Annotated in this window: 90 protein-coding genes, 4 tRNA genes and 1 pseudogene (1 of these 95 cut by a window edge); 39 read left to right on the top strand and 56 right to left on the bottom strand. The window is 38.5% G+C overall.

What is annotated here, in order from left to right:
- The first annotated feature begins 64 nt into the window (after positions 1-64).
- Together JGE69_RS06805 and JGE69_RS06800 are read left to right on the top strand one after the other, a co-directional pair.
- Complete coding sequence (locus tag JGE69_RS06805; RefSeq protein ID WP_002118176.1) at positions 65-2,335, top strand: NADP-dependent malic enzyme; 2,271 nt, start codon at positions 65-67, stop codon at positions 2,333-2,335.
- Between the two features lie 91 nt (positions 2,336-2,426).
- Positions 2,427-3,665 carry a multifunctional CCA addition/repair protein gene (locus tag JGE69_RS06800; protein ID WP_017398614.1) on the top strand — a complete coding sequence of 413 codons (1,239 nt, stop codon included), beginning with the start codon at positions 2,427-2,429 and terminating at the stop codon, positions 3,663-3,665.
- A gap of 42 nt (positions 3,666-3,707) precedes the next feature.
- Here JGE69_RS06800 and JGE69_RS06795 read toward each other — a convergent pair whose 3' ends face one another.
- Positions 3,708-4,883 (bottom strand): S1C family serine protease, encoded by a 1,176-nt coding sequence (locus JGE69_RS06795; protein ID WP_005068179.1) that lies wholly within the window; start codon positions 4,881-4,883, stop codon positions 3,708-3,710.
- Between the two features lie 194 nt (positions 4,884-5,077).
- Between JGE69_RS06795 and JGE69_RS06790 the strand changes: the two genes are divergently transcribed.
- From JGE69_RS06790 to JGE69_RS06765, 6 genes are all read left to right on the top strand, one after another.
- The gene (locus JGE69_RS06790; protein WP_199113005.1) at positions 5,078-5,836 is read left to right on the top strand and encodes a Nif3-like dinuclear metal center hexameric protein; all 759 of its coding nucleotides are present in this window, start codon (positions 5,078-5,080) and stop codon (positions 5,834-5,836) included.
- A 145-nt stretch (positions 5,837-5,981) separates the two neighbouring features.
- Positions 5,982-6,608 (top strand): superoxide dismutase, encoded by a 627-nt coding sequence (locus JGE69_RS06785; protein ID WP_000208083.1) that lies wholly within the window; start codon positions 5,982-5,984, stop codon positions 6,606-6,608.
- Positions 6,609-6,754: 146 nt separating this feature from the next.
- A tRNA-Asn gene (locus JGE69_RS06780) sits at positions 6,755-6,830 on the top strand.
- 8 nt (positions 6,831-6,838) lie between these two features.
- Positions 6,839-6,914, top strand: a tRNA-Asn gene (locus JGE69_RS06775).
- A gap of 181 nt (positions 6,915-7,095) precedes the next feature.
- Positions 7,096-7,171: transfer RNA gene (locus JGE69_RS06770), tRNA-Asn, on the top strand.
- 56 nt (positions 7,172-7,227) lie between these two features.
- A complete protein-coding gene (locus tag JGE69_RS06765) occupies positions 7,228-7,671 on the top strand; it encodes a DUF2726 domain-containing protein (protein WP_005068176.1) in 444 nt (147 codons plus the stop codon).
- A 4-nt stretch (positions 7,672-7,675) separates the two neighbouring features.
- On the opposite strand, the gene JGE69_RS06760 is transcribed toward JGE69_RS06765, so the two are convergent.
- The 5 genes from JGE69_RS06760 to glnA form a co-directional block, all read right to left on the bottom strand.
- Entirely contained in the window at positions 7,676-7,876 is a 201-nt protein-coding gene (locus tag JGE69_RS06760; RefSeq protein WP_039759004.1) for a hypothetical protein, read from the bottom strand.
- A gap of 113 nt (positions 7,877-7,989) precedes the next feature.
- A complete protein-coding gene (locus JGE69_RS06755) occupies positions 7,990-9,447 on the bottom strand; it encodes a lipase family protein (protein WP_199113007.1) in 1,458 nt (485 codons plus the stop codon).
- A 109-nt stretch (positions 9,448-9,556) separates the two neighbouring features.
- The gene (gene ubiA, locus JGE69_RS06750; RefSeq protein WP_199113009.1) at positions 9,557-10,435 is read right to left on the bottom strand and encodes a 4-hydroxybenzoate octaprenyltransferase; all 879 of its coding nucleotides are present in this window, start codon (positions 10,433-10,435) and stop codon (positions 9,557-9,559) included.
- On the bottom strand, positions 10,432-10,941 hold the full coding sequence (locus JGE69_RS06745) for a chorismate--pyruvate lyase family protein (RefSeq protein WP_199113010.1): 510 nt from the start codon (positions 10,939-10,941) through the stop codon (positions 10,432-10,434). Before JGE69_RS06745 ends, ubiA begins: the two co-directional genes overlap by 4 nt.
- A 125-nt stretch (positions 10,942-11,066) precedes the next feature.
- The gene (gene glnA, locus JGE69_RS06740) at positions 11,067-12,482 is read right to left on the bottom strand and encodes a type I glutamate--ammonia ligase (RefSeq protein WP_002052696.1); all 1,416 of its coding nucleotides are present in this window, start codon (positions 12,480-12,482) and stop codon (positions 11,067-11,069) included.
- A gap of 762 nt (positions 12,483-13,244) precedes the next feature.
- Here glnA and JGE69_RS06735 point away from each other — a divergent pair.
- The 6 genes from JGE69_RS06735 (at position 13,245) to JGE69_RS06710 (ending at position 20,062) form a co-directional block, all read left to right on the top strand.
- Entirely contained in the window at positions 13,245-14,804 is a 1,560-nt protein-coding gene (locus JGE69_RS06735; protein WP_199113011.1) for a peptide MFS transporter, read from the top strand.
- Positions 14,801-16,603: an aminopeptidase P family protein gene (locus JGE69_RS06730; protein WP_199113012.1), complete on the top strand. Its 1,803-nt coding sequence runs from the start codon at positions 14,801-14,803 to the stop codon at positions 16,601-16,603. The genes JGE69_RS06735 and JGE69_RS06730 overlap by 4 nt, the downstream gene beginning before the upstream one ends.
- 294 nt (positions 16,604-16,897) lie before the next feature.
- Positions 16,898-17,482 (top strand): anthranilate synthase component II, encoded by a 585-nt coding sequence (locus JGE69_RS06725; RefSeq protein WP_000925673.1) that lies wholly within the window; start codon positions 16,898-16,900, stop codon positions 17,480-17,482.
- Positions 17,483-17,491: 9 nt separating this feature from the next.
- Positions 17,492-18,541, top strand: a complete 1,050-nt coding sequence (gene trpD / locus JGE69_RS06720; protein WP_199113013.1) for an anthranilate phosphoribosyltransferase — start codon at positions 17,492-17,494, stop codon at positions 18,539-18,541.
- 9 nt (positions 18,542-18,550) lie between these two features.
- Positions 18,551-19,357 carry an indole-3-glycerol phosphate synthase TrpC gene (trpC, locus tag JGE69_RS06715; RefSeq protein ID WP_199113014.1) on the top strand — a complete coding sequence of 269 codons (807 nt, stop codon included), beginning with the start codon at positions 18,551-18,553 and terminating at the stop codon, positions 19,355-19,357.
- Positions 19,358-19,366: 9 nt separating this feature from the next.
- Entirely contained in the window at positions 19,367-20,062 is a 696-nt protein-coding gene (locus JGE69_RS06710; protein ID WP_199113016.1) for a Smr/MutS family protein, read from the top strand.
- A 10-nt stretch (positions 20,063-20,072) separates the two neighbouring features.
- Here the strand turns inward: JGE69_RS06710 and xdhC are convergent, their stop codons facing one another.
- The 3 genes from xdhC to xdhA are packed head-to-tail and all read right to left on the bottom strand — an operon-like array spanning position 20,073 to position 24,939.
- Entirely contained in the window at positions 20,073-21,056 is a 984-nt protein-coding gene (gene xdhC / locus JGE69_RS06705; RefSeq protein WP_199113018.1) for a xanthine dehydrogenase accessory protein XdhC, read from the bottom strand.
- Positions 21,057-21,062: 6 nt separating this feature from the next.
- Positions 21,063-23,438 carry a xanthine dehydrogenase molybdopterin binding subunit gene (gene xdhB / locus JGE69_RS06700; protein ID WP_199113020.1) on the bottom strand — a complete coding sequence of 792 codons (2,376 nt, stop codon included), beginning with the start codon at positions 23,436-23,438 and terminating at the stop codon, positions 21,063-21,065.
- 1 nt (position 23,439) lies between these two features.
- A complete protein-coding gene (gene xdhA, locus JGE69_RS06695) occupies positions 23,440-24,939 on the bottom strand; it encodes a xanthine dehydrogenase small subunit (protein ID WP_199113022.1) in 1,500 nt (499 codons plus the stop codon).
- Positions 24,940-25,200: 261 nt separating this feature from the next.
- Here xdhA and folE point away from each other — a divergent pair, with 261 nt between their 5' ends.
- Both folE and blaADC read left to right on the top strand, forming a co-directional pair.
- Entirely contained in the window at positions 25,201-25,749 is a 549-nt protein-coding gene (folE, locus tag JGE69_RS06690; RefSeq protein WP_002118643.1) for a GTP cyclohydrolase I FolE, read from the top strand.
- Positions 25,750-25,899: 150 nt separating this feature from the next.
- Positions 25,900-27,051, top strand: a complete 1,152-nt coding sequence (gene blaADC / locus JGE69_RS06685; protein WP_199113024.1) for an ADC family extended-spectrum class C beta-lactamase — start codon at positions 25,900-25,902, stop codon at positions 27,049-27,051.
- Positions 27,052-27,121: 70 nt separating this feature from the next.
- Here the strand turns inward: blaADC and JGE69_RS06680 are convergent, their stop codons facing one another.
- The 4 genes from JGE69_RS06680 to hemE form a co-directional block, all read right to left on the bottom strand.
- Entirely contained in the window at positions 27,122-29,014 is a 1,893-nt protein-coding gene (locus tag JGE69_RS06680) for a DUF4105 domain-containing protein (protein WP_199113027.1), read from the bottom strand.
- Positions 29,015-29,075: 61 nt separating this feature from the next.
- Entirely contained in the window at positions 29,076-29,546 is a 471-nt protein-coding gene (locus JGE69_RS06675; protein WP_003650547.1) for a DUF3015 family protein, read from the bottom strand.
- A gap of 149 nt (positions 29,547-29,695) precedes the next feature.
- A complete protein-coding gene (locus tag JGE69_RS06670) occupies positions 29,696-30,490 on the bottom strand; it encodes a DUF817 family protein (protein WP_075383575.1) in 795 nt (264 codons plus the stop codon).
- Positions 30,491-30,495: 5 nt separating this feature from the next.
- Entirely contained in the window at positions 30,496-31,569 is a 1,074-nt protein-coding gene (hemE, locus tag JGE69_RS06665) for a uroporphyrinogen decarboxylase (protein ID WP_068557771.1), read from the bottom strand.
- A gap of 301 nt (positions 31,570-31,870) precedes the next feature.
- Here hemE and JGE69_RS06660 point away from each other — a divergent pair, with 301 nt between their 5' ends.
- The gene (locus tag JGE69_RS06660; protein ID WP_032004543.1) at positions 31,871-33,109 is read left to right on the top strand and encodes a L,D-transpeptidase family protein; all 1,239 of its coding nucleotides are present in this window, start codon (positions 31,871-31,873) and stop codon (positions 33,107-33,109) included.
- Positions 33,110-33,228: 119 nt separating this feature from the next.
- Here JGE69_RS06660 and basJ read toward each other — a convergent pair whose 3' ends face one another.
- The 8 genes from basJ to basE all read right to left on the bottom strand — a co-directional run bounded on the left by basJ (position 33,229) and on the right by basE (position 43,326).
- Positions 33,229-34,398: an acinetobactin biosynthesis isochorismate synthase BasJ gene (gene basJ, locus JGE69_RS06655; protein ID WP_199113029.1), complete on the bottom strand. Its 1,170-nt coding sequence runs from the start codon at positions 34,396-34,398 to the stop codon at positions 33,229-33,231.
- 124 nt (positions 34,399-34,522) lie between these two features.
- Positions 34,523-35,278 (bottom strand): 4'-phosphopantetheinyl transferase family protein, encoded by a 756-nt coding sequence (locus JGE69_RS06650; RefSeq protein ID WP_199113031.1) that lies wholly within the window; start codon positions 35,276-35,278, stop codon positions 34,523-34,525.
- Between the two features lie 10 nt (positions 35,279-35,288).
- Positions 35,289-36,023, bottom strand: coding sequence for an acinetobactin biosynthesis thioesterase BasH (gene basH / locus JGE69_RS06645; RefSeq protein WP_199113033.1), 735 nt, complete (start codon positions 36,021-36,023; stop codon positions 35,289-35,291).
- A 72-nt stretch (positions 36,024-36,095) separates the two neighbouring features.
- The gene (gene barB / locus JGE69_RS06640) at positions 36,096-37,691 is read right to left on the bottom strand and encodes an acinetobactin export ABC transporter permease/ATP-binding subunit BarB (RefSeq protein WP_199113035.1); all 1,596 of its coding nucleotides are present in this window, start codon (positions 37,689-37,691) and stop codon (positions 36,096-36,098) included.
- Complete coding sequence (barA, locus tag JGE69_RS06635) at positions 37,688-39,298, bottom strand: acinetobactin export ABC transporter permease/ATP-binding subunit BarA (RefSeq protein WP_199113037.1); 1,611 nt, start codon at positions 39,296-39,298, stop codon at positions 37,688-37,690. Before barA ends, barB begins: the two co-directional genes overlap by 4 nt.
- Before the next feature lie 245 nt (positions 39,299-39,543).
- Positions 39,544-40,695, bottom strand: coding sequence for an acinetobactin biosynthesis histidine decarboxylase BasG (gene basG / locus JGE69_RS06630; RefSeq protein WP_199113039.1), 1,152 nt, complete (start codon positions 40,693-40,695; stop codon positions 39,544-39,546).
- A gap of 115 nt (positions 40,696-40,810) precedes the next feature.
- On the bottom strand, positions 40,811-41,680 hold the full coding sequence (gene basF, locus JGE69_RS06625; protein WP_005073360.1) for an acinetobactin biosynthesis bifunctional isochorismatase/aryl carrier protein BasF: 870 nt from the start codon (positions 41,678-41,680) through the stop codon (positions 40,811-40,813).
- A 17-nt stretch (positions 41,681-41,697) separates the two neighbouring features.
- On the bottom strand, positions 41,698-43,326 hold the full coding sequence (basE, locus tag JGE69_RS06620; RefSeq protein ID WP_060464780.1) for a (2,3-dihydroxybenzoyl)adenylate synthase BasE: 1,629 nt from the start codon (positions 43,324-43,326) through the stop codon (positions 41,698-41,700).
- 161 nt (positions 43,327-43,487) lie between these two features.
- Here basE and basD point away from each other — a divergent pair, with 161 nt between their 5' ends.
- Together basD and basC are read left to right on the top strand one after the other, a co-directional pair.
- A complete protein-coding gene (gene basD, locus JGE69_RS06615; RefSeq protein ID WP_199113041.1) occupies positions 43,488-46,430 on the top strand; it encodes an acinetobactin non-ribosomal peptide synthetase subunit BasD in 2,943 nt (980 codons plus the stop codon).
- A gap of 47 nt (positions 46,431-46,477) precedes the next feature.
- Complete coding sequence (gene basC / locus JGE69_RS06610) at positions 46,478-47,788, top strand: putative histamine N-monooxygenase (protein ID WP_199113043.1); 1,311 nt, start codon at positions 46,478-46,480, stop codon at positions 47,786-47,788.
- Positions 47,789-47,854: 66 nt separating this feature from the next.
- Here basC and JGE69_RS06605 read toward each other — a convergent pair whose 3' ends face one another.
- From JGE69_RS06605 to JGE69_RS18130, 6 genes are all read right to left on the bottom strand, one after another.
- A complete protein-coding gene (locus JGE69_RS06605) occupies positions 47,855-50,179 on the bottom strand; it encodes a TonB-dependent receptor (RefSeq protein ID WP_199113046.1) in 2,325 nt (774 codons plus the stop codon).
- A gap of 85 nt (positions 50,180-50,264) precedes the next feature.
- Positions 50,265-51,233, bottom strand: a complete 969-nt coding sequence (bauB, locus tag JGE69_RS06600) for a siderophore-binding periplasmic lipoprotein BauB (protein WP_086394232.1) — start codon at positions 51,231-51,233, stop codon at positions 50,265-50,267.
- Between the two features lie 6 nt (positions 51,234-51,239).
- Positions 51,240-52,010, bottom strand: a complete 771-nt coding sequence (gene bauE / locus JGE69_RS06595; RefSeq protein WP_032004524.1) for a ferric acinetobactin ABC transporter ATP-binding protein BauE — start codon at positions 52,008-52,010, stop codon at positions 51,240-51,242.
- Positions 52,007-52,954: a ferric acinetobactin ABC transporter permease subunit BauC gene (gene bauC, locus JGE69_RS06590; protein ID WP_031988113.1), complete on the bottom strand. Its 948-nt coding sequence runs from the start codon at positions 52,952-52,954 to the stop codon at positions 52,007-52,009. Before bauC ends, bauE begins: the two co-directional genes overlap by 4 nt.
- A complete protein-coding gene (bauD, locus tag JGE69_RS06585) occupies positions 52,954-53,895 on the bottom strand; it encodes a ferric acinetobactin ABC transporter permease subunit BauD (protein WP_199113048.1) in 942 nt (313 codons plus the stop codon). Before bauD ends, bauC begins: the two co-directional genes overlap by 1 nt.
- Entirely contained in the window at positions 53,895-54,026 is a 132-nt protein-coding gene (locus tag JGE69_RS18130) for a hypothetical protein (RefSeq protein ID WP_001218004.1), read from the bottom strand. Before JGE69_RS18130 ends, bauD begins: the two co-directional genes overlap by 1 nt.
- A 501-nt stretch (positions 54,027-54,527) precedes the next feature.
- On the opposite strand from JGE69_RS18130, the gene basB reads away from it, so the two are divergent.
- Entirely contained in the window at positions 54,528-56,558 is a 2,031-nt protein-coding gene (basB, locus tag JGE69_RS06580; protein WP_199113256.1) for an acinetobactin non-ribosomal peptide synthetase subunit BasB, read from the top strand.
- 71 nt (positions 56,559-56,629) lie between these two features.
- Here the strand turns inward: basB and JGE69_RS06575 are convergent, their stop codons facing one another.
- A complete protein-coding gene (locus JGE69_RS06575; protein WP_199113050.1) occupies positions 56,630-58,477 on the bottom strand; it encodes an AMP-binding protein in 1,848 nt (615 codons plus the stop codon).
- A 392-nt stretch (positions 58,478-58,869) separates the two neighbouring features.
- On the opposite strand from JGE69_RS06575, the gene JGE69_RS06570 reads away from it, so the two are divergent.
- Positions 58,870-59,730: a siderophore-interacting protein gene (locus tag JGE69_RS06570; RefSeq protein ID WP_064785906.1), complete on the top strand. Its 861-nt coding sequence runs from the start codon at positions 58,870-58,872 to the stop codon at positions 59,728-59,730.
- A 189-nt stretch (positions 59,731-59,919) separates the two neighbouring features.
- Positions 59,920-60,606, top strand: a complete 687-nt coding sequence (locus JGE69_RS06565) for a pirin family protein (RefSeq protein ID WP_199113052.1) — start codon at positions 59,920-59,922, stop codon at positions 60,604-60,606.
- A gap of 35 nt (positions 60,607-60,641) precedes the next feature.
- On the opposite strand, the gene JGE69_RS18150 is transcribed toward JGE69_RS06565, so the two are convergent.
- The gene (locus tag JGE69_RS18150) at positions 60,642-60,887 is read right to left on the bottom strand and encodes a hypothetical protein (RefSeq protein ID WP_078221195.1); all 246 of its coding nucleotides are present in this window, start codon (positions 60,885-60,887) and stop codon (positions 60,642-60,644) included.
- A 105-nt stretch (positions 60,888-60,992) separates the two neighbouring features.
- Entirely contained in the window at positions 60,993-61,616 is a 624-nt protein-coding gene (locus JGE69_RS06560) for a transcriptional regulator (RefSeq protein ID WP_017402695.1), read from the bottom strand.
- A 255-nt stretch (positions 61,617-61,871) separates the two neighbouring features.
- On the opposite strand from JGE69_RS06560, the pseudogene JGE69_RS06555 reads away from it, so the two are divergent.
- Both JGE69_RS06555 and JGE69_RS06550 read left to right on the top strand, forming a co-directional pair.
- Positions 61,872-62,840, top strand: a pseudogene (locus JGE69_RS06555) (threo-3-hydroxy-L-aspartate ammonia-lyase).
- Positions 62,841-62,953: 113 nt separating this feature from the next.
- The gene (locus tag JGE69_RS06550; RefSeq protein ID WP_199113054.1) at positions 62,954-63,865 is read left to right on the top strand and encodes an ornithine cyclodeaminase family protein; all 912 of its coding nucleotides are present in this window, start codon (positions 62,954-62,956) and stop codon (positions 63,863-63,865) included.
- Positions 63,866-63,926: 61 nt separating this feature from the next.
- On the opposite strand, the gene JGE69_RS06545 is transcribed toward JGE69_RS06550, so the two are convergent.
- From JGE69_RS06545 to efp, 7 genes are all read right to left on the bottom strand, one after another.
- Entirely contained in the window at positions 63,927-64,487 is a 561-nt protein-coding gene (locus JGE69_RS06545; protein WP_199113056.1) for a TetR/AcrR family transcriptional regulator, read from the bottom strand.
- Positions 64,488-65,579: 1,092 nt separating this feature from the next.
- On the bottom strand, positions 65,580-66,863 hold the full coding sequence (locus tag JGE69_RS06540; RefSeq protein WP_063099338.1) for an McrC family protein: 1,284 nt from the start codon (positions 66,861-66,863) through the stop codon (positions 65,580-65,582).
- A gap of 6 nt (positions 66,864-66,869) precedes the next feature.
- A complete protein-coding gene (locus tag JGE69_RS06535; RefSeq protein WP_199113058.1) occupies positions 66,870-69,797 on the bottom strand; it encodes an McrB family protein in 2,928 nt (975 codons plus the stop codon).
- 335 nt (positions 69,798-70,132) lie between these two features.
- Positions 70,133-70,209: transfer RNA gene (locus JGE69_RS06530), tRNA-Val, on the bottom strand.
- 167 nt (positions 70,210-70,376) lie between these two features.
- A complete protein-coding gene (locus JGE69_RS06525; RefSeq protein ID WP_000980869.1) occupies positions 70,377-70,682 on the bottom strand; it encodes a YbdD/YjiX family protein in 306 nt (101 codons plus the stop codon).
- A complete protein-coding gene (locus JGE69_RS06520) occupies positions 70,682-72,778 on the bottom strand; it encodes a carbon starvation CstA family protein (RefSeq protein WP_017399304.1) in 2,097 nt (698 codons plus the stop codon). Before JGE69_RS06520 ends, JGE69_RS06525 begins: the two co-directional genes overlap by 1 nt.
- A gap of 164 nt (positions 72,779-72,942) precedes the next feature.
- Positions 72,943-73,512: an elongation factor P gene (gene efp / locus JGE69_RS06515; RefSeq protein WP_002118666.1), complete on the bottom strand. Its 570-nt coding sequence runs from the start codon at positions 73,510-73,512 to the stop codon at positions 72,943-72,945.
- Between the two features lie 73 nt (positions 73,513-73,585).
- On the opposite strand from efp, the gene epmB reads away from it, so the two are divergent.
- Genes epmB through JGE69_RS06500 form a run of 3 tightly spaced genes read left to right on the top strand, consistent with a single transcriptional unit; the run spans position 73,586 to position 78,471 of the window.
- On the top strand, positions 73,586-74,602 hold the full coding sequence (gene epmB, locus JGE69_RS06510; RefSeq protein ID WP_005067999.1) for an EF-P beta-lysylation protein EpmB: 1,017 nt from the start codon (positions 73,586-73,588) through the stop codon (positions 74,600-74,602).
- Between the two features lie 15 nt (positions 74,603-74,617).
- Positions 74,618-76,363 (top strand): hypothetical protein, encoded by a 1,746-nt coding sequence (locus JGE69_RS06505; RefSeq protein ID WP_046812555.1) that lies wholly within the window; start codon positions 74,618-74,620, stop codon positions 76,361-76,363.
- Entirely contained in the window at positions 76,360-78,471 is a 2,112-nt protein-coding gene (locus JGE69_RS06500; RefSeq protein WP_199113060.1) for an EAL domain-containing protein, read from the top strand. Before JGE69_RS06505 ends, JGE69_RS06500 begins: the two co-directional genes overlap by 4 nt.
- A gap of 62 nt (positions 78,472-78,533) precedes the next feature.
- On the opposite strand, the gene rpmE is transcribed toward JGE69_RS06500, so the two are convergent.
- From rpmE to JGE69_RS06480, 4 genes are all read right to left on the bottom strand, one after another.
- Positions 78,534-78,758, bottom strand: coding sequence for a 50S ribosomal protein L31 (gene rpmE / locus JGE69_RS06495; RefSeq protein ID WP_001200845.1), 225 nt, complete (start codon positions 78,756-78,758; stop codon positions 78,534-78,536).
- A 196-nt stretch (positions 78,759-78,954) separates the two neighbouring features.
- On the bottom strand, positions 78,955-79,926 hold the full coding sequence (locus JGE69_RS06490; RefSeq protein ID WP_014207306.1) for a bile acid:sodium symporter family protein: 972 nt from the start codon (positions 79,924-79,926) through the stop codon (positions 78,955-78,957).
- A gap of 133 nt (positions 79,927-80,059) precedes the next feature.
- A complete protein-coding gene (gene gloA, locus JGE69_RS06485; protein ID WP_199113062.1) occupies positions 80,060-80,461 on the bottom strand; it encodes a lactoylglutathione lyase in 402 nt (133 codons plus the stop codon).
- A 2-nt stretch (positions 80,462-80,463) separates the two neighbouring features.
- Entirely contained in the window at positions 80,464-82,647 is a 2,184-nt protein-coding gene (locus tag JGE69_RS06480; protein ID WP_086394223.1) for an AmpG family muropeptide MFS transporter, read from the bottom strand.
- Between the two features lie 165 nt (positions 82,648-82,812).
- On the opposite strand from JGE69_RS06480, the gene JGE69_RS06475 reads away from it, so the two are divergent.
- Positions 82,813-85,431 (top strand): Lon protease family protein, encoded by a 2,619-nt coding sequence (locus JGE69_RS06475; RefSeq protein WP_199113063.1) that lies wholly within the window; start codon positions 82,813-82,815, stop codon positions 85,429-85,431.
- 51 nt (positions 85,432-85,482) lie between these two features.
- Here JGE69_RS06475 and JGE69_RS06470 read toward each other — a convergent pair whose 3' ends face one another.
- The 3 genes from JGE69_RS06470 to surE form a co-directional block, all read right to left on the bottom strand.
- Positions 85,483-86,412, bottom strand: coding sequence for a LysR family transcriptional regulator (locus JGE69_RS06470; protein WP_104074800.1), 930 nt, complete (start codon positions 86,410-86,412; stop codon positions 85,483-85,485).
- Between the two features lie 102 nt (positions 86,413-86,514).
- A complete protein-coding gene (locus JGE69_RS06465; RefSeq protein ID WP_199113064.1) occupies positions 86,515-87,342 on the bottom strand; it encodes a peptidoglycan DD-metalloendopeptidase family protein in 828 nt (275 codons plus the stop codon).
- A 111-nt stretch (positions 87,343-87,453) separates the two neighbouring features.
- A complete protein-coding gene (gene surE / locus JGE69_RS06460; protein WP_199113065.1) occupies positions 87,454-88,224 on the bottom strand; it encodes a 5'/3'-nucleotidase SurE in 771 nt (256 codons plus the stop codon).
- Positions 88,225-88,325: 101 nt separating this feature from the next.
- Between surE and JGE69_RS06455 the strand changes: the two genes are divergently transcribed.
- From JGE69_RS06455 to JGE69_RS06415, 9 genes are all read left to right on the top strand, one after another.
- Positions 88,326-88,697, top strand: coding sequence for an MCR_0457 family protein (locus JGE69_RS06455; RefSeq protein WP_005073292.1), 372 nt, complete (start codon positions 88,326-88,328; stop codon positions 88,695-88,697).
- 154 nt (positions 88,698-88,851) lie between these two features.
- Complete coding sequence (locus tag JGE69_RS06450) at positions 88,852-89,274, top strand: MCR_0457 family protein (protein WP_002118406.1); 423 nt, start codon at positions 88,852-88,854, stop codon at positions 89,272-89,274.
- A 126-nt stretch (positions 89,275-89,400) separates the two neighbouring features.
- Complete coding sequence (gene dacC / locus JGE69_RS06445; protein ID WP_002118558.1) at positions 89,401-90,549, top strand: D-alanyl-D-alanine carboxypeptidase PBP5/6; 1,149 nt, start codon at positions 89,401-89,403, stop codon at positions 90,547-90,549.
- A gap of 90 nt (positions 90,550-90,639) precedes the next feature.
- Entirely contained in the window at positions 90,640-91,191 is a 552-nt protein-coding gene (locus JGE69_RS06440) for a gamma carbonic anhydrase family protein (RefSeq protein ID WP_199113066.1), read from the top strand.
- 144 nt (positions 91,192-91,335) lie between these two features.
- Positions 91,336-91,824 (top strand): NUDIX hydrolase, encoded by a 489-nt coding sequence (locus JGE69_RS06435; RefSeq protein ID WP_017402782.1) that lies wholly within the window; start codon positions 91,336-91,338, stop codon positions 91,822-91,824.
- A 4-nt stretch (positions 91,825-91,828) separates the two neighbouring features.
- The gene (gene mnmA / locus JGE69_RS06430; protein WP_005073282.1) at positions 91,829-92,962 is read left to right on the top strand and encodes a tRNA 2-thiouridine(34) synthase MnmA; all 1,134 of its coding nucleotides are present in this window, start codon (positions 91,829-91,831) and stop codon (positions 92,960-92,962) included.
- Between the two features lie 13 nt (positions 92,963-92,975).
- Positions 92,976-93,707, top strand: a complete 732-nt coding sequence (gene hflD, locus JGE69_RS06425; protein ID WP_016140362.1) for a high frequency lysogenization protein HflD — start codon at positions 92,976-92,978, stop codon at positions 93,705-93,707.
- A gap of 55 nt (positions 93,708-93,762) precedes the next feature.
- Positions 93,763-95,151 (top strand): adenylosuccinate lyase, encoded by a 1,389-nt coding sequence (gene purB / locus JGE69_RS06420; protein WP_002118712.1) that lies wholly within the window; start codon positions 93,763-93,765, stop codon positions 95,149-95,151.
- A 79-nt stretch (positions 95,152-95,230) separates the two neighbouring features.
- Positions 95,231-95,869, top strand: a complete 639-nt coding sequence (locus JGE69_RS06415) for a DUF2238 domain-containing protein (protein ID WP_063099348.1) — start codon at positions 95,231-95,233, stop codon at positions 95,867-95,869.
- Positions 95,870-95,908: 39 nt separating this feature from the next.
- Here the strand turns inward: JGE69_RS06415 and blp2 are convergent, their stop codons facing one another.
- The 8 genes from blp2 to JGE69_RS06375 all read right to left on the bottom strand — a co-directional run bounded on the left by blp2 (position 95,909) and on the right by JGE69_RS06375 (position 108,006).
- Positions 95,909-98,101, bottom strand: coding sequence for an Ig-like repeat protein Blp2 (gene blp2, locus JGE69_RS06410; RefSeq protein WP_199113067.1), 2,193 nt, complete (start codon positions 98,099-98,101; stop codon positions 95,909-95,911).
- A 252-nt stretch (positions 98,102-98,353) separates the two neighbouring features.
- The gene (sohB, locus tag JGE69_RS06405; RefSeq protein WP_063099350.1) at positions 98,354-99,316 is read right to left on the bottom strand and encodes a protease SohB; all 963 of its coding nucleotides are present in this window, start codon (positions 99,314-99,316) and stop codon (positions 98,354-98,356) included.
- Between the two features lie 149 nt (positions 99,317-99,465).
- Positions 99,466-100,368, bottom strand: coding sequence for a phosphate ABC transporter ATP-binding protein PstB (gene pstB, locus JGE69_RS06400; RefSeq protein ID WP_032004490.1), 903 nt, complete (start codon positions 100,366-100,368; stop codon positions 99,466-99,468).
- A gap of 13 nt (positions 100,369-100,381) precedes the next feature.
- On the bottom strand, positions 100,382-101,779 hold the full coding sequence (pstA, locus tag JGE69_RS06395; RefSeq protein WP_199113069.1) for a phosphate ABC transporter permease PstA: 1,398 nt from the start codon (positions 101,777-101,779) through the stop codon (positions 100,382-100,384).
- Complete coding sequence (gene pstC, locus JGE69_RS06390) at positions 101,776-103,155, bottom strand: phosphate ABC transporter permease subunit PstC (RefSeq protein WP_002119004.1); 1,380 nt, start codon at positions 103,153-103,155, stop codon at positions 101,776-101,778. Before pstC ends, pstA begins: the two co-directional genes overlap by 4 nt.
- A 99-nt stretch (positions 103,156-103,254) precedes the next feature.
- Positions 103,255-104,286, bottom strand: a complete 1,032-nt coding sequence (locus JGE69_RS06385) for a substrate-binding domain-containing protein (protein WP_002118975.1) — start codon at positions 104,284-104,286, stop codon at positions 103,255-103,257.
- A gap of 477 nt (positions 104,287-104,763) precedes the next feature.
- Positions 104,764-106,143 (bottom strand): amino acid permease, encoded by a 1,380-nt coding sequence (locus tag JGE69_RS06380; RefSeq protein WP_014207315.1) that lies wholly within the window; start codon positions 106,141-106,143, stop codon positions 104,764-104,766.
- A 141-nt stretch (positions 106,144-106,284) separates the two neighbouring features.
- On the bottom strand, positions 106,285-108,006 hold the full coding sequence (locus tag JGE69_RS06375) for an alpha-keto acid decarboxylase family protein (RefSeq protein WP_199113071.1): 1,722 nt from the start codon (positions 108,004-108,006) through the stop codon (positions 106,285-106,287).
- A 134-nt stretch (positions 108,007-108,140) separates the two neighbouring features.
- On the opposite strand from JGE69_RS06375, the gene JGE69_RS06370 reads away from it, so the two are divergent.
- The gene (locus tag JGE69_RS06370) at positions 108,141-108,626 is read left to right on the top strand and encodes an Lrp/AsnC family transcriptional regulator (protein ID WP_004700117.1); all 486 of its coding nucleotides are present in this window, start codon (positions 108,141-108,143) and stop codon (positions 108,624-108,626) included.
- A 71-nt stretch (positions 108,627-108,697) separates the two neighbouring features.
- Here the strand turns inward: JGE69_RS06370 and JGE69_RS06365 are convergent, their stop codons facing one another.
- From JGE69_RS06365 to JGE69_RS06355, 3 genes are all read right to left on the bottom strand, one after another.
- Positions 108,698-110,128, bottom strand: a complete 1,431-nt coding sequence (locus tag JGE69_RS06365; protein WP_199113073.1) for an aldehyde dehydrogenase family protein — start codon at positions 110,126-110,128, stop codon at positions 108,698-108,700.
- A 286-nt stretch (positions 110,129-110,414) separates the two neighbouring features.
- On the bottom strand, positions 110,415-111,947 hold the full coding sequence (locus tag JGE69_RS06360) for a pyridoxal phosphate-dependent decarboxylase family protein (protein ID WP_199113074.1): 1,533 nt from the start codon (positions 111,945-111,947) through the stop codon (positions 110,415-110,417).
- Positions 111,948-111,949: 2 nt separating this feature from the next.
- On the bottom strand, positions 111,950-113,323 hold the full coding sequence (locus JGE69_RS06355) for a diaminobutyrate--2-oxoglutarate transaminase (protein ID WP_002118718.1): 1,374 nt from the start codon (positions 113,321-113,323) through the stop codon (positions 111,950-111,952).
- A 467-nt stretch (positions 113,324-113,790) separates the two neighbouring features.
- On the opposite strand from JGE69_RS06355, the gene JGE69_RS06350 reads away from it, so the two are divergent.
- Positions 113,791-114,492, top strand: coding sequence for an SIMPL domain-containing protein (locus JGE69_RS06350; protein ID WP_199113075.1), 702 nt, complete (start codon positions 113,791-113,793; stop codon positions 114,490-114,492).
- A 48-nt stretch (positions 114,493-114,540) separates the two neighbouring features.
- Here JGE69_RS06350 and JGE69_RS06345 read toward each other — a convergent pair whose 3' ends face one another.
- On the bottom strand, positions 114,541-115,343 hold the 3' portion of the coding sequence (locus JGE69_RS06345) for a fatty acid desaturase family protein (protein WP_002118415.1). The gene runs 292 nt beyond the window's last position; the window shows 803 of its 1,095 coding nt (coding positions 293-1,095); its start codon lies beyond the right edge, outside the window; the stop codon is at positions 114,541-114,543.

Below are 115,343 nucleotides of genomic sequence, written 5' to 3'. Positions count from 1 at the left end.
GAGTTGCCTCTCCCTAAATGAGCAATTTGACTAGTTTGCTTTTTTGTATCAAATAGAGACTCAGATGGACGATCAATCTTTAAAACAGGCCGCTTTAAATTACCATGAATATCCAAACCCAGGGAAAATCAGCGTCACCCCAAGTAAGCAACTTGTCAACCAACGAGATTTGGCTCTAGCCTACTCACCAGGAGTTGCTGCGCCATGTTTAGAGATTGAACGTGATCCATCTGCTGCTGCTAAATATACAGCTCGCGGAAACTTGGTTGCCGTAGTCAGTAACGGTACAGCTGTTCTTGGTTTAGGTAATATTGGACCATTAGCGTCTAAACCTGTAATGGAAGGTAAAGGCGTACTCTTCAAAAAGTTTGCTGGTGTTGACGTATTTGACATCGAAATTGCAGAAAACGATCCAGATAAAATTGTAGATATTGTTGCCTCTCTTGAGCCAACTTTCGGTGGTATCAACCTCGAAGATATTAAAGCGCCAGAATGTTTCTATATCGAAAAGAAACTTCGCGAACGCATGAAAATTCCTGTATTCCATGACGATCAACACGGTACAAGTATCATTGTAGGTTCAGCTTTGCTTAACGCATTGCAACTTGTAAATAAGAAAATTGATGAAATCAAAATTGTAGCTTCAGGCGCAGGCGCTGCTGCCCTTTCTTGTTTAGATTTACTTTGTGCTTTAGGCGTAAATAAAGAAAATATTATTGTTGCCGATTCTCGCGGTCTACTCACTACTTCACGTGAAGGCTTGGATGAATCGAAAAAACGTTATGTTCAAGACATTAAAGCAACTCAGTTACATGAAGTAATGGCTGGTGCTGATATGTTCTTGGGTCTTTCTGCTGCTGGTATTCTCACCAAAGAAATGGTGAAACAGATGGCTGAGAACCCTATTATTTTTGCTTTGGCAAACCCAGATCCAGAAATTTTACCTGAACATGCACATGAAGTACGTCCTGATGTAATCATGGCAACTGGTCGTTCTGACTATCCAAACCAAGTAAACAACGCATTATGTTTCCCTTACATTTTCCGTGGTGCGCTTGACGTTGGTGCAACAACAATTAATGAAGACATGAAAATTGCATGTGTACATGCAATTGCACGTATGGCACACGTAGAAGCAGATGCAGCAACTTATGGCGAAAAATCTGCTTCATTTGGCCGTGACTACTTAATTCCACGTCCACTTGATCAACGTTTAATTTTAGAAATTGCCCCTGCTGTTGCTAAAGCTGCAATGGATTCAGGTGTTGCAACTCGTCCGATCGAAGATTTCTCTGCATACCGTCAAAAATTATCTGAGTTTGTTTATAACTCTGCATTCTTGATGAAACCGATTTTTGCTCAAGCAAAAACTGATCCTAAACGCATCGCATATGCTGAAGGTGAAGATGAGCGCGTATTACGTGCAGTGCAAATCGCAGTTGATGAAGATTTAGCTAAACCAATTTTAGTAGGTCGTACTGCTGTAATTGAAGCTAATATCAAAAAATTAGGCTTACGTTTACAACATGGCGTAAACATTGAGATTGTAGATCAAGAACAAAACCCGATGTATGAAGAGTTTTGGAAAGACTACTATCAAACTATGCAACGCAAAGGTATTACTGTTGAATATGCTCAACGTGAAGCACGTCGCCGTTCAACATTAATTGCATCTCTACTGGTTAAATTCGGTAAAGCAGACGGTATGTTATGTGGTACTTACAGTAGCTATAACATTCACCTTGACTTTGTACGCAATGTCATCGGTCTAAAAGAAGGTATGAATAACTTCTTCACCTTAAATGCATTAATGCTTGAAGATCGTAACTTGTTTATTGCTGATACATACGTAAATACAAACCCGACTGCTGAACAACTTGCTGAAATGACTATTTTAGCAGCTGAAGAAGTACGTCGTTTTGGTATTACTCCGCGTGTAGCCCTGCTTTCTCATTCAAGTTTTGGTAGTGACCAGACTGACTCAAGTGCTCAAAAAATGCGTGAAGTTTATCGTATTTTATCTGAGCAAGCTCCTGAGCTTGAAGTTGAAGGTGAAATGCACGGTGATGCAGCATTAGACGAAAACATTCGTCAATTTGCATTCCCTGGCTCACGTTTCAAAGGTTCGGCAAACTTGCTCATTATGCCAAACCTAGATGCAGCAAATATTTCATTTAACTTGTTGAAAGCAACTTCTGGTAACAACGTTACTATTGGTCCAATTTTACTTGGTGCAGCAAAACCTGTTCATATTTTGACACCTACAGCAACAACTCGTCGTCTTATCAATATGACTGCTTTAACTGTTGCTGAAATCCAACAACAAGAAAAGTAATTTAGAAACTGCTTTTTACGAAAAGCATCTCTAATGACTTGAGAAAACCTCTATTCTGTAGCATGATTGCTTGAAGAATAGAGGTTTTTTCATGCAAGTGTATTTAGTAGGCGGTGCCGTCCGTGATTTTTTACTTGGGCATCCCTATCAAGAAAAAGATTATGTTGTTGTCGGTGCAACGCCGGAACACATGCTCGCCCAAGGTTTTCAACCTGTAGGCAAAGATTTTCCTGTGTTTCTTCATCCCGAAACGAAAGAAGAATATGCACTTGCACGTACTGAAAGAAAATCTGGTAAAGGCTACCACGGCTTTCAATTTTTTACCGATACCACAGTAAGTTTAGAAGAAGATTTAATTCGCCGTGATTTAACCATCAATGCCATAGCAATGGATCAAGATGGCAAATTATACGATCCATATGGTGGTCAAACCGATTTAGAAAATAAAACTTTGCGTCATGTTTCAGAAGCTTTTGCTGAAGACCCTTTACGTGTTTTACGTGTTGCACGCTTTGCGGCTCGCTATTCTTCATATGGTTTTCAGATTGCGCCAGAGACAATGCAGCTTATGCAAACCATGGCCGAATCAGGTGAGCTTGATGCCTTAACACCAGAACGTGTATGGAAAGAGACTTCTCGCGCACTTTTAGAAGATCATGCGGATGTTTATTTTCAGACATTACGTGACTGTGGGGCGTTGAAACATCTTTTCCCTGAAATTGACGCATTATTTGGTGTACCACAGCGCCCTGAATATCACCCTGAAGTGGACTGCGGTATACATACCTTAATGTCGTTACAGCAAGCTTGTAAATCAAACTATTCGCTTGATGTTCGATTTGCTGTATTAGTACATGATTTGGGTAAAGCATTAACTCCAGCTAACGAACTTCCGCGCCATATCATGCATGAAGAACGTGGAGTGAAACCCGTTACCGAATTATGTGAACGTTTAAAAGTTCCAACTCAAACTCGACAGTTGGCATTATCAGTGTGTAAAGAACATCTAAAATGTCATCAAATTATGTCGTTAAAACCAGGAACTGTATGGCGTCTATTACAGCGTCTAGATGTATTACGTCGTCCTGAGAGAGTTGAAGCTTTTGTACAAGCATGTGAATGTGATGCTAAAGGAAGATTAGGTTTAGAAGACCGACCTTATCCACAAGCTCAGTACATGTTAGATGCGATGCAAATCGTTCGCTCTATTAAAGTTCAGGATTTACCTGAAAACATTAAAGGTGCGGAGATTGGTGAAATGCTCATTCAGTACCGTATTGATGCTTTAACTGAGTTCAAACATCAGCATCAAGCACTGTCTCATACTTAATTAACACCAAGAAAAAAGCCTCATTACGAGGCTTTTTTATCTTTACTGTTTAGGCAGTGGTATAAATTGTGATTGAGTATTTTGGTTTTTTCTTTCCCCTACTGTCACCACAAAGTTTTGTTGCTTCCCATCTCGCTCGACCATTACATTAATTTCGCTGTTAGGCGCTTGTAATGCAACGTAATTAATCAAATGAGATGCTGAAGTGATTTGTTGATTATTCACCTGAATAATTTTATCGCCAATCTTAATACCTGCTGATGCAGCTGGGCCATTTTTCAAGACATCTGCAACCACCACCCCAATTTGCTGTTTAGGTGCTAATACATCTTCTTGTGTAGGTGGTACTAAACTAATACCTAACCATCCACGGACTACTCGGCCATCTTTCAAAATTGAGTTTAAAACTTGTTGGCAAACTTTAGCGGGAATTGCAAAACCAATTCCTAAAGAACCACCTGACTGAGAGAAAATAGCAGTATTTACACCAATTAAATTCCCAGCCACATCAATTAATGCTCCACCAGAGTTACCTGGGTTAATTGCGGCGTCTGTTTGGATAAAGTCTTCATAGGTATTAATGCCTAAATCAGAGCGTTCAGTCGCAGAAATAATACCTTGAGTTACCGTTTGGCCTACGCCAAATGGGTTACCAATTGCTAAGACCACATCACCTACTTCATTACCACTCAACTTAAATGGCAATACAGGTAATTTATCTAAATCGATTTTAATTACGGCTAAATCAGTATCAGGGTCTGTTCCAACAATCGTTGCTTCTGCACGACGGCCGTCATGTAATGCAACTACAATCTGATCAGCTTGAGCAATTACATGATTATTGGTCAGAATATAACCATCAGCTCGTACAATAACCCCAGAGCCTAAGCTATTTTCATTTTGCTGTTGTTGTTCAGGAACCTGATTTCCAAAAAATTCGCGGAAGACCGGATCACTTAATAATGGATGATTTTGTTTAACTTTCTGGGTCGTAAAAATATTAACAACTGCTGGCGCTGCAACTTTTACTGCAGCGCTATAAGATACCACCCCGCCCGCTCGCGAAGTATCAACGAGTGGTTCAACTTTCTCAGCAGGCATTTGCACCCCATCAACTGCAACAGTTGGTTTCGGCTGATGGTATTTTTGCCATGCAATAAAACTGGCAATTACAATAATAAGTAACACCCAAGGTAACCATGTAAAGGTGCGGCGCACGTTCATATCCTCTACGCAAAGAAGTTTTTAATTAAATTAATATATTGAACAAAAAGAGTTTTCAGTTAAGCATTTTAAATTAAATATGTCGATATACATAAAAAAGTCAAAAAAGATTTGTCTAGCTTTAGTTACACAACAAAATATGTTTCTATAGCTTTAGCAATTATTTACTACTCAATTCAGGAAATATCATGGCAAATTTGCATGAAATTATTCAGTGGTGCGACCAAACCTTAAAAGCGGCAGAATTTAAAGATTACGCACCAAATGGCCTGCAAATTGAAGGTTCAACTGAAGTAAAGCGTATTGTTTGTGCGGTTACTGCTTCCGAAGATGCGATTGATGCAGCAATTGCTCAAAATGCAGATTTATTAATCGTACATCATGGTTATTTTTGGAAGGGCGAACCATATCCAATTACAGGAATGCGAGGTAACCGCATTAAAAAACTCATTCAAAATAATATTTCATTAGTCGCTTATCATCTACCTTTAGATGCCCACCCAACTTTGGGCAACAATGTAGCCATTGCAGAAAAACTAAACTTGAAGAATTTAGAACCACTCGATTTAACCGAAAAACATCCGATTGGTAATATTGGTTACTTAGAGCAAGCAGTTTCTGTGGATGAATTTAAAACAAAACTACAAAACAGTTTTGATTTTAAGGTAATTCATTTGCCAGCAGAAAAGCAAAGCATTCAAAAAGTAGGCTTCTGTACAGGTGGCGCTCAAGATTTTATTGCTAAAGCTGCTTTGCAAAATTGTGATGCTTACATTTCAGGTGAAGTCAGTGAACGAACTTTTTATGAAGCAAAAGAATTAGGTGTTCACTATTTTGCCTGTGGTCACCATGCTACTGAGCGTTATGGAGTTCAGCGTTTGGCGCAAGCGATCTCAAAACAGTTTTCAATTGAAGCTGAATATTTTGAATTGAATAATCCGATTTAATTAAGTCTTTTTTTCAATCTGTGTTATGCGTATTAATTAGATCTTTATTGTGTATAGTTCTTTAAAACGGTGCCCTATTGTGACCAGAATCATTTACAATAGAGCCACTTAATTGTATAACCCAGCAAATGCAAGGAATAGGAACATGACAACCATTACTTTACCTGCACTTCCATATGGCTATGATGATTTAGCGCCACATATTAGTAAAGAAACTTTAGAATACCATCACGATAAACACCACAATACCTATGTTGTTAACTTAAACAACTTAATCAAAGGGACTGACCTTGAAGGTAAAACTTTAGAAGAAATCATTAAAGCGACTGCTGGTGATGCATCTAAAGCTGGTATTTTCAACAATGCTGCTCAAGTTTGGAATCACACTTTCTACTGGAACAGCATGAAGCCAAATGGTGGTGGTAAGCCTACTGGCGCAATCGCTGCTAAAATTGACGAAGCTTTTGGTAGCTACGAAAAGTTTGCAGAAGAATTTACTGCTGCTGCAACAACTCAATTTGGTTCAGGTTGGGCTTGGTTAGTTGCTGATGAAGTAAATGGTAAATTATCTATTACTAAAACTTCTAATGCAGACACTCCACTTGCACATGGTCAAATTGCTGTTTTAACAATTGACGTATGGGAACATGCTTACTACATCGATTTCCGTAACTTACGTCCTAAATACATCGCAACTTTCTTAGAAAGCCTTGTGAACTGGGACTATGCAAATGCAAAACTTGCAGGCCAACCAGCTGGTGTAGAGAAATAATTTTATTTCTTTATGAAAAACCACCCTATTTTGGGTGGTTTTTTTATTTTTAATACAGCAAAAGCATATTAATCAAGCAAACGATTCATTTTCTTTAATATTCTTATTGACGCTTTTAGATTTCATCCATAAAATGCGCATCAGATTCTCCAATAGCTCAGTCGGTAGAGCGACGGACTGTTAATCCGCAGGTCCCTGGTTCGAGCCCAGGTTGGAGAGCCATCTACTAATCTCCCATAGCTCAGTCGGTAGAGCGACGGACTGTTAATCCGCAGGTCCCTGGTTCGAGCCCAGGTGGGAGAGCCAAGATTCTAAAAGCCCGCATTTATTGCGGGTTTTTTCTTTTCTGATGATTTAATAATTTTTCATTATTTTGAACAAAATCAATGTTTCGAGTATTTTTAAACCAAACGATTAGATATTCACTCTAATTCTGTTATTAAGGCTTGACCCAGCCCTCTTTCCTGCCTAAAATCCTTTTCCAGATTCTCCCATAGCTCAGTCGGTAGAGCGACGGACTGTTAATCCGCAGGTCCCTGGTTCGAGCCCAGGTGGGAGAGCCAAGATTCTTAAAAACCCACTCATCATGAGTGGGTTTTTATTTGTATGATGCCTTCACATGTTCGAATCGAGTCACTTATTTTTTATTGTTTTAGGTTGCGTAAGCACCTGTATTTTTCTTCTTGTTTGTTTACGCCCTTATTTATTTCCAAAACAAAAATTCTTTGCTCGCCCTGTCATTACAAACTTTGAAACTCAAATGTTTATACGTTTAAAACAAAGTTTTCCAAATTATCATGTGTTAGCACAAGTGGCTTTTAGCGCTTTAATTACCAGTAATGACTATAAAATTCGTAGTCAGTTCAATCGTAAAGTTACTGACTTTGTCGTGCTAAACGACAAGATGGAAGTAATGGCCATTATTGAGCTAGATGACCCGACTCATCTTGAAAAAGTAGAAGAAGACCGTATTCGTGATCAAATGCTCACTGAAGCAGGCTACCTTGTAAAGCGTTACACAAATATTCCTACTGTACGCCAATTACAAAAGGATATTCATTAACAAGCTATTTTGTTTCAGAGTTTGCAGCTTCTTTCTCAGCTATTCTTTTTGCCATCTCTAAACGCTGCTGTTCATATTGTTTTTTATTCTTAGCATCACTTTTTGCAGCCAAGAAAAGTATTCCAATAATTAGTAAAGGAATAAGTAAACCTAACCCCATTAATAACCAAGGAACAGATTTTTTTTCAACAGGTTGCTGGCTCATAAGTTTTTCAAACTCAAATAGTATCAATTTCAGAATGCGTAACAATATAACAAAAAGAGCCACTATAAAGTGGCTCTTTTTCTAAAGCTATTTTCTAATTCAACAAATAAATCTTAGAATTTTCCTGTGCAGTGTGGACTTTGGCTGGCATCTTTTTGTGCATCAGTCAGCACAATACCCGTACCCGCTGACATATTAGCTTGAATGAAATCTACAGCATTGGCATTTTGACATACGATTGCTTGTGTATGAGTTGCATTCGGTACAATTGTTAAGTTATAGCCTTTATCATAGCCTGCTTGTGGGAAAAACTTCAAAGCATTCGCTTTCATTTTATCAAATAAGACTTGCGTTACCACAGGCAATACCGCTTGATCTTTTTCGCCTTGAATAATAAATACCGGTGTTTTAATAACTTTCTCAGCAGTAGCATTCGTTGCAGGTTGAGTAGCAGTCAAGAAGCGTTGAACAACTTGATCTGCTTTAAATTTATTTAGATCAATACCGTACTGGGTAATTTGATGTGTAGGGTCAGCCAAGAAAGCTAAGATTCCCGCTTTAAATTTCTCTTGCAGGCCGTTTGCACTATCAGGTGTAGGATAACTTAAACAAGCACCATCATCCCCTGTACGACCATAAGCCAATTCTGCAATGTCAGCCGCTCCTGACGTAAAAATTGCTTTAAAATCATAGTCTGGTTGCTGTGCTTTAATCCCTGCACTAGCAAAAGCGGCATATGCTAACAATTCGGCATATCCTTCTGCAGTTTTATCAATTGTAGGTACAGCAAGCGCCAGTGGATCATTTGGAGACATTTGCCCTGCAGCAATCGCTGCATCAATCTGTCTACGCGCTCTAATTGCCTGATCTAGCTTACTAACTGCAAAATTACTATCTTGATTCATTGCAGGATCAATATAAATTTGAATGATTGTTCCTAAGCTTGATGCAGGTGCTCCGGCTACCGCACCTTTATAACTTACATCCGTATTAGCAAACTCAGCAGTACCCAATGATGCATGGCCACCTTGAGACTGACCAATCGACATCCAATCACCTTTTAACTGAGCACCATAATGCTCTTTTACTGCTTTAACTGCAGCTAATGCTGATTTTGCTTCGCTAGATAAGTTTAAGTACGGATGTACCCCTGGTGTGCCTAAACCCTCATAATCTGGTGCCACAATCACATAACCTGCTGCTAATAAGGACTCAGCAAGAATTTTAAATCGCGGATTAATAGCATTTTTGCTTGGCGCACAACCATCACCCACCCCAACAGTTCCATGTTCCCATACCACTACACGATAACCATCTTTCGGTTGTGTTGCTTTTGGAAACAATACCATTGCTGTAGCAGTTGCTGTTTTTCCTTGAACATTTGCCATGTTATAAGTCATTACTTTGATCGTTGAAGCATTATCAACTTTATCAATCGCGTAATTACTTTCTGAGACATAAGCTTTATTTGTGTCTATCCCTGTATAGTGATCATCATCGTCATTACACGCTGTAAGAAATAGTGCTGAAATTGATAATGTTATAGCTAAAGCAATTTTTGACCGTTTCATAGAATATCCTTTTTATGTGTTATTTATTCCGCATATTTTTATGCACAAATATTAAGACATAAAAAAAGTGCTCTGCATAGAACACTTTTCAACCTCACGGTCATTTTTACTATATGAAATTTAAAAATATTCCTAGAAAAATGATTAATCCCACCCAGCGATTGTGACGGAATGCCCAAAAACATACTTGAGGGTTGCGGTCTTTGGTTTTAATTGTTTGATATACAAAATCGAATGCCACTACAACTAAAGCAATAATTGCCCATGGGAATAAAATATTTTCTAAATATAGTGCAGTACCAACCAAAACAAGGCTGGTTGCCTGTAAGAGTGAAATAATCTGGATGTCATATCGGCCAAAAAGAATAGCTGTAGATTTCACACCAATCTTTAAATCATACTCACGATCTGTAATTGCATATTGAGTGTCATAAGCCACAGTCCAAGCCAAATTACCAAAATAGAGCAACCAGCAAGTCAAATCTGGAGTTTTACCTACCGCGGTAAAAGCCATAGGAATTGACCATGAAAATGCTGCACCTAAAAATACTTGGGGTAAGTTGGTATAGCGTTTCATAAATGGATAAATAAACGCTAGAAGTAATGCCCCAAATGACCAGTAGAAAGTTTCGATCGGTAAAAAGAACAATAAAGCTGCACTTGCTAAAACGAGGCCTAAGAATACATATACAGCTTCTCTTGCACGAATCACTCCTGTTGCTAAAGGGCGCGTTTTAGTACGCTCAACATGACCATCTACTTTACGATCAGCAAAGTCATTAATCGCACATCCAGCAGCGCGCATAAAAATCACGCCTAAAATCATGACAAATAAAATACCTAAATCAGGTATTCCTTTTGATGCAACCCAAAGTGCCCACATGGTTGGCCAAAACACCAGTTCAGTACCAATTGGCTTATCAAATCGACATAGATAATAATAAGCCTCTAAACGCTGACGCCATGTTGTACCTGTTGCAGTCGTCATAGTAATTCCTTGTCGTGCTGCTGATTTAAAAAAGCTTCAAAAGCCGGTAAGAATGTTTCTTGGACGATAAATTTACATCCATGCCAAGTATAGCAACTTTGTCGCGTCCAGCCTTCTGGCAAACGAATGACACGACGGTCACAAAGCGGAGTTGTTCTTTGAAATAGAAAAAACCCAATTGGTTTAGATCCAATGTGCTGAAATATACGTGCTTTTTTTTGTAAACTTTGAATTGGAAAAATACTTTTTGCTTTCACCCACGGCTCTGCTTCACAGCCATATAAGTAGGTTTCCCTCACCCATGAAGTGTGTGCATGAGGCATATTCATCCATTGACTGTCTGCAAACGTTAAACGCTGAAAGTGTTCTTTAACGGGCCTCACTCTAAACTGGCCACCACCAAGCTCAGTTAATTGTTGAGTCAGAGAACCAGAAGCATACAACCAGGTTTTCAACTCAGGATTTAAAGCCTTTTCCTGTTTAAGTACTGGTTGTCGTTTACGCATAATCTGCTCACATGAAAACTCGCACCTAGTTTACTCCAATTTTTTGATAAAAAACGTAGAGAATTCAATCAACATTCCAAGCAATAAAAAAGCCTGCATATGCAGGCTTTTTTACGAAATACGTATTACAAGCTGTAGTACATATCAAATTCAACTGGGTGAGTAGTCGTGTTAAGACGACGTACATCTTCAGTTTTAAGTTCGATGTATGCATCAAGCATTTCTTTAGTGAACACGCCGCCTTTCAACAAGAATTCGTGATCTGCTTGAAGTGCTTCAAGAGCCATATCTAAGCTATGAGCAACTGTTGGGATTTTTGCTTCTTCTTCTGGAGGAAGATCATACAAGTTCTTATCAGCAGCTTCGCCCGGATGGATCTTGTTTTGGATACCGTCGATACCAGCCATTAACAATGCAGCGAAACCTAAGTACGGGTTCATCATTGGGTCTGGGAAACGAGCTTCGATACGCTTACCTTTAGGGCTAGAAACGTATGGAATACGGATAGAAGCAGAACGGTTACGTGCTGAGTAAGCAAGCATGATTGGTGCTTCGAAGTGAGGAACCAAACGCTTGTATGAGTTTGTAGATGGGTTTGTGATTGCATTCAATGCACGAGCGTGCTTGATGATACCACCGATGAAATACAATGCCATTTCTGAAAGGCCTGCATATTCATCACCAGCAAACAAGTTTTTGCCATCTTTAGAGATAGACATGTGAACGTGCATACCAGAACCGTTATCGCCTACCATTGGTTTAGGCATAAACGTAGCTGTTTTTGCATATTGATGTGCAACGTTCCAAACAGCATATTTGAACTGTTGAACTTCGTCAGCTTTACGAACAAGAGTATTGAAGCTAACACCAATTTCTAGCTGGCAAGAAGCAACTTCGTGGTGATGTACTTCTACACGACCTGGACCCATGATGTCTTCGATTTTTGCACACATTTCTGCACGCATATCTTGTGAAGAATCAACTGGAGGAACTGGGAAGTAACCGCCTTTAACACGTGGACGGTGACCAGAGTTACCAGACTCGTAATCTTTACCAGTAGACCAAGCAGCTTCTTCAGCGATTAATGTATGACGAGCGCCAGACATATCGATGTCCCACTTCACTTCGTCAAATACAAAGAATTCTGGTTCTGGACCAAAGAATGCAGTATCACCGATACCTGTAGATTTTAAGTATTCTTCTGCACGGCGAGCAATCGAACGTGGGTCACGCTCATAACCTTGACCAGTTGAAGGTTCAATAACATCACAAGTCACAACTACAGTTGGTTCAGCAAAGAACGGGTCGATAAAACCAGTTTCCGCATCTGGACGTAAAATCATGTCAGATGCTTCAATGCCTTTCCAACCAGCGATTGAAGAACCATCAAACATTTTACCGTCTTCAAAAGTATCTTCATCAATAGAATCAGCTGGGTAAGTTACGTGCTGCTCTTTACCCTTAGTATCAGTAAAGCGAAAATCGACCCATTTTGCGCCACTTTCTTGTATGAGTTGAAGGACCTTGTTCGCCATGCTCATTTTGCTCCAATGAAATTTTGTTGCACTTGTTAAGTGCGTGTTAGTTGCTGGTATTTATATAGCAATTCTCATACCAACTTTATAAGACTTACCTAAAACATTGAATTGCTTATAACTATCCATGATTTAGGCCCCTTGTCTTGAACCCATTATACTGTTTGCATTGTTAAATGCACCATATTCAGACATTTTCAAATTATGGCATACAAGAATAGCTCGCAATCGCCCTAATTTAGTGCAAAATTGTTGCGCTAATATGAATCACCGCATCAATATCTAACAGTAATTTGTGATCATAATACTTTCTTATATATAAATCTGACTTTCTTACTGTAATCCTTAAAAATAATAATCTATTCCCGATAGAACTATTAATCTCTAAATTAGACGATGGTATCTACAGTATGCCCTTGCCAAAAAAGTTTGAACATAAATACGATTTCTAAGTAACTCTACACAATTTTTTTAAATAATATCAATTACCACTCTTCACTGCCCATCCATAGAAAGGTTGAGGTTTTAAAGTGTTAATTTAATTTTTCTTATCGTAGTTTTACGCTAGGGCTGGTCTGATCAGCTTTGGTGCAGCAAGAGGAATCTTTTCGACTGATAATTTCAATTTTCTAATTTTTTACCATTTGTTATATACCTTTTTTATACATGACCAACTTGCTTTTTCATTTTAAAAAATCTAAAAAATAAAACATAACTTTTTTTTATAATTAAACAAACTAAAAGTTTTGTTTTATCTAAACTACAAATATGTTCAAAGGATTTGAAATGAAGCATGAACTCGAACAATATGACAGAGCTTTTTTCGGCCATCCAAAACCATTAAAAACTTTATTTTTTACAGAGCTTTGGGAAAGATTTTCTTATTATGGTATTCGGCCTTTACTCGTTCTTTATATGATTGCAATGGTTAATGACGGTGGTTTAGGTCTTGACCGTCCAACTGCAGCCGCAATTGTTGGGTTATTCGCTGGATCTATGTATTTAATGACCGTTTTTGGTGGCTGGATTGCCGATAACTGGTTAGGTCAGGCACGATCGGTCTGGTATGGTTCTATTATTATTGCACTAGGTCATTTATCTATTGCCCTCACGACCATTTTTGATCAATTCTTTTTTTATTTCGGCTTAGTACTGATTGTTTTAGGTACCGGATTATTTAAAACATGTATTTCAGTGATTGTGGGAACATTATATAAAGCTCAAGATAGTAGACGAGATGCTGGTTTTTCCATTTTTTACATGGGGATTAATTTAGGTTCTTTTATTGCTCCTCTTCTTACAGGCTTATTAGCACGTGATCATAACTGGCACTTAGGTTTTGGAATTGGTGGCCTTGGGATGTTAGTTGCATTACTTATTTTTCGTGTATTGGCTGTTCCTCAGTTACAAACTTTTAATGAGTTACGTCAAGAAAATGATAATTGGAATAAACCTGTCGTACAAAACAAAAATGCGCCAAAAATTGCTTTCTCCTTCTTACTATCTGTTGCAGTCGTTATTGTTCTTACCTTATTTGGTGTCATTCATATCAATCCGGTCGAGGTAGCAACTTATTTAACAGTTGGGATTGGTATTGGGATTATTGCTTATTTTGCATATTTACTGCTTTTCCTAAATTTAGAGCAGCATGACAAATTTAAAATTATTATTTGTTTTGTTTTATTAGCAGCCTCTGCCCTATTCTGGTCAGCTTTCGAACAAAAGCCCACAACTTTTACTTTATTTGCACAAGACTATACAAATCGTATGTTTTCTGGATTTGAGATTCCAACTGTATGGTTTGAATCAATTAATGCCCTATTTATTATTATTTTTGCCCCAGTTGCAGCATGGCTTTGGGCAAGACTGGGTAAATCAAATAAAGACCCAAGCTATATCAGCAAATTTATTATTGCATTGTTATTCGCAGCAGGTGGCTTTCTTGTTATGTCTTTTGCTAGTCGTTTCGCAATTGCTGGCGGCCTAGTTTCACCATTTTGGTTAGTAGGAACTTTATTTTTACTTACCATAGGAGAACTGTGCTTAAGCCCAATTGGATTATCAACCATGACTAAACTTGCACCTGATGTCATACGCGGTCAAATTATGGGGCTATGGTTTACTGGCACAGCTTTAGGTAATCTCATCGCTGGCTTAATTGGCGGGCATGTATCAGCAGATAATATTGATCATTTACCAAATCTCTTTATGCGATGCGTTTTGGCATTAGTCGTTGGTGCAATCGTGTTATTTTTATTAAAGAAACCTATCAATAGATTAATGAACAAAAGTACCAGTAAAGTTCAACCTGAATTGGAAACTATATGAGCGTTTTAACTGTTCCAGAAAAACTTGAGAAACTTCGTGAACTCATGCGCAATCAGCATATTGATGCTTTGATTGTGATGAGTGCCGATCCCCATATGTCAGAATATTTACCAGACTACTGGAAAGCAAGGCAGTGGTTAAGCGGTTTTAGTGGTTCGGTTGGTACACTCGTCGTGACCCAAAACTTTGCTGGCCTCTGGGCAGATGGTCGCTATTGGGTACAAGCCGGGCAACAACTTATTGGAACTGGCTTTGAACTTCAAAAATTAACAAGTGATGAATCTTCAACACATCTCGCTTGGATTGAAAAAAATCTACAACCAGAATCAGTCATTGTGGTAAATGGGCATACTTTATCAATTCAGCAATTTAAGGCACTCGAACATACTGCACGAGTTAATAATTATAAACTCGAAACCCAGCAAGACTTAGTCGGAGAGATTTGGTTAAACCGCCCAGAACTTCCATCAAAGAAAATTCATTTCATGCCTGAAGGGTTAAATGCCCTCTCTCGTAAAGAGAAAATTCAGGCTATTCGTGAAACTTTACATAGCAAGAATATTGCGGGTCATTTCATTTCATCTTTAGACGATATTGCATGGATCTTAAATGCACGTGGGCAAGATGTAGAATATAACCCTGTGTTTCTTTCACATTTATATGTCAGTGCAAAACAAACTGTGCTTTTTATTGATGCTGAAAAAGTTGATGTAAGCATTCAGCAAGCTTTGGCAGCCGATGGTATTGAAATTCGTAAGTACCAAGATACAGCTAAGTTTTTAGCAAATATTTCAGATGCCTCGGTACTTTTAGATCCAGCCAAAGTCTCGATTTTTCATGAACAAGCCATCGCAAAAGATATTCGGGTTATATATGACATCAACCCGAGTACGCTTTTTAAATCGCGTAAACATGAAAGCGAAATTGCTCATATCCGTCACGCAATGGTTAAAGATGGAGTCGCGCTTTGCCACTTTTTCCACTGGTTAGAGAAAGCACTTCATCATGGTGAAAGTATTTCAGAACTCACTATTGATGAAAAGATTACAGCTTTCCGTGCGCAGCAAGATGGACTTATAGGGCCAAGTTTTTCAACGATTGCTGGCTTTAATGCTAATGGTGCTTTACCCCACTACCGTGCAACTGAAGAGCACTATTCATTTATCGAAGGCGATGGTCTATTGCTGATTGACTCAGGTGGGCAATATGTTGATGGAACAACGGATATTACCCGTGTTGTACCCGTCGGCACGCCAACAGGGCAACAAAACCGTGACTATACTCTGGTTTTAAAATGTCACATTGCTTTGGCAAAAACGATTTATCCAGAAGGTTTAGCTGCACCGCTACTCGATTCAATTTGTCGTAATACTTTATGGCAACATGGTTTAGATTATCGACATGGAACAGGCCACGGTGTAGGCTTTGCGCTTAATGTTCATGAAGGTCCGCAAGTTCTTTCTTATTACGCGCCTATACATGCCCATAGCAAATTGCGTGAAGGCATGATTATTTCTAACGAGCCGGGCTTATACCATGAGGGACAATATGGTATTCGTATTGAGAATCTGGTTGCAAACAAACTTCACTCTGGATTTGAAAAAACTTACGGTGAATTTTTGGAGTTTGAAACGCTGACCCTTTGCCCAATTCATTTAGATTGTATCGTTGTTGATATGCTAACGAATGAAGAGAAAGATTGGTTAAATGGTTACCATCAAACTGTTCAAGAAAGACTGGCCGAACATTTATCTGGCGATGTTTTAGATTGGCTGATCTATAACACACGTAAGATTTAATCTTCTTGTATGACCAAGGCAGAATAGTTTTTTTATTTTTAAGAAAAGCTTATTCTGCCTTAATTGTACTTATATATCATTTCAAAAGACTCACTTCTTAAAGCCGTTTTTCTGCAAATTTCTAACGAATGAAATAGTTAAACTGGTTACTTCTTTTTTTGCTATATTAGCCCATTAGAAAGCGGCTTCTTATTTTAAAACCTAAAAAGCCTTTTCTGAAAACGGGTATCAATATGGGTAACTATTTTAGTCACTTATTAAATATATTTTAATTATCATGAGGTTAAGTTCATCATGCTTCTAATGATCGACAATTACGACTCTTTTACCTACAACATCGTCCAATACTTTGGCGAGTTGAATCAGGAAGTAAAAGTAGTTCGCAATGATCAAGTCACATTAGAGGATATTGAACGATGGCAACCAAAATATCTTGTGATTGGTCCTGGCCCTTGCTCTCCAAGTGAAGCAGGTATTTCAATTCCTGCAATTAATCACTTTGCCGGAAAAATTCCTTTGCTTGGCGTGTGTTTAGGGCATCAAAGTATTGGGCAAGCTTTTGGCGGAAAAATTGTAAGAGCCAAAACGGTGATGCACGGACGTTTATCTGACATGTACCACAGCAATAAAGGTATTTTCAGTAATCTTCCTAGCCCTTTCTCGGCAACTCGTTATCATTCATTAGTGATTGATCAGGAAACACTGCCTGATTGCCTTGAAGTAACATGCTGGACCAATGAAGCAGATGGCTCAATGGAAGAAATTATGGGCGTTAAACATAAGACACTTCCTGTTGAAGGCGTGCAATTCCATCCTGAATCCATTTTGAGTCAGCATGGCCATCAAATCTTTAAAAACTTTTTAGATATTTATGCATAAGTGATCCCTATGAATATTCAACAAGCACTTAACCATATAACAAAAAATATTCACCTGACTCAGCCGCAAATGGAAGACATTATGCGTAGCATCATGCAAGGTGAGGCAACCGAAGCACAAATTGGTGCTTTGATGATGGGCCTTCGCATGAAAGGTGAAAGTATTGACGAAATTACTGCTGCTGCACGTGTCATGCGTGAATTTGCCATCAAAATTGATGTCAGCGATATCAAATATTTAGTTGATATTGTCGGCACGGGTGGTGATGGTCAAAACTTATTTAACGTCTCTACAGCTTCAAGCTTTGTAATTGCGGCGGCAGGTGCAACCATTGCAAAACATGGCAACCGAGGCGTTTCAAGCAAATCAGGTTCATCTGACTTGCTTGAACAAGCAGGTATTCATCTTGATTTAGACATGCAACAAACCGAACGCTGCATCCGTGAGATGGGTGTAGGGTTTTTATTTGCTCCAAACCACCACAAAGCAATGAAATATGCTGTTGGACCACGTCGAGAGCTTGGTGTCCGCAGTATCTTTAATTTACTTGGCCCGCTTACGAATCCGGCTGGTGTAAAACGCTTTGTGATTGGCGTATTTTCAGATGAACTTTGCCGTCCAATTACCGAAGTGATGAAACAACTCGGTGCTGAACATGTGATGGTGGTTCATTCAAGAGATGGGCTTGATGAAATCAGCCTTGCAGCTCCTACAACTGTCGCTGAACTAAAAGACGGTGAAATTACTGAATGGATACTTACCCCTGAAGATGTCGGGATTGAGTCACAAACTTTAAACGGTTTAGTGGTTGCGGACGCTGCTGCAAGCTTAAAGCTGATTAAAGATGCATTGGGTAAAAATAAATCTGATATTGGTGAAAAAGCAGCAAACATGATTGCGCTTAATGCAGGCGCAGGCATCTATGTTGCGGGCATTACCAAAACTTATGCTCAGGCTGTTACATTCGCTCAAGATATTATCTATGGCGGACAGGCTTTAGAAAAAATGAGTGTTTTGGCTGAATTTACCAAAACATTAAAGCAATCTCAGGCAGATTAAGGACTTCTCATGATTAATATTCAAAATACCATTTTAGGTAAAATTGTTGACCGTAAACATGAGGAACTTGCTGCGCGTTTAAAACAACGTAATTTGCAAGACGTTGAAGAATTAGCGAAAGCGGCAACACCAGTTCGAGGTTTTGCTAATGCTTTGCAACATAAACGTCCGGGTGTAATTGCTGAAATTAAAAAAGCCTCTCCATCAAAAGGGATTATTCGCGCAGACTTTAATCCTGCTGAAATTGCCCAGCAATACGAACAAGCAGGAGCAGCATGTTTATCGGTATTGACCGATGTTGATTTCTTTCAGGGAGCAGATCAAAATATTGCGATTGCTCGCAATCATTGTGCCCTCCCTGCTTTACGTAAAGACTTTCTGATTGACCCATACAATGTAGTTGAAGCTCGTGCTTTGCATGCTGACTGTATTTTATTAATTGTTGCTTATTTGTCTGACCAGCAACTCGAAGAAATGTCTAAAACTGCGTTTGAACATCAACTTGATGTATTGGTTGAAGTTCATGACGAAGAAGAAATGGAACGTGCTTTAAAGCTTTCTGAGCAATGTTTATTAGGTGTGAATAACCGTAATTTAAAAACGTTTGATGTAGATTTAAATACATCCGTTCGATTGAAAAAATTACTTCCGACCTCACGTTTATTAATTACTGAAAGCGGTATTGCGACACCAGATGATGTACATATGATGCAAGAGCATGATATTCACAGTTTCTTGGTCGGCGAAAGTTTTATGAAACAACCACGTCCAGATCAGGCTTTTACTGCTCTTTTTGGACAACCTCAAACGGTTTAATGAAGATATATGAGTAATAAAGATTCATCGCTTTCTAAAGAGCAACAGAAGTTATTGAAGCAATTTAAAAAGCAAATCTCCAATCCTCATTCAAGCAAAATCATAAATCAGCCTGAGTCTAAAAAATCTCAGGCTGAGTCTGAAGAATTGGAAGATAGCCATCTGTTTCAACAGGCTGTTGCAGGTGTTAAACGTATCAACAATAGTAATGTTGCCGATGTAAAAACACCTCGTGCCAGAAAAGTCGACGCACAAACGCTAGCGAAACGTGCAGCTGCCGAAGGTGGTCGTGATACCGAACATGCCGAGTTATCAGATACGCAAGCTGCTTTAAATCCGGTCGCAAGCCAAGCAACGCTAAGCTATCGCATCGCGACTCTGCAACATAAGGTTTTTGAAGACTTAAAAGCAGGCAAGATGCGTTGGTTTGAAGCTGTAGATTTACACGGCTGTACCATTGAACAAGCACGTGACGCAGTTTTACAGATTATCCAGATGGCAAAAGATGAAAATCAAAATGTCATCAAAATTGTGCATGGTAAAGGCCCAGAAGCGGTCTTAAAAACCTATGTCAATGGATGGTTACGTCAGCACCGCGATGTTTTGGCCTTTGTAAGTGCCCCTGAAAATCAAGGTGGTACAGGTGCCGTTCTCGTACTGCTTAAACGTGCAGAAAAAAATCCTAAGTTCGAACAAAAAAAATGATCCTTTGGGATCATTTTTTTACATCAAATACCTGTAATAATTGAGCAACTACTGCAATGGCAATCATTGCAGGTTGTTTCGATGAAATCCCTTCTATCCCGATTGGGCAAACCAAACGTTGTAATGTTTCCTGAGTATAACCACGTACTTGCATACGTTTTTCAAAAATAGCCCTTTTACTTTTTGAACCAATCATTCCTACATAAGCAAATGGTTTTGCCGTAGGTTTTAAAGCTACAAAACACAGTTGCAAATCTAATTGATGGTCATGAGTTAATATTAAAATTGCTCCTGAACGGTCAAAATGCTCGATCTCGGCTTCTAAGGTATCAGTCGTTAAGCATTGCACCTGTTCCAATAAATCGGATGGGAAAATATCATCACGTGGATCAATCCATTTCACCCGAATTCCAATAGGCAATAAACAGCGAACAATTGCTTCTCCCACATGCCCGGCGCCACAAATCAGCACTTGCATGGCATAAGGCTGAATCTGCTGGCTAAATTGCCATTGCTCACTACTGTCAGAATCAAACTCGAAACTTGGTTGTCGTTCCCTATCCATAGTCTGCCAAGTGGATGCATATTGATGTGAGACGGTACGCGATATACGCTTTCCAACTCGCCATGCTTGCAAACTCACGGATAAATCCGATGTGACCGTAGCGGGTGATATTTTTTCAAACAATAACCACATTACTCCGCCACAACACTGCCCCAACCGAGCACTGAGGTTAAAGCGTTCAATACGCCTCACACAAGTTTCCGTTTCTTTTAAAATTGCTTTAGCGATATCAATCGCGTGAAACTCTAAATGCCCGCCACCGATCGTATCTGACTGCTGCCATTGCTGTTGCGAATTAAACCGCAATAACATGGTTGCACCAACTTCTCGTGGTGTTGAACCATCAGCGCGAACTACTGTGACCAATACCATAGGCAGAGCATCGACTTGCCACGCTACAAAATCAGTCCACCATTGTAAATGTTGCATAATCTTCTACATTTTAGCTTGTAGACGGTTAGCCAAAGCCTGTCCTCGTCCAATCGCAATTGCACGTAAAATTTCCTCGGCAGTTGCTGGAGCATTGAGCACGAGCGGAGCTTTTTCGGGAATAGCCGCCTGTACCGCCTGACGAATTGCAGAGAAAACAGATAATGCCAACATAAATGGCGGTTCACCTACAGCTTTGGAGCGGTAAATGGTGTCTGCCTGATTTTGATTATTAAACAATTTAACATTAAAAATATGAGGAATATCTACACTGGTCGGGATTTTATAAGTTGAAGGCGCATGGGTAAACAAACGGCCTACGTGTGGTCCATGCGGCTGCCAATACAGCTCTTCTGTCGTGAGCCATCCCATCCCTTGAACAAAACCACCTTCAATTTGTCCAATATCAATTGCAGGGTTAATTGAGCGCCCAACGTCATGCAAAATGTCAGCACGTAATACTTTCATTTCCCCTGTTAAGGTATCTATTGCGACCTCACTGACTGCTGCACCATAGGCATAATAGAAAAATGGACGCCCCAAATGGTTGACCTGATCATAGTGAATTTCTGGCGTTTTATAAAAACCGCTGTCCCATAGCTGTACACGTGCCATATATGCCCGTTGAACCAAATCTGGAAATGTCCATGAGTGACCATTCGCTGTTGAAACCATACTATCTTCAAACTGGACTTTTTCAGCGTCACTGTCGCTTATGTCTGCTGCAAGTTTTGCCAGACGCTCACGAATTTTAATACAGGCATTTTGAACAGCTTTACCATTTAAATCCGCGCCACTCGATGCTGCAGTTGCCGAAGTATTTGGCACACGAGAAGTATCGGTTGCAATTAAACGAACGCTATCGATTGGTAAACCCAACTCATGCGCAGCAACCTGACGTACTTTGGTATATAGCCCCTGTCCCATTTCCGTACCGCCATGGGTAATAGAAACAGTACCATCCATATACACATAGACCAGTGCACCCGCCTGATTGTAATGTACGGCGTTAAACGAAATACCAAACATTAATGGGGTTAACGCAATACCACGCTTAATGATGTCATTGCTCTGATTAAAGGCATGAATGCTCTGTTTACGTTTCGCGTAATCGCTACTTTGCAATAATTCGGCCACCAGTCGAGGAGCAACATTATCACGAACTTCTGCCCCATAATGCATGCGATCACGTCCGGCGCCAGGCTGCTCAGCAAAGAAATTACGCTGTCGAATTTCAACAGGATCACAGCCTAAATAACGAGCAATGTCATCAATAATATTTTCAATGACAAACATGCCTTGCGGTCCACCAAAACCACGGTATGCCGTATTGGAGACAGTATTAGTTTTACAACGTAAGTTACGTAGCTCAACCGCATTTAAATAATAAGCGTTGCCAATATGACAAATCGCACGTTCATTCACTGGCCCAGAAAGATCAGCCGAAAAACCGCAATTTGAAGCCAATTGAACCTTCAAGCCTTGCAAAACACCACTGTCATCAAAAGCTACAGACCACTCATAAGCAAAACCGTGACGTTTGCCTGTAGCATTCATGTCGTCATCTCGATCTAAGCGTAATTTACACGGACGGCCCGTTTTTTGTGCTGCCAAAGATGCAATGCATGCCCACTGTGCCGACTGTGACTCTTTACCACCAAAACCACCACCCATACGGCGACTTTCCACACTGACCTGATGCATATTCATGCCTAATGCATGACAAATCAGTAACTGCATTTCTGTTGGATGTTGTGTAGAGCAATAGACTTTTAAGCTCTGATTTTCTTGTGGAATCGCATAAGAAATTTGCCCTTCAAGATAGAAATGCTCTTGCCCGCCCAGTTCAATAGAACCTGATAGTAGATGTGCTGCGTTTTGAAATGCCTGCTCAACTTCACCATGGCTAAATTCTACAGGCGGTAAAACCCACGATTCTTTTTCAATCGCATCTTGAATCGTTAAAATCGGAGTTTCGGGCACATACTCAATTTTTGCTAAACGGACTGCCTGACGGGCTTGCTGATAAGTCTCAGCAACAACCACAAACAAAGCTTGTCCATAAAACTCGACCTGCTCTTCGGCAAAAATTGGGTCATCTTTTACAATTGGTCCCCAATTATTTTCAACCTCAATATCTTTTGCCGAAAAAACTGCATGGACACCCTCAGCCTGACGTACGGCATCCAAATCAAACTTACTGATTTTACCTTTGGCACAACTTGAAAATCCGACAGCCAGATGCATGGTATTTTCAAGCTCGGGTAAATCATCAATATAAGTTGCCTGCCCAGTTACATGTAAATGTGCACTTTCGTGTGGAATCGAGTCACCTGCTTTAGCTGATTTTTTAGAAGCCCTTAAATCAATGTTTTGATTCATGTTAGATCTCCACAACAGCAATCAAGTCAGTCACACGTGTGATCGTTTTAGACAGGATTTTTTCTACATAAAACCGCTGTAAACAGTTTTTTGCGACTTGTAAACGATATGCCGAGCTAGCACGCCCATCATCTAAAGGCTGATAATCTTTCGACAAGGCCTCTTTTGCCTGAACGATCAATTCTGCTGTAAGTTGCTGGCCTTCCAATATAGCTTCTGCATATTTTGCACGTTTGGGAATAGCTGCCATGCCACCAAAAGCAATTTTTACATTGTGAGCGACATCATAATGATCTAACTCGCATGAAATGGCCGCACATACCGCAGAAATATCTTGCTCAAAACGTTTAGCAATTTTATAGCTGGCAAATTTAAAACGCGTCTGCCCTTCACGAAACGGAATAACAATCGCCTCAACAAACTCACCAAGTTGTAATGCTGTTTTTTGATAATCTATATAAAAGTCTTCCAAAGCAATTTCACGAGTCTGTTCACCTGCTCGCAAAATCAATCGTGTACCTAGCGTAATTAATGCTGGCATTGAGTCACCAATAGGCGAACCATTGGCAATATTTCCACCTAGCGTTCCTGCATTTTTAATCGGCAAGGAAGCAAAACGGCGCTGTAAGTCTTGAAAGTCAGGATAAACATCTGAAATTTTGATGAGTGCATCACTCAAACTTACATTTGCCCCAATCGTTAAAGCATGATCTGTGACTACAATTTTTTTGAGTTCTTCAACCTGACCGATATAAAGCATATCTCCTAAATTACGGCCTTGCTTTGTGACCCACAAACCAACATCTGTGCTACCAGCAACAATACGTGCCTGCGGCAACTGTAACCGTAAAGCGGCAAAATCCTGCAAAGTCTTTGGTGCAAAAAATTGCTGTCCATGATCATTCAAATGCAACGCAGGCAATGCTTTGATCTCTTTTAATACTTCAATTACTTTTTGACGTTTTAATAAAATACGTGGATAGTCATATGCTTTTTGTGCTGCATCAAAAATAGGTCGATAGCCTGTACAGCGACACAAATTTCCAGAAAGATAATTACTGACCTGATCTTTGCTTGGACAGTGTTGTTCATTTTCATACATTGCCCATAACGACATGATAAAACCAGGAGTACAAAACCCGCATTGTGAACCATGCATATCGACCATCGCCTGTTGAACCGGATGAAGTGCCCCATCCTTTTTAGGCAATAATGTACAAAGATCTTCTACTGTAAATAAAGCCTTACCATCTAAAGTGGGTAAAAACTGAATGCAAGCATTCACACTGCGTAATTGCAAACTTTCATTGACCAACTCACCAATCACTACCGTACATGCACCACAATCGCCCTCAGCACAGCCCTCTTTTGTGGCGGTCTGCCTGGTCTTACCAGTTTGGATATACTCTCGCAGAAATTGTAAAACTGTCATTGTGGGTGTTACATTTTCAACTTGCTGCTGGCTACCACGGAAAAAGAAGGTGATTGGACGTTCTGACATGTTTTATCCTTATGCTCTATAACACTGCATCTGTGCAAATATGATGCCATTAGGCGATCATTTAGAACCTATCAACATTAAATACACATTTGACGTTCAAACACTTGACTATTAACGATAAAAAACATGAAATTTATTCATCTTTTATTAAGCACGCATAAAACCAGAATAAATATAGTGCGAGGAGTTATGAACATCAGGTCATGTTTCTGATACAATGCCGAGCTTGTCTAATAGAGTAAACTTATACGTCTTATGTCAATGCAGCAATCGTACGCAAATATCCTGACTGCCGTCGGTGAAGATCTTGATCGTCCCGGCCTTAAAGATACGCCTGTGCGTGCGGCTAAAGCTTTTTCATATTTAACTTCTGGCTATAGTAAAACTTTAGAAGAAGTCACCAATAATGCTGTTTTCCCATCAGATAACCATGAAATGGTATTGGTGAAGAATATTGAATTCTATTCGCTTTGCGAACATCATCTCCTCCCATTCTACGGCCGTGTTCATGTAGCCTATTTACCGGAAGGCAAAGTTCTCGGTTTATCTAAATTTGCACGTATTACCGAGATGTTTGCTCGCCGTTTGCAAATTCAGGAAAATCTGACTCAACAAATCGCAGAAGCCGTTGCTGAAGTGACTGGCGCTCGTGGTGTTGCTGTAGTTATAGATTCAGCACATATGTGTATGATGATGCGTGGTGTAGGTAAACAAGAATCTACAACTCGTACAGTTTCATTTGTCGGCGATTTTAAAACCGATAAAGAAGCACGCCGTGAATTTTTAAGCGCAGTACCGGAAAGTTATTAATCTGGTTTTAATGCAAAAATAAGAGCCCGACGACGTTGGGCTTTTTTATATCTAGTTAAAGCACTTAATCTATAAAACATAACAATTAAATTAAGTGATTTTTGTTATAAAAGTACGCATCTTTCTTTTTAAATAATTTATGAGCTCATCATGCGATTTAAAAAAATTTCTTGCTTACTTTTACCGCCTCTTTTTATTTTTAGTGCCTCAATTTATGCGGGTAATACACCAAAAGAACAAGAAGTTAAAAAACTGGTAGATCAAAATTTTAAGCCTTTATTAGATAAATATGATGTGCCTGGTATGGCCGTAGGGGTCATTCAAAATAATAAAAAATATGAAATATATTATGGCCTACAATCCGTTCAGGATAAAAAAGCCGTAAATAGCAGTACCATTTTTGAACTAGGTTCGGTCAGTAAATTATTTACCGCTACAGCTGGTGGATATGCAAAAGCAAAAGGAAAAATCTCTTTTGATGACACACCCGGAAAATATTGGAAAGAACTAAAAAACACACCGATTGACCAAGTTAATCTTCTTCAACTTGCGACGTATACAAGTGGCAATCTCGCCTTACAATTTCCAGATGAAGTTCAAACAGACCAACAAGTTTTAACTTTTTTCAAAGATTGGAAAACTAAAAACGCAATCGGTGAATACAGACAATATTCAAATCCAAGTATTGGCTTATTTGGAAAAGTTGTGGCTTTGTCTATGAATAAACCTTTTGACCAAGTCTTAGAAAAAACAATTTTTCCACATCTCCATTTAAAAAATAGCTATGTAAACGTACCTAAAACTCAGATGCAAAACTATGCTTTTGGCTATAACCAAGAAAATCAGCCGATCCGAGTTAACCCTGGTCCGCTAGATGCTCCAGCATACGGCGTTAAATCGACACTACCAGACATGCTGAGTTTTATTAATGCCAACCTCAACCCACAGAAATATCCGAAAGATATTCAACGTGCAATTAATGAAACACATCAAGGTTTCTATCAAGTCGGCACCATGTATCAAGCCTTGGGTTGGGAAGAATTTTCTTATCCAGCGCCTTTACAAACTTTATTAGACAGTAATTCAGAGCAAATCGTGATGAAGCCTAATAAAGTGACTGCCATTTCCAAAGAACCTTCAGTTAAGATGTTCCACAAAACTGGCTCAACAAATGGCTTTGGAACTTATGTGGTGTTTATTCCAAAAGAAAATATTGGTTTAGTCATGTTAACCAATAAACGTATTCCAAATGAAGAACGCATTAAGGCAGCGTATGCAGTATTAAATGCAATAAAGAAATAATCTTTTGCTAAAACAAAAAAAGGGAAAAATGATTTCATTCATTTTTCCCTTTTTTTATTCGTAATGCTATTCAAAAGAACCAAACATATCCTAGACTTGATTTCATCCAGTCTTGATGATTTTGTTGTTCATAATCCCAGTTTAATCGAACAGCATTATTGCGATTAATCAGATATTGCCACTGCGTATTGACTCTCAAATTCCATTGATTTTGTTCTTCCCAATAGGGCAATTCGATTTGCACCACAGAGTTGAAACGCTCAAACCATTGGTTCATACAACCTAAAGTCGGGCCTACTCCTACACGCCACCCTTTATCTAGATTTGAACCCGTTTGTACATAAGTTTGTACTTGTCCATAGCAAATATGCTTTCGCTCATAGTCTGCAAGACTGTAACCGACCTGAGCATTAAAGCTTGCTACACCGTGTTGTTTGTCTTCGCTAAAGCGTCCATCATGAATAGCTTCCTGACGCCAACCTAAATTAAATCCCCAACTCAGTGGTGTTTTAAATGGTTGAATCGGGTTATAAGAGTTCACTTCTAACAGATCAAGACGTTCTAGTTTTAAATGGTCATTTCGCCACTGCGCGTTACCATTTAAAAATAGTAATTGAGTACCGGCACGATATCCGCCTTGAGGGTCTATTAAGTCATGGTAGGCTTGCCGATGACCAAGTTCAATAAACTTATCACCTTGCACCTCACCAGCTTTCACGGAAAAGTTACGCGCGTTATGGCCTTGAGTCGGTTCCTTTGTTGGTCTTTTTGGTTCTTGACGCTGTTTGTCTAAATCAATCTGACTTCTGAGCGCTAAAAGCTGACGTAACTGCGGCTGAGCAACACTTTCTTCTATTTTTCGGCTAATAAATTGGAGGTATAAATCATCGTAAGCCATCTCTAAAATCTTAGCCTGATCTTGCTCACTAAATGATTTTAAAATCTGAGAAGACCGCTGTGTCGGCATCATCGTAATTTGATGAGCCACCTTCGCCAGTGAAGCACCATGCTGATGAGCTTGGGCTAGTAACTGAGTTTCTAATGCAGGTCGATATACAGGAGCTTTGGTAAGTCCTTCCTGCTGCATCGATTTAATGGTTTCCATTGGAATGGAGGCATAAGTAAATTTTTCTTGTAAGTTAGATTCAGGTTTTACTAAATCCACTAACCCCAACAATCTATAGGCACAGTTATCACTCACAAAGTAATATGGGAAACTCACAAGTTGCATTTCCCAAATGTGAGACACCAAGAAACGTGTTTCCTCAGGAGTTAAATTTAGCTCATATTCCCATAAATCACGGCTTTCAAAATCGCCATATTCTTTTACTTTACGGTAATAAGGCATTAGTGAATATTCACCCGGATACTGCCCTGTTAAACCTTTCCATGCATATGACCAGTTGTCGTTGCCTGCCACCGTTGCTGCATAATTTACAGCATAGGAAACTAAATTTAATTGCTGCTGATCTTTGGGGTCTAAACGCAATAAAGTATGCCCAAACATGGAGCTCGGATTGCCCATAAAATCGGTCGCATAAATTAATGTCGCTTTGTAGGGCTTAATTTGCCCAATCCAGTTTTCAAATTCGGTACACTTTACTTGAGGCAATTCATTTTCTTGAATGCCGACTTTTTGCATGAGCCATTGACTACGTGCCGGAAACTTACAACGAATCGACTGATTATCTTGAGCAGGTATAAATAATGCCGAGATATCCGCTTTCAGTTCTTCTTTTAAATTATTTTTTCCATTTTCTGATAGGAAATAGCCAGAATAAGAGACCTCACTTTTCTGATTTTTATTGGCATACATGAGCCTTTGCCATGTAATGTCTTGATCTAGATTTTGTTGTTCTGCGATTGACCAATATTTTTGAATAGATGGATTTATATCTGCTGAATACGCAATATTCACTGCCAAAGAGGCAAAAACTAAAACAACTGACTTCATTAAGCTCATCAATTTTTATCATTAAATATAAGAAAAACCCTGCCATACGACAGGGTTTTCAGTTTCAAACTTATACGTAAGCTTTTAAAACGTCATCTTTAGCCATTACAGTTTGTAATGATGCTAAAACTTGAAGCGTATTTTGGTTATTTGCAGAATAGATTTCACCAAAGTTTGCTTTTGAAACTTTAAAGAAACGGTCTTTGTCTTGAGGTTTAATTTGCATTAACTCAGCAAGTACGTTCAGGCTTTCACCTTGGCCTACTGCCATATCACGTGCTAAAGCTTCAGCATTTTCATTTGTAAATGTAACCACTTGAGCAGTTACTGTTCCGCCTTGACGGCAGCCTAAAGTACCGAAAGTGATCCCTAATAATTGGTTAGTAAAAATACCGTTTGTTGTTGCAGCAAGAATTTTAGGCGCTACTCCTTTTTTGCCAGCCCATACTTGTGTACCCACACCACAACCTACGTCGTTGTCAGCCATTGCAACACTTGAACCAGCTGCTAATAACGCAGCTAAAGCTAATTTTTTTAACATAGATGTAAATCTCCAAAATCATTATTGATTGTTTCTTATGTGTTGTATTGTTATGTGTAATTTTTATTACACGCTATTAAAGATAGCGAGATGGTTGTGAATTAGCAATTAAAAAATAAACAATATGATAAAAAGTGCAAAAGAAAAATTTATCTTAAATTCCAGTTACCTTGATTATCTCGATGACCCAATATTTTAAGTACCAGTACTAAACTTAAGAGTAATAATAAATACCATGACCCCAGTTTACCCCAACCCACCATATGCCAAGCATCTACCTGACTTGGATAGAGCCAGATTTTATAAAAGGTACTAATATTTTCAGCAATCCAGATGAGAAAAGCGAGTGTAAACAATACAGGCAACATCGGAATTTTAAATTTATGTTCATTTAACTGAAAATAAAGTTTGGTTTTCCAAAAAATAAAAATACTGATCGCAAATAAAATATAGCGAATATCAGGTACAAAAAATTTACTCATAAAGTTTATATATGAGAAAAATGCGAGTAAAAGCATACTCCCAAAACTAGGAAGCTTTTCAAAAGAAACTTGAAACAGTCGGATTGACCGTGCAAAAAAACTACCCACAGCCGAATACATAAAGCCTGCAAATAAAGGCACAGTTAAAATTTTAAATACCGCAGGCTGAGGATATTGCCATGATGCAATCGCGGGATGCGTTAAAAATATTTCCATGACCATAGCCATGACATGAAATAAAGCAATAACTTTGGCTTCTGCCCATGATTCAAGCTTTAAATAAAGTAAGCAGATCTGGATTAACAATGCATAGACAAGTAAATAATCATAGCGATAAAAACCCATATATTCATGGCTTCCCAACGGCGCTGTTAAAGCAAAAGCAATTAAAAGCAGAATACCAAACAAGGCTGCCGAAACAGCCTTGCCGATAAAATGAATTGGTAAAGTGAGATGGCGCACAAAAACTATCCTAGATATTTAGCACTATACTCATGCACTGTATCTACAAAGATTTTTGGTTGCGCAGGGTCTACCCACTGAGTAATACCGTGACCTAAGTTAGCAACGTAACCTGTTTTTTCACCGTTTACGTAAGCATCGTCTAACATTGCTTTTACTGCTTTTTCAATTGAAGCAGCCGAGCCATATAAAACAGCAGGGTCAAGATTACCTTGTAGCGCTACACGCCCAGAGACAGCATTTCGAGCTGTATTAAGTGGAGTAGTCCAATCTAAACCTAATGCATCTGCACCAGTGGTAATCATTGGCTCTAACCATTGACCGCCACCTTTGGTGAACACAATAACAGGAATACGTCGACCATCTTTCTCACGCTGCAAACCAGCAATGATTTTATTCATGTAGTTTAAAGAGAATTCGACGTATTCGCGGTGTGCTAATGCCCCGCCCCAGCTATCAAAGATCTGGATGGCCTGAGCACCTGCATCAATTTGAGCATTTAGATAATCAATCACTGAATCTGCTAAATGATCAAGTAAGGCATGCAAAACTTCTGGTTGTGCATACATCATCTGCTTAGTAAAACGGAATTCTTTACTTGAACCACCTTCAACCATATAAGTTGCTAGCGTCCAAGGGCTACCAGAGAAACCAATCAGTGGAACTTGACCACCTAAAGCTGAGCGAATTGTACTTACCGCATTCATTACATAATCAAGGTCTGATTTTGCATTTAACTTAGGTAAATTCGCGACATCTTGTTCAGTACGTACCGTTTTTTGAAACTTAGGACCTTCTCCTGTTTCAAAATAAAGTCCTAAACCGAGTGCATCAGGAATTGTTAAAATATCTGAAAATAAAATCGCTGCATCTAAGTCGTAACGGCGTAAAGGCTGCAAAGTCACTTCGCAAGCAAATTCTGTATTTTTACATAGAGATAGAAAGTCGCCTGCTTTTGAACGTGTTTCACGATATTCAGGCAAATAACGTCCTGCTTGACGCATCATCCATACCGGTGTGGTATCTACAGGTTCGCGTAACAAAGCTCGTAGGAAACGATCATTTTTCAAAGTCGTCATTACCAATCTCTATATTCTTTATGTGGCAGCATCATATCAAAAACATAGAGATTTTTATAATTTCAATTTCACACAAAAAACTCGTCAATCTACTAAAAAATGCATATTTACACAAAAGTCTACTGCAACCAGCAAGGTTTTCTGCAATACTTGCAACATGTTACATCGGGTCTATTGATATTCTTTTAACCACTAAATTGCCAATCTTGGGCTCATAGAGATGAGTTATTGGTAATTTTATGCAATTTTAGATTAGATCATGCCCCTATTGCTTATATGAAAATTCTTAAGGTTGAATTACATGTTTGTTCGCTCATTACTCGCTATGAGTTTAAGTTGTATTATTGCTAATGTTGCTTTTGCTGCTTCAACAACTGAGCAACCCCTGAACCCTAAAAAGGTATCAGCTCCTGTAGAAGATCCGATTGATCCTTTAGCAGTAGATGCAGCTTCAACTGTAAAAGCTCAAGCTTCGACACAAATTACCGCTCAAGAACAAAATGACCTAAATCGAGCGTCAACAACATTACAAAATTTGCAAAAAACTGAAGACCCAAATGCCGAGTCTGGTATTGCTGCATCTACACCAGTAGCAGCTAAAACCACAACTGCCTCTGCTACAGCACAAGTACCTGCTGCGTCATGGACTTTAGATAGCTTAAACTCGGCTGAATGGTCTGAAAATATTGGTAAAGGCCAACTTCCAGTTTATGCTCGTGCGCATGTTATGCTCAATAATGCACATGCATCGCCAGGTGCGATTGACGGCATGAGCGGTAAAAACACATTAAAAGCAATCTCTTCATTCCAACAAATGAATGGTTTATCACCTACTGGTGAACTGACTAAAGAAACTTGGGATGTATTAGTTGCTAAACAAACCAAGCCAGCATTTATTGAATACACAATTTCTGATGCTGATTTAAAAGGTCCATATGCTGAGTCAATTCCTTCTGACTACGCATTACAGGCCAAAATGAAAGGTTTGTACTACACTCGTGTTAGCGAAATGTTGGGTGAGAAGTTTCATATTGATGAAGCTTTCTTAAAGAAAATTAACCCAACTGCGACATTCAAAAAAGCGGGTGAAAAAATCATTGTTCCAAACGTACGCAATGATTTACCAGAAGACATTCATTTGATTATTGCGCATAAGGGTGCAAAACAACTGTACCTCTTCAACAGTCGTAACCAAATGATTGCGTCATTTCCTGCAACAATTGGCAGTACTGATACGCCTTCTCCGACCGGTACTTACAAGGTAGTTGGTGTAGCACGTAACCCTTGGTATAGCTACTCACCTTCTAACTTCGTACAAGGTAAAAACTTAAAACCGCTTTCTTTACCACCTGGCCCAAATGCTCCTGTAGGTAATATCTGGATTGGTTTAAGTAAAAAATCTTTTGGTATTCACGGTACACCAAACCCGTCTTTAATTTCTAAAACTGCATCACATGGTTGTATCCGTTTAACTAACTGGGATGCTAACGATTTAGGTAATAAAGTACGTTCTGGCGTAACCGTTAAATTCTTAGAATAATCCTCTTAAATAAAAGAGCCTGCTTTATGCAGGCTTTTTTATTAAATTTTTAATATATCTCATTGGAATATTTAGTTATTGTTTTGACTATAAAAGTAAAACCAGCCTAGGTTTAATAATTACACAGCAATTTTTGTATTTAGAATATTTAGCATGGTTTGCATCTTAGCTTCTGTTTCTAGCCATTCAGCTTCGGCATCTGACCCTTCGACAATTCCAGCACCAGCATATAAGCGCATTTTATTTTCACTGAGTAGACCACAGCGAATCGTCACTACCCATTCTCCATTACCCTCGGCATCCATCCAGCCTACTAACCCCGTGTAATAATGTCGGTCATAACCTTCATGATCTAAAATAAACTGCTTAGCAACATGAGTTGGTGAGCCACAAACCGCTGGTGTTGGATGTAATTCTAATGCAAGGTTTAATGCATTCGGTGCCTGTTGTTTGAGCATACCTTGGAATTCTGATGATAAATGCAACATTGTTGATGTTTCTAAAATATCTGGAAATTCAGAAACCTTAAGCTCTACACAATGAGTGGCTAAATTTCTAATAATATTTTCAACCACAATTCGATGTTCATGTTGGTCTTTCTCAGAATGATTTAATTCTTGTTGGCTGACGAAATTTTTTTCGGAAATCTGAGATTTGGGTCTAGAACCGGCCAAAGGATTACTGGTTACAATACGACCTTGTTTTGATAAAAGCAGTTCTGGGCTTGCGCCTAGAATATAATTATTATGTTCTACTGGAATCACAAAATTATAAGCATTTGGATTTTGTTTTAATAAAGCAGCCAATAAGTTTTCTGGCTCTTGATGACGGTTGAACTCATATTCAACAGCCTGAGAAAGAACAACTTTTTCTACCTCCTTTTTCTCAAAAGCATCTAATGCTAACTGTACTGTACCTTCAAATTTTTGGCGTTGAATGAGTAATGATTTATTAATTATCTCAATGTTATTACGATTTTTTAATGAGTTAATCGTAGAAGATGCTTGTGTTATTTTTTTATGATCAGCATAAAAATTTAAGCTACTTTTCTTTGTAATATCAAAAGGTATAGCACCAATTAAAACTGGATTTTGATGGCCTTGCTTTTTAATTTCTTCAAAACATTTTGCAATCTCCTCATTAAATAGTGCGGTATTTGCTGCAGGTGTATTTAGCGTTTTAACGAATTCGTTCACTTCGAGATAATAATTTTTCGTAGAGAAACATGAAAATTTCTTTTGACCGATATGATCTAAATTTTGCTCTACTGATATTTGAGTCTGCATCATCTGTATATCACCTCTCACATTGATTTTTTTCAAGCAAATTCTGTAGTACTTCTTTTTAAATATAGGAGTATAAAAATACTGAAACACACATTAATGCAAATGATTATTATTATCAATAATAAAATTAGTTTTCAATGCAAGAAATTGTAATTATCTCGTTATTTGTATAAAAAAATTGAACTTTAATCTCTAGATTTATCTCGATTGAACTTTCTTGACTAAGGTAAAAATAAAGAAACTCACCATCTAGTTGTTTAAAACTTATATTTTTAAAATCAATAATTTGCTTATATTTTAAATAAATTGCTTTAATGATACTTTCTTTAGCAGAGAATATTACCAAATATAAATATGCTTGTTTTTTTTGCAGCTTTTCAATTTCTGCTTGTTCATTTTTATTTAGAAAAACATCATAAAACTCATCTTTCTTTTGAAAAAAAATATAATGTTTTTGAGACTCTATATCGATCCCAAATATTTTTTCTTGAACCGTGTTATTTCTAGCATATGCGATGGCATGACATGATTTTTTTGATCCAACATGGCTAATCCCACCTATCAGTCCTTCGGGCCATAGGGGTTCCCCATGTTTACCTTGATGAACAACAAAATCTTGTAAATTAATGTTTTGTAATGCATATTTTGCTGCTAAGCGTCCCGTCAAGAACTCTAATTGACGAATGAAGCGTGAGCTTTTTATATTCGGTGGAAGAAATATATTCAGCTCCTGATAGATATGATCAAGCTGAGGTATTTCTTTGATTTCACTGAGCTGGACTTTATGTATATCTAACCCGAAAGCTGTTAGCTTTTCATATTGAATATTTATTTCATCCAGACATGAATTAGCCCCTCTACTTAACTGCTTCTCCGTATTCATAGCCTGTACTTTATTCAATATTCACGGTCAATGTTTCAACGATGGCAGCAATGTTTTTAAGCATCTTTACTCGGGTCTCGGGATTGAGAAAGTAGAAATGGTCCCCTTCAAACTCAATACTTCCTAACCAATTTTCTGTGTGTTGTTGCCATGCATCTATCATTCTTTTGTTAGGAATATCAGGGTCCTGTTTGCCATAAAATGCAACGATCGGAACCTCAGTCTTATGTATGTTCTCCCTTAGTAATTGATCGCTAAGATAGAAGTCATTACGAATGATTTTGAGAAAGAATGTGAGTGCATCCTGATTATTTAAAATTTCGTCAGGAAAATTATTGTATCGTTTTAATTCATCAACAATTTTTTCATCAGTTAGCTCATGCTTGTACCGCATATGTTGAATATAGTGATGCTCAGGTCGGCTACTTATAACGATTAATCTCAACTGATCAATTATGGGTTTTTCATTCAAATAATTGAGTACTTTCCAAATCAAGCCACCTCCCACACTATGTCCAAATAAAATGAACGGTGTGTCTGAGTAAGCTTGTATTTCATTGGCAATTTGCATAGCTAATAGATCAGGATCATCGATCAGTGGTTCATTTATTTTTATACCATGACCCGAATATTCAATAGGAATAATACGAATATTGTCAGAGATCTGCTTTTTCCATGGATGATAAATACTTGCGCTACTCCCCGCAGGCGGTAAACAGAACATATTATATTGAGGTTTATTCATTTAAGAATTCTCCAAATATTAAGCATTTTTCTTTTATAAAAAATGCTTAAATCAGATTTCTGCGCTATTTTTTTAAACAGAAGTTGAAGCTAAATTGATAGTTTGAGTCGGTTGCCAAATGGCTGAGTCACGATGTGTCACAAAAATAACCGTAGAAGAAAGGGCACGTATCGTTGCAACAATTTCCAGCTCAGTCTCTTCATCCAAAGCAGAGGTTGCTTCATCAAGTATTAAAATTGGCGCATTTTTGAGTAATGCTCGGGCAATTGCGACCCGCTGACGTTCACCACCAGACAATGCGGTGCCTTGTTTACCTACCGATTGATTAATTCCCTCTGAACTACGGTCAATCATTGCCCCTAATGCGGCATCTCTTGCAGCCTTTTCTATTTCATCATCAGTTGCATCAGATTTTCCTAAACTGATATTTTCAGCCAGTGTACCTGTGAACAAAATAGGTTCTTGTGTGACATAAGCGATATTCGAGATTAAATCTTCATATTTCATTTGATCAAGAGCTATGCCACCCAGGGTAATTTTTCCTCTTTGTGGATCATCAAACCGTGTAAGCAATTCAAGTAAAGTACTCTTACCACTACCGCTTGGTCCGGTAACCCATACTCTGCTCCCCCATGCGATGTCGAGAGTCATATTTTCAAGTGCTGGCGCATAGCTAACGCCTTGTACCGAAATACGATGGCCAGTAGGAATTTGAGGATGTAATGGCTCAGGCAACTCAGGTGGATGTGTGATCTGATTAAAGTTGCGCAGTGCAGCAAACAAATCATTGATATGTAACCCTGCGGTAGCAAGTTCACCTAACGGCGCTGCTGCACGTCCAATTAAGACGAGTAATGCCAATACCAAAGCAGCATGATTAACACCAGCAAGTACCAGATAGGTTGCCATCCCTGCAATCGGTAAAACACTTGCCAAGGTTGCAATAAAACTTGCAAATGCAGCAGCACGATTAATCCGTACTAATGTCTCTTCTTGCACTTCCCAACGATGTTCTAGCCTTTGGACCGCACGTTCAGGACCGGCTGCTGTGCGTAATAAATCAATATGATCAACCAATTCCAGCGTTGCTTGTGAAGCTGCTAAATCGGCAGTATTACGTTTTTTATCAATTTGCATAAGTGCACGTTGTGCTAGGAATTGGGCAAATAAAGAGAGTAAAAGTAAGCCTAAAGCGACAAATGCTACACCTGCTCCAGCAAGCATGCCTATTCCTATTGTTAGAAACAAAGGCATAAAAGGCGCATGTAAAAAGGTTTGCAATTGATGAGCAGGGATACTCATAAACCCAGGAATTCCCTGTCCAGCAATCGTCTTAATCTGAGCTCGCTGTTCATTGGTAAACCAAGAGAGTTTAGCACGAGCTAAAGATTTGCCTAACTCAGCAAATAGGTCGCCTGCTAAACGCACACCAGTAAGGAAGCCAGCACGAGTGACTATAACTGTCACTAATATTGCTGCACTTGCACTGATGAGAACCCAACTTGGAGACCATTGATTGACAATTGCAAATGCCAAGACGGTATATGCGATTGCTTCAATTGCTGCAACAATGATCCATCCGATACCAACAATAATTAATTTTTGTTTTGCTGCACGAGGAAGCATCGAAAAAATCTGATCTTTATTTAATTTAGCAGGAGTATTCATAAAGATTTCCCTGAGTCAGTTGGGCCGTTAAGCACTAACCTGTTGTCGGCATGAGCAGCTAAGGTAAGATCATGAGTGACCATGACGATGGTTTTATTCTGGTTTTTAGCTAAGTCGCTTAATTCCAATATTATTTTTGTCGCATTGGTCTGGTCGAGTGCGCTCGTTGGCTCATCTAATAAAATAATAGGAGCTGAAGATAAAAACGCACGCGCTATTCCTAGGCGCTGTTTTTCACCGCCTGAAAGTAAAGTTGCATCTGCATTTAAATCTACTTTTAGTTGTGCCTTGAGTAGTGCCTGTTCAAGTTGTTCATCATTTGCATTAATGGCAGATAAGGACAAGTTTTCTCTTACTGTGGTCGGTAATACATCTCCACCTTGTGGAATAAACAAAACCTTTTCATGTCTTAGTTTTTCATGTAATTGCAAAATATCTGTTTTTGCTAATTGAACGACACCTTCTTGCAATACGGCTAATCCAGCAAGTGCTCGCAGTAAGGTTGTTTTTCCAACTCCACTCGGTCCTGTAATTGCAGTCATTGAATTTTTTGGAAATGAATAACTTAATCGATCCAATACTTTTTGATTTTCGATTGCAAAGCTTGCATTAACTATTTCGAGTGTTACATCTTGCTCAATCTGTTGTAGATTGCCCGATGAGAGTACTGGCTCTTTTAAGAATGCAGATAAACGACTAGCTGCAGCTCGCCCAGCAGCGACATAATCAAGACCATGCCCTAAACGTAGTGAAGGTGTCACGATGGCCAAACTAAAGAAAAGTGTTGCAGCCAAGGTCATGCTGTCGTATTGATAAGCCACGAGATAGGCGATGGCAAAGGTTGCAACAGCTTGTAGTAATGCAGTGGCAACAGCAGCGAGTGTTGCGACTTTACTCACCCAAGACACCATATTTTGAGTGAAATTTTGTGCTGATTGAGTATAGGCTGTTAAAGCGCCAGATTGTTGCCCATATATTCGGTTATCACGAATGCCGCGTGCATAATCATCAGCAGAACCAATAATATCTAACATGACCTGCATACGTGCAGCGCCATCCCGTTTTGATACATGGGGAACAATAATTAAATAATAAAGTGAAGCAATTGCCCCAGGTAATAATACCCAAAGGGCCATCGGGCCAACCAACACAATTAATAAAACAATAGAAACTAAAGGGATTACAGCAAAAATCGCAATTTCCGACGGTAAATGTGCCACCATATGATGTAAGGTTGCGATATCATCTGAAACCAGTCGTTTTAAGCTTTGGTCACCCTGTTTTGATAGGGTTGTGGTCGGTAACCGAATTAAATGATGAGCAATTTGACGACGTAATCGTGCCGAAAATCCAGCCTCTGCATCATGCACTAGCCATGAAGCCAGTGCTGCCAACACTGCTCCAACTATCCAAAAAACCGCTGAAAACATCACCCAATAAGATGATAAATAACCAATCAGCTGAATCATGCCCCACAGGGCAGTTAAAATGGCTAAACCAGAAAATACGGCAGCAAGCGTTCCTGCAAATAATTTAGGAAATGCTGGCTTGAGTGCAGGTGCCAAGGAAGAGTCTGTCATCAGATGAGATAACTTTAAATCAGACATGCTTATCTCTCTTTATATTCATAAAAAAAGCGGTACTTAAAATGAAATCTCGCTTCAATTGACCAGCAAGAATTGCCTTTTTCGGCTTTAAAAAAGCATGAATAAGAAAATCGTATAAAAAGTATTTTTTAAAAAACTTTAATTGCATCAAAAACTTCCTAACCACCCTATTAAAATATTTTTAGATCATTTTCTAGACTGTAAAAATTAATAGGGATTTGTCTAAATCATCTTGTTTGATATGACTAAAAACCAACTGTACGTTTAGAGGCACCTTGTAGATCAAAAATAACGTCGTCAATTAAGCTATCAATCTGACGTGTATCTCGGTGATGTGCCGTAGTAATTAAATGAGCCATATTTCCAGAGGTTGCCAGATAATGCTTTTTCCAGACGTGCTCAGAAGGACAAGGAAATACCACAGTGATTGAATTCGGATTCCGCCAAGCAGGAATGCCAACTGCCTGAAAGCGATCAACCGCGTACTGGGCCATTTTGAGGCAATGTTGAATTCTCTGTCGTCTTTGTAAATTGGTTTGGCTACGTATTGCCGCCCACATCAACAAGACAGTATGACCATTGCGTGAACCACTTATGGTTTGATCCCGTGTAGAGATATAGTCAACATCTACCGATATACGTTCTACATTTTGGCGCTTGGCCACAACAATGCCACACGGAATTGGTGAGCCAATCATTTTATGGCCAGACACACAAATCGAGTCGATGCCATGAGCAAAGGAAAACGCTTGAGGATAATCAACAAAAGGTAAAATCATGCCACTTAAGGCAGCATCGGCATGAATATAATAATCTCGGCGCATGATTCCGATTTGCGCTAAGCGCTCTTGAATCATTTCAATATCATCAATTGCGCCCGTCATGGTCGTACCAATATTTGCAAAAATAATGGGATGACTTTCTTTATTGGTTTTTATTTTACGGATTAAATCATCATAGTCGATTTCACCATTATCCAACGATTCGATTACACAAGATTTCATCTGCAATAATTTGGCGATTTTTCCCACCGAATAATGCGTATCTTTTGAGTAATATAATGTGGAATCTGGAAATAGCTCACGCGCCAGATAGCAGCCAAACATATTACCTTCTGTGCCACCGTTGGTTACGTATCCCCAGCTTTCTTCAAAGGGAATTTGAAAAATTTCAGCAAAATACGCCATCACATCTTTTTCAAAATCAAAAGAATTCAATGCGTAATTGCTATAGTCTTTCCAATCACCACAATTATTAATAGAGAATTTGAAAAAACGGAATAAAGCGGAATAATCAAAATCTGCAGATTCAGGATATCCAATATTGAAATATTGATGTTTTAAACAGTAATTCCAGAATGTCTCTATTTTCTCTTGATCAGCAGGCGATAAAAGCATTTTTTTCTCCGTTAATATGACGATTACAAGTCGTCTAAGGAGTCGCTATCAAAGATATAAATTTTATGTAAAATTTAGCGACCAGGATTTGTCGTATGCCTTATGAGGCAACCCTCTACCCTGCAATCCGTTGCCGTGCATCAACCAATGACCACCAATTTGATAAAGTGGGTGTGCGTCCTAATTCCTCAAAACTAATATTGATTCCCTGCGCTTTGAGTTCCGAAGAAAACTGCATAATTCGTAATGAGTCCAGTCCATAAAGAATCAGGTTTTCTTCTGGATCTAATTCATCTTCTTCAATAAGCTGCTGGACCTTTTTCTCTAACCAAGGTCGTGTAATGCCTGTTGCCACCTGCCCCACTACAGATTCGGTATCCACAACTTGACCGCAACGTGAAGATACATATTTCAAAGCTAAGCGATGTTCTTCTTCTGAAAAATCGGCAACTGCATCCCCAACCAGAAAGGGTTGTATGTCGCTCATAAAAGCTTCAATTGCCGTAACCATACAACCGATATGAGCATAGACACCGCCAATAATGAGCTGATCACGATTCCAGTTTTGCATTCTTTCAAGCAAATCCGAACGTTTAAACGCGCTATAACGCCATTTCGTTAAGACAATGTCATGTTCAGCAGGAGAAAGTTGATCAATAATTTTTTGCTGATCGATTGTTGAGGCTGGCAAACCCGGCCCCCACATGGCATTCAGTAATGCACGATCTGCCGCTGGTTGTTCATAGGGCTGTGCTGTATAGACAACAGGAACATTGTTCCGATGTGCCCAACTTCTGAGTTGAATTAAATGATTAACAACCATTTTAATTAATTCACTTTCAGCATCGTAAAAATTTAAAAAGTAACGCTGCATATCATGAATTAATAAAACTGCTCGAGAAGGATCTAACTGCCAGTCTGTTTTATTATTTGGATAACTCTCTCGTTTGGGCATGAGATAAGTAGAAATTTTTGAAATAGCCATATGCTGCTCAATATTTATTAAGATGTTGTAGATGTATTTAAAATGCTGCGAAGTTGTTTTTTGTCCACCTTACCGACTGCAGTCAGTGGCAAACTTTCGATTAATTTGATCTGGTCTGGAAGTTTGTATTGTGCAATACCCAACTCCATGAGATGGCGTCTGAGCACAACAGCTTTAAGTTCAGGATTACGAGAAACAATAAAGGCACAACTCTTTTCACCGAATTGTTCATCAACAATCGCGACCAAAGCTGCGTGCATAACTTCTGGATGCAAAAGAATAAGTTTTTCTATTTCTTCCGAAGCAATCTTTTCACCACCACGGTTAATCTGGTCTTTAATTCTTCCTACTACACGTAAATTGCCATCCGAAGTACGCTGCACGAGATCGCCCGAATAGTAATAGTTGTCCTCATCAAAGACCTGTGAATTATGTTCAGGGCTTTGGTAATAACCGCAAAAGGTATAAGGTCCCCGAGTCGCAAGCATCCCTATTTCACCTTCTGGAACCTCTTTATACTGTTCATCCACAATTTTGATTTCATCATCAGAACTGATAGGACGCCCTTGGGTCGTAAAAATTTGCTCATCGGAGTCATCTAGTCTGGTGTAATTGACTAAGCCTTCGGCCATTCCAAATACTTGTTGTAATTTACAATTGAGGACTTCAGGAACTTGACGGGCTAAAGATTCAGGGAAACTTGCTCCGCCCACTTGAAGCAACTTTAAAGACTGGATTTGATCTTTATATTGAGCGGCTTTTTCTAGCCACATAATGACAGCACTCGGCACTAAAGATGCCATATTGACTTGATGTCTTTGAATAATAGAAAAACAATTGAGCGGTTCAGGATTTGGTGCCATCACAACACATCCACCTGCATGTAAAACACCTAATGCACCGGGTGAACTCAACATAAAATTATGCGGAGCTGGCAGAGCACACAATAACCGTGTATTCGAGTTTAAACCGCAAATCTCGGCACTGGCCCGCACACTATAGTCATAGTCATTATGCGTGCGTGGAATAAGTTTTGGTGTTCCCGTACTTCCACCTGACAACTGAAAGAAAGCAACTTCATCAGCAGGTGTAGATGAAAAATCGACAAAGGTCTCTGCTGATGTTTCAATCCAATCTAATAGTCCGAAATCGGTAGCTTGATGATTGAGCATCAAAATAATTTCAGGACTTAAATTTACATCATGAAGTGAGTCAATGAACTGATTATTGCTAAAGACTTCATGCTGACGCGAACCAATTAAAAGCTTAGGTTGAATCTGTTTAATAAAGGCATTTAGTTCATATTGGCGATGACTATATAGCGCATTGAGCACAGCCACACCAGCCTTAAGCAAGGCAAAAAAGACAATATAAAACTCTGCAACATTGGGAAGCTGTACTAAAGCTGTATCACCCTTGCCCAAGCCTTTTTCAGCTAGTCGAGAAGCTAAATTTGTTGATAACCGGTCCAGCTCGATATAACTCAACTGACGCTCACCACAAATAATTGCCGGCGAATGCGGATGCGATTGAACCCCTACCGTTAAAATGCGCGTCAAAGGTTGGTCAATCCAATAACCTTTATTTCGATAGTGTTGCGCTCTCTCTGGAGACCAGCGAACAAACTCAATCAACTGTTTTTTCATGACATTCTAAATATTCAATTTAATTTAATGGTTATCAAGCTATTGATTCTTGGTAAATTTTCTTACATCTCGGTATAAATATTTAATTTGAATACCGACAAAAGAAAACTCTTAAGACGGACAAGCTATATATTCAAAGCAAAATTGGAAATGATTAACAAATGCAACTGGTAATCATTTTCATTTGTTTGTATGATGCTGAAACAAGATTAATTTGTCAACCGAGTTATCGTTCAATGTGTGAATTAACTTCGATGCAAGCGGCCTGCTGGTTTGGTCGCTCTGGCAACGCAACTTTAGGTGGGGTTGCTGCCCACCTCTATGCAGAATTTGACGGTCAATTTATTGATCTACAAAAATTACATTTAGCACTTCAACGACTTTATAAAGAACACGCTATTTTGAGATTAAGTTTGAGTGCCGATGGCATCGCAAACATCATGGCTGAGAAAGCTCAACAGATATTAGAAGTCGATGATTTTTCAAAGCTTAGCGATCATCAAATTGAGCAAATGCTCATGCAAAAACGTGAGCAATGGACCCATCAAAAACTTGATTTAAGTCAGGGTCAAACTGCAAGATTTTCTGTAAGTGTTCTTAAAAATAATATTTTTCGTTTTCATGTAGATACGGACATGATTGCTATAGATCCGTCCAGTTTTTTGAACTTGATGGAAGATCTTTCTTTGTTTTATGAAGACCCAGAAATATCATTCTCCCGTCCGCCTAATTTTTTTGACTGGCATCAAAAAATACGGACAGACCCTGAGCTAAAAAAATTAAACCAACGAGACCGCTTATGGTGGAAACAACGTCTGCCTCATATTAGCCCTGCTCCTTCTCTACCTTTCATTAATCAAGAGTTCAAAACAGCAAAAAGTGATCGTTTAAGTACGTGGTTATCGCCAAAAGAACGAAAAGCATTACAACAACTTGCTAGAGAACAACAGATTACTGTGACTAACCTGATATTAGGTTTATTTGCATATACGCTTGGTCATGCAACCAAAGATCACAGCTTCCGATTGAATATTCCTACTTTTTGGCGCGAACCGGTTTTAAAAAATGTCGAAGGCACTATTGGTGATTTTGCTAATTTAGTCATCCTTGATGTCGATATGAAAGGAATAACTACCTTAGCTGCATTCTGCAAACAAATAGCAAATCAAATGCTTGAGTTATTAGAGCATTCACATTATTCGGGTGTGAATGTTCTACGTGATCTGTCCCGTTATCATGGTAGTGCACAGATTGCTCCCGTGGTATTTACAGCGGCGCTCGACTTAGAAAATGATAATTTACTTTCCGAACGTGTCCGCCGTATTTTTGGCTCAATGAATTGGGTCATTTCACAAGGGCCGCAAGTTGCACTTGATGCACAAGTTGCTCATGTAGATGACGGTATTTTAGTTAATTGGGACATCCGTTTAGATGCTCTACCCAAAGAATGGATCACGAATTTATTTGAATCTTTCATTCATTTACTTAAAAATCTTGCCGCACATCCTGAGCAACTTAATACACAAATTATAAACTCAGCACAAAATACCTCGTCAGATCGTACGTCTCAAAAACCATTAAATGCATTACAGCAAGCTTATCTATTAGGTCGAACTCAAGCCCTTCCTTTAGGTGGTGTTGCCATGCAAGAGTTTAGGCAGTATCACGGCAAAATGGATATTGTTTTATTAAGACAACGATTGGCAGAAATGGTACGGCGGCATGACAGCTTACGAACCTATATTGATAAAAATAGGTTAATACAATATGTAAGCGATCAAGTGAGTGTCAATTTAAAAGAAATAGACCTAACTACATGGGAACCTGAACGTGCTTCTCACCACATCGAGTCCTATAAAAATAGTTATACGCATGAGCTATTTGATTTAAATCAGCCGCCTTGGAATATCACGGTTTTTTTATTAAAAAATAATCTACTAACGATTTTTGTCCGCTTTGATGCATTAATTTTAGATGGCCGATCTATAGCTTCACTTATGTTAGAGCTATTTGATGGGCAACAACATGATATCCAAACGCAAATAGAAGAAAATGAAGCTGAAAATAGCGTATCTGTTCATCAGGAAGATATGGCTTACTGGGAAAGAAAATTTTCTAAATTATCTAACATTCCTGCGCTTCCGTGGAAAACACCCTTACAGCATTTATCGACTTCACATTACCAACGTAACAGTCTGCTTATAGAAAAAGATCGATTTAAACAGTTGTCTAAAATTGGCGCAAAACATTCACTGTTTAAAAATTCAATCATCATGGCGATTATTTTGGAAGTGCTATCTCATTGGAACACTGAAAAATCTCTATGCGTTGCTGTTCCTACACTTCCCCTCTATGCCGGACCATTTTCAAATAGCTCTACGTTTATTGCTGTTGAGTGGAAAACTTCAGATCAATTTGCTGAACAAGCAAACCGTTTGCAAACTGAAGTTTTAGAGGGTTTACAGCATCTTTCATTTTCAGGTGTTGATCTCGCTCGACTATTATTTGAAAAAGTTGGCACTGCTCCTGTATTACCGATTGTAATTACAAATGGTTTGTCATGGCCTGTATTATCTGAATCTCATCCTATTCAGCAACAAGATGGACTAACCCAAACTCCTCAAGTTGCAATTGATATTCGCTTTAGCACAAGAAATGATGGCGCTTTGATTTTCGATATTGATTATGCTCAAGAAGCATTTCCTCCCCATATGATTGAGGATTTCTTGAATGCGCTACAATTGGCAATCAAGCAAATTATTGGTTCAGAAATATTCAGTTTTGATCTCAGTAATTTTTTCAGTGAGCTTCAAAATAAACGACCATATTTCAAGAATAATGAGTCCGATCATTCATCTATACCACTTGAAAATAATGCTAAACAGCAAAATCAACTACTCGATATTTATTTAGAAGTGATTGGCCACACGCCAAATAAGGAAGTGGACAGCTCAACTCATTTTACTCATCTCGGGCTGCGTCCACATCATTTAAAGGTCGTTTCAAAACGTATTAATGAAACATACGCGATTCAGCTCTCACCGGTTCAACTTATTCAATGTCGCAATATTGCTGATGTAGAGAAACTACTAACACCACATTAATTCGTATTTTTAACTTTCATCATTTTGGAAACAGATAAAGTATAAACATGAAAAAAATAGATATTACCGGAATTGGTATTGGGCCATTCAACTTAGGTTTAGCTGCTCTTTTGTCTCATCATCCCGAAATCAAAAGCGTATTTTTAGAACGTAAACCAGAATTTCGATGGCATGAAGGGTTGCTATTGCAAGGCACAACATTACAAGTTCCTTTCTTTGCCGACTTGGTTACTATGGCCAATCCTTGCCATCCATTAGGCTATATTAATTATTTACATCAACATGATCGCTTACATCAGTTTTATTATTACGATAGTTTTTTAATTCCACGCCGTGAATACGACCATTATTGCCGTTGGGCTTCAAAACAATTACCTGATTGTCGATTTGGAGAAAACGTAAGTCATGTTGAATATGACGCCAAACTCGATAAATTTATTATAGAAAGTGAATCAGCCTCGGGTGAAAAACAAAAATATATAAGCCAAAATCTGGCGATTGGTATTGGGACTAAACCTCGAATTCCTACGTGGCTTGAAACATGCAAACACCCTTTAGTAAAACATTCTGCGGAGTTTGCGAAAATTCAGGAACAACTCAAACAATGTAAACAAGTCACGGTTATTGGCTCAGGCCAGAGTGCAGCAGAATGTGTGCTTGCTTTATTTAATTCACTTACACCAGAACAAGTAAAAGCAGGCGCATCTATTCGTTGGATCACACGTTCTGCCGGCTTTCACCCAATGGAATATTCTAAACTTGGGCAAGAATGTTTTACCCCTGCATATATGCAATATTTCCAAAGCCTGCCTAGAGATAAACGTCGTGACATTGCTGCTAGTCAGGGCCTGATCTATAAAGGAATTAGCTTCTCAACCATTGGTGATATATATGATGTGCTTTATGAGCGTTCAGTGGCGGGTGAGAAATCCGGTTTAAGCCTATACACAAGCTGTGAAGTTGAATCGGTTGAACAACTTGAATCGGGTTCTCTGCGTTTAACCTGTTTGCATACTCAACTCGATCAACATTGCGAATTAGAAACTGATGCCCTTGTCGCAGCTACAGGCTATGTTCATGATTGGCCTGAATGGTTCCAAAATATGAAAGGTTCTATTTTAGCGGTTGATGATAAAAATGATTGTATTGTTCAAGAAGACTTTACGGCTTTACGTTGTGATAAAGGACAAGGTCGAATTTTCATTCAAAATGCCGAGATTTTTCAGCAAGGTGTAGGTTCTCCAGACTTAGGGATCGGAGCAACCCGAAACTCAGTCATTATTAATCAATTACTGGGGCGTAATGCTTATCGAATTCCTAAACAGTCTTCTTTCCAGCACTATGGTTTACCAAAATAAAAACGCTTAATAAAAAACTGCCAAATCAAATTTGGCAGTTTTTTTATATGTTCTTTTTAGATCAAATTAAAAATCAATTGTGGCAGATAATAAATAAGTACGTGGTGCACCAAGCATTAAATTTGTAAATTGAGGCATTGACCAATATGACTTATTGGTGAGGTTATCAATATTCCCGCGAATAGTGACAGGAAATTGAGCTATTTTCGTATTATAACGTGCGCCAATTCCGTACACTTCACGTCCAGGTACTGAAGTTGAGTTATCATTATAAATATATTGTTTAGACGCAGCTGTCGCATTGGCAGTCAAAGTTAAGCCAGGGATATACGACACATCACCTTCAATACCAAGCTTAGCTTGCACTTTTGGAACACCGGCAACAACATTTCCTAACTCGCTTTCAATTCTGGTTTTTGTAATTTTAGGATCAATATAAGTTAATCCTCCCATTACACGAATACTGTCAACAGGTGAACCATAAAAGCCCCATTCAATTCCGCGATTACGTTGTTCTCCATCAGCGCCATAAATAGATTTGATTTTTTCATCGGTACTTTTAATTACATACGAATTTCTAGATTTGATCTGAAATACACTAAACGTATTGGTGAAGTTACCGCTGTCAATTTTAATTCCGGTTTCCATCTGTTTAGTTTTAAAAGGAGAAAATATTTGCCCCTCATTTTCGTAGTTTTGTCCGGTAGGTACGGTTCCCCCTGAGCTTAATCCTTCAATATAGTTTGCATATAATGAAACATGATCATTTGCTTTTACCAAAATTGCAGCTGCAGGTGTAATAGCGTTTTTATCATAACGACCGTTAATATTTCGGACGCCCTGCCCATTTAAACTTTCGGTGACAATATTTTGATAACGCAGTCCCAAGGTTAATTGGACTTGATCTTGAAGAACCGACATCGTATCGGCTAAACCAACACTTGTTAAATTTTCTTTATTACTAAAAATAGGTGCAATAGGAACGCGATTCGGTTTACTGCCCCAATTCGGATTATAAATATTAGTTACACGATCTCCCTCAGGAAATCCTTGTCTAATACCAGCTTCGTCATCCGTTTCGCGGTAATGTGTTGCATTTAATGCCAGAGCATGTTTTACAGCACCTGTATCAAATTTACCACGTAAACCCACTTCAGCAGATTTACGTTCATATTTGAAACCTAAATGTGCAATATTGAATTTTATATCTCCCGCTTCGTTTTGTATTTCAGTTTTAGCAGCACCCAAAGTGTTATATTCTGTTTTACTCATACCCGCCGTTGCATACGCCATCCATTTATCATTTAAGTCATATTCGCCTCGAATCATACCTCCCGTATCACGCGTGTTATAGGCCGTCCACGTTGGATTCAATAAAGTATCGGGGTTTGGCGCTTTGGGTAAATTGACACCTGGTAAAATGGTTAAACCACGATTTATACCGTCAGCATGGTCACGGCTAGTATATAAATCGGCTGAAAGTCGTGCATTGTCGCCTTTCCAATCTAAACCAAGTGAAAATAGATGAGTGGTTTTTTCCTGCTCTTTAATCGGTCCTTCACCATCTCGATATACACTGTTGAACCGCACACCAAACTCTTTGTTTTCACCAAAACGGCGTCCAATATCCAGATGGCCTCCGAATTGTGAATCCGACATATACGTCGTTGTAAAACGAGTTAAGGGATCATCTCCTGCACGTTTCGGAACCAAGTTAACTGTTCCCCCTAAAGTTGAACCTGGAGGCATTCCGTTTAACATTGCTGAAGGGCCTTTTAACACGTCAATACGTTCAAACATTTCCGGTGAAGCGCGGTATAAAGGAGCAATACCATATAATCCGCCCATAGAAGTATCGCGGCCAGCAGCCACAGAACTTGATCTAAATCCACGAATAGCATAACTTTCTGCAATTACGCCGTAAGCGCCAGTTGAAAAAATAGATGGATCCGTTTTTGCAATCACATCAGTGATATCTTTCGCTTGCTGATCTGCAATATATTTTTCTGTATACGCAATGGTATTAAACGGGGTTTCCATAGCGGTTTTATTACCTAAAAAGCCAACTGAGCTTTTTGACGAAACTTGCCCACCTGCATAAGTATCATCTTGTTCAGCTTTTACGGTAATTGCGGGTAAAGCTGCTACATTTGTTTGAGCAGTTTGTTGTTCTAGAGTTTTTGTTGAATTATCAATAACAGCAGCATAGGTATTTGATGCACATAGAACAAATACAGTGCCTAATGCATAGCCTAATCGAAGGGCCATTTGTGCAGATGCAATACCATTTAATACAAAAGAACGGTGATTAATTCTTTGATCATTCCCACTTTTAAAATTACGGTTATCGCTAACGTTGTTCATTGAAAGACCTTTAATGTTGTGATTCATTTTTTATTAACTATCTGCTTAAAATACAAAGCAAAATAGTGAAAATTTATGCTGTAAAATTTGATTAAGTGATATGCGTAAAAATTTATTGGTAGCCTTTTTTTACATCTTCCATCACTATTTTGAGCGAGGTTGGGCTTGCAGCCGTGGTGTACCAGGCATCTGCATCGACAAAAATGACACGACCGTTTTTCCATGCTTTGGTTTGACGTAATAATGGATTTTCAACACTGGCAGCATTAATGTTTGAGCGATGTTCCATCACAGCAGTTCGGTCCACGATATAGAGAATATCTGGGTCCGCTTTTTTGATGAATTCACTCGAAATAGGTTGCCCATGTAGACTTGTATCCATCACACCACTTGCAGGCTTTACTCCAAAAGCATTAAAAATAAAGCCATAGCGTGACTGAATACCAAAATTACTAAAGGCCCCATTGTTATGAAGAACGACTAACGCTCTTTCTGGGCGATTGGCTGTCACCGCTTGTACTTGCTTCACCTGTTCATCAAGTTCAGAAACTTTCTGGCGGGCTAAATCTTCTTTATTAAATATTTTTCCTAAGGTCATCATATGGTCTTTAACCAGACCAATATGATTACTCTCACTATTGTTGAAGTTAATATCGTAGTGAATGGTCGGGGCAATTTTTGACAGTTCCTGATACTGATTAACGTGTAATGGCGTCATCAAAATCAAGTCTGGTTTTAATGCATATATTCTTTCCATGTTGGGCTGCACAATTGCACCCAAATCCTGAATTTGTGTATCTTTTTTATATTTTTCCAAAAAGTGTGGAACATAATCTTTTGGCATTCCCATAATCGGGACATTGAGTTGATCTAAAAAGTCAGCTTCATTCATATCAAGTACGGCAACGCGTTGCGGTAAATGATCTATCACCGTAGTCCCAAGCGCATGTTTCACCGTAATCGGTTCTGCTAGCTTCTGAGAAGCTTGAGTGGTATCTGCAACTTTTTGATCACATGCTTGTAGAGTGACAGCTGCCGCTATGATGAGGGCTACTCCCCCATACTTTTTCTTCCAGTTCATATGTATTCAAGCTCCAGATGAGTTGAAGTAATTACACATACAGCCACGCTCACTGTATGTAATTTCAAAATCAAGCTCGTACAGATCATTTAATTGCGCCTCTGTAATCACTTGTTCGGTTAACCCACTGAAATGAAGCTTGCCGTTCTTCAGCGCGACAATATGGTCCGAATAATTCGTGGCAAAATTGATGTCATGAATAACTAAAATCACTGTGCGCCCTTGTTCATCACATAAGCGCCTGAGTGCGCGCATAATTTGAACGGCATGTTTCATATCAAGGTTATTTAAGGGTTCATCTAACAAAAGTACGTCTGTTTGCTGTGCGATCGTCATCGCCAAAAAGGCCATTTGTCTTTGACCACCACTAATTTCATCTATGTAAGATTTGCGCAGCGGCTCTAAAGAAAGAAACTCAATAGCTTCATCAACCACCTGACGATCTTGCTCGGTTAAAACACCACGGCTATAGGGAAAGCGTCCAAATGACACCAGCTCTTCGACGGTTAAACGCAAATTAAAGCCAGGTGCTTGCCGTAAAGTCGCGACATGCTTGGCGTAAACAGCGGTTTTAATATCCGCAATATTTTGATGATTAAGAAAAATCTCGCCTTTATCCGGTTCAATTAAACGTGCCATCATCATGAGCAAAGTCGATTTTCCAGCTCCATTTGGACCAATGAGTGACGTCACCTGACCTGTAGGAAATTCAACATTTACGTCAGTCAGTACTGGCTTATTTCCATATGACTTATTGATATTCTTGACATGAATCATGCAACACCTCGGGTACGAACCGTCAGCGCAAGGAAATAAATGCCACATACCAGATTGACCAGAATGCTGACGGTCGTTTTGTAATTAAAAACGTGCTCAACTAAAATTTGAGCAGCAATAAATATGGCAATCGTGATGGCACAGCCCATGGGCAGCGTTAATTTATGCTTATAACTTCTTGCTAGTGCATAAGTAATGTTGGCAATAAATACGCCCATAAATACTGTCGGGCCAATCAGGCTGGTAGATACCGCAACCAAAATAGCGATTAGGGCTAAATAGAAACTGACATAACGGTGATGATGAATGCCTAATGAAATCGCTTGCTCACGCCCTAAAACCAGAACATCCAAAACAGGAAGTGCTTTTCTGCCGAGGAATAGAACAATGACTACGGCTACACTGGCATAAAATAAAGTTTCTGGCTGAGAGCGATTAAACGAAGCATAGCTAAGGCCTTGGAAAACAGAAAATTCACCAGGATTAATTTTGAGTTGAATAAATTGAGTAACCGTCCCGACGACCATCGTAAGGACTAAACCTAAAAGCAACAGGAGAAACACATCATTTCTGCCGTATGGCAATAACCACTTATGGATTACCCACGAATAAAGCAGCATTAAAACGATTGAGATAAAGAAATTACCATTTACCCCTAACTGGCTTAATCCATGTGTCCCCCAAAAAAACAACAACAAAACTTGCCATAAGAGATAAATCGCTTCATAGCCCATAATGGAAGGAGTCAAAATACGATTACCAACCAGTGTCTGAAAAACAATCGAGGAAAAAGCAACGCAAATACCGGCTATCACAATCGTGGCAAGACGAAGAAGTCGGTTAGGAATAACGTAATCAAAATCTAGTCCTGAGTTTAAAAATAAAAAACATACTGCTAGACAGACGACAATCAGGTAAATCATCCATAGCTTTGTAATACGCATTATCTGAACTCCCTCAAAATGAGGATGAGGAAAATAATTCCCCCCACACCACCTGCGGTAAGTCCGATTGGCACTTCAAATGGATAAATGATTGAGCGACCAAGAATGTCGCAAACCAGTAATAGAGACGCCCCACCCAAAGCCACAATGGGCAAGGTTTTAGCTAAGTTTTCTCCGTATTTCAGTGCGACCAAATTGGGGACCACGAGCCCGACAAAAGGAATGGCACCAACAGTAATTACTGTGGTTGAAACTGTAATGGCAACCAGTATTAAACCAATCGCGGCTATAGCTGCATAACTAAGTCCCAAGCTAGAAGCCATCTCTTCACCCATACCAATTACGGTAAAGCGGTGTGCAAAAAGATAAGTCAGGACAACAATCGGAAAAATAATGTAAATAACTTCATAGTGGCCTTGGACAATTTTTGAAAAATCTCCTAAAAGCCACCCTTGCATACTTTGTAAAATATTAAAGCGATAAGCATAAAACTCAGCTAAGGCACTCAGTACACTGCCGTACATCAAACCAATAACCGGTACTAAAACCGTATTTCTAAAATGGATCCGACGGATAATTGCGATATAAATTAAGCTGGCAATAAAACAAAAAATGATCGCAAATATCATCTTACTCAGCGTGCTGGTTACCGGAACTAAAGTTAATGACACTAAAATTCCTAGTTTGGCAGCATCTAAACCGCCTGATGTTTCCGGTTCAACAAACTTGTTACGCACAATATGCTGCAAGATGACGCCACATACCGCCAACCCAATACCGGTGAGCACAATGGTAATCAAACGAGGGATACGGCTGGCTGTAAGAGTGAGCCAACTCTCATGAGAAAAAGAAAATAAGGTAGACCACTGTATTGGCTCAGCCCCGAGCAATAACGAACAAATACATAAAAGGATAAAAATAAAAAATAAGCCGAATTGCATCAGTGGCGTGCCCCACTTGAGCGTAATAAAGCCGATGCAAATTGCAAATTTAGTCCCATCAAACCAAAGCGAGGGAAAATTTGTTCAACATTTGATGGGCTTATTAACCTTTCATGATTGAATATTCTCATGAAAATTCCTCAATTTTTATCGAGACAACAAAATAAATTCCTTTTGAATAGGCAAAATCACAGCCCTATTCTGAGGATCGTTTTTTTCATCTTTAAATTATTTTTGCCGAACCAATTTCGAATTAAATAAATATTAATCAATCACTTATTATTTATTTTCTATTTTAAAAATTCGTAATTCTCAATTGGCACCATCTTCTTGCAAATAATAATCTTGATGTAAATGAGAATCAATTATAGTATGTTTAAAGGTAAAATGTAACCCTACTGTTACATCAGTACAGTTCACGTGGACATCAACTCATTAGAAAAAGGTCAATTTTTACAAACAAGCAAATCTATAACATTATGAATTATATGAAATTTAATCTAATGTAAAAAATTTGCGAAATAAAAATTGATGAAAATAGCCATTTGATAAACCAGGATTCATTTATGTTGGAACAATTTTCCAAATCGCCCTCTCTCCTTTCGGTTACTGATTACGAAGAACATATCTGGATGTTGCAACTACAGCAGCCTGAACAAGTTAATCGACGTTTTAATCTGTGGAAAGTTAATCAAGGTTTAGATATTCAACTGCTGATTAAAGCAATTCAAGACATTATTAAAACTACGCCGGACTTAAATGTCCGCTATACCTTTAGTGACGAAGGTGATTTATACAAATATCCATTTGATGACCATTCAGCATGCCTAGAATTAAAAAAGAGCAATACAGAACAAGTATTTGAGCAGGTAGCTACCTTAAAAGCGCAATCATGGAATGCAGAATTTCATCCCCCTTTTTTTACAAGTCTGGTAGAAACTGAACAAGACTATTTTCTTATTTTAGCGCTCCACCCGATTCTTGATGAAAGCTATCAAAAGTCAGATTTCATTCAGGCTATACAAAATCGCTATCAACAATATTCACCCAATAATATGCCATTGGTACTGACGGAAATTGATATCTCACATCATCTAGATACAAATTTCGCAAAAGCGCCACAACAACCTAACCAAACTTATGTTTCAGAAATTATTTTAGAAGAGTTCCGAAATACGCTCGCTGAACCAGAAATGAGCCAACATGATGACTTTTTTGATTTTGGCGGCCATTCACTATTAGCAACACGAATTATTGGAAATCTACTTAATAAACATGGAATTGAGATTCAATTTAATGATTTCTTTAAATCTCCATCTGCGGCTGATTTAGCCCAATATGCTTTCATTAAATCTGCAAAAACTGAAAAATCCACCTTGCAAAGTGTAGATCAAGCCCCGCTTACTTTAGCTCAAGATTTCCTGTGGCAAGCTTATTCTGCGTTCGATTTTAGCCCAATTTATAACTTGCCATTTGCCGTAGAATTCCTTGAAGAAATTAATGAAGATATTTTCTTTCAAGCGTTTACAGATATTGTTGAGCGCCATGCAGGTTTACGCACAATTTTTAATAGCGCCAATGGTCAAACCTATCAACAGGTTGTTCCTACATCTGAACTTAAACAATTCAAATGGTTTTGGAATAGTGCTGAAAGTAAAGATGCAACGCTTGCCAGTGAAGCTTCATATAAATTTGATTTAACCCGTGAACTTCCCTTAAGAATTCGTTTGATTCGAAATGCCAAAGGTCGCCAAACTCTATCGTTTTTAGTTCACCACATGGTAATTGATGAATGGTCTTTAAATACCATTATGGCTGACCTTGCGCATGCTTATCTTGCTCGTTCAAATGCTCAAGCACCAAACTGGAAGGCACCTGCCCAATCTATTCTTGATTTTTCTTTACTCCAGCAAAAGCAAGGGATTAACCAAGACCATCTAAATTATTGGACTAACCTGTTAAGAGGGGCAACCAAAGGTCTAAGTCTCCCTGTTTTAGAAAATGAATTAAATTCTGAAAAGGAAAAACCTCCAATCCAATGGCTCGAACTTAAATTTGCACCGGAAATGTATGACAAGCTCCTCGCATTTTCGAGACAACACGGCTCTTCTATTTTCGCGGTTCTCTATACTGCTATCGCCAATGCGTTACAGCAACAAGGCAATTTAAAAGATATTGTGATTGGTACTTCTGCATCTGGACGAACTGATCCTGAGTTTTTTGATACGGTGGGTTACTTTACGACCATGGTTGCGCATCGCACACAGTTTAGCCCTTCAGATTCATTCCAATCATTGCTCCACAATATCAGCACAATGATTAATACCTCGATGGCCTATGCAGATATTCCCATCAACCATATTCAAAATGCATTAGGGATGAGCACCGATGAAGGACTGTTATTTGATGTGTTTATTCATATCCATTCAAATAACGCTTTAAACGGCGCGCTCAAAACACCTCAGGGACAAGACCTTCCTTATCGCCAGATCTTGCCGGAACGTGATGAATCGATGTTCGGATTACATTTTGAAATTATGGAAAATGTGATTGATGGTCAGCATCAGTTAAGCATGATCATTACGTATCAAGCCCATCGCTTCCCGACTGCAACAGTGGAAAGTATCTGTGAAAAAATTAAGGCAACCTTAGCTCAAATCTAGTTGCCCTAAAACCCACCATGTGCTTAAAAGCAAACAACTCAACTCCGCTTTTAAGCACATTTCAATTTTTTCTATTTTATTTGTTGCTCTACTTTATTCACCACATCCTGAATTGTTTTGCAGCTAATGAGTGTATAAAAATCAATTTCTGTATTGAGCTTCTGAGAAAGTTTCTGAGCAATACTCATGAGTTGTTTCGGACGAATTCCTATCGCTAATATTTCACTTCTATAAAAAATATCCATTCTTTCAGCTTGGCTGTCAGCTATGCATTCACGGAAAACCGATAAGACCGAATCTCCCACCTCAGCGACTGATGACAGTGTTTTAGTGGAATTTGTAGACAACGTAGAAGATACGTAAATTTTCCCCTGAGCGATTTCTTGCACAGCTTTACGATCAATTTTTCCATTTCGAGTCAGAGGTATGGTTTCAATGCTCAAATATTTCGAAGGAATATGTGAACTCGGCAAATGCACTTTTAAAAAGTTCTTTAATTCGGGGCTATTTAAGCGAGTAGTTTTGTATTTATTTTCTAGAGTATAAACGGCGACTAGCTCTTGAGTTTCAGTCGTTGGATGTATACAACTTACCACCACACAGTTATGAATATACGGGTTCTTCGTTAAAGCATTTTCAACCTCGGCCGCAGAGATTCTCACGCCTTTTATCTTTAAATAACCTTCCTCACGACCAGCAAAAATAATATTTCCATCTTCCCTAAAATATCCTTGATCACTCATGCGAAAAGCAGTTTGAGTTTCATTTTCACTCACTTGAATTTCAACGAAATCTTTATAATAAATTTCCCCATCAAGTAAATAACCATTTGATAAATTCAGACCGGTCATATACATCGTCCCGACCTCGCCCATTTGGCAAGGCTTCAGATTTTCATCCAAAATAAAATAACAGTTATTTTCTAAAGCTTTTCCATACGGAATAATTTCCTGATCTTGCTCATTTATTTCATGCCATATACTCCAAATTGTGGTTTCAGTAGGTCCACCTAATGAAAATAAACGAGCGTTAGGCAATTGTTCTCTTAACTTCGAAATGAGTGAAGGTTTGATATAGTCGCCGCCTTGGGCAATTAAACGCAAAGACTGTAGTTGTTCTTTTTGAGCTACACTGAACAGCATATCGACAATGGCAGGCACACTGCTCCAAAGCGTAACCTTGTAACGATCTACTAAATTGGTCCAGACAACAGCATTTTTACTTTGCTCAAAGGATGGAACCACCAAAGTTGCACCCACTGCCATTGAAGCAAATACATCAAATACCGACATATCATGATGAAATGGTGTTACTGCCATAATCACATCGTCAGCAGTAATTCCCCATTCCGAGATCGTCTGTTGTAGCGCGTTTTCTGTGGCTTGATTATTTAATACCACACACTTCGGAGTTCCTGTACTTCCCGAAGTATATAAATAATAAGCCGGAAGTCGGTTAATTTCGGCATTAAAGCTCGGTTCATACTCAGTTGTAGCCGATAAAATTTCATTAATATTTAGGTTTTGAACACCTGCAATGGATGAGTCACTCACCACAACATCTGCCCGACTATTCGTCAATAAATAGTTCAGTCTCGACGGCGGTGAATCCATATCTACAGGTAGCCAAATGATGCCAGTAAGCGCACATGCCAAAGCGGTATAAATATGCTCAGGACTTTTTCTCAAGCAAATTGCAACCACAGACCCTGTCGCCAAATCTTGCATTTTTAGCGCATACATGACTTTGGCAACCTGAGTCCCTACCTCAGCATAACTAATGCTACGGTCTTCAAAAATAAGTGCTGTTCGATGGGAATTTTGATCAAAAATATTTTCATAAATTCGCTTTAAGAAATTTTCTACGTTGTTATTTTTATCATTCATTTGCCCTAAATTTTGACTCAAATCTTTTAGCATTTATCTTGGTCCTCACCCTATTCTTTATGCAATACCACCCCACCTAATATTCAAAACAAAGATATAAAAATGTCGTCTTTATCGCCGTTTGTTCGAATAATAGATATCCCAGCACAATAATATAAATGATAATCATTTACAATTAATATTGTGAGAAATATCAATTTTCCCCCTTTAAAAGCCATGTATGAAAAATGATAAATATCAAAATAATAAGATAATTTTTAACCTTAGTTCAATCCTTTAGAGGTTTATATTTATGGTCTAAAAACCACAATTAATAATGATTATTATTTACATTTAGAGCTAACTTGGTTATCGTAATGAATAGAGAGACTACATCTATATCAATTATTACGCTCTATAGTAATCATGAAGCTTGGGTTATATGTATGACAAAAATTGCAGAAAAATCGAAACAAGAATATGGCGACTTACTAAAAGAAAAAGACCATTTACAAGATATGGAACAACTTGAGATGACCATCGTCTCCATCCATACGCCATATCCGTCCATTGTAAGAATTCAAGGAAAAATCAACACATTACAGCCAGAGCTTTGGCAAGCTCCCAATTTAGCAATTCGGTTAATTGTGAGCAATCCGCCAGAGGGACAACCCATCTCACGCGTCTATACGGTCCGTTCGTTCAATCCTGTAAATGCTCAAATCGAAATTGATTTTGTTAAACATGAAGATTTAAGTCCAGCAATGGAATGGCTTAATTCGGCTCAAGTGGGTACAAAAATCGGGCTTATTGGCCCCCGCCCTCATTTCATTCCCAATTTCATACATAAAAAACATGTGGTCATGTTTGCCGACGATACAGCTGTACCCGCGTTATATTCGATACTGAATGAATGGGAAAATGGCGTAAGTGCTGATATTTTTATTGAAAGTTTTGAAAAAGATATTGCTAGCCAATTACCCCATCATGACCATGTTCAAATTCATTCGTTCCATAAAGAACATCACAGGCCACAAAAAGGTCTTCTTTTAAAAGCAGCATTTGCACTAAAAACTTATGACAATATTACGATTTGGGCGGCTTGCGAACGCAAAGAAGCCAGAGCTTTACGCCAGTTTTTTCTAGAAGACAAACAGTTTAATAAAAATGACGTGCGTATTGCTGGCTATTGGAGAGATGGCGTATCAAGTTCAGAACTAGACATACTCCGTGCTCAACATTATCAAAAACATATTCAGCAAGGTAAGACGTTGAATGAATATGATGACCTTGATCTAGCGAACTAAGATCAGTAATCATTTGAATAAAACCTGCTTTGTGCAGGTTTTTTTATGGGTCAACATACATCTATAAATATAAAGCTATACGACCATATCAATTATGCAACGACATGTTGCAGTTAACCTATTTTTTAGCCCCACATAGAACATTACTATATTTCTCAAGAGATAAATAAAAATTTGGGAGATTAGATCATGAATGCTTATCTACATCGTAGTGAAGATCGAGGTCATGTAAAAGCAGGCTGGTTAGAGTCTTATCACAGCTTTTCATTTGGTAGCTGGTACGACCCTAAATATATGGGTGTAAGCGCTCTACGTGTAATTAATGACGACCAGATTGATGCGCATAATGGTTTTGGTACGCACTCCCATGACAACATGGAAATCTTAACCTGCGTGCTAGATGGTGCAATTTCACACCGTGATACCATGGGAAATGAAGGCCAGATTAAAGCGGGTGAATGGCAACTCATGAGTGCTGGCACAGGTGTTGCCCACAGTGAAATCAACAACACTGATACGCCTGTACATTTACTACAAATCTGGATTATTCCTGATGAAAGAGATGCAGAGCCAAATTACCAGCAAATTAATCTTGACCCGCGTAAAGATCCAAACAAATGGCATTTAATTGCAGGTCCTGACGCAAATGCACCAATGCATATTCGCCAAAATGCAGAAGTAAAATCTGCCGTATTGGAAAAAGGACATGAGTTAAGTGTTGATACGGTTAAAAAAGTGAACTATGTGCACGTAATTTCAGGTGTAGTTCGCATTGGCGATCAAGAAGTTAAAGCAGGCGATGCTTTAGTTTTTGAAGATAAAGCGACAATTCACGCAATTGAAGACAGTCAATTTATCTGGTTCGATTTACCTTAAATCATAAAAAAGCCCTTTGCATAAAAGGGCTTTTTTTAATCTCCCCCGCCACCGCCGCCATCACATCCGCCTGAATCTGAAGATGATGATGAACAGTCATTTGAGTAACTAGAGCTATGATGATGACTCGGACTATTATCATGAAAATAATGTGTTGAAGCAGATGAATGATCATGCTCGCCAGATGGTGAATAATTTTTTAAATTTCTGAGTAGCGCGATTAAACAAATGAGTCCAATACTAGAAAAAATGACTATGAATATAATAATAAATAACTTCAAATAACGACCTCCTAGATCAAGCTATAGAGATGCTTGTTGTGTTCCCATTTATTATATGAGTCATGTTTAATAAACAAGTTGTTTTTTGATAGATAAGAATAACTTTTAAGTTTCCTTCACATACAAATAGGCACTCGCTCTGGATATACCCAAATGTTGTGCAACCGTCTCCACTGCCTTTTTAATGTCTAATAAGCCATTGTTCTTTAACTCATGGATTAATTGTTTTCGCTCATTAAGTTTTAACATGCGCGGTGTAGTAGCATGTTTTGATGCAAATTGATCAATATATCTTCGAATTGCTTCTGTACCATTCGGTTCTAAATTTTCAATAATGTTATTAGTTTCAATTTTAGTAAACTGATCTAAAGCGCTTTGCATTCCTCTAAATAGAGTTAAATCAATATTCATACATAAAGCGGCCACATACTCGCCTTCTTCATCTTTAATACCAATAGAAGTACTTTTTGCAGGGCGACCATCAGCAAACTGGTTTGCATAGTTTGAAATAAGATTAGGAAATTCTGGAGACATAATTCTAGCCAGTCCTAATTCCGTCGCTGGATCTCCAATTTTTCGGCCTGATAAATTATTGTGTATAGAGAGTATGGCATGCTCAGGATTTGTTAAGTCATGGACAACAACTTCACAAAAAGGAAATAGTGTTTCACTTAGCCCCTTCGCGATGGTATCTAGTTGAGTGAGTAAATGTTTATCACGATTGCCCAATGTATTTCCTCCTAATGACTTAATTACTATTTCAAACCTAGAGTAAAGGATGTAAATAGCAATTTAGACTTTTTATCTAATTTTAAACTTAATGTAAATCAAAATCTTATATCTCATTGTTATCACATTAGAAAATAAAATTAGACATTTTATCTAAAAATATATATTTTATCTAAACAAGGTCAATATATTGAGTGTTTCTTGCGCAATAGGAAATCTTGCATCTAAAAACATTGAATAGAATTAGGTTTAATTATGAAAAATTTAACCCTTCCCACTTATGAAGATGTAGCAGCCGCTGCTGAACGTATAAAAGGTTTTGTAAATAAGACTCCTGTTTTAACTTCACGTACTGTTAACAATGAGTTTGAAGCAGAAGTATTTTTTTAATGTGAGAATTTTCAGCGTGTTGGCGCTTTCAAATTTCGTGGCGCAATGAATGCACTTTTGCAATTTAATGACACTCAAAAAAAAGCTGGTGTGGTTGCTTTCTCTTCGGGAAATCATGCACAAGCGATTGCACTTTCAGCAAAAACTCTTGGTATTCCAGCCATAATCGTTATGCCCCAAGATGCTCCTGCTGCAAAAATGGCAGCAACGCGAGAATACGGCGGTGATATTGTTGAATTTGACCGCTATACGGAAGATCGGGAAAAAATTGGAAAAGAAATAGCTGAAAAAAATGGCCTAACACTCATACCATCTTATGACCATCCGCATGTAATTGCAGGTCAAGGAACGGCTGCAAAAGAGTTATTTGAAGAAGTTGGTGAACTAGATTACCTGTTTGTATGTTTAGGTGGTGGTGGTTTATTAGCAGGTTCGGCCCTGTCTGCTCGCCATCTCTCTCCAAACTGTAAAATATATGGCGTTGAACCTGCTCTAGGAAATGATGGACAAATGTCTTTTAGAAAAGGAGAAATTGTTCATATTGATACGCCGCAAACCATTGCCGATGGTGCTCAAACACAGTATTTAGGCAAATTAACATTACCTATTATTCAAAAGAATGTAGATGACATTTTGACAGTAGAAGATGAAGACCTCATTAGTTGTATGAAGTTCTTTGCTGAAAGAATGAAGATGGTAGTTGAACCGACAGGCTGTCTTGGATTTGCTGCTGCGCGTAATTTAAAACATGAATTAAAAGGCAAACGTATAGGCATCATTATTAGTGGTGGCAATGTCGATATTTCTAAATATGTAGAGTTTTTATCAGCTTAATAAAAGCCGCTATCTATCTATGATGTCAGCTAAAACGTCATAGATAGATCTTACATGCTACTCGTCTCTCGACTTGGTCGCATTTTAATTTAAATAAACTTTTGGAGATGGTGATGAGATTTATTTCTGAATCTGAATCTTCTGCTCTCATCAATCACGAACTGGCTTATGACGCCATTTACCAAGCTTTAATTGCTGCAACTCAACCAGATACAAAAAGTTTTTCTGTGGTGCATGGTCAAGCTTCAGATAACAAAAATACATTTAGTGTTAAGTCATCGGCGACTCAGCATTTAGCTGGTCTTAAAGTCGGTTCTTTTTGGGAAGATAATCCTAAAAATGGTTTGCCTCGACATAATGCGCTGATTTTATTATTTAATCAGGCCAATGGAAAAATGGCAGCAGCCATCGAAGCAGGTAAAGTCAATGCATTTCGTACCGCAGCTTCTAACGCAATTGCAACTCATGTACTGGCAAGAAAAGAGTCAAAAATATTAGCCATATTTGGTACAGGAAATCAGGCTAAATATGAATGCGAGGCATTAGCGAGAATTAGAAATTTCGAACAGATTTTGATAGTAGGACGCGACTCAAGTAAAGCTGAAAAAATGGCAGAAGACCTCAAACACTTAGAGATTAAAACTGAGGTTTCAGAAGCAAAAGAAGCCTGTGAACAAGCCGATATTATTGTGACCGCGACTTCCTCACACGCTCCTCTTTTTAAAGCAGAATGGGTCAAAGCTGGCACACACATTTCAGCTATGGGGTCTGATAAACAAGGTAAACAAGAACTTCCACCAGAGCTATTTCTACATAGTGGTTTATTTTGTGATCTTAATACTCAGTCCAAAGTCATTGGTGAATTTCAATATGCGCCTGAGTCTGCAACTTTAACAAATATAGGTGATGTACTTTTAGCAAAGACTCAAGGAAGACTATCTCAGGAACAAATCACAATTTATGATAGTTCAGGGTTATCTATACAAGATTTATATATCGCCCAAAAAATTTTAGAAATTTCTTAATCTTTACATTTAACTGCATCGTTTAGGCTGATGCAGTTAAATTAAAAAATATTGGTTTTCATTAGCCACGAACCAACCCCACCAAAAAACAATCCAGCACTCTTTCCCGTTCGATTGCTACATCCGAGCTTAAAAGCTGAATGATTGCGCCTTCAATCATATATAAAAATAATTTGGCATCCTGAAAAGTCGCATCATTTTTAAGTGTTCTAAGCTGGCTATAGATTTCATTGATGAGCCACGTTCTATATCTCACTGCGGTGATATAGGCTTTTGGATAGGTGAGTTTCGTTTCAAAAATTGCTTTAAATAATAAATAGTACGGCCCTTCTACATCGCTATGTAAAAAATAAAGTTTCTTAAGTTTATCCTTCCCGTTTGTACTTTGGTCGTACTCAACAATTACATCCACTTTTTCTTTTAAGCGTTCTTTTTGCACGATCAAACAGATTTCAATAAACCGCTCTTTAGAATGAAAGTAGTTATAAAAAGTTGCTTTTGGAGTGTGAGACTCTTTCACGATTCGGTCGATGCCCACTGTATGAAATCCGTGATGGTGAAACAAATGAATCGATGTATTAATAATTTGGATCGCACGTGTTGAGAGAACTAAATTTGGCATATTTTTTACCGTTATAAATTCTTGTTGTTTCTAAACGAGATACTTTTTTGGGAGAAAAAAAGGCATAGCAAAGCCGTTAAGACTGTGTTTTGCACATCTCAAGTTTTATTGTTGATTAAGTTTTTGGTCGCGACGAATTAAAGCCTGAAAGCGCTAATAGCTATCAAGCTACTTATAAATTTAAGTGGTGTCGATATAGACTTTGGCAAAGGCTGCCAAGAAATTAAGAATGTGCAAAGCCAACTCCTTTTTATTGGGAGTTCTGCCAAACATTTATAGAATTATGGTGGCAGAACGGAAGAAGGTTGACAGACTAGTATTATCTCAAACTAGCACACCCGAGGGTGTCCCTCTCCCGTCCTACCGCTACGGGAAAGGGACGAGTAGCTACCACACAAGACTATTCCTCAGAAGAAATAACTCTGATGCGGGAGATAATATTCAGCCTGTCAAAGCCGGCTGGCAATGTGGCCAGCAGGCAAAGGATAGTGCTCTGCCCTTTGGCAGTCAAGCACACAAAATGACATTTGCTTTAAATTAGATCATTAAAAAGTAAGGATAAATAATGGATAAGTGATTGTTAAAGTGGGGTTTATAAAAATTAAAGAATCTAAAATTCAAAATTGATGTTTTAAACTGAAAAATCAGTCGAATATTTTAATAAAATACTATAAAAATATGAAATAAGGTATTTGTTATCTCTATTAACTTAATTTTATTTTTGCCCATATAAAATGTTTTTTGAATACAATTTAAGATATTTTGAAAAATCCATTTTAATATTTTCGAGTTTTAAAGCTAATACAGAATACACCTTTCTTAATTTTTAGAAATTGATCAACTACAATTTTTCTTTAGTACATACAACTTTATTTATTTAAATAAAAGTTATTAAATTTAATGCACTTATGTAATTTTCTTATAAAACTAAAATATCATCGATTGCATTCATATTATTGTTACCCAAATATGCGTCGTTGTTTTATTAATATAAATTCCGTATGATGTATGATTAAGCACATAAATTCGCACCCAATCATTAAACACCTGATTTTAAATACAAAATATTGTACTAAACACACAACCTTCACCTTAAATAATTTTGAAATTTTGTGGTTCATCTAAGTTAAATGGCACCACTCGAAGTTTTGCACCTTCTGTATGCCTAAAGTCAAAATCATCCAAAGGTCGTGTGAACTTTTCTGCTCGGTATGGATAAACCAATATCACTTCACTTTCATGTTTCAAATAATAGTGGCTGTACGCAAACATCTGTTGAATATCGCTATCTTTTAAACCATACCGTCCACTACGATCATTTTGATCTATCAGCTTCCACTTGGTATCCATAACAATGCTTTTCGCATTGGCTTGAGAGCGATCAATAAAAATATCAGGCTTTAACTTAAATATCTTACTGGTTTCATGCTTACAAATATGTTCCGTCGCATGCTGTGTTTTGATCTGATATTCAGGCAATCCGAGGCGCAAATGATAAGCCACAAAATGCTCAAACAGCTTTTCCATAGGAAATAACAAACTCATGCCCCGCCATTCACCTTGTGTAGATACAGGCATGTATTCACCTAAAATCAGCTCCGTCCAAGGTTTGATCTCAGCGTATAGTGCTAGCAACCGCCCGGTTTGCCATTGTCTCAAATCCTGCTGAATCTTTTGGCTTCGTGGTATTTCACTCGTCATCAAGCGCAATTCTTGAGCTAATTTCCAGTTACTTGAATCTTTAGTCTTTTTACAGATGATCTCCAAGGCTGTACGAATCAACCTATTCTCAGGACGATTGACTTCATATACATCATGTTCAATTGGGAAGATATGCTTCTTTGCAGGAGACTGACGCATGTATTTCACATACTGCAATTGCCCACGTAAAAACTTTTGTTCCTCTTGGACACGGTTATAGTCAAAACGTAGACCACGTTGAACCAAACGCTCGAATGCAGCGAGGAACTGGGTAATAATCCATTCATGTAAAGGCTGTTTAAAACGATTTAAATTAGCACTCCCTGCTTCTCTATAAGGTAAATGCAAAGATACACCCAGCATTTTTTGCAAGAGTTTGCGTTCTTCTAAAATAATCTCTTGATCATTTGTCCCATTGAGCTCCACATGCTTCGGTAATATTTCTATACGTGTACCACACGGCGTTTCAATCACACCGACATATTGATCTAGCTTCAGCTTTCTTCGCCCTGCAAGTTCAAATACTTTCGCGCCGTGCTTAGAAAAGGATGACGAAAGCTCGCATAGATGCTCAAACGCTTTTTCAGGAATATAAGCATGTGCCAAGCTAGACTTTGGACAACCTTCGTAAGCAACGCTTAGGAAGGCATATTCTCGGACAGTAAAATCAGGCATAAGGATTTAGACCTTTGAACCGAGTATAGAAATAAATGCATCTATAGATTTAAATGCTTCATCATTGATTTTCCAAATTTTCTTTTGTTCAGAATAATGCATATCCTGCTCTGTATTCGGTGGAAATAATCCTGCCGTATTGATGTTTTTATCCTCAACAACCATACCATTATTGAAGAATACTAAATTAATCTTTGCCCAGTCATCGAAGAAGTATTCTTGTAATTGAGGAATAATTTTCTGTTTAAATATCGCGACTAAATGTTCTCGAGTTTGTTGTTTCTTCAAACTCATAAAGTTGGCATGACCAATACAATGATCTCGATCCAATAACACTTCGACACGGTGGTTTATTACCTTTAATAGCTCACCAATATTTAGACCTTCTACTTCTAAATCATCTAATAACTCTGGCTTCGGTGGCATTTCAATAAAGGTAAAACGACGGCGCAAAGCAATGTCTAAACCTGTTAAAGATCTATCAGATGAATTCATTGTGCCAATGATGTAGACATTACTTGGTACAGAAAACTCTTCTTTTGAGTATGGCAATGTTACTGATAGTTCTTCCTCAGCACCTTGACGTTTAGAGTCTTCAATTAAAGTAATGAGCTCACCAAAGATACGTGCAATATTGCCTCTGTTGATTTCATCGATGATGAGAACATAAGGTTTTATTTTTTCATTAGTATCTGAATATTGAACTTCTGAGCGTAGAGACTTTGCAATTGCCCATTCATAGCTCTTTTGATCCACAATTATTTCATTTTGTGTTTTCAAGTAATTACGAATATGCCTAAAAGATAATGGAATATTACTACCCGAAGATGTAAGAGCAAATAACGTCCCTGCTGAATTACTTGATACTTTAATTTCTGCACCACGTTTAGTATAAAACTTCTTTTCCTCAGTTTTAGCCTGAGTAATGAGCTTATCAATCGCACTATTTATACTCGCTTCAATCGGTGCTAAGACATTATTTTGGTTCGCATCTATTTCTGTTTGGGCATCCTCACAAACCTCCTTAAATACACCTGGTTTTACTTCATAGCGTAACTGCCCCGAGCCATCGGTTTCCGCTCGAATCCCTTCTATAAAATCTTCATAGCTAAAACTTTGGTGGAATGTGACAAATTTAATGCGCCCTTCATTTTTATATTTATCAAACAAGTCTTTTAGGCTTGTTCTACCACCTAGTTGCTTTTCTAGTTTTTCAATTTCTGTTAAATCTTTGTCTTCTAAAATTGCTAAAGCATGGTTAATAGTATTGTATGTTTTACCCGTACCTGCAGCACCAAATAAAATACGGTTTAAAGGTTGTTGAGCCATGACTTCTTCCATTAATTCTTCAATTTGCTGTTTATTTTGTTTGTTATCCAAATAGGCTTTTCTGACCATCACAAAAAGTTTTTCCACATATGGGAAAAATGCTTTTTCGCCCCGATCTTCCAATAAAATTGGTAAAAACTCTGGTAGTGGTAATTTTGGATATAAGTGGTCATAACCAATACGTTTAGAATTGACCTTACTTACAATCGGGATAATGCAAGGATCATTAAAATCTTGATATAAGAATGCAATCATCCATTTGAGACCTTTAGGAAACTGAATTTGATCAATTGCGTTTAAGTCACGGCGCTGAACAGCATCTACAATATCAAGTATTTCCTGTTTGAGGGTTTCAAATGCTAACCCTGCATCATTCCCTAGTCGTTTATGCCATGAATACGGCTTCTCATTATGATATTTATCATCCTTTCCTAAGCTGATTGGCTCCCAGATATCAAAATAGTTGGCAAAGGTAGGATTACCTTGTGTTGGATCAAAACTGTCAATCTGAGCAATGAAACAGTCTTTATTTTGGGCTTGATGATAATCTTGTATAGATAAATTCTTTAAACCTTCAATTGGCCAAAGCGTTAAAAATTGCTGTACCTTTTTCTCAAGCGCTGTGGTCTGATCATCACTTTGTTCATACCAATCACAAAGCTTTTCTAAATCATCAAGTGTACCCACAATAATAGAATACGTTTTATTTCCCAGCATCAATGATTTGGCATGTGTGGACAAATGATGATTTCGAGTATCGGCTTCTAAATAGGCTTTTTTAATTGGTAATTTAAGTTCTATCGGTGGTTCTGCATCACAGAAAATTACAGGCGTTTTTGCTTTAGGATCTAATGCTAACTCTCGACCTTGAGATGTTTTAAACGCTGCTATATGTTTCGTGCTTGTATATGTATTTGGATATCTCTCATTCAGATAATCGACTGCATTTTTTGAATTAAAATTTGTCGCTACTTTCTCAGCATATATGTCCCACAAAAACATATTTAACCAAAATATATCTGTTTGACCTGATTCAAGTTCTACCTTTAATATCTCTCTAATTTTCTGAACTAAATATACATTCTTTACATACCAATTTTTCTCTCTGATTTCTTGAGGAAAATCTATGATTTGTTGAGTTGTTACATACTCAACGAATTGATGAAATTTATTCCGATCAACAATTGTTGAAACATCTAAAGTACATGAAGCACATGCTCGATTGAATAATAAAGGTCGCTGAGTACTACCCAACTGAGTGAGTAATTGACCACCATAACTATTCAACGCTTTATATGTCTCTTCGTTAGGTTGTTGAATAAGTTTTTCTACAACATTAAGAAATTCCACATCCTGAATGATCTTATCAAATACTTCGTTTGCGAGATTTGATTGTCCTTTAGATGCAACCCCATTTGCATCATTTTTCAAAAGTTCACTTAAAAAATCAAAATCATTTTGGGCACTTAACTTATAACCATTATTCAGCTTTTGTTTTATTTCCTGTACCTTATTGAAGGTATTTTCATAATCTTTACGCCACCCCTTTCCATCACCAAATTCAATATAGTCATTAAACCATTGTTTAATTATTGCTGTGTTCACTTAAGCCTCTATATGTATTTCTATTTCGTATGTATGACAAAAATGAGAAGCTGAGTATCGACTTGCCAACCTGCGCGTACCAGTTGTAAATCAATTAATTCAACTGATTGTCAAAATTTCTTGTACTGAGTTTATCGCCCAATAATTTGATGCGATGCATCTTGTTCTCGACCAAACTAAGATATGTTCATGTTGTCGCAGATTTGTCATAAATGGTATGAAAATAATGCCATTTTTTGCCAAAATTTCCAACTCTGCCAAGTTCTGAGTGCAATAAACAGGCATAAAAAAAGACTTATAAGCTACTAAATTGCTTATAAGTCTTTTATAAATTTTGGTAGGTATATCCAGACTCGAACTGGAGACCTCTACGATGTCAACGTAGCGCTCTAACCAACTGAGCTATACACCTAGAATGGAAAGCATAATATTCATTTTTCAAAAGCAAAACAAGTGATTTACCATCGAAAAAAATACAAATGAGCAGACTTTAAGCAAACTCTTTTTCATTTTCCAAAAAAGAAAAACGGTACATGGTTTAACCACATACCGTTTCTTTAGCTGACTATTAAACTCAACTTAACAAGGACATTTCTTTAAATTACCACCTGCCGATGGATATCTCGAATCAACACAATGACGGTAGAAAGTCGTCGCATCCATTGGAGTTAAATCAGGATGATGAGCTTTCATGTGCTCCAGATAAGTCTGATAGTCTGGAACCCCAACCATCAGTCGAAAGCTTTGCTGCAAACGCTGCCACAAGGTTGCAATGCGCGACCAGTTTTTTGGAGAAAGTAATAGCTCTTTTTGCGAGAGCACTGTCATTTTGATGATTTTCGCAATAATGACAGTTCCATTTTTTGCAAATTTAAAATTCATCATTACTCTCCTCGTGGGGTGACCACTTTCGGATCAGCATATACAGCTGGTGCTTCATGAGCAGTTGGTGTCGGGCTTGCTAACGCACGGCGCACAATACCAATTGCAGCAATCACCATCACAATCGCAACGATCATGAAGAAGCCACAAAGTGCAGCGTTGATTTGATTCGACATCACAATCGTCTGCATTTCTTCCAGTGTTTTTGCTGGTTTAAGAATTTCACCACGCGCAATCGCATCTGAAAATCTATTCGCTTGTGCTAAGAAACCAATCTTTGGATTTTCGTGGAAAATCTTTTGCCAGCCCGCAGTCATACAGGTAATGAACAAGAAAATTGTTGGGAAAATCGTTACCCATACATATTTTTCTTTTTTCATTTTAAACAGAATAACTGTACCTAAAATGAGTGCCATTGAAGCCAACATCTGGTTACCCACACCAAATAAAGGCCAGAGTGAATTGACACCACCTAACGGATCAATCACACCTTGATAGACGAAGAAGCCCCATCCACCTACCGCAACAGCAGTACCTAGCAAGTTACCAAAGAATGAGCTTGAAGATTTAACCGCAGGAATAACAATACCCACAGTGTCTTGCACCATGAAACGACAAGCACGAGTACCCGCATCGACAGCAGTTAAAATGAATAATGCTTCGAATAAAATCGCAAAGTGGTACCAGAACGCCATCATTGAACGGCTGTTAAAAATTTCAGAAATGATATGTGCCATACCAATCGCAAAGGTAGGCGCACCACCTGTACGTGAAAGAATCGAGCTTTCACCTACTTCTTGAGCCAACACGGTTAGCATTTCAGGCGTAACCACAAATCCTAAATTACGTACAGCTTCTGCCGCAGATTCTACAGTTGTACCGAGTACAGCCGCAGGCGCATTAATTGCAAAGTACACACCTGGGTCTAAGACAGTTGCACAGATCATCGCCATAATACCGACGAAAGATTCCATGAGCATGCCGCCGTAGCCAATCACACGAATGTCAGCTTCGTTATCAACAAGTTTTGGTGTCGTACCACTTGAGACAAGCGCATGGAAACCTGAAATGGCACCACAGGCAATAGTAATAAATAGGAATGGAAATAAGCTACCTGAGAATACAGGGCCAGTACCGTCAATAAAATGAGTCACTGCTGGCATTTTCAATTCAGGTAATGCAATCACAATACCAACGGCCAAGCCAAGAATGACACCAATTTTAAGGAATGTTGATAGATAATCACGTGGTGCTAACAATAACCAGACTGGTAAAACTGATGCGATAAATCCATAGATGATTAAGCACCATGTCAGCTGTGTTCCTGTTAATGTGAAAAATTCACCCCAGTATGGATCTGCTGCAACCTGTCCACCATAAACGATGGCAAGCATCATTAAAACGAAGCCGATAATAGAAACTTCGGCAATACGTCCCGGGCGAATAAAACGCATGTAAACGCCCATAAACAATGCAATTGGAATCGTCGCTGCAATACTGAAAACACCCCATGGACTATGAGCAAGTGCTTTCACCACAACTAATGCCAGTACCGCAAGGATAATAATCATTACCCCAAGCGCACCAAGCATGACCACAATACCGGCAAAAGAACCGAGTTCTTGTTTTGCCATTTCACCAAGTGAGCGACCGTCTCGACGTGTTGAAATAAATAAAACTAAAAAGTCTTGTACCGCACCCGCCAAAACCACACCGACCAATAACCAGATCGTTCCTGGTAAAAAGCCCATTTGTGCAGCCAAAATTGGTCCAACTAATGGCCCCGCTCCTGCAATTGCAGCAAAGTGGTGACCGAAAAGCACATATTTATTGGTGGGAACATAATCCAGACCATCGGCCAAGCGATGTGCTGGGGTTAAACGTCTTGGGTTTAATTCAAATACTTTAGTTGCAATAAATAGACTATAAAATCGATATGCGATGCTATATACACATGCTGCAGCAAGTACAAGCCAAACCGCATTGACATGTTCACCACGACTGAGTGCCAGCATCCCAAAAGAAATTGCACCTATTATTGCCACTAGGCTCCAGACCAGCTTGGAGGGAAGCGTAGATTTCGCTTGCATTGTGTCCATTCTTAACCTCTCAATAAATAACTACAGCATTTTTATATTGTTATGTACTGTTTCTCTTAATCCCTGTGACTCTACTCCTCCTTTTTCTTTTTTCCTCTTATACTTTCGCATAAAAAAAGGGATGATTTACATCATCCCTTCGATAATAGTGTATTTTTTAACTATTATGCACGCTCTAAATAATCGCCAGTACGAGTATCTACACGAACGCTTTCTTCTTGCTGAACAAATAACGGAACACGAACAACCGCACCTGTTTCAAGCTTAGCTGGTTTACCGCCACCGCCAGATGTATCACCACGTACACCCGGATCAGTTTCAACAATTTTCAATACAACGAAGTTCGGTGGGCTTACTGTTAAAGGTACGCCGTTGAACAACATAATTGTACATTTTTCATTTGAATCGTCTTTTAACCATTTAGCAGCATCGCCCATAGCAATTTTGTCTGCCGCGATTTGCTCAAAAGATACAGGATCCATGAAGTTCCACATTTCACCATCGTTGTATAGGTATTCCATTTCAACTTCAACGATGTCAGCTGCTTCTAAAGAGTCACCTGATTTGAAAGTTTTTTCTAATACTTTACCGGTTTTAAGGTTACGTAATTTTACACGGTTGAACGCTTGACCTTTACCTGGTTTTACATATTCGTTTTCCATGATTGAACATGGGTTACCATCAAGCATAACCTTAAGGCCTGCTTTGAAATCATTTGTAGAATAATAGGCCATGAAAGGCACACTCCAAACTTAACAAGTCAACTATGCGATATAATGCGTTGTTGCATTATCTTAATCGTGTCAAATGATAAACTATTTATACCAAGAGCAAAACTGGCAATCACAACTGAGTGACCTTATTACTGATCCTTCAGAGTTGCTAAGCCTACTCGAGTTATCCTCAGAGCAGCTATTATCGGGTGCGATTCTGGCTTCTGAAAAGTTTAAATTGCGTGTTCCTCGTGCGTTCGTCGGAAAAATGAACGCTAAAAACCCGCTTGACCCGCTTTTGCTACAAGTATTACCTCATCATCTAGAACTTGAAGAACATCCTGAGTTTGTCACTGACCCATTAGGTGAAGAAGCAGCAAATCAATTACCGGGGGTATTACATAAATATAAATCGCGCTTTTTACTCACTTTAACGGGTGCATGTGCAGTACATTGCCGTTATTGCTTCCGTCGTCATTTCCCCTATCAAGAAAATTTGCCAAAAAATGAAGATTGGCTAAATATTAAAAACTATATTGAAGCAAACCCGAACATTAACGAGATCATTTTAAGTGGTGGTGACCCGCTTACGCTTTCTAACCGTAAATTAGCACTTTGGTTAGAACGCCTATCATCTCTCAAACAAATCCAGATTCTGAGAATTCACTCACGAGTCCCAATTGTTATTCCTAACCGGATCGACGAACAGCTGATTTCTTTATTAAAAAACAGTAGGCTGCGTATAGTTCTGGTGGTACACTCAAACCATGCTTCTGAACTCGATGACTTTACTTGTTCAAAATTGTTGCAGTTATCTGACCATCACATTACTGTACTAAATCAGGCAGTATTGCTTAAGGGTGTCAATGACTCTGCACAGACGTTAATTGATTTAAGTTATCGTTTATTTGAAGCTCGCGTTATGCCTTATTACTTACATGTTTTAGATAAAGTAAAAGGTGCACAACATTTTGATTTAGAATCATCCAAGATAGATGATATCTATCGTGACGTGTTAGCGAACCTACCGGGGTATTTGGTTCCTAAACTCGTTAGGGAAATTGCGGGCGAAAAGAATAAAACACCGCTTTTTGGGGCTACAACTTTTTGAGTTATATAATAAGTGATGATGAATAATGCGCTGTCGGACATTTTTCACAATCAAACCGAACTCTCTCGTGAACGGTTAAGCTTTTGTGAAGCCAATATTAAAGATCTTAATGAATGGGTCACTACCCTTTCTATTATGCAACTCGGTGATACGTCAAAAGCATTATTCACAGCCATTTTAGAGCTCAATGAATTAAAATGTAGTGAAACCTTACGTTTCGACCTCATACAAACGCTTCATCCGACCATTAACAATGTACTCGCCAGCCTAGAGAAAAACTTCTTTAACCAAGGCGTGATTAGTACAGATCGTAATGAGCACATTATTGAATTAGCGATGTTGCTCCGCTGCTATTTCGCCAGTATTTATTTAAATATTGCGCAAAATAGTCATGAGCAACTACAGCATCAAAAGTTTTCACTCTTTGCCTATAAGCAAAAAAAGAATTTGCAAACGGCACGTATCTTATCGACTTTTCATGCCCTGCAACAATTAACCAATCTCCTCTATCAGCAGCATATGCTCTATAGCGAGCCTCTTAAAGGTCAATGGTTAATAGCGCATCAGCTGTATGAAACCGCAGTTCAATACAAATACCATCTCATCAATATCAATCATATTCAGGGCATACAACACCCTTTAGCGAATATTACACAAGCTTATGCTCAGCTGATTTTGCTGGATATTTTAAATACGAACCAGATTCGTCAGTCAGAAATTCAGGCATTATTTCAATGTAGTTTTGACTGGGCAAGAATGATTCATATTTTGCCGAAAGATACTGCTTTAACGAAATATGTGGTTGACCCAAATAAGGACCATCCGCCTGTTTATAATACAAAGCGTAGCTCTAACTTTAACCCTAGCATCTTCATCGGTACGCAAGCTTTACTTGAGCATGTCACTGCAACCATGCATAAAAATGCTCAATATATTTCTAAGAATGAAAAGTTTTATTTAAGCCCTGCTTTAAAGTTTCATGTTCAAACGATTTTAGGAACCACGGCTCAACGTCGTCATGAACGTTATGAGTACAATGCAGAGCTCCAAATTTGTTTTGGTTTAAGCACAGCCCATTTCTATCTATCAAAAGCAAAAAACTTTGAAGAAACGCTACAGCTTAACCATAACTATAACTTACAAAGCGAAGCTAAAGTTTTATCCAACTTAGAGAAAAAAGAACAACAAACCAGCTCTTATCAACGCTTAAGTCGTGAAAGTAAAACCATTTATCAAACCACTGTTCTTGATATTAGTGTCAATGGATATCGTATTAAATGGTCTGGCGAAGCACCGAAAAACTTAAGAACCGGTGAATACATTTTAGTTAAAGAAACTTTGCATGGACAATGGCGTGGCGGTGTGATTCGCTGGATTAAACAGTCGACAGAAAAATCCCTAGAGTTAGGTTTAGAGATTTTGTCGCAAGCCATGTTCCCTTGCTCAGTGCATATTCAAGCTGAGCGCCATACTCGCAATTATCATCCCGCACTATTACTACAAACACAAAATCTAGAAGAAATACAAAATACGCTTATTTTACCGGGCTCTCAAATTTTTAGAGAGCAACAAACAATTCATTTACGATTGGGGACAGAAGAAATCAAAGTGTATCTACTCAAAGCACAACTCATTACGCAAAGTTTTATTCAATTTCATTTCGAACTTTTAAATGAGCAGCAACAAGGTCTGCTTGATCAGTTCATGATGAAAAAGGGTAATAACTCTAGCACTCAAGATTTATGGGAAGCACTAAAGTGAGAAACTCTTTATTATCTAAAAAGTTAAAACGTACTGAAACACGTTTACTCATTATTGATGACAACCAGCTACGTTATAACCAGATTTTAAATTTATTATTGGGGAATGATTATCAAGTTCAGGCATTATTACTTGATGATTTAAAAAGTTTTGAAAAACAGTTAAATACGCCGTGGGATGCTATTATTTTTGGTCGTGCTTATGACCTAAAAATTGAACAAACTCTCTCCCTCATTCAAGCATCTGAGCAGCCAAATTTACCTGTTTTATTATTACAACCTGAAGATTATCAGCCTCAGCAATATCAGGCTTATATTCAAAAAGGTATCTATGATGTAGTTCCATTAGAACCATTAGATTATTTTTATATCACTCTTATTCGAACCTTGTCGTATAGCCACTTATTGCAGACTGAACAACGCCTAACAAATGAGCTAGAAACAATTCACTCCCATACACAAACATTGGTCAACAATAGCCATAAAGCAGTTGCCCTTTTTCAAGAAGGGATGCATGTTAAGGCAAACACAGAATACCTCAACCTTTTTGGCTTTAAACAAGAAGACGAGATTATTGGCCTACCGATTTTAGATGTTTTACAACCTGATGATTTAAATGTTTTTAAACAAAGATTTAAGAAAATTTCATTAGGCCAATTTGATCAGGCCCGTTTTGAAATTCAGAGTCAACATGTAGCAATCGCAGGTAACAATGCACTAAAACTAGAGTTTATTCCTAGTCAGGAAGAAGATGCCGTACAGCTAACCATTGACTACCAACTGGATTTAGCAACCCCTGCAAATACACTTTTTTCAGAAAAGAGTTATGGTGTGCAAGCACCTTGGCAACAAATTAATCGACAACTATCGACCTACCCTGCTCAAGCCAATGCATTAATTTTATTTAAATTAAATCAGTGCCCAGAGCGAGTATTTCAACAAGATTGGCAAACTCCTGCACAATATTTTAATCAGCTGCACAGTTTCTTAAAAGAACACGCGCAAATGCCGATTTTTAATATTGAACTTGGCGCATATGTTGGCGTTTTACAAGCTGAAAACAGCACAGTCCTTAACTCCCAACTGACTAGTCTGCAAAGTTTGCAAAAAGAGCATTTATTAAAGATTAATGAGCTTAATTACTCGATCCAATTTAAGCTGAGCTATGCCCCAATTACTGAACCTGTAAATGAAGATAGCTTTACAAGCTTACTTGCTCAAACAAGTCAGCAAGAGTTACCTAAGGCGCAGGCAGAAATTGAGTTGGCACCAACTATCGATATTATCTCTCCTGAGCCTGTTAAATCTTCTATATCGCTTGACCTAAGCCTTGAGCAAGTCGATACTCCTATGCAATCTTCATTATTGCAGCAATTAAAGCAGCAGCTAGCTCGAAGTGAAATTCATTTAAAATATCAGCAGATCTACGATAAACACGATCAAGAAACCCATAACTATGAGGTGACGAGCGGTTTTATCAGCGATGAACAATGGTATGACATAAATGACTTGGCTGAATTAAGAGAAGACAGTGAGCTTTCTATTCAATTAGATCGCTGGATTTTGGTTGAGGCATGTAAGCAACTACATAACTTTATTACTCAATACCCTAAAGCCAAACTGATTATTAACCTGAATATTGATATCTTGCTCAAAGATAAATCCTTCCCCGAACTCATTTCGAAATTACTTACCATTATTGGTAGTAAGCTTGAAAGCCCACTGGTTTTACAATTTTCAGAACAAGCAATTCAGCCTCATCTTGCAATTGCTCAGCAACACATAGCTCGCCTGCGTCAACACGGCGCAGAAATTTCGATTCGGGATTTCAGCTCTTCTATGTATAGCGAATCAATATTGCAACAACTAGACGTTCAATATTTAAAACTGCAATCGAAGAAAACTGAGCTATTAAACTCAGATGATGGTCTAACACGCTTACAAGAAAAGGTTTTGAACTATTTGACTGTAAAACCTGTAGGGATTTTACTGAGTGATCTAGATGACATGAACTTATTTGCTAATGCATGGAATGTGGAAACACGTTTCTTACAAGGTCGCTATTTCCAGAAAAAACTTGATCGATTAACAGATGTACAAGACCAATAATGGTCTTGTGCTGAAAAACAAAAAACGGGCATAAAGCCCGTTTTTTGTTTCGTGTTGCAGTATTAACGCTTGATAGAGCGAGACATACCAGCAAAACGTTGTTTGAATTTGTCGATACGACCACCAGTGTCTACATTCTTTTGTTTACCAGTGTAGAATGGGTGGCAAGCTGAACATACGTCAAGGTAGATAGTTTCTTTACCTAAAGCAGAACGAGTTTCGATTACGTTACCGCAAGAACAAGTTGCAACTAATTTTTCATATTTTGGGTGAATATCGGCGCGCATCGTCGATTACTCCTAATTGGAAGAAAGGCTTAAGCTGTCATCGCAATTGATCACTCTCAACTAAGTTGAGGACAGGCTCAAAATGAGCAGATCAACACCACAACAGACCATTCTTTTGGCCCACCGAAACCTCTAGGGTTAGAGCTAAGCACAACAAGTGGGCAACATTATACGTCAAATAATTTTCTTTTGCGAACTAATCTTGGGATTTAGCCAAGTAATTTGCGATCACCCCACACACCATTAACTGTATTTGGTGAAAAATCATAATAGGTAACACGATCATGCCTAAAGGTTGGCCAATAAATAAGATTTGCGCCATCGGAACACCACTCGCCAAGGTCTTTTTGGAGCCACAAAAGAAAACTGTAATTTGATCTGCTCGGTTAAAACCTAAAGCACGCGGTAGGTAAAGTGCTAATAGCATAATAATTGTTAAAAGTACTGAACACGCAATTGTTAGAATGAGTAAAGTTTTCCAACTTACTTGATGCCAAAGTCCTGCAACTACTGCTCCACTAAATGCGCCATACACCACCATCAAAATCGAGCCTTGATCGAATGCTTTAACAATACTCGGAACTTTTGCCATATAAGGGAAAATATAAGGACGTAATAATTGACCTAAAATAAATGGCACTAACAGTAATAATGTAATTTGTATAATTGAAGTCGTCGGGTCAAATCCATGTTGGCTTTGGCCTAGAATAAAGAAGCTCACCAATACTGGTGTAATAAACATACCAATCAAGTTTGAAAAAGATGCACTGCACACCGCTCCCGCCACGTTCCCTTTTGCAACCGACGTAAATGCAATAGAGGATTGAACTGTAGAGGGTAAAAAGCACATAAATAAAAAACCCCAGTACAGCTGTTGACCTAACAGAGGTAATAAAATTGGCTTAGCCAACAGACCAATCACAGGGAAAATAAAGAAAGTAAATGCGAAGACCAGTAAATGCATTTTCCAATGCAAAATACCTTCAATTACAGCCTCACGTGATAGTTTCGCGCCATGCAAAAAGAATAAGATTGCAATCGCGACTGTGGTCAGTGTATTGAAATATTGAGCTGCTTGACCACTGACTGGAAAAAATGTTGCTAGTAGTACCATTCCAACTAACAAAACTGTAAATCGATCAAGAGCCAATAACTTCAGCATAGCCATATCCTATGATTATTCTAGATAAATAAAAAACCCAGTTGATAAATTGACCATTTGGTCAAGCGTTCATCATACTGGGCTAAAAAAATAAAGCTAGGCTTTTAAGAACTAATTCTTAAAGCATCACAGTCAATTTTTAGTTATTTGTCGCATTAGCATCTTGTTGAATCAATTCGACTTTATAGCCGTCTGGATCTTCAACAAATGCGATAACAGTAACACCACCTTTCATTGGCCCCGCTTCACGCACAACTTTGCCACCACGTGCTTTAATTTCTTCACACGCTTTGTAGGCATTGTCAACACCAATGGCAATGTGGCCATAGGCATTGCCTAAATCATAACTTGATGTATCCCAGTTATAGGTAAGCTCAAGCACGGTATTGGTTTCTTCATCACCATAGCCAACAAATGCTAGTGTAAAGCGCCCTTCTTCATAATCACGCTTACGAAGTAACTTCATCCCTAATACTTCGGTATAGAACTTTAAAGATTGTTCTAAATTGCCTACTCGCAACATTGTATGAAGCATTCGCATGTTTATTCACCTGCCTTTTCTGATTCATGTGTTTGATGATCTCTTAGCAATTTTCCCACCCAAACCACTAAGATCAAGATTGGAATACCAATAAGAGTTGTCATCAAAAAGAACTTTGGGTATCCAATATTACTGACTATGGTACCTGAATATCCACCCAAAAGTTTTGGAGTAAGTGTCATGAGTGAACTAAAGATTGCATATTGAACAGCTGTAAATGAAACACTCGTTAAACTTGAAAGGAATGCAATAAATGCCGCACCAGCCAAACCAGAAGCCAAGTTATCGACAATAATGGCAAAATAAAGCCATAAAGAACTATATGGTTTAATGACCTTACCGCTGACTTCCACTGGTTGACCAGAAAGTGGATCAATATAAGCTACCGGTTCAATATTCACATCAAGTTCACTTGCCGCTTTTTGATTTGAGCTAACAGCATATGGATGAGATGCAGAAAGTATTTTTTGTTCGCCATCCATTACAGCTACGTTAAGCTCTTTACTGGTCGATGCCACTAGTTTTTTTGCATCAATGGCTGCACTAAAAACACCTTTTTGATCAGTCATTTTTGCATCAAAATTTTGCCCATCAAGGCTAATGATAATTTTTTGCGTAGGAGTTAATGCTTGTCCAAAGTATTGCCCTCGAACCACAACACTTCCCTCACCATCTTTGAGTGAGACCTGATCATTGCCCATAACAGGTAAAATTTGTAGAGGCGATTTAGCTAACTCAGTTGTAAGTAATGGCTGAGTACGTGTAACAGGCGCTACATCATTTGAAGCATAAGCAGCTTTTACTTCAATTTGTTTTGTTCCGCTAAAAGCAGAACTTGGTACTTCTAATTTCCATAATCCGACTTCATCTGGCTTGACTTGATAGCTATGTTCACCAACTTTTACGTCTACCATATCTAATGGCTGACCAGATTTTACTAGTCCAATAAAAATTAAATTGGTAGAGCTAGCCAAAACAGCACCGACAAACATCAGTTTCATAATATTGATGCGCTGTGCTAAAAGACCACCTAAGAAACCGCCGACTAAACTAAATAGTACTCCATAGATTTTAACTGCTTCTGCAATTTGCTCTTTACTGAAGTTAAGATCTTGGTAGAACACATTAGAAATAACACCAGCAATAATGTCTGAAATACGGAAGAAACCAATAAGTAGCAACAACACTAATGCAAGTTTGACACCATAGCGTTTAAAGAAATCTAGAATTGGTGCAATCCATGTCTCTTTAGCCATTTGCTGGTTAACCACACCAATTTTAACGAGTAGATAACCTACAAAAATCGCAGCAGCAGTTGCAGTTAAAAATCTTAAAGCCTCTAAACCAAATAACGCAGCACTGTCTTTAATATTGCCAGCTTGTGAAATGGCCTCGGTAACATGCCCCGAATAAATATAAGTGACTACGAATGAAATAACGGCAATAAAAAATACGAGAACCAAACGGTAGTAATCACTACTCTTATAATTTTTATAAACTCGATTTACAACAGGCTCACGCACAAGTAGGGTCGTGACAATACCCACTAACATAACGCCTGCCATGGTTAAATAAGTCGTTTTCCAAGCTTCGTAAATGTAATTACCTTTAGCAGTTCCCAAGTGGGCAGCTAGAAATAATGCACCCGCTCCAGCCACAATCATGCCAATTCGGTAACCAGCATTATAGGTAGAGGCCAATACCGTTTGCATTTCTGTTTCTGCTAATTCAATACGGTAAGCATCAATCACAATATCTTGGGTTGCTGCCGAGAAGCCAAGTAATACAGCACCTACCGCCATTTGAATAAGATAACTTTGACCTAGAGAAGGATCAGAGAAAGCCATAATACAAATAGCAAGAACGATCAAACACTGTGCAATTAACAACCAAGCTCGTCTTCGGCCTAACGTTTTAGTTAAGACAGGCACAGGTAACTCATCAATAAGAGGAGCCCAAACGAACTTAAAAGAGTAACCTAGGGCAGCCCAACTAAAAAAAGTGACTGCACTTTTATCAATGCCCGCCTCCCCAAGCCATAAAGAGAGACTAGAGAAAATTAATAAAATCGGAATTCCGGCAGAAAAACCTAGAAACAGCATAATTAATGCACGGCGATCTAAAAATGCTTTAAAAGCCGAGACCCAACCCGAAGCTTGTGTGGTCATTCGTTTTTTATTTTCCATAAATTATAAATGTGCCTATTCAAACCCTTCTTACAATTCCTTTCAAGATTCTTTATGCAATCAATTTTGTTTTGGCGATAAAAACGGCAAGTTTGCTTGATATTTTATGCTAAACCTGTATACCTTTAAGCTTCAACCTTCGTTTTCTTTTGCTGGATATCAACAGTGACACAAAAACTTGATCAAGTGACCATCTCAACTTTATCACTCGCTAAAACAAACACCACAAACGTCACAATAAATGCATTTCCTTCAGCTTTTGAGCAACCTGATATAAAAATGACTTTGGATAAAACAGCCTTAAAACCCGAACAATTAACACATATTCCCGATTTTGAAAAAATTCCAGCTTCTACAAAACGTATAAAACCGCTTAATAACTTTTTAGGGCAAGACCGTGCCAAAGCATCGGTAGAAGCAGGGATTTCTTTACCCTACTCTGGCTATAACATTTTTGCAGTAGGGACAGCAGGCTTGGGTAAACGCACCATGATTAAGCGTTTACTCCAACAACATGCGAAAACAATGCCTACTCCAGATGACTGGGTATATGTCTATAATTTTAAACAAGCACGCCAACCACTTGCTCTACGCTTCCCCGCTGGACAAGGAACGAAGTTTCAACATGCCCTTCATCAAACTTGGCAAATTATTTTAAAACAGCTTGAACGCCGTTTTAGTGCGGAGACCTATCATAACCGTATTGAACGTATTCGTGAGGAAACTGGAGATGAGCAGCAACAAGCGCTTGTCGAGTTAACCAAAGAAGGTGAAGAGCTCGATTTAAAACTCATCTCTCGCAATGAAAAGCATGGCTTTGTCCCTGTGCAAGTAAAAGATGATCAGGTGCAAGAACTCACCCAAACAGAAATTGATGCTTTAAATACTAAGCAACGTGCTGAAATTGCAGCGAATGTTCGCTACATGGATAAAAAGCTCGAGCGCCTTGGTTTGCATTTAGGTGATTTAGAAGATGACGCACGTGACAAAGTCTCTGTGTTGAATCGAGACATCGCGACTCAAGTGGTTAAGCCACGCATGGATTTGATTTTAAATAAATATGGTCAAGTCAAAGGCCTTGAAGATTATTTAAAACAATATGCTCAAGATGTAATTGATAATGTTGAACTCATTTTAGAGCAAGAAGAAGATGACTTTGCTCCGGCAATGTTCAATCGTGTGCCTGCACGTTATCAGGTCAATGTAATTGTCTCAAACAAACCAAACAGTGGTGCACCAGTTATTTTTGAAGATTTCCCAACGCACTACAACTTGCTTGGTCATGTTGAACAACTTACTCACAACGGCACAATTACCACAGATTTCACGCTCATTCGTCCAGGTGCTCTACATCAAGCGAATGGTGGCTTTTTAATGCTTGAGGCAGAGCAATTACTCGAACAGCCTTATGCATGGCAAGGCTTAAAGCGCGCCTTAAAATCAGGCCAACTCAAGCTTTCTTCTCTTGAACATATGCTGACGTTAACAGGTTCTATCTCGATTGAACCTGCTGCTGTTCCGCTTGATATTAAAGTGGTTCTTATGGCAGAACCTGAAATTTATTATGAAATTTTAGAAGTAGAACCAGAGCTTGGTAGTGTCTTTAAAATTCGTGCAGATTTTACCGATACTCTGCAACGTAATGACGAAAATGAACAAGCCTACATGCAGCTAATTGCTGATTATGTACAAGCGGATAAATTACTTCCGTTTGACCGCAGTGCTTTAGCAGCTTTACTTACCGACTCAAGTCGTCAGGCAGAAGATCAAAGCTCACTGTCATTACATGCTTCAACTTTGGGCGACCTGATTCGGGAAGCACATCACCATGCTTTTAAAGCCAATGAAAAGCTTGTAACTGACCAGCACATTAACTTGGCACTACAACACAGACAGTATCGCTTAGGCTATTTAAGAGAACTTTACTGGCAGGATTTATCGCGTGGAACTCAGTTAATCGAAACTTCTGGTCATCGTTTAGGTCAAATCAATGCCCTCTCTGTTATTCACTATGCAGATGTTGAGTTTGGTTTACCTTCACGTTTGACTGCATCAGTCTATCAAGGTGGCGGCGATATTCTTGATATTGAACGTAGTGTAGAACTGGGTGGTTCACTGCATGCCAAAGGCGTGTTGCTCATGTCTAGCTTCTTGAAAGCTCACTTTGGTCGTGAACAGATTTTACATTTCTCTGCTGCTCTAGCCTTTGAACAAAGTTATGGACAAGTAGACGGCGACAGTGCAACAGTTGCCGAGCTTTCTGCATTAATTTCTGCAATTAGCCAAATACCAATTGATCAATCTTGGGCAATTACGGGTTCTATGAACCAGTTAGGCCAAGTACAGCCAATTGGTGGTGTAAATGCAAAAATTGAAGGCTTCTATGATGCGTGTAAATTACAAGGTTTAACTGGCAAACAAGGTGTCATTATTCCACGTCAAAACATGCAGCATTTGATGTTACGCCAAGATGTGATTGATGCGGTACAAAGTGGTCAATTCCATATCCATGCGATTGATACGATTGATCAAGCGCTTGAGATTTTAATGGCCCGCCCTGTCGGTACACTCGACAAAAAAGGTAAGTACAGTAAACACTCTATTTATGCTGCTGTAATGGAGCAACTCGAATATTGGCAAGCCATTGAAGATGGCGCAGAAATTGAAGAGGAGCCAAAGAAGAAAAAGAAAAATAAGAAAAAAATTAAGAAGCATGAAGAACTTACTGCGGAAGATCTACCACAAGAAAGTGTAGAAGAAGTCGCAACCTTAAAACAGAAGTAATAAAAAAGGGCCTGTCAAATGCAGGCCCTTTTTACTTTTAGAGTGGCAAAATTAACGAACGATTTGGATCGCTCGTCCTCCTGCTAACTGACTAAAATATTGTTTAAGTGCTTCAACACAGCGCTGAATTTTCATTGGCTGTTGGTCATGCTTGGCAACTTCTGCATACAAAGTAAAAGTTGGTAATTTCCAATCTGGCATGAGTTCAATCAAAGAACCATTTTTTAACTCTTTTTGAGCATCTAAATATAGAATTCTTGCAATACCATGTCCTTGCTGACATAGCGCTTTTGCAATTTGTAAATTATTGCTCTGCAAACGGCTTTGCATTTCAATATTAAGTGTTTCACCTGTTTTTACATGTTGAAAATTGAAATGACGCGCGTCATTCATGACATTAATTGATAATAATTCATGATCTCTTAAATCATTAGGATGCACAATTGGACTAGATTGATTCAGATAACTTGGCGAAGCTACTAAAATCTGATCGACAAAAGCCATCGGAATGACAGAGCTGCTTTCTTCTACTGGCGTAGAACTCATGCGTACTGCAATATCAATTCGCTCTTCAATTAAGTCGATATAACGATGCCCAACCTCAAAATGTACAGATAAACCGCGATGAGCTGACATCCAGTGAGATAACGCAGGAATGAGATGCTGAACTGCTAAATCAGGAGTAGTTGCGATACGCAAATCCCCAATTAAGTCATCCCTCAACTCATTAATTCTGATTTTCCCCCTTTCAGCCGCCGCCAACATCTCTTGACAGCTTGAAAAAAAAGCCTGTCCGGCTTCTGTCAAACTAAGTTTACGAGTGGAGCGATGTAATAGAATTACATCCATTTCATGCTCGAGGGAGCGAATCTGCTGGCTCACTGCACTTGTTGTAATTCCTAATTCACGTGCCGCACCACTGAATGAACTTTTTTCAACCACACAAGCAAAAACACCCATCGCACGAAGCTGATCTAACATAGGTTTCCTCAAATCTAATTCTAAATTTATAAAAAAATGCTTATTGTTGTAATGAAAGCAACCAATTATATTATACGAGGAAACCTAAGTTTTATGCATTAGCTATTTTGGTAAAAGATTTATAGGATTAATTGGTTTTCCATCCAAACGGATTTGGAACTCAAGCATGACCTGTGAAGCCCCAGTAGAGCCCATCTCGGCAATTTTTTGTCCTGCAGTTATATTGTCACCGCTTTTTACAAACATCTTGCTATTGTGGGCATACGCACTGATATATCCGTCAATATGCTTGATTAAAACCAGATTTCCGTATTCTTTTAAGCCATCAGCTGCGTAGACAACTTGACCATCTGCTGCGGCATAAATAGGGTCACCCTGATTTCCACCATAACGGATTCCTTTGACATTATTTGCCAAATTAAATCCTTGAATCACTGGTCCATTTGTCGGTTTTATCCAACGTAAGCTAGAATTTGGTGCAACCGAAGTCACTGTCGTACTCGTTGACGGTGCGGTCGTTGTAGGCTGAGTTACCGATGTAACTGGTTGTGTGGTTGGTAGAGCAATGGTTTGACGTTTGATTTGCTCAGGTTGTGCCATGACTTGCGTAGATACTGTTCTTGGTGAAGAACCTTTCTTCAAACGCAAAGACTGATTAACATAAATACGATATGGCGGAGCAATATCATTCATTTCGGCGATACTGATATAGTCGAGGCCATAACGCATTGCGATACCACTTAAAGTATCACCTGAACGAACTGTGTAATAGTTAGGAGCCATTGCATAGCGAGAACTATTATTAATTTGTGGTTTAGAAGCACAACCTGCCATAGCTACGGTAAAACCTACAACCGCAGACAACAACATAATTTTCATTATTTTGTCTTTTTGGATATGCACTCTGCTTTGTTGCCCAATTAAATGCATTGATCTCCCTCACTAAATGCTACAAATCATTTCGGCTAAGAGTACCAAAAAAGTAAGAGGAAACACGTTCCTCTTTTTCTTTATTCACAAAGTTATAACATTCGAGGCAAATTATTGACTCAAACTGAGCTGCAAATCTTCCAAAACGGCGTAATTTGTTGCATCCATTTGAATAGGAGTAACACTTACATAACCGTTTGCAACCGCAAAGAAATCAGATTGAATCTGGCTAGAAACACGCTCAGGATCTGTAACCGCCTCACCTGCTAGACCAATCCAGTAAACTTGACGGCCTCGTGGATCGACATGACTGGTAATAGGCTTAGATTGAGCACGACGCCCTTGATACGTAATCTGAGCCCCTTTTAACTGCGGCACGTCAGGAATATTGATATTAAAGATATGTCGTGGAGGTAAAGCTGGTAATCCGCTTGCAATAAAATCATGTACCCATTTAGCAGCCTGAGCATAATCTTCTTTATCGTTATAAGCACGTACATCAGGACCAGCTAAAGACACTGCGATTGCAGGTTGTTTCATTAAACGACCTTCAAATGCAGCACCTACCGTTCCCGAATATAAAACATCATCACCTAAGTTCGCGCCACTATTGATTCCGCTCACGACCAAGTCAAACTCAAAATCAAACAATCCATTCATGGATAAATAAACACAATCTGCTGGTGTACCATTCACTGCCCAGACATCTTCGGCAATTTGAATGGGGCGTAATGGTCGATCCAATGTTAATGCACTTGAGAAACCACTTCTTTCACTTTCTGGTGCAACCACAACCACGCGTCCAAGTGGTCTTAATGCTTCAGCTAAAGCCTGTATACCTGGCGCAAAAACACCGTCATCATTCGCAATTAAAATATTCACTAAAATCTTTCTCTACAAATAAACCTAAAGGTTTTCACAATTGAATTATTTGTTGAATTATATATATTTATGCCTCCATAGCATTATAAAATTGTGAAAAAATGAAAACTTTCGCTCCTTTTTTTCAGGTATTGGGGATCAGTATCACATTGTGTACGCAAGCGGTTTTTGCAGATGAGGATATCTCAACACAAGAGGCTGATAGCTTAATTAAAGATGACATTGCCGCAACGCAAGTTTTGCAGGAAATCTGCCCAGCTTTTGTTGGAACAAATAAAAAACTTGAGTCAAATGCTCAAAAAATTATTGCGATGTATTTAAGTGGTTATTCAAATAAATCAATGACCTTAGCGACTCTACAAAACGATGCTGAATTTAAAACTTTATTAAATGAAGCACGTCTTGCGGCAAAACAAATGGATCATCATGAGCAACATGAGCTCTGTGAAGAGATCGTTAATTATAAAGAATAGATCTTACTCTTTTGTGATATAGAGACTTATTCATTTGGGGTTTTCTGTTTGCCATTAAGCAGAAAACCAACATAACAATACATTTTTTCCATTTTTTTAAATTCTAAATTGGTTAAGCTAACGGCATATTTAGAAATTTTATTTTGGGTTATCGATGTTTATGAAGAAAAGCTTAGTTCAATCGCTCTCTTTGGTTTTACTTATGAGCATGGCAACAGCTGGTTTTGCCGCTGATAAGAAGAAAACAACTGAAAAGAAAACCGAAAATGAAAATGTTGTTGAAGTGACTCCACAACAAGGCACGACTCCTGAAGAATTAGCTGCAATTCAAGTGCTTTCTGAAATTTGTCCAAGTTTGATTGGTAAAAAAGACGCTGATTTTGCTCAAGGCTATGAACGTTTAGTTAAAGACTACCTACCAAATGAAACTGATGCTGTTTCTGCATTAGAAAAACGTAGTAAAGACAAAGCTTTCAAGAAATACTTAAAAGAAGCACGTAGCGATGCGAAAGCTGCTGGTGATGAACAAAACACATTAGTTTGCCAAGACGTAAAAGCATATCAATCGCAAAACTAAATTAGTAAAAAACTCTTGAGTTACAATACTGTTTGAAAAAGCCGACTTCTCCCGTAGAAGTCGGCTTTGCTTTATCCTAAAATGCTAGGCTCTTCTGCTTCATACAAGATATTGGAATTACCTAGAATGACTCGAAAAAGCGCTATTGCTGCACTACTCCTCTTACCAAGTTTTTCTTATGCAGCAACTGTCTTATCAGCTCCGCCAGAACTAAATAATAAGTCTTATGTATTAATGGATTATGAGACAGGACAAATTCTCGCTTCTAAAAATGAAAACGAAAAGCTTGCACCTGCGTCTATGACAAAAATGATGACCAGTTACATCATTGAACAAAAATTATTAAAAGGTGAACTGACTGAAAATGAGCAGGTTCGTATGAACGAGTCTGCGTGGTGTAAAGGAAGTAGCTCTGAATCATGTATGTATGTTCCTTTAAACGGTACAGCGACTGTTCTAGAAATGCTCCGCGGTATTATTATCCAGTCAGGTAATGATGCATCAAAAGCAATGGCTGAACATATTGCCGGAAATGAAGGCACGTTTGCTCATATGATGAATCAGGAAGCAAAACGTATCGGCATGGTGAACACCCAGTTTATTAATTCGACCGGTATGCCTGCTGAAGGTCACTATTCAACTGCAAAAGATATGGCTGTGTTAGCACAACATATTATTAAAGACAGTTCAAAATACTACCCAATTTACTCTGAAAAAGAATTTACTTTTAATGGTATTAAACAAGGTAACCGTAATGCCTTGCTTTACACCGACCCAAGTGTAGATGGTTTAAAAACAGGTCATACAGATGAAGCTGGTTACTGCTTAACTACTTCAAGTAAACGCGGTCCAATGCGTTTAATTTCAGTGATTTTTGGTACTCCAAGCATGTCTGAACGTGCAGACCAAACGCGTACGTTACTGGCTTGGGGCTTTGCAAACTTTGAAACTGCAAATGTTCAACCAGCCAATCAGGTTCTTGCAAAAGCAAAAGTTTGGTTTGGTAAAGAAGATGAAGTTCAAGTTGGTTTAGCTGAAAACTTTAGTGTGACTATGCCTAAAGGTAAAGCTGATGGCATTAAAACTCAGTTAGTCGTTCAACCTAACCTAAATGCGCCACTTCAAAAGGGTCAAGTTGTGGGTAAACTTGTTGCTAGCCTAGATGGCAAAGTAATTGCTGAAAAACCTTTAGTTGCATTAAAGCCAGTTGAAGAAGCAGGTTTCTTTGCTCGTTTAATCGACCATATCAAGCAATTCTTCAGCAACTTATTCTAATTTTTGAATAGTTGAATTAAGCACTCATGCTATTTAGCCTGAGTGCTTTTTTATTTTATAATTCGACTAAATTTTATTTTGATACTACTTATGGCAAAGAACATTCGTCCTTATCTTGAACACTACCCTCAAGTAGATACAACCTGTTATATCGATGAAATGGCTGTTGTAGTTGGTGACGTTAGCTTAGCTGAAAATGTCTCTGTCTGGCCTTTTGCAGTCATTCGTGGTGACGTAAATAGTATTCAAATTGGCAAAAACAGTAACGTACAAGACCATTGTATGTTGCATGTAAGCCATAAAAATGATGCCAAACCGAATGGCTCACCTCTGATTATTGGTGAAGATGTAACGGTTGGACACCATGTGACTTTGCATGGCTGTACCATTGGCAACCGTGTTTTAGTCGGAATCAACACCGTTATTCTAGATGACGTGATTATTGAAGATGATGTGATGATTGGTGCAGGAAGTTTAGTTCCGCCACGCAAAGTCTTAAAAAGCGGTTATCTCTATGTAGGAAGCCCTGTACAACAAGTGCGACCACTGACTGAAAAAGAACTAGCGTTTCTTCCTTATTCAGCAAGACATTATGTAAAAGTGCAAAATAATCATAAAGCTGCACAAGCAAATCAGGATTAATTATCTATCTTGATTATGAGTAATAAAAATTCTGCTTTTTAAACGATATGGTTTTGTCGTATTGCTCATATCGTTTAGCAGATCACCGTAGCCAAAAACCCCTAAATTTCGTATTATACGTCTTTTAAATCATGGTGCTTTTTTATGGCCGCATGGACTCCTCATGTCACTGTTGCTACAGTCGTAGAAAAAGACGGACGCTATCTATTTGTAGAAGAGCATAGCGAAGGTTTTGTACACACAGTATTTAACCAACCTGCTGGTCATGTGGAATGTGGTGAGTCATTAACAGAAGCTGCCATTCGTGAAACACTTGAAGAAACAGGCCATCATGTTGAAATTGATGCCTTGCTCGGTATTTATACTTATACCCCGCCAATGTTTCCCGACCGCACTTATTACCGTTTCTGTTTTCTAGCACATGTAACTCAGGTTGAAAGTGATCCTCAACTCGACACAGGTATTATCGCTGCTGTGTGGATGACATCAGATGAGCTCAAAGAATCTGCTCGTGCCCGTAGTCCACTCGTACTTAAAGCAGTTGAAGATGCCATGAAAGGTCACCATTATCCTTTATCGCTTATTTATGAGCACCCCTTCTCTCCCTCATTAACCTCTCATTTGGATGCCTAGTCCTATGCAACAACGTGTCATCGTCGGTATGTCTGGTGGTGTAGACTCTTCTGTTTCTGCAGCACTTTTACTTCAACAAGGATATCAAGTTGAAGGTCTTTTCATGAAGAACTGGGAGGAAGACGACGGCACGGAATACTGTACGGCAATGGAAGATTTAGCCGATGCTCAAGCAGTAGCAGATAAAATCGGTATTAAGCTGCATACAGCAAACTTTGCTATGGAATATTGGGATCGAGTGTTTGAACTTTTCCTAGCTGAATATGCCGCTGGTCGTACACCAAACCCAGATATTTTATGTAATAAAGAAATTAAATTCCGCGCATTTTTAGATCATGCTATGACTCTAGGTGCAGACTTTATTGCGACTGGTCATTATGCACGTCGTGGTGAAACCGCATATAACTCTAAAGGCGAGGCATACGCACCATTATTACGTGGTGTAGATAACAATAAAGACCAAACCTATTTCTTACATGCTGTTCATGGTCGAGAAATTAATAAAACATTATTCCCAGTAGGTGAAATCGAAAAACCTGAAGTTCGTAGAATTGCTGAAGAACTTGATCTTGCTACAGCCAAGAAAAAGGACTCAACAGGAATCTGTTTTATTGGGGAACGTCGTTTTAATGACTTCCTTAAACAATATTTACCCGCTCAGCCTGGGAAAATTGTACTTGATACAGGTAAAGAAGTTGGTGAACATCACGGTCTGATGTACTATACGCTCGGTCAACGTGGTGGAATTGGTCTAGGTGGTTTGAAGGGTGCAGCTGAAGGTGCATGGTTCGTACTACATAAAGATCTGGCCAATAATCGCCTCGTTGTTGGTCAGGGACATGAACACCCACTCATGCAAAGTACTCAACTGTGGAGTGAGTCAATTGACTGGGTAGCTGGTGAACAGAATATTCCAGTTGAAGGATTACGCTGTACAGCTAAAACGCGTTATCGCCAACCTGACCAGGCATGTACAATTTTTATTGATGAAAACACTGAACACGGTGTTCGCGTTGAGTTCGATGAACCTCAGCGTGCTGTTACACCGGGTCAAAGCGTTGTATTTTATTCAGATGAAGTTTGCTTAGGCGGGGGTGTCATTCACCATACAAATGCCCCTACACCAAATTTTATTTAAGGGAATGAATGGCATGGTGGAGTTACCATTTCAACAATCACAAGCCTTGAATGTTCGCCAAAACCGTGCCCTCGCCTTGGCTGGGGTATTTCAGGCCACCCAGCTCACCCACATGACAGCCATGACGGGTCAGCAAAGTATTGGTGAAAGTGGTAACTTCTATTTTGAACTATTAATCAAAGCAAGTTTAAATATTCGCCCTACAGCCAACAATGGTGTTCAAACCTTAGATTTTTTTAATCAGTTGGCAGATATTTCTTTAGGGCTTAAAACACTCGAAAATTGTATTACTCAACCTTTTTCAAACATGCCTAAGTCTCGCCTTCCAAAAATGGGCACGGCCAAATTGCCAATGTCCTATGCGATGTCGCTCTTACAGTTAGAAAAAAAGGTTTATAGCAACCCTGAATATGTCGCAATCATTGAAAAAGCTCAGCAGAAAATTTTAAAACAGCTGTCTTTTTTTGATAATAACTACTTACACCCAAGCATTTTAGCCAATTTAGCGCAAACTTATGTTGATACGGCTGGCCAGATTAACCCACGCATTTTAGTTCGTGGTAATGCAGAAGCATTTAAAGATACCAACCATACTAACCGCATCCGTGCTTGTCTGTTTACTGGCTTGCAAATGGCCCATTTATGGCGACAACTCGGCGGTAGTTCGTGGAACATGATTTTTAGCAAACGTAAATTGCTACAGGATATTCAAGCACTTGCTCGTTTACAGTACCAAGTCATTTAAGACTATAAACGAGATTTTTTTAGTTTTATGTTTATTCCAACATTAAGGAATCGTTATGAACGCTTTAACCGCACTATCACCATTAGATGGACGTTATGCCAGTAAATGTGATGCGCTACGCCCTTTTCTTTCTGAGTTTGGTTTAATCCATGCTCGTGTCACTGTAGAAGTGCGTTGGTTACAAGCACTTTCTAACCGTCCAGAAATTGTTGAAGTTGCACCTTTTTCAAACGAAACAAATGCAGCTTTAGATGCAATTGTTAGCAACTTCTCTGAAGAAGATGCAAATCGCATTAAAGAGATTGAACGTACGACTAACCATGACGTTAAAGCAGTTGAGTATTTCTTAAAAGAGAAAATTGCTGGTATCGCTGAATTACAAAATGCGGGTGAATTCATTCACTTTGCATGTACTTCTGAAGACATCAACAACTTGTCTCACGCGCTTATGCTTAAAAATGGTCGTGAAGTTTTAGTATCAAGCATGAAGCAGATCCTTAATGCGATCTCTGCTTTGGCAACGACTCACGCTGAACAACCAATGTTGTCTCGTACACACGGTCAAACTGCTAGCCCAACAACTTTGGGTAAAGAAATGGCGAACGTGGCATACCGTTTAGCTCGTCAAATCAAACAATTTGAAAACGTTGAGTTACTTGGCAAAATCAATGGTGCTGTAGGTAACTACAATGCTCACCTTTCTGCTTATCCAGATGTTGATTGGGCTGCTCACGCACAAGCTTTTGTTGAATCTTTAGGTTTAACATTCAACCCTTATACAACTCAAATCGAACCACATGATTACATGGCAGAGTTGTTTGATGCGTTACGTCGTTTCAATACGATTTTAATCGACTTTAACCGTGACGTATGGGGTTACATCTCTTTAGGTTACTTCAAACAAAAATTGAAAGAAGGCGAAGTTGGTTCATCAACAATGCCACACAAAGTTAACCCAATTGACTTTGAAAACTCTGAAGGTAACTTAGGTATTGCAAATGCAGTATTGGCTCACTTAGGTGAAAAATTACCAATTTCTCGCTGGCAGCGTGACTTAACTGACTCAACTGTATTACGTAATATGGGTGTTGGTTTTGCACAAAGCTTAATTGCTTTCGATGCGTGCTTAAAAGGTGTTGGTAAACTTGAGTTAAATGCAAACCGTTTAAATGAAGATTTAGACCAAGCTCAAGAAGTTTTAGCTGAACCAATTCAAACTGTAATGCGTCGCTACAACATTGAAAAACCATACGAAAAATTAAAAGCATTAACTCGTGGTCAAGCAATGACGCGTGACATGATGGTTAATTTCGTAAATGGTGATGAACTTTCTCAAGTACCAAGCGAAGAACGTGCGCGTTTAGCTGAACTTACTCCTGCAACTTACACAGGTAATGCAGCTGAACAAGCGAAACAAATTAACGATCTAATTAGCAAAATTTAATTAAAAAGTTTACAAAAAGCGGAGCTTAGGCTTCGCTTTTTTATTACACTCATATAAATCACAATAAAGACTTCATAAAATGATCGAAAAACAATTTAAACTTAAACACTATATTGCTCTTGGCTTGCTTTTGATTGCGATTGTCATTTCAGCTATTCAGCCTCTTGAATTTGAAGCGTATTTACTTCATCAAGCGGGCACAGTGTTTATGTTGATTTTGCTCTTTGTTATTTTTAAGAAGATTGGACTCGATTTTTTAAGTTTTACTTTCTATCTGCTGTTTTTGCTCATCCATATTGTTGGCGCACATTACCTGTATTCATACGTTCCATACAATGATTGGATACAACAAGCATTCAATTTTAATTTAGATCAATACATGGGTTGGTCCCGTAATATGTATGATCGTTTGGTTCATCTTGCCTATGGTATTTTTCTCTACCCTCTTACTTATCGCGTGTTTCAGGTGTGGTTACCATCAGTAAAGCCATTCAGTCTATTTTTGCTAGTGGTTCAATTTGTCATGGCATCAAGTGTTTTATATGAACTTATTGAATGGGCAATTGCTATTGGATTATCTCCGGAAGAAGCCGAAAATTATAATGGGCAACAAGGCGATATGTGGGATGCCCATAAAGATATGCTGTTAGCGACCATTGGTGCAATTTTCTATGGACTTCTTGCACTCATAATTCCATCTAAAACAAATAACTCATAAATAAAAAAGCGCTCAATGAGCGCTTTTTTTAAGATCACTTTAGACAACAGGATAGGTTTGTTCTAAAAGGCTTTGTAAAACCGAAGAAGTAGTATCAGGTAAAACATGCTCAAGATTGGGAGTAATATTACTAGCGTTCGTAGTTATATCACTCTGATCATTTACCTGAGTGGGCTTTAATGCCGCTGAAGACAAAAGAGTTTCAATTGGGTCTGGTTCACTAGACGTAGAGCTTTTTAATAAATCATCTAATGACACAGATTTTTGCTGCTGACTAGTCGTTTCATTGGTTGTAGTTTGCGCTAACTTTAATGTATTTAACCCAACGCTATCCGCAACAGAAGGGACAACTTCATTTACATCACTACTGACAACTTCACTCGTACTCGCCACTTTTGGAGCGACCACATAAAACGTAAATGGTGAACTCACTTCACTTGTAAGGCCTGCTGCATCTGTTTGAATTAAAGTAATCGTATGTTTTCCAACAGCTAAATTTTTATCAAGTGTAAATGACCAATAGTTATTTGCATCTACTTGACCAACTTTTAGAATTGAAATTGCGACTCCATTATCATAAATAGTCAAAGTCGCACTGGGTTCAACTTTAACCGTAAATTTTGGGGTTGTATCATCTGTTTCAGAATTAGGGAGAATTTGTTTTAAAGTAGTCCCATTATCATTTTCTAATTTATTAAAAACTGGTTTCTCAGGAGGTGTATCCTTTGTACCATGGATTTCCAGAGACACAGAACTATTACCAGAGGCATCTATAGCAGATACAGAAGCTGTATCTTTAATAGTATTTAAAGCTGGTGAAATAGTAATTGTAAATTTCCCATTCTCGTCCGCTACTCCACTACCAATAACTTTATTGTCTTTCGTTATTTGTATTTTCGCATTAGCTTCAGCGGTACCAGTAACAGATGTTCCTTCTGCATTCACTTGAGCTGTAGGTTTATCTGGTGCTATGGTGTCATAGCCAGATTTAATTTCTAAAGGCTTAGAGGTATTCCCCGCTGCATCTTCAACAATGATTGTCGCCTTTTGTGACTCTTTTAAGGGGGAAGAAAGCATGATTTGGAATTCACCTTGAGCGTTGGCCGTACCAGTTCCAATGACTTTACCATCAGCATCTTTGATATAAACCTTTGTATTAGCTTCTGCCGTTCCTTCAACTACTGTTCCTTCTTTATTTACTTCAACCAAAGGAGCGTCTGGCGGAATAGTATCTTTCCCAGCAAAGATCAGAGTAGCTTCAGATTTATTCTCTGCAGCATCCTGAGCAATCACTTTACCACCCGCTTCACTGGTCAAAGGTGGAGTTAGCTTTAAAGAAAAAATACCATCTTTATTCGCAGTTACAGTGCCTAGTACATTACCACTAGCATCATAAACAGTGATTTTTGCATCTGGTTCAGTTGTACCATCTAATATTGAACCATCTTCACTTAACTGGGCGCGTGGGGCATCTGGAGCAATTGTGTCTTTTGGACCTGTAATCGAAGCAGCAGTGGACTCACTGCCACCTTCACTTTGAGCTGAAACATTTAATTTATTTCCATCTGTCAAAGGTTTATCTAGCTTAATCGTAAAATTACCACTTGCATCTGCGTTACCTGAAGCAATTACATTTCCACTTAAATCTTTAATATAAATTTTTGCATTAGCTTCGGCTTTACCAGTGACCGTAACAGCATCATCTGCAAGTTTTACTTCTGTTGGTTTCGCAGTGGTTGGAACATTAACAGGCGAGTCATCTTTGTCATCATTATCAAAAGCCCAAAGATATAAACCTTCAGCGGCTAAAACCGCTAAACCTGCTTTTAGCACATTGCCCATCGAAAAAGTTGGGGAATCATCAACTGCCATTGTTGAGGCTGGTTGGCTCGTGCTGGTATAGGCTAAATCTGTGACATGGTTTAAACCTGTATAGTCGATCACCTTACCCTGAGCGTCAAATTGTGCTTCAACAAATTTTCCATGTTCAGTCGGAAGAACAAGTGAATGTTCTGTTGTATTCGTTGCTTCATTAAAGAAATTTTCTAAAACAATAGTCTCTCCATTTTTTAAATGGACGACTAGATTTCCACCTTGTTTTTCCACCGATGCTATATCTTTTTGACTTACGCCAATTTGAATAATAGAAGGTTTACTTAACACGACCTTATTGAGCTGACCATCTTGCAGAACGTCCAAACCCTCTTTGGATGCTACAATTATTCTTGTCATTATTTCCTGTCCTAAATTTCAGTTATATTTTTAAATGTCTAACTTTTTAAATATTTCATTTAAAAGCTATTTTATTGCTGTTTAAAATATCAAAACCATGTGTTTATCACAATTCAAAAATTATATTTATCAACATTTATTTTTTACTTTCCATTAAAAATCTAGCGTATTTAATAAGACAATTTTGAATATTAACTTTATAAAAAAACCAGCATTTAAGCTGGTCTTTTATAACATTTGAATTAGATAAACTTATAGTTTTGGATCACGTACCTGTACAAGCGTCGTGTTCGCTTTTGCTAGGCTTTCCATGACTTTGCCGATTACAGTAGGAATCAAACTATCTGCTATTTGCGCTGCTTGTAAACCCAGCTTTTCACCTAAGGTCGCTTTCTTACGTGTATTAATCACATATACATCATGTTGCGGCAATAAAGCTAATAAATACTCATCAGATGTTTGTAATTTATCAACAAGGTTCAGATCTAGAGCATCTTCACCATACCAATGTTCACCTGTCGCCACTTTATCGACATTAAGCTGTGGGCGATATTTTTCTACAAAGTGCTTAAATAAAACATGAGTTTGTTGCAGCTCTTCTTCGAACTTCGCTTTACCTTCAGGCGTATTTTCACCAAACATGGTTACCGTACGCTTATACTGCCCTGCTGTGTAAAGCTCAAAATCCACATTGTGTTCTTTTAAAAGACGATTAAAGTTTGGAACTTGAGCAACCACGCCAATTGAACCCACAATAGCAAACGGTGCTGCAATAATTTCATTTGCAATACATGCCATCATATAGCCGCCACTTGCAGCGACTTTATCAACACAAATTGTTAAATGAAAACCTGCATCGCGTAAACGCACCAACTGAGCTGCTGCTAGACCATAACCATGCACCATACCACCTGGGCTTTCAAGACGAACTACAATACGATCACGTCCTGCTTTAGCAGTTGCTAAAATCAGGGTAATTTCTTCACGCAAGTTTTCAACTGCCGAAGCTTGAATATCACCTTTGAAATCTAAAACAAAAATTTTCTGATTATTTTTACGGCGAATTTTAGCTTCTTTAGCAAGTTGTTGAGCTAATTGTAAAAGTTCTAAACGACTTGCCGTAGTTTGCGCAATTTTTTTTCTCTGTTCATTGACACGTGCATTTAAATGGCTGACACGTATTTCCGCAGGGAGTTTAGGCAAATGGAATAACATAAAATTCTAAGCTCATAAGTTTATCTTTATAGCCTTAAGATGTGGTCCTTTTGATTAAAATTCAATAGTGATTTTGCAAAATAGAGTCATTTTCATTTATAAAATAAAAAAAAAGAGCACGTGGCTCTTTTTCTTTTATTGTTTATTAATCAACCGAAGCGACCAGTAATATACGCTTCCGTCAACTGATGGTCAGGTTGAGTAAAGACTTTTTCAGTTGAATTGACTTCAATTAAATCACCCAAATGGAAATAAGCAGTACGATCAGAAACACGTGCCGCTTGTTGCATTGAGTGAGTCACAATCACAATTGTGTATTGATTCGACAATTCAGAAATAAGTTCTTCTACTTTTGCTGTTGCAATTGGATCGAGTGCAGAACACGGCTCATCCATTAAAATCACTTCAGGACTAACAGCAATGGTACGTGCAATACATAAACGTTGTTGCTGACCACCTGATAAACCTGTACCTGGTTGGTTCAAACGGTCTTTAACCTCATCCCACAAACCAGCTTTACGTAAGCTATTTTCAACAATTTCTTCTAGGTCATATTTATCACGCGCTAAACCGTGAAGTTTAGGGCCATAAGCCACGTTGTCAAAAATAGATTTAGGGAATGGGTTTGGCTTTTGGAACACCATACCAACCTGAGCACGCAATAATACAACGTCTAGATTTGGGTCATAAATATTGTGATTATCGAGTGTAATTTTACCTGTTACACGGCAACCATCAATGGTGTCATTCATACGGTTTAAAGTACGAAGAAAGGTCGATTTACCACAACCTGATGGGCCAATAAACGCGATCACTTCGTTTTGGTAAATATCTAGATCAATACCTTTAATGGCTTCAAAATCACCATAATAAACATGGGCATCTTGTGCACTAATCTTGATTTCAGTTGAGTTCTGCTTTTTTGAAGTGTGTGGTTCAAAATGCGAAACATACGAAGTGCCATGATTCAGCGGTTTATCTGTAAATTGCGATTGTTCAGTATTCACTAACTTATCCTTTTCTAAGGAATTCGTAATATCAATAGTATTCATGATTTATCCTCTATTACCAACGCACTTCGAACTTTTTACGTAACCAAATTGCAAGACTGTTTAAACCAATCATTAGTGCAAGTAGTACGATAATCGCAGCGGCAGTACGGCCTTCGAAGAAGTTACGCAACTCATTACCTTGCCATAAGTAAACTTGGACAGGTAAAGCAGTGGCTTGATCAAATGGTGTTGTTGGAATACTTGCAACGAATGCACTCATCCCGATTAAAAGTAAAGGTGCGGTTTCACCAAGTGCATGGGCAACACCAATAATTGCACCTGTCATAATGCCCGGTAATGCCAACGGTAAAACATGGTGGAAAATCGTTTGGAACTTAGAAGCTCCCAAACCAAGTGCAGCTTGTCGAATAGAAGGCGGCACAGCTTTTAATGAAGCACGCGTGGTAATGATGACTGTTGGTAGTGTCATTAAGCTTAAAACCAATCCACCCACTAGCGGAGCTGATAAAGGTAAATGCATCCAACCAATGAAAATTGCTGCACCGAGTAAACCAAATACGATAGAAGGAACAGCAGCAAGGTTATTGATGTTAACTTCAATAATGTCTGTAAGAACATTTTTTGGAGCAAACTCTTCGAGATAGATTGCGCTGGCAACACCAATTGGGATCGCAATGATGATCACGATGAGCATCATGAACAATGAACCCATGAATGCACCTGCAAGACCACTAATTGCCGGAGAACTACGAGAGTCAGGATTCTTAAATAAGTTCATGTTAAATGTACTTTCAAGAACGCCTTTTGCTTTTAACTCGTCGGCAAGCTTACGCACTTCTGGATCAAGTTGTTGCTGATCATCTGGTAATGAACGATCAATATTACCTTTTAACCAAACATCGACGTTCGCATCACCTAAGAAGGTAATATTTTCTTTTTTACCAATAAGTGATGAATCTGCAAAAACCATATCACGTAGACGATAAGCTTCCGAGCTTGCATATAAGCTGCTCAAGTAGTCACGTTGTGATGCAAGTGCAGGATCTTTAGCAATCATTCCATTTACAATGATGCCATCCCAATCGACCATACCCATTTTAGTTTGCCAATCAACATAACGTTCTTGGTAATGTGCAGGTGTTTCACCTTGAGTACGTACGGGTACTGGGCCTGCATCAATCACTTTAGGGTCAAAGTAAATTGGAACATTCATACTGGTTTGCCAAAAAGCAGGTAAACCTTTTGCCAAAATACTACCGAACAAGAGAGCAACGAATGCAAGACCAATAATGACTGCCGAGAAACCCGCAAAACGGAAAGCTTTTTCTTTACGATGACGTTTAGCCAAGGATTTTTCAATAACCTGTTTACGTCGTTCACGTGTTTCGGCAGCAGTTTTCGGATCAAATACGTTCTGATCCATAGGAGACGATGTATTTGATGTACTCATTCGTATTGCTCACGGTATTTACGCACAATGTACAGTGCTACAATATTTAATCCCAAGGTAATAACAAATAGTGTTAAACCTAGCGCGAATGCAACCAATGCTTGTGGGCTTGAGAAGTCTGTATCTCCAGTCAACTGTTTTACAATAGTTACTGTCACTGTCGAAACAGCTTCAAATGGATTTGCGTGTAAAAGTGGACTGTTCCCTGCTGCTAAAACCACAATCATGGTTTCCCCAACAGCACGAGAGACTGCCAATAAGAAAGCGCCTGTAATACCCGGTAAAGCTGCCGGTAATACGACTTGACGAATTGTCTCAGACTTAGTCGCACCAAGTCCTAAAGAACCGTCACGTAGTGCACGCGGGACTTGAGTAATAATGTCATCTGACAAAGATGAAACAAACGGGATAATCATAATTCCCATTACAAAGCCAGCAGTTAAAGCACTCGTCGCATTAATCTCTAAACCAACATATGCACCCGCTGCTTTAAAGAATGGTCCAATAATCATCATGGCAAATACACCATAAACAATTGTTGGAATACCAGCTAAGACTTCAATTGTCGGTTTTGCCCATGAGCGGAACCATGGTGAAGCATATTCAGCTAAATAAATTGCGATCATTAATCCAACTGGTACAGCAACGAGTAGAGCGATACCACTGACCATGAGCGTACCCCATAGCAATGGTAATAAACCATAACTGCCTTCAGCATTACCAGAAGTACTAAAGCCCGGATTCCATTCTGTACCAAAGAAAAAGTCCATTGGACTGACAAAACGGAAGAAGTGCATTGCTTCGCCAAACATCGACATAACGATACCGATGGTTGTTAAAATCGCAACACCAGAACATAAAATCAAACCAACATTAATGGCACGTTCAACTTGGTTACGAGCACGATATTGTTGGCTGATTTTTTTCTTTGCCCAAACCAACCCCAATAAAGCAGCACAAATTACAACAGCAAATTTGGCAAAAGAGCCAATGGTTTGAAATTTTGCAAACTGTTGAGCAGCAGCTAATTCGTAGGCTGCCGGTTTATCGCTCACCCCAAAACCTGAAGCAATTGATTGAACACGATCAACCAATACACTTCTACCCGCTTCATCAAGAGAAGCACTTACAGACGCCGGAATATTATTAAAAATAATATGATTTAAAATACTTGGTTCAACCAAGTTCCAAATGATCAAAATTAAAAAAGCAGGGATACCGCACCAAAGACCAACCAGTGCGCCATAATAACCAGGACGAGAATGTAACGTCGCCGAGTTGCTTCCCTTACCTGCTATGTTACGGCTCTTTCTCAGCCCAAGTTGATATGCAATTGCCACGAGGGCTAACAACACACCGATAAGTAGCAGATTCATGTACTCTCCACTGTTTTCTCAATTGTCATAATTTGGAAAAACAAGTTAGACAAAAAGGCTGATGAACTCTTAAGATCACCAGCCTTCATTCAAACTAACTTATTTAACAGTTTTACCTGCTTTAAAGTCAGCCAAAACTTTTGCACGTTCAGCATCAGACATCGCGATTAAACCATCACGTTCAGCTTTAGAACCTTTACCAGTTGCTTTCTTGCTTACGAAATATTCTACATATTGCGGTAAGCCTTTAACTGATTTTAAGTGTTCGCCTTTCACGTAGAAGTACAATGGGCGAGATACAGGGTATGTACCATTCAATACTGTCTTCTCAGATGGAACAACGTTGTTTACTGTTGCCACACGTAATTTGTCACGGTTCATGTCATAGAAACTTAAACCAAACACGCCTACTGCGCTTGGAGAAGTCTTTAAGCGCGCTAATGTTTCTGTATAGTCGCCAGCAATTTCAATTACACGGCCATCTTTACGGAAAGTAGAACATGCTTTCTTCTGAGCATCTTTATCTAAGCTCTTGAAGTATTCATATGCTTCACAACCAGCTTCAACCATTTTCTCTTGGAAAACTTCACGAGTACCGTGGTTAGATGCAGGGATTACAAGAGTAATCGGTTCATTTGGAAGTGTTTTATCAATTTGATTCCAGTTTGTATATGGGTTTGGAACCAATTTACCTTTTGAAGGCAACTGTGCAGCTAAAGCAGCAAACACGTGGTAAGGTTTTAATTTATAAGCTGCTTTGTGTGAGTTAGACGCGAATACAATACCGTCGTAACCGATTTTGATTTCTTGAATTTGTTTTACACCAGCTTTGTTACAAGCTTCGATTTCAGTGCTTTTAATTTTACGAGAAGCGTTAGCAACGTCGATCGTGTTATCGCCAACACCTTGACAGAATTGTTTCAAACCAGCAGAAGAACCGCCAGAACCAACTACAGGAGTTTTAAATTGAGGGAAAGTATTACCAAACTCTTCAGCTACAACACTGGCAAACGGTAATACAGTTGAAGAACCAGCAATTTGAATCGTATCACGAGCTGCATTTGCAGTCGTTGTTACAGCTGCCCCAGTTACTGCTAACGCAATTGCGATTTGACGTGGATTTAAGCGCATTCTGTTCTCTCTCATTAATGCAATAGGTTGTACGTCACTTTTTGTTGAGTGCTTGTACGCTCTTCGATAGCTGCATTGTGAATAGAAAATATGACAATTAAGTTACAGTATGATGACGCTTTAATGATTTCGATATTGTTAACTGTCACATTAATATTTTTTATGTACTATCAATTAGTTATTTTAAATATAGAGATTATTTTATCCTCTCTATCAATCTATATTATGACATTATCTAAAAATATTAAATTTTTATTTTTTATAAAATATAAAAACAAAAGGTATTATAAATATATTAAAAAACGGTAATTTAGTGATTTATTAATTTTATTATTTAAATATTTTCTGTCATTAAAATTATTATTAAAAATTTCTAGAAAAAAACAATTTCTTTGTAACATGAAAATAATATGACAAGAGATAAAGGGTTACCAACCTTAAGGCTGATAACCGCAATATCATTGTCAATTTAAAGGATCAATTCGATTGTACTTCTGGCAGAACAACCATTTTTTTACGATATTTTAAGAAGTACATCACAGCTAAAACAGCAAGCCAGATTGGTCCTAAAATAACTGCCAATCTCATATCTGGAGTCATTGCCATAATAATAAGAATAAAGCATACAAAGCTAATGGTTAAATAATTACTCCAAGGACTCATAATGCTTTGGAACTTAGTTTGGCGTCTTTGCAATTTCATTGCTTTAGTAAATTTCAAATGCGTCACTGAAATCATGAGCCAGTTAATGACAAGTGCAGCCACCACAAGCATCATGAAGAGCTGAAAAGCTTGACCAGGAATCAGATAATTCACGACCACACATATTGCTGTAATAGATGCAGAAACAACTGCTGCTGGAACCGGAATACCGCGACTGTTTACTTTTTTCAAAATTGCAGGAGCATTACCCTGCTCTGCCAAACCATGCAACATACGACTATTACAATAGATACAGCTGTTATAAACTGAAATAGCAGCAATCAAGACCACAAAGTTCAGAACGTTCGCAACACCGTTACTATTCAGTGACTGGAAAATCATAACAAATGGACTGCCGCCTTCTGCCACCATGTTCCATGGATAAAGACATAAAAGAATACCGATTGCACCGATATAAAAAATTAAAATACGGTACACAATCTGATTTACTGCTTTAGGAATAGTCGTTTCAGGTTTCTTCGTTTCAGCTGCAGCAATACCAATTAATTCCAATCCGCCAAATGCAAACATAATGACAGCTAAAGCCATGACAAAACCGTGAATCCCGTGCGGGAAGAAACCACCGTGTTGCCATAAATTTGCAACACCCGCTTGCGGACCTGCTGAGCCTGAAAGTAAAAGATAAGCACCGAAACCAATCATGCTTAAAATGGCAACAATTTTAATGCAGGAAAATAAGAACTCGGATTCCCCAAAAAAGCGAACATTTACCAAGTTAATGCCGTTAATTAAAATAAAGAAAAATAAAGCAGTCAGCCATGTCGGAATTTCAGGCCACCAAAACTGTATAAACGTCCCAATCGCACTCAATTCAGCCATGCTGACGAGTACATATAATACCCAATAGTTCCAGCCAGACATAAAACCCGCCATTTTGCCCCAATACTTGTTCGCAAAATAACTAAAAGAACCACTGACCGGCTCTTCAACAACCATTTCACCTAAATGGCGCATAATTAAAAAGGCAATAATTCCTGCAATTGCATATCCTAATAAAATTGAAGGACCAGCCAATTTAATTGTTTGTGAAAGACCTAAGAATAATCCTGTACCAATCGCCCCTCCGAGTGCGATGAGTTGAATATGCCGATTGGATAAGCCTTGTTTTAACTCGTGCTTATTGTTTGCATCCATAACATTATCTCCAATGTTGGTGTCACTTCCTGTACACCTTTATTCAGCACCACATCCGAAGATCAGGAACCGATCTTCGGACATAAGTTTGCTGTAATGTGAGTCCATTTAATTTTTGAGAAGACTTGTCCTGTCTTCTATTTAAAAAGAGATTGCATCCTTACATTTAATCGGTTGGGAACGCTCCTTTAAAATTTCGTAGCCGCGATCACCGTAATCAAAACGAGCAATCACAGAAGCAAATTTTTTCAAACTTACCGGCGCATCCATTGCTGGTAGTTTTAATTCAATGAAAGTTAACTGATCATTTTGCTGAACATTATCTAGAACGCTCTTAAGCTGGCCAGCGGTTTCAACCACATAAGTTGTATGGCCTTTTTTACCGTTAAATACCGCAGGAATTTCAGTGTATTTCCAGTTTTGCACGTCGTTATAGGCCGCATTTTCACCCATAATTAGGCGCTCAATGGTGTAGCCACCGTTGTTCAGCAAGAAAATGATTGGTTTTAAACCATGACGAATAATCGTAGAAAGCTCTTGTACCGTAAGCTGGAATGAACCATCACCAATAAATAGAATTTGACGACGCTCAGGAGCAGCTAACAAACTACCAAGCAAAGCCGGTAAGGTGTAACCAATAGAACCCCAAAGCGGCTGAGCAATATATTTAGCTGTGGCAGGAAGTTTGATACCTGACAAAGCAGAGTTTGATGTTCCCACTTCACCAATAATTACATCATCTTCTTTTAAGAACCCTGAAATGTAGTTCCAAAGCACATCTTGGCTAAGCTTTTGTTGAGCTGGAGCTTCAATTACTTTCGACGGTTGTTTTTCAAGAAGAGGTGTTGTTGATTTACGTGGCGCAACTTTTTTATTTAGCTCGACAAGTAATTGTCCAATTTCAATACCCGGAAAATCCTGACCAAAAATATTTAAGCCATAAGATTTAATTTCGATGTAGTTCTTGGTCTCAATTTGATGAGTAAATACAGCTGAGCCTACATCGGTAAAGCGTGCGCCAATACCAATTAAACAGTCAGATTGCTCAATGATATTTTTTACATGAGGTTGGCTTGCCCCACCCACATAAGTTCCGATATAACGAGGCGAGCCTTCATCCATAATATTTTTTGCAGTATTCATACCTGCAAATGGAATTGAGTATTTTTGAGATAAATCATTTAAAAGTGAAGTTACACCAAAAACTGAAGCTTCATTATCAATAAGAAGTGCAGGACTTTGAGCATTCTCAATAATGTCACAGAGTTTGTTTACCACACTTTGTAATAATTCAGGTTCAACAGCTGGGTAGCTTAAGTCAAGCGGACGCTCAGATACTTCAATTTTAACGTGAGTAATATCACCAGGTAGTTGAATGTGTACAGGACGGCGTTCCAGAAAACACTGACGTAATACACGGTCAATTTCAAAAGCTGCATTTGCAGGAGTTAAACGTGTTTGGGCAACTGTGAACTCTTTCATACAGTTCATAATATTGTCGTAGTTACCATCGACAAGCGTGTGGTGTATTAATGTGCCCTTTTGAACCGCATGTAAAGGCGGAATACCTGAGATATGAATAAGAGGTACATTTTCTGCATAGGCACCGGCAATACCATTAATCGCACTTAAGTCACCTACACCATAAGTGGTTGCCAAGGCAGAAAAACCGTTAATTCGTGCATAACCGTCTGCTGCATAGGCAGCATTTAATTCATTACAATTTCCAATAAATTCGAGTTGTGGGTCTGCTTCAACTTGTTCTAGATATGAGAGGTTAAAATCACCAGGTACTCCAAAAAGATGTTGGATACCCATTTGTTTTAAACGAAGATTTAAAAAGTCACCGATTTCTATGAACATTGCTCTATATCCTTTGAGGCCAATTTTTATTCCATAGAAAAATAATATTTCATCTATCTTTTAGATTTCGTGCATAATGAAAACGCATTTTAATAAAAATACATGATTTGTGTATCATAAAAGGATTTTATGCAATGGATAAGTTCGACTGGCAAATCATTCAGGCACTACAAAAGAATGGACGACTCACCAATCAGGAAATAGGAGATTTAATTGGTTTATCTGCTTCACAATGTTCAAGAAGAAGGCAGCTACTTGAGCAAAAAGGCATAATTCTAGGCTACACGGCACGCATCCAGCAGCAGGCACTAGGCCTAGAAGTTACAGCAATGATTCATATTAATTTAAGGACACACGAAGCAAAATCACAGCAGGCTTTTCAAGAGCTCATTGAAGCTGAAGACAATATTCAGGATGCATTTTCAATTAGTGGTGATGCAGATTTTATTTTAAAAGTCGTTGCTGAAAATTTAGAACAGCTTTCTCAATTTGTGACTGAAAGATTACTTTCTTATAATTTTATTGGTCATATAAAGTCTTACATCGTTCTTAAAAAAATTAAAGAACAGAATCATTTTTTAATCAAACCTAAAAGCATGAGCTATCATCACTCTCAATAAACTAACTCAGCTTTTCACTCTTAAAAGTGAAAATAAAAAGGCGGATACTAGATCCGCCTTAAAATTAATATTTAGACTTTACTAATATGAACTGTTTGCCCGATCGTATTTTCAAGTAAACCTTCCAGACCAAATTCAGCACCTAGACCAGACATTTTCCAGCCACCAAAAGGTGCATGAGGCAGAACCTCAGCATGGGTATTAATCCAAACAGTTCCGCATTGAAGCTGACTAGCGTAAGTCTGAGCGGCTTTAATATCAGAAGACCAAATTGAGCCACCTAAACCAAACTCACTGTCATTGGCACGAGCAATAGCATCGTTGATATCAGTATATTTTAAAACAGGCAACACTGGTCCAAATTGCTCTTCTTGCACCACGCGGCAAGAATCAGAAACTTCAGTCAAAATAGTTGGTGCAATAAAGTAGCCCTGCTCTGGTAGCTGCTGTTGCCCTGAAAGTGCTTTTGCCCCCTGTTCAATGGCTTCAGCAATAAGAGCTTTCACTTTGCTATATTGCATTTTGTTTTGTACTGGACCAAATGTTGTAGAAGACGCCATACCATCACCTACAACTTGGGCGTTGGCAATATCAGCTAACTTTTGAGATAAAGCTTCATACTGGCTTTCATGCACATATAGACGTTTTAACGCCGCGCATGTTTGGCCTGCATTTAAGAACGCCATGTTAAAAATCTTAGCTGCAATTTCATCGATATTTGCATCTGGTAATACAATACCAGCGTCATTACCACCAAGTTCTAAAGTTAAGTGTTTTAGCTGCTGAGCTGCACCAGCCATAATGTGTTGACCAGTTCGCGTTGATCCCGTAAACACGACTTTTTGCACATCTGGATGAGAAGATAATGCTTCACCAATCTCACCAGCACCAACTACAATTGAAATTACGCCAGCAGGAACTTCTTGTTGAATGATTTCACATAAACGCAAAGTTGAGAGTGGCGTGTATTCAGAAGGTTTACTAATGACCACGTTACCCGCACGCAATGCAGGCATGATGTGCCAAACCGCAATCATCAGTGGCCAGTTCCAAGGTGTAATTGAAGCCACTACACCTAATGGTTGGCGATGGCGCTCAATACGCTTAGTTTCACTGTCTTCAATTACTTCTACAGGTAAATCCATCGCAGCCGCATAGCGAGTCCAGCCAATTGCACCCTGCACTTCCATTTGCGCAAGTGAGAGTGGCTTACCCTGTTCAAGCACAACCAACTCTGCAAGCATTTCAGCGTGCTTTTCAATGCCATCTGCAATCTTGTTCAAGATTGACTTACGCTCTTCGTGTGAAACTTGTTGCCAAGCTTTAGATGCTTGTTTAGCAGCACTCACTGCCTGATTTACCTGCGCAACTGAAGCTTTTGCACAACGTGCAGCAGTTAAACCTGTAGCGGGGTTAAGAATTTCTAGTTCACCTTGTTCACCTGAACAAAGTTGACCGCCAATAATGAGTTTAAATTCATTGAGCATATTCGCTTGTTGCATTTCTTCTTCCTTGTCTTAATTGTAATTACAGCCACTTACTTTTTTTCAGTTAAAGCGGGATTATTTAAAGTAAGTACGATATTGATATATCAATGTGACCAAAAATATTGGGGACATATCAATACAATAAGAAATTTGCTCCCCATAAATCATGCATAATTATTTTTGTTTTTTGAAAATATGCATGATTTGTGCATGTATTCTTTTCTTCATACACAATCCAAATAAAAACAATCTGCCATAAAAAAGCCCGGTAATAAACCGAGCTTTTTTGTTATCAACTCAATTAGTCAATTGGTGGTACATAGTTACCAGAAGCAATTGCATCTTTAATGCGGTCAGCTTCAGCCAATACTTGACCTAAAAGGTTTTTAACGTTTTCGAATGTCACAACAGGGCTTAATGTTGTCATTTTCAATGACTGTAAATTACCAACTTTTGTTACACCGATATTTGCTTCACCACGTGCAAACAATTCGTCCGCTACGTTTTGGTTCAAGCTATCGATAAACTCAGCTGGGTAGCCTTGTGGAACAACACGGAATAATACCGAAGCAAACTGAGGCTCAACTAAAAGTTCTAAACTATCAGTTGCCTTGATGTAATCTGCAACTTCACGAGTAAGTTTTACACCATGGTCAATCATTGAACCGTAAAGGTCTTCACCTAGTGATTCGATTGTCATCCACAATTTCAATGCATCAAAACGACGAGTCGTTTGTAATGACTTAGACACAAGGTTTGGTACACCGTGCTCTTCGTCATAAGCAGAGTTCAAGTATTCAGCTTCGTAGTGCATGAAACGATAGTTCGCTTCATCTTTCAACAAGAATGCGCCACAGCTAATGCTTTGGAAATAATGCTTATGGAAGTCGAGGGTAATCGAGTCAGACAACTCAATACCATCAAGCATTGCACGATAGTCATTTGACAGAATTAATGCACCGCCCCATGCCGCATCGATATGCATCCATGAACCATATTTATTGGTAATTTCACGGATTTTCTTCAATGGGTCAATTGCACCGGCATCAGTCGTACCTGCTGTCGCAACGACACAAGCAACAACTTTACCTTCAGACTGAAGATGCGCCATCGTTTTTTCGAGAGCATCTACATCCATCTGTGCATTTTCATTCACAGGAACAGTCACAACTGACTGGAAGCCCATGCCCATCATTGCCATGTTCTTTTGCACAGAGAAATGTGCATTTTCAGAACAAATGACTTTGACGTTTTTCATTGCATCGGCAGGAATACCATCACGCTGTACAGACCATGGATTACCATTTTCGTCTTTCCAGTTTTTCGAGATGCACCAGTCACGAGCAAGCAATACACCCATCAAGTTAGATTGAGTACCGCCAGAAGTGAAAACACCAGCCTGACCAGAACCATAACCTACTTTTTGACGCAACCAATCAATGAGCTGAACTTCCATTAATGAACCCGCCGGGCTTTGATCCCATGAGTCCATAGACTGGTTAGTTGCATTGATTAACACTTCCGCGATCTGGCTCATCACCATGGTTGGGCAGTGTAAATGTGCTAATGAATGTGGATGATGTACTTTCAAGCTTTTATTCAAGAAAAGCTCAATCATACGTTGAAGAGATTCTTGTACACCCATACCCTCTTTTGAAGGTTGGAAAGAAATTGCTGAACGCAATTCTTTAATGCTACCGCCAGTGTACATCTTTTCATTTTGCAACCATGCTGAAACGGCTTTTACCGCTTCGCCCATTGCTGACTCATAGTCAGCAATGGATTGTGCATCATTGCAGAGTAACGCTTTACGATGTTCTGCAAAATCCACCATACTTATGCGCCTCGTACTGCAACCAATGCTTCTGCAATTGCTTTCTTAAAGCGAGCAACTACTTCAACACACTCGTCTTGAGTGATGATTAGCGGACAAAGTAAACGAATTACTGTACCGTTACGGCCACCTTTTTCAAGCAATAATTTATTGTTGAAACAAGCAGTTTGAATCGCAGCAGCTAATTGTGAATCAGCAGGATGTGAACCAATACGATCAGCTGGTTTACGCTCGTCAACGATCTCAACACCGATCATTAAACCGCGACCACGTACGTTACCGATACATGGGAATTCTTGAGCTAATTTTTTAAATTCAGCTTGTAAGAAGTCACCACGCTCTTGCGCATTTTGAGCAAGATTTTGTTCGCTAATCGTTTTTAATACGACAAGACCAGTACCCATAGCAAGTTGGTTACCACGGAAAGTACCCGTGTGACCAGCAGGTTGCCAAGCATCAAATTTACGTTTAATACCTAATACTGCAAGTGGTAAACCACCACCTACTGCTTTAGACATTACAACAACATCAGGTTCAATACCTGCATGTTCAAATGCAAACATTTTGCCTGAACGAGCAAAGCCAGCTTGAACTTCGTCTAAAATTAAAACGATGTTGTGCTTTTCAGTCACTTCACGGATTTTTTGCAACCATTTTACTGGTGCTGTAACTACGCCGCCTTCACCTTGAATCGCTTCAAGAATAACAGCAGCCGGTTTTGTTACACCGCTTTCTACATCTTCAATAAAGTTTTCAAAGTAGTAAGTTAAAGCGTCAACACCAGCTTCCCCACCTAAACCAAGTGGGCAGCGGTATTCATGCGGATATGGCATGAATTGTACGCCTGGCATTAAACCGTTAACTGCATTCTTTGCACTTAAGTTACCAGTCATAGCAAGTGCACCATGGGTCATACCATGATAACCGCCAGAAAAACTGATCACTGAACTACGGCCAGTGTAAGTCTTAGCAAGTTTAATTGCTGCTTCAGTTGCGTCTGCACCAGCAGGACCACAGAACTGCAAGCAATATTCTTCTTTACCACCAGGTAAATATGCTAACAATGCTTCAGTGAATGCATCTTTTAAAGGTGTGGTTAAGTCTAAAGTATGCAATGGCAAACCACTTGCCAATGTATCTTGAATACTTTGAATCACCGCAGGATGATTATGACCTAAAGCCAATGTACCTGCCCCAGCTAAACAATCAAGGTACTGTGTACCTTCAACATCAGTAACCCAGCATCCTTGTGCTTTCGCTATCGCTAACGGTAATTTACGTGGATAGCTACGAACATTTGATTCCATTTGACTTTGGCGAGTCAAATAATATTCGTTAGTAGCATTAGTGGCAGGGTTAACGGAAGTAACGCTCATATCGGATTACCATCTCTGATAGGGGTAGAAAGAAATAAGTCTGGTGACGATTGGTCCTTTGACTCGGTGCTTTATAGAACTAGCAAAGACACTTATTTTATATCTTGTAACTAGGAGCGCGATGATACCTAATTTTACAAGAAAAAAAACGTCTTTTATGTACTTTACTCATCTAATCTTATTGAAAAAATGTATCATCCCAATAGTTATGATGAATTATCATCATACTATGTGACAACCTAAAGAAAATATTCTTTTTTTATATTACTTTGATTTTTTAGTTTACATTGAAATATTTTATTTTTAAGTTACTATTTTTTAAAAGATTTCACATTAGCCATCATTTAAAAAAACTGATCTCAATATTACAAATACGCCACAAAATCTGCAAAAGTTATGCATAAGTTATGTTTAACATTTCTTAATGAAAAAAATTAAATTTATATTAATTTTTAAAGGAAAAATTTATGCGTACTTTAGCCGTATCAACCCTTCTTTTAGGTTCCCTCCTTAGCCCTTTAGTTTTTGCTCAGGATGATAATGCTTTGAACTACAATATTGTAAATGTACAAGCCGAAGCTTCTCGCCAAGTTTCTAATGATGAAATGCATGCGACTTTATATATTGAAAAAAGTAACAAACAACCAGCTGAACTTTCAAATCAAATTAATCAATTAATGAATCAAGCGCTTAGCATTTCTCGTAAATATCCTCAAGTAAAAGTGGAAACTGGTGCTCAAAGCACTTATCCAATTTACGATAACGATAGCAATAAGTTAAAAGAATGGCGTGGCCGTGCTGAAATCCGTCTTGAAAGTAAAGACTTTAAAGCTGCTAGCCAGTTAGTAAACGAATTACAGCAAAACTTCCAAACTCAATCGATTAATTTTACGGTTTCTGATGAACAACGTAAAAAAGTTGAAAATGAGTTAATGGTAGAAGCATCTAAAAACTTCCAACAACGTGCTCAAATGTTGACCCAAGCTTGGAATAAAAACCAATATACTTTGGTCACTCTAAACCTGAACACAAATAACTATTTCCCACAACCTGTAATGCGTGCCAGCATGGCTAAATTTGCTATGGCCGAAGCTGCACCAGCTCAGGACATGGCAGCTGGTGAGTCTAAAATTACTGTAAATGCAAACGGTTCAATTCAGTTTAAATAATTTGTTTCTCTAAAAAAAGCCCTGAACTCATCAGGGCTTTTTTTTGACTTATTTTTTAAAAGGTAAAGCATATTTAAAGATACGGCCTACCACCTGTCCAAACTGTTTAGCCAGACTTGCGTTGTTATAATTTAGGCCATATTTTTTACATACAGCTTCCACTTTTGGAGCCATTTGGCGATAACGACGCGCTGGAATATCTGGGAATAAATGGTGCTCAATTTGATGGCTCAAATGTCCGCTTAAAATATGTAATGCTTCTGAACCTTTCAAGTTAGAAGAACCACGAATCTGGCGCATATACCAGTGACCACGGCTTTCTTCTTGTAAAACAGACTTTGGAAATACTTCTGCATCTTTTGTGAAGTGACCACAGAAAATAATCGTAAATGTCCAGATATTACGAAGACCATTCGCAACCAAATTACCAGTAAATACAGGTAAAGCTGCCGGACCTGCAATTAAAGGGAAGAAAACATAGTCTTTAAAAAGTTGTTTACCAATCTTTTTATTAACAGGTTTTAACTCTTCCAAGAACTTTGCCATGCTCTTACGCTTATAAAGGACACGTCCAATTTCAAGATTCTGAATAGCTACGCCCCATTGGAACAATAAACAAAATGGGATGCTATAAACAGGTTGAAGTAAGAAACCCGGCTTCCAGCGTTGCTCTGGAAATAAACGAAGTAAACCGTAACCAATGTCATCATCAATACCTTTAATATTGGTATAGGTGTGATGTTTATAGTTATGAGTTTGGCGCCAGTTATCAGAAGTACCAACTGTATCCCACTCGTAAGTTTGACCATTAAATTTAGGATCGTTCATCCAGTCATATTGACCGTGCATCA

It is taken from the genome of Acinetobacter sp. C13 (assembly GCF_016809775.1).
Lineage (GTDB): Bacteria > Pseudomonadota > Gammaproteobacteria > Pseudomonadales > Moraxellaceae > Acinetobacter > Acinetobacter pittii.
This window is presented reverse-complemented; position numbering and strand designations above follow the sequence as displayed.

Bases quoted from the DNA above. Each gene is read 5' to 3' on its own strand.
- basF (WP_005073360.1), bottom strand. From the start codon at position 41,680: ATGGCTATTTCAAAAATTTCTACTTATCTCATGCCCAAACGAGAGAGT.
- blaADC (WP_199113024.1), top strand. From the start codon at position 25,900: ATGCGATTTAAAAAAATTTCTTGCTTACTTTTACCGCCTCTTTTTATT.
- basH (WP_199113033.1), bottom strand. From the start codon at position 36,023: ATGAATAAACCTCAATATAATATGTTCTGTTTACCGCCTGCGGGGAGT.
- sohB (WP_063099350.1), bottom strand. From the start codon at position 99,316: ATGTTATTCCATTTGCCTAAACTCCCTGCGGAAATACGTGTCAGCCAT.
- JGE69_RS06680 (WP_199113027.1), bottom strand. From the start codon at position 29,014: ATGAGCTTAATGAAGTCAGTTGTTTTAGTTTTTGCCTCTTTGGCAGTG.
- xdhB (WP_199113020.1), bottom strand. From the start codon at position 23,438: ATGAATCAAAACATTGATTTAAGGGCTTCTAAAAAATCAGCTAAAGCA.
- trpC (WP_199113014.1), top strand. From the start codon at position 18,551: ATGATTAATATTCAAAATACCATTTTAGGTAAAATTGTTGACCGTAAA.
- JGE69_RS06435 (WP_017402782.1), top strand. From the start codon at position 91,336: ATGGCCGCATGGACTCCTCATGTCACTGTTGCTACAGTCGTAGAAAAA.
- JGE69_RS06385 (WP_002118975.1), bottom strand. From the start codon at position 104,286: ATGCGCTTAAATCCACGTCAAATCGCAATTGCGTTAGCAGTAACTGGG.
- pstC (WP_002119004.1), bottom strand. From the start codon at position 103,155: ATGAATCTGCTACTTATCGGTGTGTTGTTAGCCCTCGTGGCAATTGCA.
- barB (WP_199113035.1), bottom strand. From the start codon at position 37,691: ATGAATACTCCTGCTAAATTAAATAAAGATCAGATTTTTTCGATGCTT.
- JGE69_RS06725 (WP_000925673.1), top strand. From the start codon at position 16,898: ATGCTTCTAATGATCGACAATTACGACTCTTTTACCTACAACATCGTC.
- JGE69_RS06505 (WP_046812555.1), top strand. From the start codon at position 74,618: ATGATGAATAATGCGCTGTCGGACATTTTTCACAATCAAACCGAACTC.
- hemE (WP_068557771.1), bottom strand. From the start codon at position 31,569: ATGACGACTTTGAAAAATGATCGTTTCCTACGAGCTTTGTTACGCGAA.
- JGE69_RS06550 (WP_199113054.1), top strand. From the start codon at position 62,954: ATGAGATTTATTTCTGAATCTGAATCTTCTGCTCTCATCAATCACGAA.
- JGE69_RS06360 (WP_199113074.1), bottom strand. From the start codon at position 111,947: ATGGTGGATTTTGCAGAACATCGTAAAGCGTTACTCTGCAATGATGCA.
- basD (WP_199113041.1), top strand. From the start codon at position 43,488: ATGCAACTGGTAATCATTTTCATTTGTTTGTATGATGCTGAAACAAGA.
- JGE69_RS06350 (WP_199113075.1), top strand. From the start codon at position 113,791: ATGCGTACTTTAGCCGTATCAACCCTTCTTTTAGGTTCCCTCCTTAGC.
- hflD (WP_016140362.1), top strand. From the start codon at position 92,976: ATGGTGGAGTTACCATTTCAACAATCACAAGCCTTGAATGTTCGCCAA.
- JGE69_RS06675 (WP_003650547.1), bottom strand. From the start codon at position 29,546: ATGTTAAAAAAATTAGCTTTAGCTGCGTTATTAGCAGCTGGTTCAAGT.
- JGE69_RS06710 (WP_199113016.1), top strand. From the start codon at position 19,367: ATGAGTAATAAAGATTCATCGCTTTCTAAAGAGCAACAGAAGTTATTG.
- JGE69_RS06735 (WP_199113011.1), top strand. From the start codon at position 13,245: ATGTTCAAAGGATTTGAAATGAAGCATGAACTCGAACAATATGACAGA.
- JGE69_RS06575 (WP_199113050.1), bottom strand. From the start codon at position 58,477: ATGCTAAAAGATTTGAGTCAAAATTTAGGGCAAATGAATGATAAAAAT.
- JGE69_RS06765 (WP_005068176.1), top strand. From the start codon at position 7,228: ATGTTCGAATCGAGTCACTTATTTTTTATTGTTTTAGGTTGCGTAAGC.
- JGE69_RS18130 (WP_001218004.1), bottom strand. From the start codon at position 54,026: ATGAGAATATTCAATCATGAAAGGTTAATAAGCCCATCAAATGTTGAA.
- ubiA (WP_199113009.1), bottom strand. From the start codon at position 10,435: ATGACGACTGCAACAGGTACAACATGGCGTCAGCGTTTAGAGGCTTAT.
- dacC (WP_002118558.1), top strand. From the start codon at position 89,401: ATGACTCGAAAAAGCGCTATTGCTGCACTACTCCTCTTACCAAGTTTT.
- JGE69_RS06745 (WP_199113010.1), bottom strand. From the start codon at position 10,941: ATGCGTAAACGACAACCAGTACTTAAACAGGAAAAGGCTTTAAATCCT.
- folE (WP_002118643.1), top strand. From the start codon at position 25,201: ATGCAGCAATCGTACGCAAATATCCTGACTGCCGTCGGTGAAGATCTT.
- rpmE (WP_001200845.1), bottom strand. From the start codon at position 78,758: ATGCGCGCCGATATTCACCCAAAATATGAAAAATTAGTTGCAACTTGT.
- JGE69_RS06785 (WP_000208083.1), top strand. From the start codon at position 5,982: ATGACAACCATTACTTTACCTGCACTTCCATATGGCTATGATGATTTA.
- JGE69_RS06760 (WP_039759004.1), bottom strand. From the start codon at position 7,876: ATGAGCCAGCAACCTGTTGAAAAAAAATCTGTTCCTTGGTTATTAATG.
- xdhA (WP_199113022.1), bottom strand. From the start codon at position 24,939: ATGTCAGAACGTCCAATCACCTTCTTTTTCCGTGGTAGCCAGCAGCAA.
- bauD (WP_199113048.1), bottom strand. From the start codon at position 53,895: ATGCAATTCGGCTTATTTTTTATTTTTATCCTTTTATGTATTTGTTCG.
- basC (WP_199113043.1), top strand. From the start codon at position 46,478: ATGAAAAAAATAGATATTACCGGAATTGGTATTGGGCCATTCAACTTA.
- trpD (WP_199113013.1), top strand. From the start codon at position 17,492: ATGAATATTCAACAAGCACTTAACCATATAACAAAAAATATTCACCTG.
- glnA (WP_002052696.1), bottom strand. From the start codon at position 12,482: ATGAGCATGGCGAACAAGGTCCTTCAACTCATACAAGAAAGTGGCGCA.
- mnmA (WP_005073282.1), top strand. From the start codon at position 91,829: ATGCAACAACGTGTCATCGTCGGTATGTCTGGTGGTGTAGACTCTTCT.
- JGE69_RS06375 (WP_199113071.1), bottom strand. From the start codon at position 108,006: ATGTTCATAGAAATCGGTGACTTTTTAAATCTTCGTTTAAAACAAATG.
- JGE69_RS06570 (WP_064785906.1), top strand. From the start codon at position 58,870: ATGACAAAAATTGCAGAAAAATCGAAACAAGAATATGGCGACTTACTA.
- JGE69_RS06650 (WP_199113031.1), bottom strand. From the start codon at position 35,278: ATGAATACGGAGAAGCAGTTAAGTAGAGGGGCTAATTCATGTCTGGAT.
- JGE69_RS06370 (WP_004700117.1), top strand. From the start codon at position 108,141: ATGGATAAGTTCGACTGGCAAATCATTCAGGCACTACAAAAGAATGGA.
- JGE69_RS06450 (WP_002118406.1), top strand. From the start codon at position 88,852: ATGTTTATGAAGAAAAGCTTAGTTCAATCGCTCTCTTTGGTTTTACTT.
- JGE69_RS06605 (WP_199113046.1), bottom strand. From the start codon at position 50,179: ATGAATCACAACATTAAAGGTCTTTCAATGAACAACGTTAGCGATAAC.
- barA (WP_199113037.1), bottom strand. From the start codon at position 39,298: ATGTCTGATTTAAAGTTATCTCATCTGATGACAGACTCTTCCTTGGCA.
- JGE69_RS06730 (WP_199113012.1), top strand. From the start codon at position 14,801: ATGAGCGTTTTAACTGTTCCAGAAAAACTTGAGAAACTTCGTGAACTC.
- JGE69_RS06790 (WP_199113005.1), top strand. From the start codon at position 5,078: ATGGCAAATTTGCATGAAATTATTCAGTGGTGCGACCAAACCTTAAAA.
- JGE69_RS06755 (WP_199113007.1), bottom strand. From the start codon at position 9,447: ATGAAACGGTCAAAAATTGCTTTAGCTATAACATTATCAATTTCAGCA.
- pstA (WP_199113069.1), bottom strand. From the start codon at position 101,779: ATGAGTACATCAAATACATCGTCTCCTATGGATCAGAACGTATTTGAT.
- basJ (WP_199113029.1), bottom strand. From the start codon at position 34,398: ATGATGCAGACTCAAATATCAGTAGAGCAAAATTTAGATCATATCGGT.
- gloA (WP_199113062.1), bottom strand. From the start codon at position 80,461: ATGCGAATGCTTCATACAATGTTGCGAGTAGGCAATTTAGAACAATCT.
- basE (WP_060464780.1), bottom strand. From the start codon at position 43,326: ATGAAAAAACAGTTGATTGAGTTTGTTCGCTGGTCTCCAGAGAGAGCG.
- JGE69_RS06365 (WP_199113073.1), bottom strand. From the start codon at position 110,128: ATGCAACAAGCGAATATGCTCAATGAATTTAAACTCATTATTGGCGGT.
- bauB (WP_086394232.1), bottom strand. From the start codon at position 51,233: ATGAACTGGAAGAAAAAGTATGGGGGAGTAGCCCTCATCATAGCGGCA.
- JGE69_RS06440 (WP_199113066.1), top strand. From the start codon at position 90,640: ATGGCAAAGAACATTCGTCCTTATCTTGAACACTACCCTCAAGTAGAT.
- JGE69_RS06520 (WP_017399304.1), bottom strand. From the start codon at position 72,778: ATGGACACAATGCAAGCGAAATCTACGCTTCCCTCCAAGCTGGTCTGG.
- JGE69_RS06525 (WP_000980869.1), bottom strand. From the start codon at position 70,682: ATGATGAATTTTAAATTTGCAAAAAATGGAACTGTCATTATTGCGAAA.
- JGE69_RS06660 (WP_032004543.1), top strand. From the start codon at position 31,871: ATGTTTGTTCGCTCATTACTCGCTATGAGTTTAAGTTGTATTATTGCT.
- JGE69_RS06355 (WP_002118718.1), bottom strand. From the start codon at position 113,323: ATGAGCGTTACTTCCGTTAACCCTGCCACTAATGCTACTAACGAATAT.
- xdhC (WP_199113018.1), bottom strand. From the start codon at position 21,056: ATGCAACATTTACAATGGTGGACTGATTTTGTAGCGTGGCAAGTCGAT.
- JGE69_RS06380 (WP_014207315.1), bottom strand. From the start codon at position 106,143: ATGGATGCAAACAATAAGCACGAGTTAAAACAAGGCTTATCCAATCGG.
- JGE69_RS06470 (WP_104074800.1), bottom strand. From the start codon at position 86,412: ATGTTAGATCAGCTTCGTGCGATGGGTGTTTTTGCTTGTGTGGTTGAA.
- JGE69_RS06540 (WP_063099338.1), bottom strand. From the start codon at position 66,863: ATGCCTGATTTTACTGTCCGAGAATATGCCTTCCTAAGCGTTGCTTAC.
- JGE69_RS06800 (WP_017398614.1), top strand. From the start codon at position 2,427: ATGCAAGTGTATTTAGTAGGCGGTGCCGTCCGTGATTTTTTACTTGGG.
- JGE69_RS06490 (WP_014207306.1), bottom strand. From the start codon at position 79,926: ATGGCTATGCTGAAGTTATTGGCTCTTGATCGATTTACAGTTTTGTTA.
- bauE (WP_032004524.1), bottom strand. From the start codon at position 52,010: ATGATTCATGTCAAGAATATCAATAAGTCATATGGAAATAAGCCAGTA.
- JGE69_RS06565 (WP_199113052.1), top strand. From the start codon at position 59,920: ATGAATGCTTATCTACATCGTAGTGAAGATCGAGGTCATGTAAAAGCA.
- epmB (WP_005067999.1), top strand. From the start codon at position 73,586: ATGATAAACTATTTATACCAAGAGCAAAACTGGCAATCACAACTGAGT.
- JGE69_RS06465 (WP_199113064.1), bottom strand. From the start codon at position 87,342: ATGCATTTAATTGGGCAACAAAGCAGAGTGCATATCCAAAAAGACAAA.
- JGE69_RS06805 (WP_002118176.1), top strand. From the start codon at position 65: ATGGACGATCAATCTTTAAAACAGGCCGCTTTAAATTACCATGAATAT.
- basB (WP_199113256.1), top strand. From the start codon at position 54,528: ATGTTGCAACTACAGCAGCCTGAACAAGTTAATCGACGTTTTAATCTG.
- pstB (WP_032004490.1), bottom strand. From the start codon at position 100,368: ATGAATACTATTGATATTACGAATTCCTTAGAAAAGGATAAGTTAGTG.
- basG (WP_199113039.1), bottom strand. From the start codon at position 40,695: ATGCTTTTATCGCCTGCTGATCAAGAGAAAATAGAGACATTCTGGAAT.
- blp2 (WP_199113067.1), bottom strand. From the start codon at position 98,101: ATGACAAGAATAATTGTAGCATCCAAAGAGGGTTTGGACGTTCTGCAA.
- JGE69_RS06545 (WP_199113056.1), bottom strand. From the start codon at position 64,487: ATGCCAAATTTAGTTCTCTCAACACGTGCGATCCAAATTATTAATACA.
- JGE69_RS06455 (WP_005073292.1), top strand. From the start codon at position 88,326: ATGAAAACTTTCGCTCCTTTTTTTCAGGTATTGGGGATCAGTATCACA.
- efp (WP_002118666.1), bottom strand. From the start codon at position 73,512: ATGGCCTATTATTCTACAAATGATTTCAAAGCAGGCCTTAAGGTTATG.
- purB (WP_002118712.1), top strand. From the start codon at position 93,763: ATGAACGCTTTAACCGCACTATCACCATTAGATGGACGTTATGCCAGT.
- JGE69_RS06480 (WP_086394223.1), bottom strand. From the start codon at position 82,647: ATGGAAAATAAAAAACGAATGACCACACAAGCTTCGGGTTGGGTCTCG.
- JGE69_RS06415 (WP_063099348.1), top strand. From the start codon at position 95,231: ATGATCGAAAAACAATTTAAACTTAAACACTATATTGCTCTTGGCTTG.
- bauC (WP_031988113.1), bottom strand. From the start codon at position 52,954: ATGCGTATTACAAAGCTATGGATGATTTACCTGATTGTCGTCTGTCTA.